The organism is Ardenticatena maritima, from assembly GCF_001306175.1.
GTDB classification, from domain to species: domain Bacteria; phylum Chloroflexota; class Anaerolineae; order Ardenticatenales; family Ardenticatenaceae; genus Ardenticatena; species Ardenticatena maritima.
In genome coordinates this window covers 1-115343 of the sequence record NZ_LGKN01000005.1, presented here as the reverse complement: position 1 = coordinate 115343, position 115343 = coordinate 1, and the positions used below count along the sequence as shown (strand labels likewise).

96 protein-coding genes, 1 rRNA gene, 1 other RNA gene, 1 CRISPR repeat array and 1 riboswitch (1 of these 100 running past the window's edge) are annotated in these 115343 nt (G+C 59.9%); of the genes, 53 read left to right on the top strand and 45 right to left on the bottom strand.

Annotation, left to right across the window (positions count from 1 at the left end; genetic code table 11):
- From SE16_RS08440 to rrf, 7 genes are all read right to left on the bottom strand, one after another.
- Window positions 1-393: the 5' end (the start) of a peptidylprolyl isomerase gene (locus SE16_RS08440; RefSeq protein ID WP_054491599.1), read on the bottom strand. The gene continues 1266 nt to the left of window position 1, outside the view; the window shows 393 of its 1659 coding nt (coding positions 1-393); the start codon lies at window positions 391-393; its stop codon lies beyond the left edge, outside the window.
- 91 nt (window positions 394-484) lie between these two features.
- The gene (gene rpsR / locus SE16_RS08435) at window positions 485-745 is read right to left on the bottom strand and encodes a 30S ribosomal protein S18 (RefSeq protein ID WP_054491600.1); all 261 of its coding nucleotides are present in this window, start codon (window positions 743-745) and stop codon (window positions 485-487) included.
- Window positions 746-750: 5 nt separating this feature from the next.
- Window positions 751-1233, bottom strand: a complete 483-nt coding sequence (gene rpsF / locus SE16_RS08430; RefSeq protein ID WP_054491601.1) for a 30S ribosomal protein S6 — start codon at window positions 1231-1233, stop codon at window positions 751-753.
- Window positions 1234-1445: 212 nt separating this feature from the next.
- The gene (locus SE16_RS08425; protein WP_054491602.1) at window positions 1446-2174 is read right to left on the bottom strand and encodes a hypothetical protein; all 729 of its coding nucleotides are present in this window, start codon (window positions 2172-2174) and stop codon (window positions 1446-1448) included.
- 98 nt (window positions 2175-2272) lie between these two features.
- Window positions 2273-2962, bottom strand: a complete 690-nt coding sequence (locus tag SE16_RS08420; protein ID WP_054491603.1) for a sigma-70 RNA polymerase sigma factor region 4 domain-containing protein — start codon at window positions 2960-2962, stop codon at window positions 2273-2275.
- An 86-nt stretch (window positions 2963-3048) separates the two neighbouring features.
- Complete coding sequence (gene moaC, locus SE16_RS08415; RefSeq protein ID WP_054491604.1) at window positions 3049-3534, bottom strand: cyclic pyranopterin monophosphate synthase MoaC; 486 nt, start codon at window positions 3532-3534, stop codon at window positions 3049-3051.
- Window positions 3535-3654: 120 nt separating this feature from the next.
- Window positions 3655-3771: ribosomal RNA gene (rrf, locus tag SE16_RS08410) — 5S ribosomal RNA — on the bottom strand.
- Between the two features lie 157 nt (window positions 3772-3928).
- Between rrf and SE16_RS08405 the strand changes: the two genes are divergently transcribed.
- From SE16_RS08405 to SE16_RS08380, 6 genes are all read left to right on the top strand, one after another.
- Window positions 3929-5443, top strand: a complete 1515-nt coding sequence (locus tag SE16_RS08405; protein ID WP_054491605.1) for a glycosyltransferase — start codon at window positions 3929-3931, stop codon at window positions 5441-5443.
- Window positions 5444-5624: 181 nt separating this feature from the next.
- Entirely contained in the window at window positions 5625-6557 is a 933-nt protein-coding gene (locus SE16_RS08400; RefSeq protein WP_054491606.1) for a carbohydrate kinase family protein, read from the top strand.
- A 15-nt stretch (window positions 6558-6572) separates the two neighbouring features.
- Window positions 6573-7481: a pseudouridine-5'-phosphate glycosidase gene (locus tag SE16_RS08395; RefSeq protein ID WP_054491607.1), complete on the top strand. Its 909-nt coding sequence runs from the start codon at window positions 6573-6575 to the stop codon at window positions 7479-7481.
- Window positions 7481-8539: a glycosyltransferase gene (locus tag SE16_RS08390; protein ID WP_082373743.1), complete on the top strand. Its 1059-nt coding sequence runs from the start codon at window positions 7481-7483 to the stop codon at window positions 8537-8539. Before SE16_RS08395 ends, SE16_RS08390 begins: the two co-directional genes overlap by 1 nt.
- A gap of 99 nt (window positions 8540-8638) precedes the next feature.
- Window positions 8639-8989, top strand: a transfer-messenger RNA (tmRNA) gene (ssrA, locus tag SE16_RS08385).
- Between the two features lie 228 nt (window positions 8990-9217).
- Window positions 9218-9739 (top strand): DinB family protein, encoded by a 522-nt coding sequence (locus SE16_RS08380; protein ID WP_054491608.1) that lies wholly within the window; start codon window positions 9218-9220, stop codon window positions 9737-9739.
- A 90-nt stretch (window positions 9740-9829) separates the two neighbouring features.
- Here SE16_RS08380 and ssnA read toward each other — a convergent pair whose 3' ends face one another.
- The 3 genes from ssnA to SE16_RS08365 form a co-directional block, all read right to left on the bottom strand.
- A complete protein-coding gene (gene ssnA / locus SE16_RS08375; protein WP_054491609.1) occupies window positions 9830-11188 on the bottom strand; it encodes a putative aminohydrolase SsnA in 1359 nt (452 codons plus the stop codon).
- A 17-nt stretch (window positions 11189-11205) separates the two neighbouring features.
- A complete protein-coding gene (locus SE16_RS08370) occupies window positions 11206-11703 on the bottom strand; it encodes an aminoacyl-tRNA deacylase (RefSeq protein ID WP_054491610.1) in 498 nt (165 codons plus the stop codon).
- Window positions 11704-11783: 80 nt separating this feature from the next.
- On the bottom strand, window positions 11784-13565 hold the full coding sequence (locus SE16_RS08365; protein WP_082373746.1) for an AMP-dependent synthetase/ligase: 1782 nt from the start codon (window positions 13563-13565) through the stop codon (window positions 11784-11786).
- Between the two features lie 179 nt (window positions 13566-13744).
- Between SE16_RS08365 and SE16_RS08360 the strand changes: the two genes are divergently transcribed.
- Window positions 13745-13951 carry a hypothetical protein gene (locus tag SE16_RS08360; RefSeq protein ID WP_054491612.1) on the top strand — a complete coding sequence of 69 codons (207 nt, stop codon included), beginning with the start codon at window positions 13745-13747 and terminating at the stop codon, window positions 13949-13951.
- A gap of 17 nt (window positions 13952-13968) precedes the next feature.
- Here the strand turns inward: SE16_RS08360 and SE16_RS08355 are convergent, their stop codons facing one another.
- From SE16_RS08355 to SE16_RS08340, 4 genes are all read right to left on the bottom strand, one after another.
- The gene (locus tag SE16_RS08355) at window positions 13969-15972 is read right to left on the bottom strand and encodes an ATP-binding protein (protein WP_407922990.1); all 2004 of its coding nucleotides are present in this window, start codon (window positions 15970-15972) and stop codon (window positions 13969-13971) included.
- Window positions 15973-16667: 695 nt separating this feature from the next.
- On the bottom strand, window positions 16668-17360 hold the full coding sequence (locus SE16_RS08350; protein ID WP_054491614.1) for a response regulator transcription factor: 693 nt from the start codon (window positions 17358-17360) through the stop codon (window positions 16668-16670).
- A 155-nt stretch (window positions 17361-17515) separates the two neighbouring features.
- Window positions 17516-18304, bottom strand: a complete 789-nt coding sequence (locus SE16_RS08345) for a hypothetical protein (protein WP_054491615.1) — start codon at window positions 18302-18304, stop codon at window positions 17516-17518.
- Window positions 18305-18317: 13 nt separating this feature from the next.
- Entirely contained in the window at window positions 18318-19292 is a 975-nt protein-coding gene (locus SE16_RS08340; protein ID WP_060687475.1) for a hypothetical protein, read from the bottom strand.
- A gap of 193 nt (window positions 19293-19485) precedes the next feature.
- Here SE16_RS08340 and glgP point away from each other — a divergent pair, with 193 nt between their 5' ends.
- Both glgP and SE16_RS08330 read left to right on the top strand, forming a co-directional pair.
- Window positions 19486-22035: an alpha-glucan family phosphorylase gene (glgP, locus tag SE16_RS08335; RefSeq protein ID WP_054491617.1), complete on the top strand. Its 2550-nt coding sequence runs from the start codon at window positions 19486-19488 to the stop codon at window positions 22033-22035.
- A gap of 129 nt (window positions 22036-22164) precedes the next feature.
- Window positions 22165-22581, top strand: coding sequence for a rhodanese-like domain-containing protein (locus SE16_RS08330; protein WP_082373750.1), 417 nt, complete (start codon window positions 22165-22167; stop codon window positions 22579-22581).
- A gap of 82 nt (window positions 22582-22663) precedes the next feature.
- Here the strand turns inward: SE16_RS08330 and SE16_RS08325 are convergent, their stop codons facing one another.
- The 12 genes from SE16_RS08325 to trxA all read right to left on the bottom strand — a co-directional run bounded on the left by SE16_RS08325 (window position 22664) and on the right by trxA (window position 34866).
- Entirely contained in the window at window positions 22664-23311 is a 648-nt protein-coding gene (locus SE16_RS08325) for a CBS and ACT domain-containing protein (RefSeq protein ID WP_054491618.1), read from the bottom strand.
- Between the two features lie 126 nt (window positions 23312-23437).
- Complete coding sequence (gene cas4 / locus SE16_RS08320) at window positions 23438-24079, bottom strand: CRISPR-associated protein Cas4 (RefSeq protein WP_054491619.1); 642 nt, start codon at window positions 24077-24079, stop codon at window positions 23438-23440.
- Window positions 24080-24096: 17 nt separating this feature from the next.
- Window positions 24097-24354, bottom strand: coding sequence for a CRISPR-associated endonuclease Cas2 (gene cas2, locus SE16_RS08315; RefSeq protein ID WP_054491620.1), 258 nt, complete (start codon window positions 24352-24354; stop codon window positions 24097-24099).
- 8 nt (window positions 24355-24362) lie between these two features.
- Window positions 24363-25382, bottom strand: a complete 1020-nt coding sequence (gene cas1 / locus SE16_RS08310) for a CRISPR-associated endonuclease Cas1 (protein ID WP_054491621.1) — start codon at window positions 25380-25382, stop codon at window positions 24363-24365.
- Between the two features lie 33 nt (window positions 25383-25415).
- Window positions 25416-26000: a CRISPR system precrRNA processing endoribonuclease RAMP protein Cas6 gene (gene cas6 / locus SE16_RS15970; RefSeq protein ID WP_160316920.1), complete on the bottom strand. Its 585-nt coding sequence runs from the start codon at window positions 25998-26000 to the stop codon at window positions 25416-25418.
- Window positions 26001-26527: 527 nt separating this feature from the next.
- Window positions 26528-27244 carry a hypothetical protein gene (locus SE16_RS15780; RefSeq protein WP_152917978.1) on the bottom strand — a complete coding sequence of 239 codons (717 nt, stop codon included), beginning with the start codon at window positions 27242-27244 and terminating at the stop codon, window positions 26528-26530.
- A 10-nt stretch (window positions 27245-27254) separates the two neighbouring features.
- Entirely contained in the window at window positions 27255-28199 is a 945-nt protein-coding gene (locus SE16_RS08290; protein ID WP_054491625.1) for a DevR family CRISPR-associated autoregulator, read from the bottom strand.
- 10 nt (window positions 28200-28209) lie between these two features.
- The gene (locus tag SE16_RS08285; RefSeq protein WP_054491626.1) at window positions 28210-30012 is read right to left on the bottom strand and encodes a hypothetical protein; all 1803 of its coding nucleotides are present in this window, start codon (window positions 30010-30012) and stop codon (window positions 28210-28212) included.
- A 50-nt stretch (window positions 30013-30062) separates the two neighbouring features.
- Window positions 30063-32663, bottom strand: a complete 2601-nt coding sequence (locus tag SE16_RS08280) for a DEAD/DEAH box helicase (protein WP_054491627.1) — start codon at window positions 32661-32663, stop codon at window positions 30063-30065.
- Between the two features lie 4 nt (window positions 32664-32667).
- Entirely contained in the window at window positions 32668-33717 is a 1050-nt protein-coding gene (locus SE16_RS08275; RefSeq protein ID WP_054491628.1) for a helix-turn-helix transcriptional regulator, read from the bottom strand.
- Window positions 33718-33932: 215 nt separating this feature from the next.
- Window positions 33933-34148: a winged helix-turn-helix domain-containing protein gene (locus tag SE16_RS08270; protein WP_054491629.1), complete on the bottom strand. Its 216-nt coding sequence runs from the start codon at window positions 34146-34148 to the stop codon at window positions 33933-33935.
- Window positions 34149-34527: 379 nt separating this feature from the next.
- Window positions 34528-34866 (bottom strand): thioredoxin, encoded by a 339-nt coding sequence (gene trxA / locus SE16_RS08265; RefSeq protein ID WP_054491630.1) that lies wholly within the window; start codon window positions 34864-34866, stop codon window positions 34528-34530.
- Between the two features lie 305 nt (window positions 34867-35171).
- On the opposite strand from trxA, the gene SE16_RS08260 reads away from it, so the two are divergent.
- Window positions 35172-37421 carry a cache domain-containing protein gene (locus SE16_RS08260; RefSeq protein WP_054491631.1) on the top strand — a complete coding sequence of 750 codons (2250 nt, stop codon included), beginning with the start codon at window positions 35172-35174 and terminating at the stop codon, window positions 37419-37421.
- Between the two features lie 185 nt (window positions 37422-37606).
- Here SE16_RS08260 and SE16_RS16405 read toward each other — a convergent pair whose 3' ends face one another.
- Window positions 37607-38422 (bottom strand): hypothetical protein, encoded by an 816-nt coding sequence (locus tag SE16_RS16405; protein WP_201782266.1) that lies wholly within the window; start codon window positions 38420-38422, stop codon window positions 37607-37609.
- Window positions 38423-38486: 64 nt separating this feature from the next.
- Here SE16_RS16405 and SE16_RS16565 point away from each other — a divergent pair, with 64 nt between their 5' ends.
- The 5 genes from SE16_RS16565 to SE16_RS08230 all read left to right on the top strand — a co-directional run bounded on the left by SE16_RS16565 (window position 38487) and on the right by SE16_RS08230 (window position 47151).
- Window positions 38487-41024, top strand: coding sequence for a lamin tail domain-containing protein (locus SE16_RS16565; protein WP_200907195.1), 2538 nt, complete (start codon window positions 38487-38489; stop codon window positions 41022-41024).
- 176 nt (window positions 41025-41200) lie between these two features.
- On the top strand, window positions 41201-43513 hold the full coding sequence (locus SE16_RS08245; protein ID WP_200907196.1) for a glycoside hydrolase family 3 N-terminal domain-containing protein: 2313 nt from the start codon (window positions 41201-41203) through the stop codon (window positions 43511-43513).
- Window positions 43514-43539: 26 nt separating this feature from the next.
- Entirely contained in the window at window positions 43540-44706 is a 1167-nt protein-coding gene (xylA, locus tag SE16_RS08240; RefSeq protein WP_054492250.1) for a xylose isomerase, read from the top strand.
- A 51-nt stretch (window positions 44707-44757) separates the two neighbouring features.
- Entirely contained in the window at window positions 44758-46254 is a 1497-nt protein-coding gene (gene xylB, locus SE16_RS08235) for a xylulokinase (RefSeq protein WP_060687471.1), read from the top strand.
- Between the two features lie 9 nt (window positions 46255-46263).
- Window positions 46264-47151, top strand: coding sequence for a hypothetical protein (locus tag SE16_RS08230; RefSeq protein WP_060687469.1), 888 nt, complete (start codon window positions 46264-46266; stop codon window positions 47149-47151).
- On the opposite strand, the gene SE16_RS08225 is transcribed toward SE16_RS08230, so the two are convergent.
- Window positions 47137-47565, bottom strand: coding sequence for a hypothetical protein (locus SE16_RS08225; RefSeq protein ID WP_054494108.1), 429 nt, complete (start codon window positions 47563-47565; stop codon window positions 47137-47139). The genes SE16_RS08230 and SE16_RS08225 overlap by 15 nt on opposite strands.
- A 12-nt stretch (window positions 47566-47577) precedes the next feature.
- A complete protein-coding gene (locus SE16_RS08220) occupies window positions 47578-49080 on the bottom strand; it encodes a cobyric acid synthase (protein ID WP_054494109.1) in 1503 nt (500 codons plus the stop codon).
- Between the two features lie 147 nt (window positions 49081-49227).
- Between SE16_RS08220 and SE16_RS08215 the strand changes: the two genes are divergently transcribed.
- Window positions 49228-50964 carry a cyclic nucleotide-binding domain-containing protein gene (locus SE16_RS08215; RefSeq protein WP_152968822.1) on the top strand — a complete coding sequence of 579 codons (1737 nt, stop codon included), beginning with the start codon at window positions 49228-49230 and terminating at the stop codon, window positions 50962-50964.
- A gap of 98 nt (window positions 50965-51062) precedes the next feature.
- Here SE16_RS08215 and priA read toward each other — a convergent pair whose 3' ends face one another.
- From priA to SE16_RS08195, 4 genes are read right to left on the bottom strand one after another with little or no spacing between them, the layout of a single operon-like run.
- Window positions 51063-54062 (bottom strand): replication restart helicase PriA, encoded by a 3000-nt coding sequence (priA, locus tag SE16_RS08210; RefSeq protein ID WP_060687465.1) that lies wholly within the window; start codon window positions 54060-54062, stop codon window positions 51063-51065.
- A gap of 19 nt (window positions 54063-54081) precedes the next feature.
- On the bottom strand, window positions 54082-54909 hold the full coding sequence (amrB, locus tag SE16_RS08205; RefSeq protein WP_054492410.1) for an AmmeMemoRadiSam system protein B: 828 nt from the start codon (window positions 54907-54909) through the stop codon (window positions 54082-54084).
- A gap of 30 nt (window positions 54910-54939) precedes the next feature.
- Window positions 54940-55776, bottom strand: a complete 837-nt coding sequence (locus SE16_RS08200) for a rhomboid family intramembrane serine protease (protein ID WP_054492411.1) — start codon at window positions 55774-55776, stop codon at window positions 54940-54942.
- A gap of 10 nt (window positions 55777-55786) precedes the next feature.
- Window positions 55787-56452, bottom strand: a complete 666-nt coding sequence (locus tag SE16_RS08195; protein WP_082374122.1) for a guanylate kinase — start codon at window positions 56450-56452, stop codon at window positions 55787-55789.
- Between the two features lie 136 nt (window positions 56453-56588).
- On the opposite strand from SE16_RS08195, the gene SE16_RS08190 reads away from it, so the two are divergent.
- Window positions 56589-56993: an FmdB family zinc ribbon protein gene (locus tag SE16_RS08190; RefSeq protein WP_082374123.1), complete on the top strand. Its 405-nt coding sequence runs from the start codon at window positions 56589-56591 to the stop codon at window positions 56991-56993.
- Window positions 56994-57011: 18 nt separating this feature from the next.
- On the opposite strand, the gene tmk is transcribed toward SE16_RS08190, so the two are convergent.
- The 4 genes from tmk to SE16_RS08170 all read right to left on the bottom strand — a co-directional run bounded on the left by tmk (window position 57012) and on the right by SE16_RS08170 (window position 60840).
- Window positions 57012-57656, bottom strand: coding sequence for a dTMP kinase (gene tmk / locus SE16_RS08185; RefSeq protein WP_054492412.1), 645 nt, complete (start codon window positions 57654-57656; stop codon window positions 57012-57014).
- Window positions 57653-58063, bottom strand: a complete 411-nt coding sequence (locus SE16_RS08180; protein ID WP_054492413.1) for a DUF6941 family protein — start codon at window positions 58061-58063, stop codon at window positions 57653-57655. The genes tmk and SE16_RS08180 overlap by 4 nt, the downstream gene beginning before the upstream one ends.
- 91 nt (window positions 58064-58154) lie before the next feature.
- Entirely contained in the window at window positions 58155-60038 is a 1884-nt protein-coding gene (locus tag SE16_RS08175) for a vWA domain-containing protein (protein ID WP_054492414.1), read from the bottom strand.
- Between the two features lie 124 nt (window positions 60039-60162).
- Window positions 60163-60840 (bottom strand): hypothetical protein, encoded by a 678-nt coding sequence (locus tag SE16_RS08170; protein WP_054492415.1) that lies wholly within the window; start codon window positions 60838-60840, stop codon window positions 60163-60165.
- Between the two features lie 241 nt (window positions 60841-61081).
- Here SE16_RS08170 and SE16_RS08165 point away from each other — a divergent pair, with 241 nt between their 5' ends.
- From SE16_RS08165 to SE16_RS08145, 5 genes are all read left to right on the top strand, one after another.
- Window positions 61082-61576 (top strand): MarR family winged helix-turn-helix transcriptional regulator, encoded by a 495-nt coding sequence (locus SE16_RS08165; protein WP_054492416.1) that lies wholly within the window; start codon window positions 61082-61084, stop codon window positions 61574-61576.
- Between the two features lie 30 nt (window positions 61577-61606).
- The gene (locus SE16_RS08160; protein ID WP_235472327.1) at window positions 61607-62215 is read left to right on the top strand and encodes an ATP-dependent Clp protease proteolytic subunit; all 609 of its coding nucleotides are present in this window, start codon (window positions 61607-61609) and stop codon (window positions 62213-62215) included.
- Window positions 62216-62282: 67 nt separating this feature from the next.
- A complete protein-coding gene (locus tag SE16_RS08155) occupies window positions 62283-64019 on the top strand; it encodes an ABC transporter ATP-binding protein (protein ID WP_054492418.1) in 1737 nt (578 codons plus the stop codon).
- A gap of 250 nt (window positions 64020-64269) precedes the next feature.
- Window positions 64270-67236, top strand: a complete 2967-nt coding sequence (locus SE16_RS15770; RefSeq protein ID WP_054492419.1) for a beta-galactosidase — start codon at window positions 64270-64272, stop codon at window positions 67234-67236.
- A 73-nt stretch (window positions 67237-67309) separates the two neighbouring features.
- On the top strand, window positions 67310-68656 hold the full coding sequence (locus tag SE16_RS08145; RefSeq protein ID WP_054492420.1) for a cellulase family glycosylhydrolase: 1347 nt from the start codon (window positions 67310-67312) through the stop codon (window positions 68654-68656).
- A 75-nt stretch (window positions 68657-68731) separates the two neighbouring features.
- On the opposite strand, the gene SE16_RS08140 is transcribed toward SE16_RS08145, so the two are convergent.
- From SE16_RS08140 to SE16_RS08130, 3 genes are all read right to left on the bottom strand, one after another.
- Window positions 68732-72508 carry a lamin tail domain-containing protein gene (locus SE16_RS08140; RefSeq protein ID WP_060687463.1) on the bottom strand — a complete coding sequence of 1259 codons (3777 nt, stop codon included), beginning with the start codon at window positions 72506-72508 and terminating at the stop codon, window positions 68732-68734.
- Window positions 72509-72628: 120 nt separating this feature from the next.
- On the bottom strand, window positions 72629-73183 hold the full coding sequence (locus SE16_RS08135) for a CvpA family protein (protein WP_054492224.1): 555 nt from the start codon (window positions 73181-73183) through the stop codon (window positions 72629-72631).
- A 20-nt stretch (window positions 73184-73203) separates the two neighbouring features.
- The gene (locus tag SE16_RS08130; protein WP_054492225.1) at window positions 73204-73746 is read right to left on the bottom strand and encodes a helix-turn-helix domain-containing protein; all 543 of its coding nucleotides are present in this window, start codon (window positions 73744-73746) and stop codon (window positions 73204-73206) included.
- Between the two features lie 313 nt (window positions 73747-74059).
- Here SE16_RS08130 and SE16_RS08125 point away from each other — a divergent pair, with 313 nt between their 5' ends.
- The 15 genes from SE16_RS08125 to SE16_RS08055 all read left to right on the top strand — a co-directional run bounded on the left by SE16_RS08125 (window position 74060) and on the right by SE16_RS08055 (window position 89501).
- Window positions 74060-75121: an amidohydrolase family protein gene (locus tag SE16_RS08125; protein WP_054492226.1), complete on the top strand. Its 1062-nt coding sequence runs from the start codon at window positions 74060-74062 to the stop codon at window positions 75119-75121.
- A 54-nt stretch (window positions 75122-75175) separates the two neighbouring features.
- Entirely contained in the window at window positions 75176-76174 is a 999-nt protein-coding gene (pyrB, locus tag SE16_RS08120; RefSeq protein ID WP_082374054.1) for an aspartate carbamoyltransferase, read from the top strand.
- A gap of 11 nt (window positions 76175-76185) precedes the next feature.
- Entirely contained in the window at window positions 76186-77577 is a 1392-nt protein-coding gene (gene pyrF / locus SE16_RS08115) for an orotidine-5'-phosphate decarboxylase (protein ID WP_054492227.1), read from the top strand.
- A gap of 43 nt (window positions 77578-77620) precedes the next feature.
- Window positions 77621-78565: a dihydroorotate dehydrogenase gene (locus SE16_RS08110; protein ID WP_201782265.1), complete on the top strand. Its 945-nt coding sequence runs from the start codon at window positions 77621-77623 to the stop codon at window positions 78563-78565.
- A 175-nt stretch (window positions 78566-78740) separates the two neighbouring features.
- Window positions 78741-80645, top strand: coding sequence for a VanW family protein (locus SE16_RS08105; RefSeq protein WP_054492807.1), 1905 nt, complete (start codon window positions 78741-78743; stop codon window positions 80643-80645).
- Between the two features lie 91 nt (window positions 80646-80736).
- A complete protein-coding gene (locus tag SE16_RS08100) occupies window positions 80737-80958 on the top strand; it encodes a hypothetical protein (RefSeq protein WP_060687461.1) in 222 nt (73 codons plus the stop codon).
- A 193-nt stretch (window positions 80959-81151) separates the two neighbouring features.
- Window positions 81152-82252, top strand: a complete 1101-nt coding sequence (gene gcvT / locus SE16_RS08095; protein ID WP_054492108.1) for a glycine cleavage system aminomethyltransferase GcvT — start codon at window positions 81152-81154, stop codon at window positions 82250-82252.
- 81 nt (window positions 82253-82333) lie between these two features.
- Window positions 82334-82720: a glycine cleavage system protein GcvH gene (gene gcvH / locus SE16_RS08090; RefSeq protein ID WP_054492107.1), complete on the top strand. Its 387-nt coding sequence runs from the start codon at window positions 82334-82336 to the stop codon at window positions 82718-82720.
- A 16-nt stretch (window positions 82721-82736) separates the two neighbouring features.
- Window positions 82737-84086, top strand: a complete 1350-nt coding sequence (gene gcvPA, locus SE16_RS08085; RefSeq protein ID WP_054492106.1) for an aminomethyl-transferring glycine dehydrogenase subunit GcvPA — start codon at window positions 82737-82739, stop codon at window positions 84084-84086.
- Window positions 84087-84089: 3 nt separating this feature from the next.
- Complete coding sequence (locus SE16_RS08080) at window positions 84090-84533, top strand: restriction endonuclease (RefSeq protein WP_054492105.1); 444 nt, start codon at window positions 84090-84092, stop codon at window positions 84531-84533.
- A 17-nt stretch (window positions 84534-84550) separates the two neighbouring features.
- Window positions 84551-86041, top strand: a complete 1491-nt coding sequence (gene gcvPB, locus SE16_RS08075) for an aminomethyl-transferring glycine dehydrogenase subunit GcvPB (protein ID WP_054492104.1) — start codon at window positions 84551-84553, stop codon at window positions 86039-86041.
- A gap of 74 nt (window positions 86042-86115) precedes the next feature.
- Window positions 86116-86493, top strand: a complete 378-nt coding sequence (locus SE16_RS08070; protein WP_054492103.1) for a VanZ family protein — start codon at window positions 86116-86118, stop codon at window positions 86491-86493.
- 106 nt (window positions 86494-86599) lie between these two features.
- Window positions 86600-87187, top strand: a complete 588-nt coding sequence (locus tag SE16_RS08065) for an RNA polymerase sigma factor (RefSeq protein ID WP_054492102.1) — start codon at window positions 86600-86602, stop codon at window positions 87185-87187.
- 5 nt (window positions 87188-87192) lie between these two features.
- Complete coding sequence (locus SE16_RS08060) at window positions 87193-88830, top strand: peptide ABC transporter substrate-binding protein (protein ID WP_054492101.1); 1638 nt, start codon at window positions 87193-87195, stop codon at window positions 88828-88830.
- A gap of 20 nt (window positions 88831-88850) precedes the next feature.
- Complete coding sequence (locus SE16_RS08055) at window positions 88851-89501, top strand: alpha/beta hydrolase (protein WP_060687460.1); 651 nt, start codon at window positions 88851-88853, stop codon at window positions 89499-89501.
- Window positions 89502-89506: 5 nt separating this feature from the next.
- Here SE16_RS08055 and SE16_RS08050 read toward each other — a convergent pair whose 3' ends face one another.
- Window positions 89507-89917, bottom strand: coding sequence for a CBS domain-containing protein (locus SE16_RS08050; protein ID WP_082374374.1), 411 nt, complete (start codon window positions 89915-89917; stop codon window positions 89507-89509).
- A 139-nt stretch (window positions 89918-90056) separates the two neighbouring features.
- Window positions 90057-90485: a zinc ribbon domain-containing protein gene (locus SE16_RS15965; RefSeq protein WP_054493742.1), complete on the bottom strand. Its 429-nt coding sequence runs from the start codon at window positions 90483-90485 to the stop codon at window positions 90057-90059.
- Window positions 90486-90672: 187 nt separating this feature from the next.
- Here SE16_RS15965 and lepA point away from each other — a divergent pair, with 187 nt between their 5' ends.
- Window positions 90673-92487 carry a translation elongation factor 4 gene (gene lepA / locus SE16_RS08040; RefSeq protein ID WP_054493741.1) on the top strand — a complete coding sequence of 605 codons (1815 nt, stop codon included), beginning with the start codon at window positions 90673-90675 and terminating at the stop codon, window positions 92485-92487.
- A gap of 72 nt (window positions 92488-92559) precedes the next feature.
- On the opposite strand, the gene SE16_RS08035 is transcribed toward lepA, so the two are convergent.
- From SE16_RS08035 to uvrC, 3 genes are read right to left on the bottom strand one after another with little or no spacing between them, the layout of a single operon-like run.
- Complete coding sequence (locus SE16_RS08035; protein ID WP_054493740.1) at window positions 92560-93315, bottom strand: class I SAM-dependent methyltransferase; 756 nt, start codon at window positions 93313-93315, stop codon at window positions 92560-92562.
- A 3-nt stretch (window positions 93316-93318) separates the two neighbouring features.
- On the bottom strand, window positions 93319-93960 hold the full coding sequence (locus SE16_RS08030; protein ID WP_082374372.1) for a DUF1684 domain-containing protein: 642 nt from the start codon (window positions 93958-93960) through the stop codon (window positions 93319-93321).
- Window positions 93961-93974: 14 nt separating this feature from the next.
- Window positions 93975-95837 (bottom strand): excinuclease ABC subunit UvrC, encoded by a 1863-nt coding sequence (gene uvrC / locus SE16_RS08025; RefSeq protein ID WP_054493739.1) that lies wholly within the window; start codon window positions 95835-95837, stop codon window positions 93975-93977.
- A 190-nt stretch (window positions 95838-96027) separates the two neighbouring features.
- Window positions 96028-97745: direct repeats of the CRISPR family, unit length 37 nt; unit sequence CTTTCAGTATCCCCTGCGGATCGAATACGGCTGAAAG.
- Between the two features lie 392 nt (window positions 97746-98137).
- Window positions 98138-98282: riboswitch (cobalamin riboswitch) on the top strand.
- A 158-nt stretch (window positions 98283-98440) separates the two neighbouring features.
- Between uvrC and SE16_RS08020 the strand changes: the two genes are divergently transcribed.
- The 15 genes from SE16_RS08020 to SE16_RS07950 all read left to right on the top strand — a co-directional run bounded on the left by SE16_RS08020 (window position 98441) and on the right by SE16_RS07950 (window position 115132).
- Window positions 98441-100342: a putative cobaltochelatase gene (locus SE16_RS08020; RefSeq protein ID WP_060687458.1), complete on the top strand. Its 1902-nt coding sequence runs from the start codon at window positions 98441-98443 to the stop codon at window positions 100340-100342.
- Between the two features lie 13 nt (window positions 100343-100355).
- The gene (locus tag SE16_RS08015) at window positions 100356-100544 is read left to right on the top strand and encodes a CbtB domain-containing protein (protein ID WP_054493395.1); all 189 of its coding nucleotides are present in this window, start codon (window positions 100356-100358) and stop codon (window positions 100542-100544) included.
- A gap of 16 nt (window positions 100545-100560) precedes the next feature.
- Complete coding sequence (locus tag SE16_RS08010) at window positions 100561-101619, top strand: hypothetical protein (RefSeq protein WP_054493396.1); 1059 nt, start codon at window positions 100561-100563, stop codon at window positions 101617-101619.
- A complete protein-coding gene (locus SE16_RS16495) occupies window positions 101612-103369 on the top strand; it encodes an ATP-binding protein (protein ID WP_161804523.1) in 1758 nt (585 codons plus the stop codon). The genes SE16_RS08010 and SE16_RS16495 overlap by 8 nt, the downstream gene beginning before the upstream one ends.
- Window positions 103351-104277: a sirohydrochlorin chelatase gene (locus tag SE16_RS08000; RefSeq protein ID WP_054493397.1), complete on the top strand. Its 927-nt coding sequence runs from the start codon at window positions 103351-103353 to the stop codon at window positions 104275-104277. Before SE16_RS16495 ends, SE16_RS08000 begins: the two co-directional genes overlap by 19 nt.
- Before the next feature lie 12 nt (window positions 104278-104289).
- Complete coding sequence (locus tag SE16_RS07995) at window positions 104290-104952, top strand: precorrin-8X methylmutase (RefSeq protein WP_054493398.1); 663 nt, start codon at window positions 104290-104292, stop codon at window positions 104950-104952.
- 15 nt (window positions 104953-104967) lie between these two features.
- Window positions 104968-106170 (top strand): cobalt-precorrin-5B (C(1))-methyltransferase, encoded by a 1203-nt coding sequence (locus SE16_RS07990; RefSeq protein WP_060687454.1) that lies wholly within the window; start codon window positions 104968-104970, stop codon window positions 106168-106170.
- Window positions 106167-107396: a bifunctional cobalt-precorrin-7 (C(5))-methyltransferase/cobalt-precorrin-6B (C(15))-methyltransferase gene (locus SE16_RS07985; RefSeq protein WP_060687452.1), complete on the top strand. Its 1230-nt coding sequence runs from the start codon at window positions 106167-106169 to the stop codon at window positions 107394-107396. The genes SE16_RS07990 and SE16_RS07985 overlap by 4 nt, the downstream gene beginning before the upstream one ends.
- On the top strand, window positions 107393-108124 hold the full coding sequence (gene cobI / locus SE16_RS07980) for a precorrin-2 C(20)-methyltransferase (RefSeq protein WP_054493677.1): 732 nt from the start codon (window positions 107393-107395) through the stop codon (window positions 108122-108124). The genes SE16_RS07985 and cobI overlap by 4 nt, the downstream gene beginning before the upstream one ends.
- Window positions 108121-110046: a precorrin-4 C(11)-methyltransferase gene (gene cobM / locus SE16_RS15395; RefSeq protein ID WP_082381995.1), complete on the top strand. Its 1926-nt coding sequence runs from the start codon at window positions 108121-108123 to the stop codon at window positions 110044-110046. The genes cobI and cobM overlap by 4 nt, the downstream gene beginning before the upstream one ends.
- A complete protein-coding gene (gene cobJ / locus SE16_RS15390; RefSeq protein ID WP_082381994.1) occupies window positions 110028-111299 on the top strand; it encodes a precorrin-3B C(17)-methyltransferase in 1272 nt (423 codons plus the stop codon). Before cobM ends, cobJ begins: the two co-directional genes overlap by 19 nt.
- Window positions 111296-112045 (top strand): uroporphyrinogen-III C-methyltransferase, encoded by a 750-nt coding sequence (cobA, locus tag SE16_RS07965; protein ID WP_054492502.1) that lies wholly within the window; start codon window positions 111296-111298, stop codon window positions 112043-112045. The genes cobJ and cobA overlap by 4 nt, the downstream gene beginning before the upstream one ends.
- An 11-nt stretch (window positions 112046-112056) precedes the next feature.
- The gene (gene cobT, locus SE16_RS07960; protein ID WP_054492503.1) at window positions 112057-113148 is read left to right on the top strand and encodes a nicotinate-nucleotide--dimethylbenzimidazole phosphoribosyltransferase; all 1092 of its coding nucleotides are present in this window, start codon (window positions 112057-112059) and stop codon (window positions 113146-113148) included.
- A 65-nt stretch (window positions 113149-113213) separates the two neighbouring features.
- Window positions 113214-113789: a biotin transporter BioY gene (locus tag SE16_RS07955; RefSeq protein WP_054492504.1), complete on the top strand. Its 576-nt coding sequence runs from the start codon at window positions 113214-113216 to the stop codon at window positions 113787-113789.
- Entirely contained in the window at window positions 113789-115132 is a 1344-nt protein-coding gene (locus SE16_RS07950) for a cobyrinate a,c-diamide synthase (protein WP_054492505.1), read from the top strand. Before SE16_RS07955 ends, SE16_RS07950 begins: the two co-directional genes overlap by 1 nt.
- The last annotated feature ends 211 nt before the right edge of the window (window positions 115133-115343 follow it).

The window sequence follows — 115343 nt, the reverse complement described above, 5'->3', positions numbered from 1 at the left end:
CACATCCAGCGGGATGCTCTGGTATTGCTGAATCAGCTGGTCGAGCTGTTGGCTGTACATATTCAGCAAAAACGCCACGCTCGTATCATTGGGGTTGAATTGGAGCAACTGTTTTCCGGTGCGGTCAATCGCGCTAAACAGGCGATACCGCTCGTAGTTGACCCGTTTTTGGTAGGCTTCGACCGGGATGGTGGTGCCGTTGACGGTCGCGATGGGCTGACGCGGTACAACCAGTTGGTCGTAGAGGAAGCCGGCCAGCAGGATAATGATCACGGCTCCCAGCAAAAACGCCGAACCGAGAATGATACGGCGTTGCAATTCGGCTTCTTTTTGGGCGCGTGAAAGTTGTTTGCGGGTTGGCGCACGTGGTTGCTCTTCTCTTCGCTTCGCCATAATCCTCTCTTACTCCTCTTGCGGTTCGTGGGATAAAAAAAGGTCTGCCGTGCTCCATGAGACACGACAGACCCCGTTACGGCATGGTGCGTTATTCTCCGCTGCCGCTACCGTACAGGCGAATGTGATCGCCGGTGAAGGGCAGCAGCGCCAAGTGTCGCGCGCGCTTGATGGCGCGTGCCAGCATGCGCTGGTGCTTGGCGCACGTACCGGTCTTGCGGCGCGGTTGAATCTTCGCTTGCGGCGTCAGGTAGCGCCAGAGCGTATCGGTATCTTTGTAGTCAATGTAAGAGACTTTGTCCACGCAGAACTGGCAAACTTTGCGTGCTCGTCGCCGTCGGTAGTAGGCCATGGTTCTTACTCCTCACTCGTTTCAGATTCGGCGACCGCTGGTTCGCTTACTTCGGTCGTCGTCTCGTCTTCGGTTGCTTCGGCACTTTCGCTTTCAGCGGCTTCCGCTTCGGCTTCAGCGGCGGTGGCATCGGCTTGCGCTTTTTCTTCAGCCTGGCGGGCAACCGCTTCGACGGCGCCGGCGTCAAGCGGCAGGTCGTCGCGGCGCACCAGCAGGTAGCGCAACACGTTTTCGCTCAGGCGCAGACGGGCTTCGATGGCGTTCGGAGCCGGTGCCGGCAAAAGCAGTTCGTAGAGAACGTCGTAGCCTTCGAGCAAGTGCTGGATGGGGTACGCCAGGCGGCGCTTGCCCAACCGCTGCGTGGAGATAATTTGCCCGGCTTGCTCGCCGACGAACGCGTTGAGGCTTTCAATGAAGGCTTCACGCTGTTCGTCGTCCAGATCGGGACGCAGCACGATATACAATTCGTACCGTCGAATGTTGGACACTGTTCCTCTCCTTTCTTTGGACATGATGGCCCAGGTGGCACACACCTGAGCAGAAAGTCAACGACAAGACAAACAAAAATGGGCAGGCTTATCGGGCGCCAGCCCAGCGGCGAATTATATGAAATTTGGAAGATGAAGCAAACATGGGGAAAAACGCACTCGCAACAAAAAACCCCGCTGATGCGGGGCTTTTGGCGTCGAACGCTGGAACATTAGGCAACTTCAACCGTTTCGATGAGAATGCGTGCGTCTGGCAGCTCGAGTTCCAGGTGATACATTCCCGGTGGGACATTGGAGAAAACGAACGTATCAAACTCGTCAATCGTGGTGGTTTGCAGGATTTCACCATTGTGGCGAAGATGGACATTCACCCCCTCAAAAACAAGCTGGTCCGTTTCTTTGGAAGAGATGAACCCGCTGAGGGAAAAAGCCGCGTTGTGTTCACGTTCCAGGTCTAACACAATGAGCACATCATCCGTCTCGTACACCAACCCTTCCGGGAGCAATGCCGCGCCGCGCAAAGCCATCGTAGGGCTCATGCTGGAAGCAGATGTAGGGCGCAAGCGGGCGATAATCGTGCGTATGGTCGTGCCAAGGTCCATTGAGGAAGGAAGCGTCAACGGCAATCCAAGCATTTCGGTAAGCAGTTCGTATTCGGTGCGGCACTCAACACACTGGTCGAGGTGGTGTTGAATGCGCGTTTGTTCTTCCTGTGAGAAATGGTGTGGGGCGTCGGCAAAGAGTGCCAGATCATCAGGGGAAGGACAGACGACACGGTACAAATAACGTTGGGCAAAAGATGAAAGGGACGCTATTTCCGCAAGGTGTGTACGGCAACTTTCACATGTTTCCAGATGATGGCGCACATTTTCGGGAATATCCCCAGACACAAGATGCTCAAAGACGGTATCGGTGAGTGTGTCGAGAAACGAGCAAGTCATACAAAACTCCTTTTACTTCGTGATAACGAGGATATCGTATCCTTCGGCATACTAAACGTGGCTAACTATGCCTTTTGTGCGCCAGTATCTTAAAAAATTTAGTTTGTCATCCACTTGCGCAGATCTTCCGAGCGACGTAATCGGTCAAGTACATTGCGTTTGATGCGATAAATATCCTGAATATCAGCAAACCGTTGCGGGTAGTGTTTGTGAATATCGCGCGGTTTCCATCCCAGGACAAACATATGATAAATCACGAACCATTCATCTTCATTTTTGAGTTGGGCTTGAATGTAGTCCCAGAATTGTTGGCGAGCGGCTTTATCAAGTGTTGTTTGCTCGATATCTTCATTTGAAGGAAGCGTATGAATTTCTTCCAAATCGGTCAGAAGTTTTTGATACTTTTGCCGTCGAATGCGATCGGTCGTGACACTGCCGGCGCACAGTTTGAGATAGCCTAACAGCGCCCGCAGAGAGTCGAATTGCTCAAATTTTTCAGGGGAAATCGAATGCCAGAATTTGGCAAAAGTGGCATTGACGAGGCTTTGGATATCCTCTTCTTGTGAAAAGTAGGCGCTACTGCAATGTTGAATCCAGTAGCGGACGAGTTTGTGGTATTGCTGGTAAATGGCTTCCCATGCTGTTTGGTTGCGGTGGACAATGGCGCGCCGGAAGAGTTCAAAGCAGGCTTCATTATCGCTTTTCCCATCTTTGAAAAAGCGATTGCTCTGTTGCGTACATTCGGCGATCAGTTGATCAATATGTTCACGCGATCGTTGACGTGACATAGGGTTTTGGCTCGCTCAATTTCCTCTCTCGTTTCATCATACAAGGAAGGTGCATGTGTGGCAATTGACGCTGTGAAGCAGTCGGTTCATTCGAGGATAATATCCCCGCTTTTGCCCCCACTTTTGCGTACCAATCGAATCTCGCCGATGCGCATGGCGCGGTCAACGGCTTTTGCCATGTCATAGATGGTCAGGGCGGCGACTGAAACGGCGGTCAAGGCTTCCATTTCGACGCCGGTTTTTCCACGGGTTTTTACGGTCGCTTCAATATCAATGAAAGCCGGATCGCTCGTCTCATCAGAAAGCGTGAAGGTCAGGCTTACGTGGGTGAGCAAAAGTGGATGGCACATGGGAATAAGCGTGTGCGTTTGTTTCGCCGCCATGATGCCGGCGACGTTTGCCACCGCGAGGACATCGCCTTTTTTCATCTGCCCGGCGCGAATAAGACGCAATGTTTCGGGCGCCATGGTGATGCGTCCACGGGCAATCGCGATGCGTTCGGTATCATCTTTGGCGCCGACGTCCACCATGCGGGCGCGCCCTTCTTCATCCAAGTGCGTGAGTTTGCTCATAAAGCCTCCTGTGGAAAAGCAGTGGGTTCTTTCCATTTATAACACGTATGCCGTGTGGGACGCAACAAAACAAAAAAGCACGACGGGTGTCGTGCTTGGCGTTGAAAAACAAAAAAAGAAGGTTGGCGACGACCTACTCTCCCACGCGGCTGCCCGCGCAGTACCATCGGCGCTGGTGGGCTTAACTGCCGGGTTCGGGATGGGACCGGGTGTACCCCCACCGCGAAAGTCACCAACCTTCATCTGGTCGGCGAGTATATGCGCTTTTGATGTTTTGTCAAATCGCCTTGTGCGCCTGTCTGAGTGCTGTTGAACAAGGTTTGCCGCTTCAAGGGCGCATGCTACAATCCGCGCCGTTTGTTCCAGATGACACAAATAGCGATGGCGTATTCGTATGACGACCTTGACGACAGTGCTGGCGTGGCTCTACATCGGCATAGCGACCTGGCTGGCGCTCTATGGCGCGCATGCCTTGCTGTTGACGTTGCTCTCGCGGCGGGGGCGGCGAAGGCAGGCGTCTGTTGCGCCCCCAACCACATGGCCGCGCGTCACGGTGCAGATTCCCTTGTATAACGAGCGCGCGGTGGCGGCGCGCATTTTGGATGCTGTGGCGCAGTTCGATTACCCGCGCGAGCAGTTGGAAATTCAGGTGCTCGATGATTCGACGGATGAAACCAGCCTGATTGTTGCCCAACGGGTGACTTTTTGGCGGGCACGGGGCGTCAATATGATGCACGTGCGCCGTCCGCACCGCGAGCATTTCAAAGCGGGGGCGCTGCAATTTGGATTGCAGATGGCGCACGGCGAGTGCATTGCCATTTTCGATGCTGATTTTGTGCCGCCGCCGGATTGGTTGCGGCGCGCGGTGGCGCTGTTGATGCAAGATGAGCGCATCGGGTTGGTGCAAACGCGCTGGGGGCATCTCAACGATACTGCGTCGCTTTTGACACGTGCGCAGGCGGTCGCGCTGGATGGTCACTTCCTGGTGGAGCAGGTGGCGCGTCATGCGCATGGTTTGTTCCTCAATTTCAATGGGACGGCGGGGGTATGGCGGCGTGTCTGCATAGAGGATGCCGGCGGCTGGCGTGCAACCACGCTTTCCGAAGATTTGGATTTATCGTATCGCGCACAGTTGTGCGGCTGGCGGCTGCTTTATAGCCCGGAGATCATCGCTCACGCAGAAATCCCGATGCAGATGGCGGCTTTCAAGCGGCAACAATTCCGCTGGGCGAAAGGCTCAATCCAGGCGGCGCGTCTCTTGCTGCCCGCTGTGTGGCGTGCCCCTGTCCCGTGGCGCGTGAAACTTGCCGCCACGTTGCACTTGACCGGCTATTCGGTGCATCCGGCGATGTTGGTTTTGTTGTTGCTCTCATTACCGCTGATGGCGGCGGGCTGGCCGGTGCCGGCTGGCATGCCGCCTATCTGGCTGAGCGTGTTGGGCATGAGCGCCCCGTTGCTCTACGCTGTCGCGCAATATGACGGCTACCCCCGCACCTGGCGGCGGCGGCTGACCTGGCTTCCTTTGTTGATGGCTTTGGGGCTTGGTATGGCGCTGAACAATGCCCGTGCTGTCTGGGAAGGAGTCTGGCGAGAGGGCGGTGTTTTTGAGCGCACACCCAAAACAGGCGCCGCCGATGCGCGTGGCTTGACACCTTTTGCCTACACCATCGCGCCCGATATGTGGACGCTCGTCGAGGCGCTTTTGGGATGGTATGCGTTTGTGACAACCGGTTTTGCCTGGGTACAGGGGCGTTGGGGCGCATTGCCGTTTCTGATGCTTTATACCATTGGGTTTTGGTGGGTGAGTGGACAAACCATGTGGCAGCATTGGCGGCTCAAACGGCATTGGCGTCGGCTTGGAGTTGTCCGCAGGCATGTCTTTGGGTATGATAGAGCCCAGCATGATTGAAATGCACCGCATGTCTATTTCCCAAGCCTGTGAGTATGAAATGATTCGCCGATAAAGCCCACCTGTCTCTGTTCAGCCACATGGAGACCCGGCCCAAGCCTGCTCTGTACGTGGAAGCACGACACGCGCCTGCGTGTCTTTGGAGGAAAACCGTACAACGAATGAAGTGAGAGGGTGTTGCATGCCTGCAAGTGCGCATGATGTGCTGGTCATTGGGGCGTCGGCGTTCGATATCAAAACGCGCATTCATACCAAGCCTGAATCGGGGAGCCCGGTGCCGGGCGTGATTCGTGTTCAGGTGGGGGGCACGGCGCGCAATATCGCTGAAAATTTGGCGCGGCTTGAAATGAGCGTTGCCCTCTTTTCGGCGGTGGGGGCGCACGACTTTGGCCCCTTTCTCATCGAACGAACAGCGCAGGCAGGCGTGGATGTCAGCCAGGTACTCGTTTCACCTGAATTTCGGACGGGCGCGTATCTGGCGGTATTGAACCACCGGGGCGAACCGGAGTGGAGCATTGATGATATGGGGGTGATTTATTTGCTGTCCCCCGCCTACATTCAGGAGCGCCGCGCCTGGTTTCGCGATGCCCGCGCTGTGATTGTTGACGCGAATTTGCCCCCGGTGACGTTGCAGGCAGTTGCTGAATTGTGCCGCCGCCACAACATTATGCTCTGCGCCGACCCCACCTCGACGATTTTGGCGCCCCGTTTGTTGCCGCACTTGCGCGATATTTGGATTATCACCCCCAATGTTGCTGAGGCGGAAGTGTTGTGTGGGCATCCCATTCGCGATGATGATGAAGCCATGTCGGCCGCGCGTGAACTGGTGGCGCGCGGTGTGCGTATGGCGGTGATTACGTTGGGCAGTGAGGGGCTGGTCTATGCGACACGGCGAGAATCGGGGCGGGTGCCCGCTTTAGGGGGCGATGTGGTGGATATTACCGGCGTGGGGGACGCTTTCACCGCGGGACTTGTGTTTGGCTTGCTGAATGATTTTCCGGTGGATGAAGCCGTGCGGCTAGGTGCAAGCGCCGCGGCCTTGACAATGCGCAGTACCGAGACGGTCGCGCCCGATTTGTCGCTCGAACAGTTGTACGACCACTTAGTTTTGTGAGATGAGGGGGAAGCCATGTTTGTCATCGCTGAAGAAGTGCGTGAAGCCCTCGCGAACGACCAACCGGTTGTCGCTCTGGAAAGTACGGTGATTGCGCACGGGCTTCCGTATCCCAAAAATGTGGAAATTGCCCGCGAAATGGAAGCCAATGTGCGCGCCGCTGGTGCGGTGCCGGCGACAATTGCGCTGTTCGATGGCGCGGTGCATGTCGGCTTGACCGAAGCGCAGTTGGAGCAGCTGGCTGAGCCGGGCGTCGAGAAAGTGAATTTGTCGAACCTGAGCCTGGTGCTGGCTTCCAAAGGCGTGGGGGCAACCACCGTGGCCGCCACGATTTGGTGCGCGGCGCGGGTGGGGATTGATGTGATGGCGACCGGCGGCATTGGCGGCGTACACCGGGGGGATGATTGGGATGTAAGCAGTGATTTGCCCGCCCTGGCGCAGACACCGGTTGCGGTGGTGTGCAGTGGGGCGAAGTCCATTCTGGATTTGCGACGCACGCGCGAATGGCTGGAAACGTGGGGCATCCCTGTGGTGGGCGTGGAAACCGATGTGTTTCCCGCCTTCTTCTCCCGCCTGACGGAGTTGCCTGTTGATGTGCGTGTCGAAACCCCTGAGGACGCGGCATCCATTGTCGGCGTTCACCTCACGGTGCGCGAAAGCGGTATTTTGGTAACGGTGCCGGTTCCCGCGGAGCATGAAGTGCCTGTGGCGGCGTTCAACCGCTTTTTGGCGGCAGCCAATGCAGAATTGGCGGCGCGGAACATTCGAGGCGCCGATGTAACACCGGCGTTGTTGGACGCTTTGGCGCGTATCAGCGAGGGCGCAACGCTGCGGGCAAATGAAGCCTTGCTCCGCAATAATGCCACTATGGCGGCGCGGCTGGCGGTGGCACTGACCCAACTTGATGGGGAGTGGGCGGACTGATGAGCGAGCCGGTAAGCCTGATTCTTACGGTTTTGAACGAAGGCGAGTCTATTGCCCCGCTGTTGCATTCCATTGCGGCGCAAACAGTCCCGCCTGATGATATTGTGATTGTGGACGGCGGTTCGACAGATGAGACGGTGCGCATTATTGACCGCCTGAGCAGTGCCTTGGGGTTGCCCGTGCGGCTGTTTGTTGAACCGGGAGCGAATATCAGCCGGGGGCGCAACCGCGCGATTGCCGAAGCGCGCCACAACCTCATCGCCGTGACTGACGCCGGCGTGCGCCTTGACCCCGAATGGTTGGCGCGGCTGGTGCGCCATTTTGCCCCCCCTGAATCCGCAGACTTTGTGAGCGGCTTTTTCTTGCCCGACCCCCAAACAACGTTTGAGTATGCGTTGGCGGCGGCGACCTTGCCGGCGCGCGAGGAAATGGGGCGTGGGCGATTTATGCCGAGCAGCCGGAGTGTCGCGTTTCGGCGGTCGGTGTGGGAAGCGGTTGGCGGCTACCCGGAGTGGGCGGATTATTCGGAAGATGTGTTGTTCGACCTTGCGGTGATGGCACGCGGTTTTCGTATCGTGTATGAACCGGACGCCATCGTCTGGTTTCGACCGCGCCCCTCTCTCCGCGCTTTTGCTCGCCAGTATCGCAACTATGCCTATGGCGACGGGCAGGGGTTGCTGTGGCCGTTGCGCCACCTGATTCGATATGGAACGTATGGGGTGCTGGCGCCTCTCCTGACGTGGGTGGGGATGAAGAAAAACCCCACGCTGGGGTTTGGCGGATTGGCGCTTGGTGCGGCGGCGATGTTCTACACGCCGTACAAACGGTTGTGGCGTATGCGCCACGCTTTGGGTTGGAAACGCCTGGCGGTGGCGGCGGCGTTGATTCCAATCATTCGTCTCACGGGAGACGTTGCCAAGATGTACGGTTATCCGATTGGTTTACCGGAAGGTTGGCACAATCGGCATGTTGTGCGCGCCTACCGGCGAGGTGAAGGGCGTGCTGTACCTCGGCATGCGGCGCCTACGTCAACCAAAGCGCCTGGTGTTCAACCATGACGCCCTTGTTGTTGTGACTTTGTTTCAATCTGTTTTGAAAATAAAAAAGCAAAAAATCTTGACAATATCGCATTTTGGTGTATACTTTGTTGATGCCCTGGGGATGAATGGTCTCGACGGGGAGGGCAGCCCAGGGGCTGCAGGCAGAGGCGCCCGACCTCTTAAAAACGGGCACATAAAGATAACTGGCGAACCTCAACTCGCCCTCGCCGCCTAATCGCGGCGACGTCTGCCAGCACCCCACCCCGGCGGGTGCTGAGCAGGCGACACAAAGCCGGGGTGCCGTTGGGCTGGTGCCGCGAGGCCCAACGAAAGATCGAGCGGCTGGCGGCGTGGTAGCCTTGCCCGGTTGGGCAGCCACGACCGCGACTATCAAACAACCGGGCTAAGCCTGTAGATGCCTCTGGGTCAACTCTCCGGACGCGGGTTCGATTCCCGCCATCTCCACCTCATAGCAAACGACCGCGTGCAACCACGCGGTCGTTTTTGTTTTCTGTGTTGTGTATACCGTATGTGGCAGCATCTGTTATACTGCTCTTCGTTTTCCCATTCAACGTGCAGAGCGAGCATTCAAGTGCAGTTGTCGAACAGGCCGCATATGAGGCGGCTGATTCCTACGGAATAGTGGCGCGGATTTTTGACATCGAAACGTTGGCGAGTGAAAGGAGACACAGAGGTATGAAAGAACATCTGATTTCCTTGTACGAGTATGGCGATTGGGTCAATCAACGCCTGTTGAAGCCCGCCGCAGATTTGACCCAAGAGCAGTTCACGCGGGAGGTTGGTGCTGGCTTCGGGTCTGTCCATCTTACGCTGGCCCACATCTTGGGTGCGGAGGAGTTATGGTTTGCACGGTGGCAAGGCTTATCGCCAAAGACAATGCTCTCGCCGAGCGAGGCGCCGACGATATCGGTGATGCGCGAGCGTTGGGCGGCATTGAGTGAAGAGAGACGGGCCTACCTCGTGAATTTGAGTGAGGCTGATCTGGCTGCAATCGTTCATTGGACAAACATGCGCGGACAGCCATATGCCTTGCCACGCTGGCAAGTGATCCTGCATTGCGCCAATCACTCGACACATCACCGCAGTGAAGTTGCGGCTTTGTTGACGCAGCTTGGACATGAGCCGGAGAGTACCGACTTGTTGGCATTCTATCTTCAGCGCGCTGGATGGCAGTGGGAACCAACCGGCCGCTCGTGAGACTTTCTGTGCACCCGGGGAAGAGAGTGCACAGAATCGTCCAACGACGGTGCGCGATATGTTCTATTGTGCGCAGCGAATATCCCATGGTCAGGTGTAGCGGCTGAACGTTTCAAAGCGTTGCCAGACCTCGGGCGCACGTGTCCGCGCTTCTGCGGCAATGGCGGCTTCGTCCAGTGTGCGGAGTTGCCGCTCAGCCATCAATACACGCCCGCCGACAATGGTGTGGGTGACGTGACTCCCGCGAATGCCAAACAGGATATGCCAGGGAACATTGCCCGCTGTCAATGGGGTGTAAGGGGCGTAGTCGAGCAGGATGAGGTCGGCAAAGGCGCCTACGGCGACACGCCCAATGGGGCGGGGGAAGAAGCGCCCCGCCAACGCGGCATTGTTGGTGTACGCCAGGCGCATTACTTCATAGCCATTCATGACGCGCGGATCGAGCCGGTGCACTTTGTGCAGGAGATACGCGGTTTTCATTTCCTCGAACATATCGAAGGCAAAGCCATCATTGCCCAAACCAACCCGCATATTGCCGCGCAACATGGTGGGGATATCCGCCACGCCCACGGCGTTATTCATGTTGGAACGGGGTTGATGCGTGACCCAGGTGTCTGTTTCGCGGAGTAAGCCCATCTCCCACGCATCAATGGTGATGGCGTGCGCCACGATGGTTTGTGGCCCGAGCACGCCCAGGCGGTGCAGGCGTTCGATGACCCGTTCGCCATACGTCGCCAGGCTGTGTTCCTGGTCGGCTGGTCCCTCGGCGGCGTGGATGTGAAACCCAACGCCGAGGGATTGCGCTTCGGCGACGGCGCGTTCCAGTGTGGCGTCGCTGAGTGTCATGGCGGCGTGCAAGCCGAATGTGCCGGCCAGACGTGTCGAACCGCGTTGGCGGCTTTCGCGAATCCAGCGCACGTTTTCGGCAATCCCCGCCAATGCCTTGTCCCGCCCGTCACGGTCGCTGACTTCGTAGCAGAGACAGGCACGCACCCCCGCTGTTTCGACCGCCTCAGCAATCACGCTCAAACTGCCGTCAATGGCGTTGGGGCTGGCATGATGGTCAATCAGTGTGGTTGTGCCATGCCGAATGGCGTCCGCCAGGCAGACGAGGGCGCTCAGACGCACATCTTCAAGCGAAAGCGCCTTGTCGAGCGCCCACCAGAGGCGGCGCAAAATTTCCGGGAAGTCGCGGGGCGGTGGGCCGGGAATGGCCATACCGCGCGCAAATGCGCCGTAAAAGTGGGTGTGGGCGCAAATGTTCCCCGGCATGAGGAGACGCCCATGCGCTTCGATCACTTCGTCGGCGGTGGTGGGCGCGTCGGCATCGGGCACAATGGCGCTGATGGTTTCCCCTTCGACCAAAACAGAATAGCCCGGCAAACAGGCGGCTTCGGGATTGGCGGGGTCGGGGACGATGGTGGCGTTGCGAATGAGCAAGGTGGGCATACAAAACTCCTTTGGGCTTATGACGCCGATGTCACGTCAATGACAGTGGCGCGGGTGATACGCAGAAGTGTCTCCCGGCTGATTTCCATCATTGTGCGGTCGTCACCACCTCCGGCGTAGAGGATGGGTTGGGCAAGTACGGTTTGATCTACAAATGTTGGCAACGGTTGGGGATGTCCAAAAGGCGGCACGCCCCCAACGGGATAGCCGGTGTAGGCAATCACTTCATCAGGGGTTGCCATGCGAACCTTTTTACGCCCCACGCCAAACACCTCTCCCAAAGCACGGTACGAGATAGGGGCAGTGCCAGCCACAAGGACAAGCGCGGGTTCGCGTCTGTTATTGCGCTTGACCATGAAGAGCACCGACTTGATGACTTGCTCGGGCGTGCAACCAATGGCGCGTGCGGCGGCTTCGACAGTGGGGGTTTCGCCCGCTGGGCGAAAAAGGCGTGCTTCGATGCCGTGTTGTTCCAGGTACGATTGCAAATCCTCAGGTGTGCGCACGAGTGGCATGGTTTCCTCGCCAGGGTTGTTTGCCAAAAGACGGCGAGCGCCTGCCGTTTGCGGCAGGCGCTTCTGCGCTGCGGGGCGTTTTACGCTTCATTGTACATTTCGCGGATGAGTTCGGCGTAGCGTTCCATCACAACGTTGCGCTTGACTTTCAGCGTCGGTGTCAATTCGCCGCCTTCAATGGAAAAGGGCGTAGGCACAACGCGGAAGTTTCGGACGTGTTCCACACGGGCAAATTGCTGATTGACCTGGTTGATGCCTTCTTCGAGGGTTTTCAGAATGGTGGGGTGCAGGTGCAGATTTTCGCGCTCTTGAATGCCGTGCTCTTCGGCGAATTTTTGCGCCGCTTCCATGTCCAGTGAAATGAGGGCTGTGAGGTAGCGTTGCCCTTCGCCTATGACCACCGCATCGGCGACAAGCGGCAGTTGTTTGAGGGCGGTTTCGATGTTAGCGGGCGCGATGTTCTTGCCGCCTGAGGTGATGATGATGTCTTTCTTGCGCCCGGTGATGTAGAGATAGCCGTCTTCATCAAAGCGCCCCAAATCGCCCGAATGGAGCCAGCCGTCAACGAGCGTGCGCGCCGTGGCTTCGGGGTCTTTGTAGTAGCCCATGAAGACGTTAGGCCCTTTGACCAGAATTTCGCCGTCGTCGGCGATGCGGACTTCGACTTCGGGGAGTGGTTTGCCAACCGAGCCAAACTTGGTTTGTCCTGGTCGGTTCCATGTGGTGGGGCCGCACCCTTCGGATTGCCCATACACTTCGTAGATGATGATGTCGAGGCTGCCCATGAATTCCAAAAGGTCTTTGGAAACGGGCGCAGCGCCCGAAGCGCAAATGCGCGCGCGGCTCAACCCGAGGGCGGCTTTCACTTTGGAGAAGATGAGGCGTTCCGCCAGGCGATATTGCAGAGCCAGCAAGCCACTGGGTTCTTGCCCACGGTTGCGCAGTGCGGTGACTTGCGCGCCGACACCCATCGCCCATTCAGCGAGTTTTTTGCGTGCGCCGGTCGCTTCGCCCAAGCGTTCTTTCACGCCCTGGTACATGCGTTCCCAGACGCGCGGCACGCCAAACACAATTGTGGGCTGGACTTCGCGCAGGTTGTCGGCCACCTTTTGCGGCGATTCGGCAAAGTAAATGGTGTATTGGCTGGTGATGGCGCCATGCACCGAGAACATTTGCTCGGCGATGTGGGAGAGCGGAAGATACGAAAGCGACGTGTCGCCGGGACCAGTGCCGAACATGCCGCTCACAATCTCCGATGTGCGTACCAGGTTGCTGTGTGAAAGCATGACGCCTTTGGGCGGTCCGGTGGTGCCGGATGTGTAGATGAGCGTGCCCAAATCCTCTGGTTTGAGGGCGTCCACACGTCGCTCGACTTCCTCTTCTTCGGCCGTGCCCCCCTTCGCCAGAAAGCCTTCCCATGTGAGGATGCGTTCATCGTCGGGGGCGTCGGTGCCGCGCATGAGCACTACATATTTGAGGTGGGGCAATTCATGCCAGACAGCGAGAATTTTGTCTAATTGATGCTGGTTTTCGACGACGACGACAGGCGATTCGGCGTGATGGAGAATGTATTGTACTTCGCTGGGAGAGTTTGTTGTGTAAATGCCAACAGGCGCTCCGCCGGCCGCTTGTGCCGCCAACAATGAAATCGTCCATTCAGGGCGATTGAAACCCAAAATGCCAACCGTCTGTCCTGGTTGGAAGCCGAGCGCAACCAGCGCCGCTGCCGCACGGCGTGTTTGTTGCCAGTATTCCGACCAGGTGCTGGGAACCCATGCCCCGTTGACTTTTTCGTAGTAGGCAGGGTCGTTGGGGCGCATCTGGGCGTTACGGCGCAGAAGTGCGGGAATTGTGCCTGGCATCTCTCCCCCCATTGGTTTTGTTTGATTGTTTGTGTGGGCGGATGCATTGTAGAAGAAACATTCAATTTTGTAAACAGGTTCTGAATCACAATCGTGGTGTACGTTTTGCGAAGTGCATGAGATTGACAGAGCGGTTGCATTGCATAGAGTGGCGTGCAACACATCAAGGGAGCCGAAACATGTCAATCACGCAATTGGTTGTGGCGGGTTTATTGCTGGGTATGGGCTTATGGGTGCTCTATCGTGGGCACACAACGCTGGATGTTCTCCTCGAACGGTATGGAGGCAAGCGCTATCGAACCTACTTGCGCTTGCTTGTGACGTGGCTCGCCGTGATGTTGCTGGGCTTGGGGTGTCGCCTGGCCTTGTTTGTTCTTCGTTCGTGAGAACGAGTGGACTTGCGCTAGGCGTCACGCTGTTTTTTCTTGGGGCTTGTCAGGCTCGCAAAATCCAGCACCGGCTCGCTCTTGGGCACTTCGCGCGGCAAGCGCACGAAGAAGGTGCTTCCCTTCTGCTCCTCGCTTTCCACCCAAATCTCGCCGCCATGTTGCGTGACAATGTGTTTGGCGATGGCTAAGCCTAAACCGGCGCCGCGGTGTTCGCGTGTAAGGCTGCTATCCACCTGGTAGAAGCGGTCGAAGATGCGTTTTTGTTCTTCTGGTGGAATCCCGATGCCGGTGTCGCGCACCCAGATGAGGATGCTTTTGCCTTCGTCTTTAGCGCCCAGTTCAACCGTGCCGCCGCTCGGCGTGAATTTGAGCGCATTGCTGATGAGGTTGCTCAGCACTTGACGTAAACGCCCGCGGTCGCCTTCCAAAAGCCCCAAGCCACGCGCCGTCGCAAGTTTGAGTTCGATTGAGCGCTGTTCGGCTTCGGGGCGGAAGATTTCGAGTGTTTCGGAGAGCAGAGTATTCACAGCGATTGGTTCAAGGTGCAGTTGAATTTGCCCCGATTCCAGGCGGTTGAATTCGAGCAAATCTTCAATGAGCCGGTAGAGATGTTGTGTTTGGTCGCGCACGGTTTCCAGAAAATCGCGCTGCAAGTCGTTGATGGGACCGGCTTTGCCGTCGAGAATGACTTTGATAAATCCAGAGATGGAGTGCAGTGGTGTGCGCAATTCGTGCGAGATGACGCTGACGAAGTTGGATTTCATCTCTTCCAGTTCATGTTTGGCGGTGATGTCGCGCAACGTGGCCACAACACCTGTAGGCTGGTCGTTTTCGTCGGTCATCAGGTTGACAACGGCTTCAAAAATGCGTTTGGGGCGATGTGGACCGTAAGAAACGGTGACGCGCCCCATGTGGGGGTCGCGGTCGAGGGTTGTCAATACGTTGGTGACGAGTGTATGGAGCCCGCGCAGTTGTGGAATCTCTTGCAGGGTGCGCCCTTCAAAGGCGGCTTCATCAAGTTCGAGCACGGTATGGATGGTGGGATTGGTAAGCAGGATGCGCCCTTCCAGGTCAATCACAATCAGCCCATCGCCGATGTTTTGCACAATGCCGCGCAGTTGTTTCCATTGGGCATGGAGACGCCGATACAGGTCCACATTTTCCAGCGCCGTCGCCGCGAATGAGGCGAGACTTTCAGCAAGTTGGCGGTCTTGCGGCGTGAAGGCGGCGTGTTCGCGGCGCGCCACGTACAGCACGCCGAGCGATTCTTGCCGCCCCACAAGCGGTATCACCATATAGGTGGCCATTCCCCACGCTTGGGCGACCTGGTCGCCGGGGTGGGTGCCTTCTTCGCTCCGCAGAACGAGCACCGGCTCTTGGGTTTTCAGTGCGCGTATCCACATGGGCTCGCTCATGCTGGGGAAGGGGGGCAGTGGTCCAATGGCGGCTTCGGGAGCGCGGCGCAAGTCGCCGTCGTTTTTGTCGTACATGAAGACGGCGGCGGCGTCGGCCTGGATGGCGTTGACCATTTGTTGCAGCAGGCGTTGCATGAGTTCGCCGCTTTCGAGCACAGAGACGGCGGCTTTGGCGGCTTCGTAAATGGCTTCGAGTTGGCGCAGGCGTTGCTCTTTGTCGGTATTGGCTTCGCGCAGTTCTTCGTACAGGCGGCTTTGGGTGATGGCGAGTGCCGCCTGGTCGGCAAAGGCGCTCAAGCGTTCGATTTCTTCTTCACTGAACCCCAAGCGGGTTTCGTTTCCCAGCGCGCCGATGACGCCAATGGGGACATCTGCCGTGGTGAGCGGCAAGCAGACGAAGGGGCCGCCCAGCGACATGGTGGCGGGTTTTCGGATGGGTGTCATGGTGCGGATGCTTTCTTGCGCCAGGTATTCGAGTGTCGCCAGGGCGCCGCTTTCAATGTGGCCGCTGGTGGCACGGATACGCACTTCTTCCGCGCTCACAGGAAGCGCGATGAAGACGGTGGCATCGCCGAGAGAAAGCGCCGCGTTGCGGGCAATCATGTCGAGTTGTTTGCCAAAGGCAATCTGCCCCGAAATGGCACGTGCGCCCTCGCGCAAGCCGCGCAGAACCAGCAATTCACGCGCCAGGCGGTTCGTCACTTGGTGCATGCGCTCTTGCTGTTGGGCGTGTTGCGTTTCCAGCCATTGCAAATCGCGCCGCAAGATTTCACGGTCAATCACGGCTTGGCGGTACCAGATGGCTAGCCCAACGCCAATGCCGGAGAGCAGCAAGGGGGCGACGAATGTTTCCGGCGACCACGTGATGGATGCGGCGTGATTGAGCAGCGCGAGGGGCCAAAACAGGATGGGGAGCGCTAATGGCCAGAGGTGAATTGGCGTGAGGGGAATGGCGCGAATGAAGAGCATCCCCATGAGCAGGGCGCTGAGCGAGAAATCAGCCGCCGGCGCAGCGCTTGCCAGTGCCGCCAACAAGACGTCGGCGATGTACGAGATTGAGGAAAAGACAAACACCTGCCGCCGTGACCATCCTTGTGGCGGGCGCAGTGTGACGAAGGAGATGACGAGCACGAACAAAAACGCCATCACAAGCAGGGCTTGACGTTCAGGCCACCAAAGCCATGCACTTAATGCCATCAAGCCCCAATGCGTCAGGAGCGCCATACGGCGTTCGATGTGCATGAGGTAAACGGCGCGTGAAGACGCGTTCATTGTCCTTCCTTCAACTCGCTTTTGTCTTATTCTTGCGGTTCAAAACGATAGCCGACGCCGCGAATGGTTTGAATGTAGCGCGGTTCTTCGGAATCATCGTTCATTTTGGCGCGCAGCCGCCGGATGTAGACCGCTACTTGATTGTTGGAGCCGATGTAGTTGCTGCCCCATCCCGCTTCCAAAAGCATCTCGTGCGTCAATACGCGCCCTATGTTGCGCATCAGGGCGTGCAATAAACGCGATTCGATGGGCGTCAAGTCAACGACTTTGCCGTCGGGCAATGTCAATTGGTTGGCGACGGGGTCAAGCCGCAGCCCGCCATGCTCGATGATGCTGTTGGCTTCAAATTCACGTGTGCGGAGTGTGCGGCGCAAGACGGCTTGTACGCGTGCCACGAGTTCACTTGGTTCAAACGGTTTGGTCAGGTAATCGTCAGCGCCAATTTGCAGACCGCGCACTTTATCTTCCAGTTCGCCTTTGGCGGTCAAGAAAATGACGGCGGTGTCCGGCGAAATGGCGCGAATGCGGCGGCAGACATCGAAGCCGTCCATGTGCGGCATCATCACATCGAGCACAACGAGGTCAATCGGTTCGGTTTCGACGATACGCAACGCATCGCGGCCGTTGTCGGCTGTACGCACTTCAAAGCCTTCTTCTGACAAGACGAATTGGGTCAGTTTGACGGCCGGCTTGTTATCGTCCACAACCAGGATACGCATGGAAAAGCCCCCTTCATTCAGTTTACGTCCCCTCAAATGATTGTACCATGAAGCGAATGGAGAACACAATAAACATGATTGTTGCGTTGATGAGAAAATGTGCAGAAAAGAAAAACGCCAGGCTTTGAACCTGGCGTTGCTGTTCACACTGGAAGTTATACCAACGCATCGTCTTCGCTGTAAAAAAGGGCATACAGGTGATAGCAGAAATAAGCGAGCAAAACATAGGCGGCGAGGTATGTCAAATCGGCTAGTAAAAGCCATGGTTCTTCTTGCAAATAATCAAATGCGCCGAGGAGTGTGAAGGGAATATCGCCAAGCACAAAGGCAAGTAAGCCAATCCATGGATAGACCCAACGCCCACGCCCAAACGAACGCCAGAGGCGGAGAGCTGCAATGCCTAAAGCCAAATCTGCGACGGGGTAGAACGCAAGGATAAAGAGTTGCCATAAAGGAAGGTCTGAACCACTGCGTTGTAAGAGCCACGCAAGCAACGTTGTCACGATGGCGATGAAAAGGACGCCTTGCATGAAACGATGACGGAGCGCAGAGAGGTTGCCGCGTTTGAGACGCACATATTGAAGCCAAAAAGAGACAAAGAAGAAGAGATACCCCCCAAACCAGGGAATATCGGCTATGGTGATAGCGGGGACAGGACTGTCTGCATATGGAACGAGATCAAGATACATCCAGATGAGTTCGGCAAGGGACCAAACGCCCAAACCGCTGGCAAACGTGAGCCAAATCAAGCGTGGTTTCTCGCCCGGCTGATAGGCTTGCGCAACGCGATAGAGCCAGTAGGTGGACAGCAAAGCCCAAAGAGGGAACTCAACATCAAGAAGAAAGTCCAACCAGAAGCCTTGAATCGGCTCGTATTGGTACAAATAGGCATAAAGCGCCAGGTTGATGCCACCAAGGAGGAGGATGAGGCGCTTCGTGTTCATCAATATCAACTCCTTACCACTGCGTTTCAAAAGGTGGGAGATTGTGAGCGTTCAGTGTATCCCGCAAATCGCGGGGGAGCAATTGAAAACTTTCGCGCACCAGTAATTGCGCCAATTGCGGGCCAATCACAATACCGGCCAGGTGGATAAAATCGTTGATGATTTGTTCGTAAGCGAGTCGCGCTTCTTCTACGGTGGCGAAATTGCCGCCGCCTTCGATACCGTTGGTGGAAATACGAATATCCCACCCATATTTTGAAACAATAAGGCGGTTGAGGTGGCGCGTCAATCGCGCTGTGAGGTGTTGCCCCACAAAATCTTTGTACAGGAACAGCATTTGATTGAAGAGCGCAGTAAATGCCGTGTGCAGAGAGTGTGTTTGCTCGTGTTCTTGTTGATTGACTTGCTGAACGCGAAAAACGACTAAGGTGGCTGTTTCGCCGGCGACTTTGTTGCGAATAGCCGGCAAGGCTTCATCCCCAGTCAACGACGTGCCTGGTGTCCAGAGGACAATGGTCAGCGGGTCTGGGTGCCCACTTGTCACCACGATGCACGCATCTGAGTCCGACCATGAGAGCCGCAGGACTGTTGAGCCTTCTGTCTCCATGTATGTCTGAATCATGGCGTCCAACGCGGCCGGCTCAGACAAGGTGGCCTCATGTTCTTGCGCAGCGTTGAGCATGAGGCGCACGGCTTGCAGGGCTTCAACCGGCAAGTGTTGTACCAGAACAGCCACATGCCCCAGGCGGAATTGGCTGAGGATGTTTTCGAGCGATGTGGGACGGCAAGGGGGTGTCCCTAAGGGGCAAAAAAATTCTTCCAGCAATAAACCGTCAATAAACAGGATGGCGGCACTTGCGTTGGTGGCCGATTGTAGCCAGACCGCACCGGTAAAGCGGCGCTTGCGCAAGTTCTCCAGAAAGTTTTCCACATCCAGGCTATCGAGCGAGTGTTGTTCAAATGGGACGTGTGGAAGTAGTGTTTCCATAATGCGCACGTTTGGGCTCGTCAATTGATGCCTCCGAGTATACAGCGTTTTTTTGTGCAATCAAATAAGACGTTTTTCCCAGCCACTCGGTTGCATTGGACAAAACGCAATTTGTTGGTTAAAATCGCGTGCGCCAATTTTGGGAACGTTCCCTATTTTCAAGGGAACACAACAATGGCAAAGGAGGCTTGCTTTGAAAACACTCGACCGCGTTCTCGTGTTGCCAGAACTGCCCGAACCGATCGAACGGCTTGAAGAACTGGCATACAACCTGTGGTGGTCGTGGCATCCGGAAGCCGCAGAACTGTTTGAAACCCTCGATCCTGCATTGTGGCTTCGCGTGAACCACAATCCGGTGAAGTTGTTGCGCTTTATTTCACAGGAGCGCCTCAATGAAGCCGCCGCCGATGCGACCTATCTCGAACGCTACCGGCGGGTGATGCATGCGTTCGATGCATATATGAACGCAACAGACACATGGTTTGCGCGCACATTTCCCGACAAAGCCGACAAACCTATTGCCTACTTTTCGGCTGAATTTGGCTTGCACGAATCACTGCCGATTTATTCAGGCGGGTTAGGTGTGCTGGCGGGCGACCATTGCAAAACCGCGAGCGATTTGGGGATTCCCCTTGTAGGCGTCGGTTTCCTGTACCCACAGGGGTATTTCCAGCAGCGGATTAGCGCTGACGGAACGCAGGAAGCCATTTACGAGAAAATTAACTTTGAAGAAGTGCCGGTGCAGCCCGCCAAAACGCCTGACGGCGAAGATGCCTACGTGCGTGTGGAGTTGCCTGGGCGCACCGTCACCGCACGTGTGTGGAAGATTCAGGTGGGGCGCGTACCGCTCTACTTGCTTGATACGGATGTGGACCCCAACGCGCCCGAAGACCGTGAGTTAGCCGCCCGCTTGTATGGGGGCGACAACGAAATGCGTCTCTCGCAGGAAATTATTTTGGGTATTGGTGGTGTGCGTGCGCTCCGCGTGCTGGGGATTGAACCTGTGGCCTGGCACATGAACGAAGGCCATTCGGCGTTCTTGGGGCTTGAACGTGTGCGCGAATTGGTTGAAGAGCATGGGCTCTCTTTCGCTGAAGCCCGTGAGGCGGTGGCGGCGAGCACGCTCTTTACCACTCACACGCCGGTGCCGGCGGGGCACGATGCGTTCACATTCGACCTCATTGAGCGCTACTTCTACACCTACTGGCCGCGCCTGGGGCTTTCACGTGAGGAATTTTTCGCGCTGGCGCACCATGATTTGCCGTGGGGACCGCGCTTCAGCATGACGGTGCTGGCGTTGCGGTTGAGCGCTTTCCATAATGGTGTGAGCGAACTGCATGGGCACGTCTCGCGCGAGATGTGGCAAGAGCTCTGGCCGGGGGTGCCGGTGGAAGAGATTCCCATTGGGCATATCACCAATGGGGTGCACTTCTGGTCGTGGATTGCGCCTGAACTGGCGGCTTTGTTCGACAAGTATTTGCCGACCGATTGGCGCGAACGCATTGACGACCCCGAAGTGTGGGAGGCGCTCGATGCAATTCCTGATGATGAGTTGTGGGCACTGCGCCGCGAGTTGAAGCAGCAAATGATTGAGGCGTTGCGCGCGCGTGTGACTGTGCAACGCACGCGCCATGGGCAAACCAGTGCCGAATTGCGCCATGTGGCGGACTTGCTCGACCCCAAGGCGCTGACCATTGGCTTTGCGCGTCGTTTCGCGACGTACAAGCGTGCCACTCTCTTCTTCCGTGATTTGGAACGGGCACACGCGATCATCACCAATAGCGAGCGCCCCGTGCAAATTATTTTCGCGGGGAAGGCGCACCCGGCTGATGAGCCAGGCAAAGCGCTTATCAAACGCATCACCGAGATTTCCAAGATGCCTGGTTTCAAAGACCGTGTGCTCTTTGTGGAAGATTACGACATGCATGTGGCACGCCTGTTGACACATGGTGTGGATATTTGGATGAACAACCCGCGCCGTCCGCTTGAAGCCAGCGGCACCAGTGGCATGAAGGCGGCAATCAACGGTGTGCCCAACTTTAGCGTGCTGGACGGCTGGTGGCGTGAAGCGTACGATGGCACCAACGGTTGGCCGATTGGCGACGAACGCGAATATGAGAGCGAGGATGAGCAGGACGATGCCGATGCGCGCTCGCTTTACGAGACGCTGGAAAACGATATCGTGCCGCTCTACTTTGACCGGGATGAGGCGGTGCCGCACGGATGGTTGCAGACAGTGCGGGCGTCTATTCGCACGGTCGCGCCGCAATTCAACACAGTGCGCATGTTGAAAGAGTACGTCCACATGTACTACATTCCCGCCGCCGAGGCGTGGGCGCGCTTCACCGCGGACAATTTTGCCCGTGCGCGGGCGCTGGCGGCGTGGAAACAGCGCGTGCGTGCTGAATGGCCGCGCATTCGCCTGGTAGCGGAACGCCCGGCGACGCACGTTGTGCATATTCGCGAGCCGATTCCTTTCTCGGCGCGCGCCTGGCTGGGCAACCTGACGCCTGACGATGTGCGCGTGGAAGTGGTGTATCGCTACGAACGCGAAGACGTGCGCACGCCGATTCGCACGCTGACGCTCACACCAGCGGGGCTCGAATCTGATGGTTCGATTCGCTTTACGGGCGAACTGGTGCCTGAGGAAAATGGGCGCTTGGAGGTTGGTGTGCGCGTCGTGCCGCATCATGAAGATTTGTTGACGCCCCACGCCATGGCGCTGATTACATGGGCTGAATAAGCCTGCGCGCTTCTGCACACCAAGCCCGCCCGGTTTATCCACCGCGGCGGGCTTGTTTATTTGGCGGCTATGACGAGTTGGCTATACTCCCCGCATGTATCAAAAAGAGAGAGCGGAGGAGAACGCCTTATGAAGCGTATTGTGTGGCAGCTGTTGGCATTCTTGCTTGTGCTTGTTGGTGGCGCGGTTGCGTGTTCGAGCGATACGGCAAGCGGCACGTTTGAGACTGTGACGCCAAAAGAGGGGTTGACGCTCATTCGCGAGCACAAGGATGACCCCAATTTTGTGATTCTGGATGTGCGCACGCCGGAAGAGTTTGCCGGTGGGCATCTTGAAGGCGCCATCAACATTGATTTCTATGCGCCCGATTTTGAGCAACAATTGGCGCAATTGGACAAGAGCAAGACCTACTTTGTGTATTGCCGAAGCGGCAATCGGAGCGGGCAGACAATTCCCATTATGAAGAAGTTGGGCTTTCAACAGGTGTATGAGTTGCGTGGCGGCATTGCGCAATGGGTGCGGCAGGGGTTGCCGTTGAACCCGTAATGCACGATGGTGGGTGATACACAAAGAGCGGCGCACACGAGCAATGCGCCGCTCTTTGCATGTGTTGCCTGTGAGGAATGTGCTAGACCTCGCGGGCATCCAACACGTGATCACCCAAGGCTTCGAGCACATCCACGATTTGCTCTTTGGAAACGCCACGTACTTTGACGAGCAGGTGGCGCTCTTCGGGCGTATCGCCGTAAAATGTGCCTACGCTGATGATATTGCCGCCTTGTTCGGCAATGGCGGTTGCCAATTGCGCCAAGACCCCGCGGCGCTCCGGTACTTCGATAGTCAGCCGCAATCCCGATTGACCGCCACCCAGTAATTCGACAAATGCTTTGAAAATGTCGGTCTCGGTGATGATGCCGACAACTTGGTCGTTTTCATCAACCACGGGAAGCCCGCCGATTTTGTTGGTGACCATGAGATTGGCGGCTTCTTCAATAGGGGTATCCGGTGTGACGGTGATGACGTTGCGCGTCATCAGTTCTTCAATTTTGAGTTGCGAGAGGAGGTAGTTCATCTCCCACACGGTGAGCGTTGTTGCCGGGGACGGAGAGGCGTAGAGCAAATCGCGCTCGGCGACAATCCCGATGAGCCGCCCTTTTTTATTGACCACGGGAAGCCGACGAAAACCTTTTTCTTTCAACAGTTGCATGGCGTCAACGAATGAGGTGTCGGGCGTAATAGTCACAACGGGGCTGGACATTCGATCGCGAACGAACATGAGCGTATCCTCCTTGATCCGCTTGTCTTGAAACGTGTTCTGCATTGACCAGTATACGCCAGGTGTGGCGAAAATGCATCTTCCAGATGGTGAGGTGTGGGCTATCCATTTGGGTGGGGAAGGTGGTTAGAAAACATCGTTGCAGTAGCGCCGAAATTCGCACGAGACACACAACGCTCGCTTGGTCGTTGGCGGCGGCAACTGCTCAGCCAGCAAATGCGTGTGCATGGACTGAACCACGCTTTCAACCTCGCGCAGGCGGTGGGTATCCAATCGAATTTCACGCATACGACGGCGTGGCAGACTGTAGACAATACCGCGTTTGACTTTCCGCCCTTGCCGTATGAGAAGCAGACCATAGGCGGCAATTTGCATGGCAACATGCTTCCCCTGCACGTTGGTGCTGTCTTTGAAATCCACGGGGATGTGTTCATGCTGCGCTTCAATCACCAGGTCGGGGCGTCCTGAGAGCCCCAGTTCGGCATCGAAGAGGGGCATATCCATGTGGTAATCGCCCTCTGGCAAGGTGCGTAGGTGGCGACGGCGCAGGCGAGCCCGTTGGCGTGTGTGCATCTCATCGCCGACTTGCATGGCGTAGGTGGTGGGGCGCCATGTGCCCAGCAGGCGTTGATACCAGACCACACGAGCGCAAACAAACCATTGTTTGACATCGCTGGCGGTGAGAATCAGTGGATCGAGACCATCAGCGATGGCGAGCGCTTGCGGTTCGTTCGCTAGCGGTTCATCTGTTGAAGGAGTGGCATACACCGGACGACTCCTGCGTTTCAAGTCGATGTCTCTTGATGAATAATTTCATCGCGAGCGTTCCAGTCGCGTTCGCAGAGGGGGAAGCATTGGATTTTGCCGTCGTGCTTACCGAGGATATGCCGCAAACGTTTCATCAGCTCACGCCGGTAGGTGGGAGTCAGTTCACCCAGGAAAGCGCTATACTGAATGCGTTCCAGCCCATAATCAAGGCAGGCTTCGGAAACGCGCGTCCGGGTACGATCGTCCGGAATGTCGTACACGAGCAGGCAGCGCATGGCATACCTCACCACGTTCCCACAAACGGTTCATAGGCGTCACGTTCACCCCGCAGAAACATCGCCAGCCGGCGTGCCTGTGTTTGCAAAATTGTGTTGAGTGAAAGACGTTCTCCCTCAAAGGGCATCCGCGTCGTCAATCGGTCCAGTACCAACTCGGCGATTTTACGCCGTGTAGGTTTCGCAAGGCCTTCCTCATCTTGTTCCAGGTGTCCCCCCTTGTTGACGTAGCCAATCAGAGGGCGGTCTACCACCTGTTGGCGAAATTCTTCAATGAGGTCGAGAACGAGGCTGGGTTTGCCGGGGCGGTCGGCGTGGAGAAAGCCTGCGTAGGGATCGAGCCCGGCGAGCAACAAGGCGCGCTCGACTTGTCCGTAGAGAACCCCGTAGCCGTAATTGAGCGCTTGGTTGAAAACATCGTTTGCCCCGCGTGTACGGCGGCCTGGCCAGTCGAATGTTGGCCGCAGAATGGCGCGCACACCTTCCCAGTAATGGGTGGCGGCACGTCCTTCGATGCCCAGAAGAATGTTGCGTATCTCGTCAAGGGAAGCAGTGCGGGGCAGGCGGTCGAGTTCGACAATGCCATCTTGCACATGCTGCGCTGCGATTTGTACGGCATCGGCACGCACTGCCTCGGCATTTTTGGCGAAATAGCGCAATGCAGCACGCTGATTGCGTAGTTTTCCCTGCGCCATGGCAATAGCTACGGCGACCCCACGTTCATCATCGTAGGCGCGAATTTGGGCGCGCCGAGTGCTTACCGTCCCAACCAATGCGGCACTGTAGAGCAGAGCGTACACACGGCCCGTGCCCGCGATGAAGAAGATGGGAATACCACGTTCGCTGCATGCCTGAACCGCATCAGCTGAAACACTCACACCTTGGGATAAGACGAGTACCGCTTCGAGGTGCAGCAGAGGGTAGTCGCCCAGTTTTTCGCGGGTTTTGGAACGTGTAAGCCGCAAGCGTTGCGAATGTTTGCCAATATGGGTGCCGAATTCATCAGCGATGAGATACTTCTTGGGCACTGGTTTCCTCCCGGTTTCAGGCAGCAATTGGTATTATGCCGCGTGGATCGAAATCCACCCGTTCCCTTTCACAGTGCTTCGCCCTATTTGAACAACACAGCCCCACAGCAGTATAGGGAGCAGTGGGCGCCAGTCTTTGGCGGTATAGGTGGCCTGTCCCACGAAGCCGCTCAGGGGTGTTACTCTGCCCGTACGCCGAGAGCCACTTTTCACTTCCACCCAATGAGTTTGATTGCGAACCATTCGCACTTGTGTAGCTGCTTCAATGAGCGATGCGTAGTTCCATTCTGGTTCTCCATCGGCGTATTGATCAATCACTCCCTCTACTCGTTCCAGCAATCGTTGAAAGATGGGGCGGAAGTGCGGAACCTTGAGCAAGTGGCCTTGTTCTACCAAGCGTGTAGGCGAACGAAATTGTACCGTGATCTCATTCTGCGTCATGGAATCTAATAGGCGATGGGTGGCCGCATCAATTGTTGATTGGTCTATAAAGAGTGTTGGCACAGTGACCTCATGGTTGGGTGATTTCATAATCAACTCGCGTTGTCCGGTGAGAGGATTGAGCGCCTCGATGCGTCGTAGGGTGAACTGGCCTCGTTTCCCCCGAAGCTCAGCCATTCTGCGTCCTATACCGATTTGCCCCATGGCGGGTATAGCTAATACAAGGTAGGGCAACAGGTTGACAGCTACACCGAAGAGCGTCATTCGGAAAGTAAACGTATCGCCAGGCTCAAGCCGGTACCAGCCAGGACCACCGTTGAGGACGTGGTCTATAGGGCGACCCTGACCGCCGGAAACAGCCACAGTGTAAGGTCGGACGGGCTGACGTCCGCGCCACCATTGCGGATTCTCGCGTGCTATAAGCCAGCAAGCTGGGCAGGTGGCTGTATGGGCTGTATCGCCACCTTCGGGCACAGGGCAGTAATGGCGTCGGAGCACGCCAAGTAGCGCGCCTCGCAGTGCTGAACCTGCCCAATGGGGGAGCTCGAGCGGTGTTTTCGCTGCGACTGTAAATTCGAGAATACAGGCTTTCAAGTTATGCATAGGTGTTTTCTTCCTCGATGTTGGTCTTGCAGGCGGTTGTTCTTTTCGCCGTGCCTATCTTCATCGTGAACAACCGCCTGCCATTGTTACTCTCGATTGCGTTACTTTGCTCCCGTATTTTCGTACACCGTAAACCCACGTCCCGCTTGTGTCATTTGGTAAGGAAGGATGACATCGAAGCGGATACGCTCCTTCCCAACACGGATTTTACCCGCGTGGTTATACACATTCAGGCGCTCCCAGGTGAGATCGTTTCCCCACTCATCTACCCGTTGAAGCAGCCCGAGAGGGAACGAGGCGGGCAGCTCTTGGCTCAGGTCGTGACCAAGAAGAGTAACGAAGCCATGCGGTAGGTCATCCTGGAGAGATGGTGACGCTTCTAGTTGTACGAGACTGCCGCGCTTGCCGAAGTAGGTAATATGCTCCAACCAAGAAGTTGCCCGATGCAAGATTGGTGCATCTCCTTGGAGAGCCACGCCCAAGGTGCCCCACCAATGCACATACTCACGAAAGGCTATAGTTTTTTGGAAGGGGCGATCGCTATCTGCATCAGAACGTTCGGGTTTGAGCACTTTGGCAAAAAGTGCGCTAACAGCTACATACTTCGGCGGCTTGATAGCCAAGGACAGCCTCCTGACGTCTTCTACAATTTCTTCGGCCCGTTGGATACCTTCTATGCGCAGAGCTGCATCCACCAGCGCGGTACGAATGCTAAAAGGGGTGGGTATAAGCAGGCTTTTTCCTCCTGTGGAGGTGGCTTCTCCGTGTTTCAGGGAAAATAGCCCTACAGGTTGGTAATAGGCAATGAGCCAGGGCATAGCATCCCTCCTATGATGCGAAGAGCGTATATGGGCGCGTGTTCTGCAAAATGCCTTGCATCATCTCGGTAAATTCGGCCATATTCTCGAATCGTTTGACTTCCAAAACAGTGCCTTCAGGGTCCAGGTTTTGCGCAATACGTGCAATTTGGTCGGCATATTCATCGGCCAAAGGGCTGATGGTCGGTGCGGGCATGACGCCATAACTGATGGTAATGACACCCTCGAAGGCGTGGATATGAGGGTTCTGGGTGCCACGCATAGCGCCACTGGGTTCGATATAGGTGTACATGACGCTCTTCAAGAAGGTTTCATAGCGGCGCTGACGCTCTTCGGCGTCAATTGCGTAGGTCTGACTCACGTCATTGAAGCCAATGCGTGCGATTTCAAAGGTGGCGACAGACGCATACACACCAGAGGACGCGGGGCGATGGAAGATGGGTTGATCGGTGGCTTCCTCGCCGCCACGTTCGCGTGCGTAGCGCACATGGAAGTAGGACTCGGTACGTACTTTTTCGGGAATACCCACCACCCATGCGAACTCGGCGATGGATTTGCGGGGAATGGAGCGAGCTCCACGGGCAATGAGTGTCCCTTCTGTATCGTCAAGGGCGCAGTAAGAGAGTAATTGATTCAGTACATCTTCGTCTGTCTTGGGGAGGTTGTTGAGAAACTCTTTGTCGGCGAGGATACGGGCAGCATCGAAGACTTGGCACCCGCGGCACAAAGGCAGTCGCCCTTCCTTTGCCAACAGATAGTAGTGCTCGGCTTGAATATGTTTGAACATATCGCCGCTAATCGCATTGACCTTGTGGACATTGCCATCAGGGGTGACGATAGCCACAGTACGGGTCATGGTCTGGTTGCCTTCTCCCCCTTCGTTATTCAGAGAGTGCATCTCCAGAGTCAGGCGGCCGGAGATAGAAAGAGCATAGACGGCTTTTTGTTCAGTCATGGTTCGCCTCCTATTCTGCATGTTCTTCCACGTTTTCTTCTAAAACGGGCGCTTCTCCCGTTTCTTCCACATTTTCGCGGGGTTCACGAGCGTAGCCATAGGCAATGAGCAGATTGGCAACAACCTCGGAACCATATTCGTCAATGAGATGTACAATCTCGTCAATGGCTGTAGTCCGCACATCTTTACGCCGTTGCTTTCCAGTGCTTTCCAGTTTTTGGGCGTTTTCCTGATTGTAACTTTGCAAGAAATTCATGAGCGCAGTAATGAACTCCTCGGCAACTGTGGCCTTGCGTTGGAGTTCTGCGGCCAACCCATAGCGCACTTCATAGAGCGGCGGCTCATTCGTCTTTTGGCGTTTGTACTGCGCCTTCCAAAATTGAGGAATAACGGTGCTGTGTCGGATTGCGTATGCGATTTCCTGAAACCCTGGGGTTTCGAGAATTTGAGAAAATCTCTTTGGTCCAGTCATGAGTAACCTCCTTAGATTGTTTGTGGTGAATTGAACAGCATACTGATTCTGTGCTAACCGTTGCATAAGGTAGTGGGCATATCCTCGTGTAAAATTGAAGAAAGCCTCCCACTTCCCGCCAGCGACGAAATCCCGATACTCTTTGAGTAAGTCGTAGCCACCACTATGCCTCTCATCAATGCTATGTACAACGTTCAGATGCTCTTGGAGGAGATGTTTCCAACTCTGTACGTCTTCCTGTGTCTTGATATCCTTGCCCCACTCCGGCAGGTGCAGGAAGGATTGGTTGAGCATTGTATAGGCGTTCCGACTCATCATTTTGAACTGCACGGTATAGAAACCGTGGACGACCGTGGTGGGGTTGGTGGGTACATTTGGATCGTTTGCGTGCTCCAGTGAGTAGTCCAGCCAAGTTTGGTAGAAGAGCAGAATGCTAGTGATATCCGTTTTCAGGCTGGTGGTGTCCTGACGGCGTTCACGCCATAATGTGCGAGCGAAACGAGCATACACCCGACGGAGATCACGTATCCAGATACGCCGTGGCGCCAGGACGTACACTTTCCAGTCTTTCGTATCGGATGTCTGACGTGGGAAAGTGATTTCCCAGAGGCCAGCCGCCTTCAGGTACTCGATTGGCCATGGATTGCTCATATTGCTTGGCTGGAGAGAAGCAATTTTGGGTTGATTTTGTCCCTTTCCCTGATGTGGGTTGAGCAACTGGGAGGCGGTAACGGTATTGGGTACGCCATCCTCTTTGGCAAGCCGACGCCACTCTTTGTACACACTTTCGGCATCTTCCGCCTGGGTTGCCAGTGACAGAAAGGCTTGAAGATACTGGGGGAAGTGTTGCTCCAATCGTGCCCAGGCGGCAACAATCTTATTGTAGGTTGGCAGAGCTTGCATCTGGCGCGTACCAAGCCAAGCCACAATTTGCCATTCGGGTGGTGGCTCATTGTCTTTCAGTTGTTGTTGTTCGGCCTCTGTGCCCTTGACGCCTTTTTTGCTCAGGCTGCTACGCGAATTGGCGTATGTGCGCACACGCTCCCATACCTTATCCACGTCACGAGAAGGAAATCGTTCCTCAGGGAGCTCAGCGAAGTGTTTGCTTTTGATATAGCGGGCGATGCTGGCGAAATATCGGGCCTGCATGGGGTCGGGCAGGGGAAAGATCTGCTCGCGGCGGTCCACAACGCGAATTTCGTAATAAGCCCCTGCGTCAACAACGAACAGATCCCGCCAGCCTTGCACCTGACTCAGCCAACGGTCAACGAGCCTGGCGAGGCCCAGAGCTAACAGCGCATCGGCGTAGGTTTGAGAGGTTTTGGGTACGCGAAGCGTCATATCGTCTCCTCCTACATGTGATGTCTTCAAAACGGGACCTTCTAGGCGGACTATCTTCGTTCCTGTGACAGTCCATCAGTCAGTCGTAAAGTTCGCACCAGCAAGAAGTACGCCCACCAGTCCCACCACACGTCGTCGGAAGCGCGCTCATCTGGTGGGTCAATGAGATAGTCCTCCAATCGAGGCGCCGAATGCCTGAGAAGCAACTTCGTTTCATCTACGCTTTCTCCCCATTTGCCAATGGCTTTCATGGCGGTATGGACGGCTTGTGGGGCACGGGGGTGCATACAGAAAGGGCTCACATTGCTCGCCCGCGCGGCATGGTGGCGAGCAATGGCCGTGCAAACGATACGTGCCAACCACCCCCGCCCTTGGCTGTTGTCCAGCTGCTGATAGAGAAGAGGCCAGGAGGCTACGGCCCCTTCAGCAGCATGTGGTGGACGTTTCGGCCGCACTGATCGGGCAATTTGCTTGTGTGTTTCGCTGCCATCACTCCACGTGTGGGCAACCAGACAGTGGTTCTCGTAAAGCGGTTGACCAATACGTTTCTGATATATCCACGCCCACTTTTGCCAATCTTTTTGCAGTTTGCCCACATCGTGCAGAGCAATGGTCAAATAGAGCATCTGCCATACCGCTTCTTTGGAAATGCCTAAAACTTCCGCCAGGCGACGGGCAGACCAGGCAAAGCGCTTCTCCCAGGGGCCCATTTTCAGTACCTTCACCATACCTTCAATATGTTCGTGGTAGCATTCCAACTGATACGCTCCGTAATCGGGTTGCTCCCGAAGGGGGCGAAATGTGATTGAAGATTCATAATTGCCGTTGCTTGCCACACCGAGGCGGAATCCACGCTCCGCGTCATAGGCGGCCAAGTGTGGATGTACGGCGAGGAAGAATGCACCTTGCAAGTCTTCATTGGTATTCACAGGAAGCCAGAAATAAAGGGCCTCGTTGTCGTCCTTCCCTTCGCGAACTTCTAATCGGCGCAACGCCCATTCCAAGCCAAGGGTATTCTGCAATGTGCGAAGTTCTCCAAGAGATGCATGGAGTGAACCAATGTGGATGGAAAATCCCTCACGACCAAAGGGCGGTTCTTCGCTTTCATCAGGCGCATCATACACGATAATCGTGCGTGAGGAGATGGTATTACGAATGAGTTGGGTGCGTGTGGCGGTAATGCCCAGGTCTAGTGCATCGCATATGCCACGCCAGATCTCCCCTTCTTTTTGATCAATATCGTTTAGCAACGCTTCATCTTGCTTGGTGTGTGCTTCATCAATAATAGCTTGCTCTTCAGGGAAATCCACGACTTGACCATGGTACTTTTGCAGTGCAGCCCACGAACGTTCGCACGTCTCCCGTTCGACAGTTGTCTGGTCATAAGGTTTGAAATTGGGCATACCATTGGCTTGTGGAGGGGCTGGATACACATAGACACGCCCTTTTTCTCCGGGATAACGCGCACAGCGCCCCGCCCGCTGGAGCACCGCGGCTGCAGGCGCGCTTTCTGTGTGTAGAACCTCAGCACTGATATCCAATCCGACTTCGACAACTTGGGTCGCGATAACGATGATGGAGGGTTGTTGCGCTTCTGTACTTTTTGGCCCCCAGAGCATGCGCAAAAGTTCTTCTTTGAAACGCCGATGTTTGCTCTCAAATCGGCTGTGCAGCAACATCACCCAGGGGGCTTCCGCGTGCTGAAGGAGGTGTTCGCGAACCCGTTCGACCAAGGGGAGCCACGGGTTTTCACTCGTTTTCTGCCCCTTTTCTTCTTTCTGTAAACTTGCTCTCAGTGCCTCTTCGTATTCTTCATCCGTGACCAAAGAAGAGAAGGGGATACCTTGCGCCCCCGCGTTCAGTAAAGCTTCATACATAGACTGTGCTCGTCCTACAGTGTTTACAACAACTAACGAGCGCTGATGGTGATGGCCCAGAATGTTTTGGGCTTGGTGTGTACCGTTTTCCAAATCAATCAGTGGTGTATCCGCTATGTAAAAACGGCGTTCCTTCTGTTGGTCACGTGTCGCGATAGCGCGTGCTTCTTCAGGTGATACGACCACTGTCTCCACGGTGACTCCAGAATCCCTGAGCAGGGTGGCAATTTGCTGTAGTAGCGTGCTGGAGAATGTGGCCGTCATGAGCACAAAGGGCGTAATGCGTCCGATCTGGCGCAAGAGTTGCAGCACAGTGAGAGAGGCTTCGTATGGGAAAAGATGAAATTCATCAAAAACGAGGTAGGACCCAAGTACTGCACCTACATTCAGGTTGGAGCGTGTAGTAGAAAGGCTGTACGGAACTCCCAACAGGCTGCTCAGTGTTTGGTCGAGAGTTGTGAAGATTATGTCCCCCCGAAATTCAGGGTCCAATGGTTGCTCGCCCGTTTGGATGGTAATGTGGGGCAAAGTAGGGGTGCGGAGTCGTTGGACCAGGCGGCGTGTCTCCGTCAAAAATTGGTTGGCAAGTACGCGCATCGGTACGGTATAGATGGCTTGGCGTGGAAACATTTCGGGATCATCTCGGTCCCATGCTTCGAGAAAGGGCCAAAGTGCAGCCAGGGTTTTGCCTGCCCCAGTCGGCGCCTGAAGAAGAACACTGGTGCCATTGCGTAAGAGTTGAGCAACCTGTATCTGGTAGGGGTAGAGTTTCATGCAATTACTCCGTATCAAAGAGTTGCTGGAAACGTTTTTGGTCGTAGTCAGGGTCATCGGGTGTTGGTTCTGACGCAACGCCATATAAGCGCGCCAACGCTTTCGCTTCACGAATGAGGGTCAGGCGCAATTCCTCGGGAGCTAGCACCTCAACATCTGCACCCCAACCGCGAATCCAGGGGAGCATTTCTTGCGGCTCAGCCACCCGCGCCCGCCAGATGAGCGCACCATTGGGTTGTTCTTCCAGGTGTTCAGATGGATGCCAGCGCGTTTCTTTCACTCTGTGAGCCACACGTGGATGAAAGCGTAAAATAACCTCTACTGGTTCTTCTTCGGTGTACCAGATACCCCACGCATCGCGCAGCAGATTGCGGGGGTCGAAATCGTGGGGGATGGTGTAGGGTGTTGCCGTAATTTCGGCGCGTCGAATACGTTCTACTTTCAGCGTGCGGATAGCCCCCGGTGGCTCACGAAATCCGATCACATGGATTGTCCGCCCTACTGCATAGGGTTCGAGAAAATAGGGAGAGAGCAGATATTCATAAACCCGATTTGTTTTCTCATGCCAGTGCCATACTTTTACCTTGCGCCCTTGGGACCAGGCACGAGTGAGCGTTTCCAAAATGGTGATAAAAACAGGGTCTTGACGTTGTGCTTGTGCTTCTATTACCTCGGCAGAAAGAAGGAGGTGGCGGCTCACATGGGGCGCGAGGATACGTAACTCGTGGCCCAGCTTGCGCAGGGCACTGGCTGCATGTGGGTTTCGCTCGTCCATGCGTGTTGCCATGAGGCGTGCGGCCAAATGTATGGCTGTGGCTTCATGAATGGTCACGCCCACTTTTATCTGATACGCGTCAGAGTTGATGCCAACGCGTTGTCCGTCTATCCAAATGGGGATGCCCAACTGTTCCAAGTCATGGACATATCGTGCCACTGTGGAACGATGAACCCCCAAACGACGCGCAATTTCCGCTCGGGTAAGTCCTTCCGGATAGGCGAGGAGAATGTAAATCATTTGCTCCAGGCGCGTGGCTTTTCCCTCGATCTTTTCCATTGTGGTAGCCCTCATATCATGTATGTAGCGGTTTGTAACACTTTATCACATGTGTAGGTAAAATCCCGCAACAAGAGAGCACTTTTTCAAAAATTTGCGGCGAATTCGTCCAAACCTGTGCATCTGGTTGCAATCGTTGTGTTGAAGGGGCAACACATATCCAAGCGCGTCGCCCCTTCGTGTTTTTGGCATTTAGCAGGAGGACAAAGTTTCCTTCACTTTTCCTTTCCTTTGCGGTAGGGATATAAGCCTCCTCGTTCGTCTTCATAAAGAAGGAACCCTGCTTCTTCCAATGCTGGTAATCGGCGGATCACTGTGGAGCGTGAAACACCCAGTTTGCGAGCCAACTCCGCAGGACGGATACCGGGGTTTTCTTTGATGATGCGAATCGTCTTCTCGAACTCCTTTTGTTTGCACTTCCAGAAGGCCATGAGAGCACCTCCATTAAGTGGGATTTGCTCCCACTGTAGAGGTGCCTTGTTGCAGGATTTGCAACAATTGTTTTGTCCAAGCGGATAATTTTGCATTTTCAAGGGAAGTTTTTGAGGTGTACTCGCAAGACCAAATACTAAGGTATGTTCTCAAGATTGGTTCATCATCACAGATCATCACGGCGAGCATTTTTCTTCAGACGACTCGTAGCATGAATATACACTTTCCTCGCGACAATTTCATCACCAAAACAGACATTTGAGTAGTGAATTTTTGGTGAAAAATGAAGGAAAATTGGTGAGATGATGCTTTTGACGAGGGGAAACAACAACACCCCGCCATCGGCGAGGTGTTGTGTGCTAGTGGACGTTGACTTTCTCAGGACGCTTGGGCTTCGACGTGCGGCAGAATGCGGTCGAGCAGGCGCTTTTTAGGCATGTAGCCGATCAGGCGTTCCACGGGTTGCCCATCTTTGAAGAGCAACAGCGTGGGAATGCTTTGTACCCCATATTCCATAGCCAACTGCGGATATTGGTCTACATCCAGTTTCGTCACCTTCAACGTGCCTTCATATTCGTTGGCGATTTCTTCCAGAATAGGGGCAATCATGCGGCAGGGGCCACACCAAACAGCCCAAAAATCAACGATGACAGGCACATCAGATTGTTTTACTTCCGCATCAAAGTTCGCATCAGTGAGTTCAATTGGCTTTGCCATAACAATCTCCTCTCTCATTGCAGACTTGTACTCTGGCTGAGTACCTCGTTGGCTTTCAAAGCCGTGTCATCTTAGCAATGCCACCTGGGCTTGTCAAAGCCTTCGGAGTGTACAAGCGATGCATTGTGAAGAGCGATCTGTAAAGGAGGAATGGCGGCGGATGGGAGTAGAGAGTGTAGTGAAAAAGCGGTGCTGGCAGTGCGGTAAATGATATGATGTAATGAAAATTGTAAGAAAAGTGAGATACAATTTAAACTGTATTTTGGGAGCATGCGCTTTTTGCGAAAAGGCTTTTGGAGGTAAGTGTGAACGGGAAGCAACAATTAGAAAGCAAAAATTTTCCTTTCAAGAAAGTTCTCATTGTACAGGGGGATTTGCGTAGTGCGGAGTTGCTTTCCGAGTTTTTTTTGCAGCGTGGCGCTGATGTGTATCGGTTTCAATCTATAAAAAAAGCTCGCAATGAAATTGATACATTTTCCCCTGACCTTGTTTTAATTGATTTACACCTGCCATCTGATGAATGGGTGGATTTTATTGGCGAAATACGGAAACGTTTTCCGCATGCCCGTTTCGTTATGACGAACCGTTACCCTGATTTTAACCAGGAGTTGCTTGCGAAGAACTTAGGTATAGAAGTTTTTTTGCGGGCACCATTCACTGAGTTTTGGATTGAACAAGCACTTGAGCGCTTACAGGCTCTTGACACTTTTAAAAAGCCGGGGGCTTCGTGGCGTTCACGTGTTCGTGTACCGGTTAGTGTGAAGATTACGTTGCCTTATATGCTCCTTGCTTTGCTTGTTGCCATGGCGGCTTCGTATGTTGTGAGTCGATGGTTATTTGAGACTGTGGAAGAACGTTTTCGCAACCAATTGGCAGAGGCTGGCAAGGTGGCGGTGGAAGTTTTTGTGGATATTGAAGATCAGCGGTTGGAAGTGTTGCGATTGCTGGCAAATACAGAGGGAGTGGCAGATGCGATTCAAGCGCATGATGCTGAAAAATTACGCACAATAGCATTGCCAATTGCTGTAAATTATGGGGAAGAAATCATTGAAATTTTGGATGCCCAGGCTGTGAGCGTGCTTTCGTTGCGTCATCAAGGGCAAAATCCAGAAAACTACGTATTTTCCCAGGGATCTGATATTTACGCTGAATGGCCTTTTGTGCAAAAAGTATTGCGGCGCCAAGCAGATGAGATTGGGGATAAATTTGCTGGCGTGGTACAACTTCCTTTTGGATCTTATTTTTATGTTGCAGGTCCTGTGTATGATAATCGCGGCGAACTCGTAGGTGTTCTTTTAGTTGGGCGCTCGGTACAAACACTTGCCAGCGAGTTATCAAGTGTGGCATTGGCGCGTGTAAGTCTGTATGATGTCGATGGAAACGTATTGGGAACGACTTTGCCACGAGCATTCCCGTTATCATCTGACCTGATAACCGTTGTCCTCAACCGTCAGCAAGTTGAATCCCCTGTACGAACGTTTGAGGTGTTTGATTTACGGTATAGTGAAGTGTTAGCTCCTTGGGAGGCTCGCGGTGGCGAAGATATAGGGGTAATTGGTGCGTCACTTGCACAAAACTTTCTTGTACGCGCAACACGTACGACACGGATTAATATTTTCTTGCTCATTACTTTAGCATTTTTGCTTATCATTATAGTAGGTGTCTATCTTGCTAATCGTATCACAACCCCATTAATGGAGATTGTGGACGCGTCTGATGAAGTGGCACAGGGAAACCTTGATGTGCGAGTGATTCCACGCGGGAATGATGAAATTGCTGTTTTAGCGGAGTCCTTCAATTACATGGTGGCGTCATTGCGAGAAGGGGCTATTTACCGTGACCTTTTGGGGCGGACTGTTTCGCCAGAAGTGCGTGAACAATTGCGTATGCAACTTTCCCAAGGCAATCTGAAACTCGAGGGACAAAAAACGGTTGCAACGGTATTGATGACTGATATTCGTGGATTCACCACGATTTCAGAGCAAACCAACCCAGAAACGATTTTTCATTGGCTAAATGAATATTTTGGTCGTATTGTTCCGATCGTAACCACTCTGCAAGGGGTTGTCTCACGTTTTGATGGCGATGCCATGTTGACCTTTTTTGGTATTTTACCACGCCCATTGCCGCCTGAACAGAGTGCATATTATGCATGTGTGGCTGCTGTCCGGCTTATTCAAACTATTACTGCGTTCAACGCTGAGCGCCTGAGCCAGGGGCTACCGCCTTTTGTGACGGGTATTGGTGTCAACACTGGTGAAGTAACAGTAGGAGGCGTTGGGGCTGCTGACCGGTTGCAATTCACATTGATTGGCGATACGGTAAATACTGCACAGCGTTTGGAGAGTTTTACACGCATTTTTGGCGAGACAAGCGCTGTTGTGAGTGAATATACCTATGAGGCTTTGGGGGAATACCGTTCATATTTTCAATTTGAGTTTTTGGGGGAGCATCTTTTGAAAGGGAAAACACGCCCAATACGTATCTATCGCTTATTACCGGTGTTTGATGGTGATATCCAGTTTTCCACTGTTGATGCTGAGCGCTCAAAGTAAGCGGTAATGGCGAAAAATTCTTCTTCACACTCACAATTCGGTGGATGGCGTCAGTGGTGGCTTTTGCTCTCGCTTGCTCTGCTTGCATTGGGAATTGTGTTTCTTTGCGCCATCATCATGCGATTTCCCATTGTAAGCTCAATCCAAGCGATTGATGTTGCCTTGCACGCAAGTCGTCAGGCAAATTATGCCCCTGATCCACTACCAACACCGCTTCCACCTGCCAGTTTGAACCTGATTTGGGAGACCATTCGGGACCGAGAGCCTTTTGTAAAAGATTTGGAGGAACGCAAGCGCCAAGTTTTGGTGGCTTTGTTGACGCCTGTCCCAACGGTGACACCGGACCCATTTCGGACACCAATGCCAACTGTTCCTATTCCAACTTCTGTTCCAACGCAGTCAGTTGAACCAATTCCATCAGTTGTCTCTCTATTGACACCGGTAGCAACACGTGCGCCCTTGGGAACACCACAACCCACGCCTGTGCCACGTACTACACCATTACTGACGCCACGTCCTACGCAGGAGCCTGTTGGGACACGCTTTCCGACACCAACAAAGATCTTTGTAGCTGCAACAGCCACACCTGTTGCAGCAAGCACTGCAACACCAACGAGCACACCGACACCCACGCCGGTGCCGCCAACGCCGATGCCGACGAACACGCCCACGCCGGTGCCGCCGACGCCGACGCCGACCAGCACGCCGACGCCGACGCCGACGAACACACCGACACCGACGCCGACGAACACGCCGACACCGACGCCAACCAGCACGCCGACGCCGACGAACACACCGACGCCCACGCCGACGCCCACGCCGACGCCGACCAGCACGCCCACGCCGACGCCGACGAACACGCCCACGCCGACGCCAACGAGCACACCGACACCCACGCCGGTGCCGCCGACGCCGACGCCGACGAACACGCCCACGCCCACGCCGACGAACACGCCCACACCGACGCCGACGAACACACCGACACCGACGCCGACGAACACGCCCACGCCGACGCCGGTGTTGCCTACACCGACGCCTACGCCGTATACGTACTTAGGTGGGCATGTGCAGTGGATTGCTCCTGGAGATGGTGCAACAGGGGTCTCTTTGATGCCGGAGATTGTAATTCAATTTAACCAGCCAATGAATGACCTAACTATTAATACGACAAATATCTTGCTTTCAACAAATCCATCAGGGGCGCAGGCGGTTCCTGCAACCGTGGCGTATGATCCGGGAACTCAAAAAGCTTACCTGCGTCCACTCAGTTCACTTTCTCCAGGTACAACATATCATGTCATTGTAAAAACGCTGGTCCAAAATGCCGAAAATAGAAATATGGGAGTAACGGTCAAAACGCAATTTACAACATGTACGTCTTGTGCGAATACGCCACCCCAAGCGAAGGATATAATAGTCTACACTTACGAGGGAAGAGGTTTTGTCCTGGATGCCACTTTTAATGCATTTGATGCCGAGTTTGACCCGATACGTGTTTCTTCAGCAACCTGCAATAATGGGACTGTGGTGACGAGTGAGCGTTCAATCTGGTATACACCCGCTCTGGGTACATATACTGATACATGTACGTTTACATTGACGGATAACATAGCAACATCGAACACAGCATCGTTGACGGTATATGTACGCCAAAAATTTGACACTCGTCAGGTCATTTTCAATGAAATTATGTGGGGGAATGGTGATTATGAGTACATCGAATTGAAAAATCCTGACACGACAAATAGTGTTGTTATCCGGTTGGCGTTCAAGATAACAGTTTCAAATAGTGATGCGACACCATTTTCAGAAATTGTGATTGACCCACCTGCTCCTGCACCATTGATACCGGCAACGGAAACAATCTTGCTTTACCCTGGTGCATACTATCTGATTGAGCGTCAGGCAAACAGTACAGATATTGCCGGCGACATCTTGTGGGGGACTGACAGACTTTCTGACAGTGGCGCGTTGCTTGAACTGTTTGACGTTGACGAAAACTTTGCAGCATTCGAACGGGCAAACCGCAATGGTGCATGGTATGCAGGCTCATCGACAACTTCCATGGCTCGAACGGGGAACCCACCTGACGATGGAGGGTTGAGTACCAGTTGGTGTACAAGTGCGTTGGGAACATCAAGAGACGGAAGTGGCGCAACTATTTATGGAACACCGCGTGAGCGGAATAATTGCGGAACGTTGAGTGCGCTCTCGCCGTTGTCGCAGGGGCGTGTTGCGACGGCTGCAAGCCCTACGCCGATGCCTTTGCCGACACAAACGCCCGTTATCGCTTTTGACCCGCTGGTTTCTCGAGCGCCGCGCTTACCGACGCACCGTGATGCCAGGGCGCCGGTACGTCTCAGTGAAGTACGAACGTATGGTGTCAATGGTGCTGATGATGAATTTATTGAATTATACAATCAAAGTAATGAATCAATAGACCTGGAAGGATGGAGTATCTGGGTTTCGGCGCATCCTAACTTGGCAAGCAGATGGTTTGAGTTTCCTTCTGTGCGATTGTTGCCGGGGCAACATCTTTTGCTAGCCGGACCTGGATATCATTCGCCAATTCCGCCGGATTTGGTTTATACCACTGGTATTCCGAAACGGGTTGGTATCGCCTTGGTAGAACCGGATGGCTTGACTATTGCAGATGAAGTGGGGTGGACAGCACAGACTTTATTTGGTGAAGGTACACCACTCGATTCTTCGTATGCTCAAACATTTTTTGATGGAGCCTGGGGGCGTCGTTCAGATGGCGCCTATGGCTTATGCCGTGATACGAACGATAATGCTCGCGATTTTGTATGGCAACTGGCGACGCCACAAAACCGCCATTCTGGGAGCGGAATGTGCAATGCGTTGAGCATCATTGGACCAACACCTCAGCCACACCCCACTCTGCCACCTGTTCTTGTGTTGACGAGCATACCAACACGCTCGCCAACGCCAACCAACACGCCTACACCAGGGCAGGGGGGGATGCCAACGCCAACGTATTCACCTTTACCAATGTTCCCATCGAAAACGACGACACCGCCGTTGCCCATCACAAGCACGCCTACACCGACGCCGACACCAACGAGCACGCCCATACCGATGAGCACGCCGACGCCGACACCAACGAACACGCCGACACTAACCAACACGTCGACACCAACCTCAACACCGACGAATACGCCGACACCTCTGCTCGAACCGGCGCTTACGCCATTCCCACCCACTCCTTCAACATGTGGTGTGCGGTTGACACGACTGTTCCAACAGGAAGGCGTTTGGTTTATAGAAATGGTCAACGCGACGGAACAGCCGCTTTCTCCATCGACATGGACGTTGACATGGTCAGACCCAGCGCCCTTAATGGTTCTCACTCTGTTGGCGGATGATGCCATCCTTGCGCCACAAATAAAAGTCCCTGCCGCATCGCCTGTAAAATTAGCATTGGAAAAAGTGCAATGGTTACCGGCGCAACGTCTCATGGCTCAAATTGGCTGGGCGCAATCCGTCGCTTTTGAGTGGGACATGACGTTTGCCGATGGGTGTCATTTCTTGTGGTCGTCTGACTCTTCCGAGTATCCCATTGTCGCGCCCACCCAGAAATAACGCCCGCTCCATCGAAGAACACCCCTAGCACCACCTCACCCCCACTGGTGGTCTTCTCTGCTCCTTGGGTGTATACTGCCCGCGGTGCTGCGGGCACCGCTAGCCCCAAAGCAACGGCGCTTTGCCAAAGCATGCTGGCACATTCCTTCAGGAACCAACCTTCCCAAGGAGCCCCTATGGTTATCTCAGAACTCTTGAACCGCATGACACTGGATGAAAAAATCGCGCAACTTGGCGCCGTCTGGGCGCACGAAGTGCAAGACGGACGCGCATTTTCCCACGCCAAAGCCCGCACGCTGATTCCCCACGGTATTGGACAAATCACACGCATTGGCGGCGATACAACCCTCGAACCGCCTGCCGCGGCGCGTTTCGCCAACGCCATCCAGCGCTACCTGGTGGAAGAGACTCGCCTGGGTATCCCCGCCATCGTCCATGAAGAGACATGCGCCGGCTTAATGAGCCTCGGAAGCACCGCATTCCCCCAAATGCTCGGCGTCGCCGCAACGTGGATGCCCGACCTCGCCGAAGCCATGACGCGCGTGATTCGCGAGCAAGCCCGCGCCGTGGGCGCGCACCAGGCGCTCGCCCCTGTGCTCGACCTGGCGCTTGACCCGCGTTGGGGGCGTTGTGAGGAAACCTTTGGCGAAGACCCCCTGCTCGCCAGCCATTTTGGCATGGCGTATGTGCGCGGCTTGCAGGGAAACGACCTGCGCACCGGTATTCTTGCCACCGGCAAGCATTTCATCGGCCATAGCCTCTCCGAAGGCGGCTTGAACTGTAATCCCGTCCACATGGGGTGGAACGACATCTGGAATGTGCTCATGATGCCGTTTCAAGCCGTGGTGCAGGAAACCAACATCGCCGCCATCATGAACGCTTACCCTGAAATTGATGGAGAAGTCGTCGCCGCGTCCCGCCGCTTGCTGACGCAGGTGTTGCGGGAGCAACTCGGTTTCAACGGCATTGTTGTGTCGGATTACGAAGCCATCACCATGCTCAACTCCTTCCACTTCGTCGCCGCCAATGAAATCGAAGCCGCTCTGCTGGCGTTGCAAGCCGGTATTGACATGGAACTCCCCACGCGGCGTTGCTATGGCGACGCACTCAAAACCGCGCTCGAACAGGGACGCCTTTCCATGGAGACGCTCGATACAGCCGTGGAACGTGTGTTGCGCATGAAAGAAGCCTTGGGCTTGTTCGACAACCCATACGTTGATGAAGGCGCTGTGCATTTGCATTTTGAAACGCCCGCCCAACGCCAATTGGCGCGCACCATCGCCGCAAAGAGTTTGACGCTTCTCAAAAATGATGCCAACCTGTTACCGCTTTCAGAACATGTGCGCACACTTGCCGTCATTGGTCCCAATGCTGACGCCCCGCGCGCACACCTGGGCGATTACAGTTATGCCGCCGTCATCGAATTGTTGCGGTTTGCGCCCATGCCCGGCTTGGGGTTTGGCGCTGATGATTTTGACGCCGAGCATGTGCGCCGCCATGCCGTCGCCGTCCCCTCTGTGTTGGAAAGCATTCGCGCGGTGGTGCCGCACGCAGACGTGCTCTACACGCCGGGATGCCGTCTCACAACGCCTATCGAGCACGGTATCGAAGAAGCCGTGCGCCTTGCGCAACAGGCGGAAGTGGCTGTCGTGGTGCTGGGCGACCGCTCCGGTCTGACGCCCGACGCCACCAGTGGGGAAACCCGCGATTCATCCACCTTGCGTTTGCCCGCCGTGCAAGAAGAACTCCTGCGCGCTGTTGCCGCCACCGGTACGCCGGTCGTGCTGGTGCTGCTCAGTGGGCGTGTGCCGGCACTGAGTGCTATTGAACCGCTGGCGCAGGCGATTTTGGAAGCGTGGATTCCGGGTGAAGAAGGCGGACCCGCCATTGCCGATGCGTTGTTTGGGCGGGTGGTGCCTGGCGGAAAATTGCCGGTTTCGTTCCCGCGCTCGGTGGGGCAGTTGCCGGTGTATTACTACCGCAAACCGTCCGGCGGGCGTTCGCATTGGTACGGCGATTATCTCACGGAGCCAACCACCCCGCTTTACCCCTTTGGGCACGGCTTGAGTTATACGACGTTCGAGTACGACCAATTTGCCGTCTGGCCGAAGCAGGCAACTCTGGACGAGACCGTTCACGTCCAGATCCGTGTGCGCAACAGTGGGGACGTCGCCGCCGATGAGGTCGTTCAGTTGTACTCGCGCGACCGCTTTGCCTCATCACCGCGCCCCGTCAAGGAACTGAAAGCGTTTGCGCGGCTGACATTGGCGCCCGGCGAAGCCCGTACCCTGCGGTTTCATCTTCCTGTGGCAATGTTCGCCTTTTACGACGTGGCGCTCGATCTCGTTGTAGAACCGGGAACCATCGAAATCATGGTGGGGGCGTCGAGCGCGGACATTCGCGCACGGGGGGTGTTTGAGATTGTTGGTGAACGCACACGGCTCGCTCGCCGCTCGTTTGCCTGGCGTGTCGAGACCGTTGCCGAATGAACAACCAATGCCACGAAGGAGGAAGCATGAACGACTACACCCCCAAACCCGAACACAAATTCAGTTTTGGCCTCTGGACGGTGGGTAATGTGGGGCGCGACCCGTTTGGTCATCCCGTCCGTCCCGCCCTCTCACCTGTGGACATCGTCTATCTGCTCGCCGACGTAGGCGCATGGGGCGTCAACTTCCATGATAACGACCTGGTGCCCATTGACGCCACGCCCGCCGAACGCAACCAGATCGTGCGCGAATTCCGCCGCGCACTCGACGAGACCGGCTTGGTTGTGCCCATGGCGACCACCAACCTGTTCAGCGACCCCGCGTTCAAAGACGGCGCTTTCACCAGCAACGACCCCGCTGTGCGCGCCTATGCCTTGCAGAAAACCATGCACGCGATTGACCTGGGCGTCGAACTGGGCGCGCACATCTATGTTTTCTGGGGCGGGCGCGAAGGCGTCGAAACCGACGCCGCTAAAAACCCCGTCGAAGCCATCAAGCGCTATCGCGAGGCGCTCAACTTCCTGTGCGAATACGTGCTCGACCAAGGCTACGACCTCAAATTTGCGCTGGAAGCCAAGCCCAACGAACCGCGCGGCGACATTTACTTTGCCACCACGGGGCACATGCTCGCCTTCATCGAAACGCTGGACCACCCCGAAATGGTGGGCGTCAACCCCGAAGTGGCGCACGAACACATGGCGGGCTTGAACTTCTTGCACAACGTGGCGCAGGCGTGGGAAGCGGGCAAACTCTTTCACATTGACCTCAACGACCAATACCCCAGCCGCTACGACCAGGATTATCGTTTCGGCTCGCGCGACATCAAAGCCGCCTTCTTCCTGGTGAAATTCCTGGAAGACGTGGGCTATGATGGACCGCGCCACTTCGACGCGCACGCCTACCGCACCGAAGACGCCGAAGGCGTGAAAGATTTTGCGCGTGGGTGTATGCGCACCTACCTCATTCTGAAAGAAAAAGCCGCCCGTTTCAACGCCGACCCCGAAATTCAGGCGTTGCTGGCAGACATCAACGCGGATGATGCCGAAAACAGCCAATTCCTGGGCGCATACAGTGCGTCAAAAGCGACCGCCCTCAAAGCCAAAGCGTTTGATCGCGAAGCAATGGGCGCGCGCGGTTTGCGTTACGAACGTCTTGACCAGTTGACGGTGGAAGTGCTGTTGGGCGTGCGCTAACCATCCGAGGCGTGCGGTGCGCCCAGACGCCACAAAGGAGAGACGCGAACCATGTACTTTCTCGGAATTGATACCTCAACAACATCGAGCAAGGCGCTGCTGATGGATGCCACCGGCAATGTCGTTGTCGTAGCGTCTTCGCCGCATACCGTGCAGACGCCCCGCCCCCTCTGGTCGGAACAGAACCCCGCCGAGTGGTGGCAGGCAACGGCGCAAAGTATTCGCCGCGTGTTGCAGAAAGCCGGCGTGCGCGGTGAGGACGTGGCGGCTGTTGGCTTGACGGGGCAGATGCATGGCTTGGTGCTGTTGGACGAAGCGGGCAACGTTTTGCGCCCCGCCATTCTGTGGAACGACCAGCGCACACAAGCCCAATGCGACGCCATTCACGCCCGCATTGGGCGCGAGCGCTTCATCCAAACCACGGGCAATGTGGCGCTGACCGGCTTCACCGCCCCCAAAATCCTGTGGGTTGCGGAACACGAACCCCATCTGTATGCGCGTGTACGGCATATCCTCTTGCCCAAAGACTACGTGCGCTATCGTCTCACCGGCGGCTATGCCATGGACAAAGCCGACGGCGCAGGCACCGCCCTGTTCGACGTGCGCCGCCGCACCTGGGCGACCGACCTTCTGGAAGCGCTCGACATCAATCCCGCCTGGTTGCCGCCCACATTTGAAGGCACAGACATCACGGGGCATGTCCATCAAGCCGCCGCCGACGCCACCGGGTTGGCGGTTGGCACGCCCGTGGTGGCGGGGGGCGGCGACCAAGCCGCGCAAGCCGTTGGCGTTGGAGCGGTTGAACCGGGAATTGTCGCGTTGACGGTGGGCACCAGCGGCGTTGTGTTCGCGCCCACGACGGAGCCGCTGATTGAGCCGCAAGGACGCCTGCATGCTTTTTGCCACGCAGTGCCGGGCATGTGGCACTTGATGGGCGTCATGCTTTCGGCGGCGGGAAGCCTGCAATGGTATCGTGATACCCTCGCCCCCGATACCGACTTTGACGCCCTGCTTGACGAAGCCCGCGAGATTCCCCCCGCGAGTGAAGGGCTCTTCTTCTTGCCCTACCTGAGCGGCGAACGCACGCCCCACCCCAACCCCCTCGCGCGCGGTGCGTGGATTGGGCTGACTGTGCGCCACCGCCGCGCCCACATGACCCGCGCCCTGCTGGAAGGTGTGGCGTTTGGCTTGAAGGACAGTTTCACGCTGATTGCTGAAGCCGGTACAGCGCCGATTCGTGAAGTGCGTGTTTCGGGCGGCGGGGCGCGGAGCGCGCTCTGGCGGCGGATTTTGGCTTCGGTGCTGGCGAGCGATTTGGTGACGGTGAACACGACCGAAGGCGCCGCGTATGGCGCCGCTTTGCTCGCCGCCGTGGGCGTCGGGCAGTGGGCTGACGTCCCTACCGCGTGCCGCTGTGCTGTTCGTGCCACCGGGCGCACCACACCCGACCCCGCCGCAACGGTACGCTACGCCGACGCCTACAACCTCTACCGCGACCTCTACCCGGCGCTGGAAGGGCTTTTCCCACGCATGGCAACGTTTGCATAGGAGTCGAGCATGCCGAACGAAACCATCGCCATCCAATCCGACACAATCCGCCTGGAATGCCTGGCGGACACCCTGCGCATTGTGCGCCTGGAAGCCTTTGGACAGCCGTCTGTGTTGGCAACCCTGGACGAGCAAGCCTCTGTCGAGACGCCGTGGGGACGCTTTTTCTTCATCGGCGGGCACCGCCTCTGGCATGCGCCCGAAGCCTTACCTCGCACCTACGTGCCCGACCAGGGCGCGGCGCGTCTCGTCGAACAGACCCCCCACACCCTCGCCTACGAACAACCCGCCGACCCCTTCACCCATGTTGCCAAAGCCTGGCGCATTGCGCTCGACCCCGATGCGCCCCGCGTGGTGATACAGCACACATTGCGCAACGAAGGCGCCTGGTCTATCACCCTTGCCCCGTGGGCGATTACCATGCTGCGCTTGGGCGGCGTTGCGATTTTGCCGCAACCGCTCACCCCCTCGGACGAAGCGGCGTTGTTGCCCAATCGGCACCTTGCGTTGTGGCCGTATGCCTCAATCAACGATGCGCGTTTGCACCTGGGCGACGATGCCGTTCTGGTGAAGGCGGAACCGGCGTTGCCCCCCTTGAAACTTGGATACGCCAATCCGCATGGTTGGCTGGCGTACTGGTGGCGCGGTCTCCTTTTCATCAAACATTTTGAAGTTGACGGCTCACCCACCGTCGCCTACCCCGATTTGGGATGCAACGCTGAACTCTACTGCAACGATGCCATTGTTGAACTGGAAAGCCTGGCGCCGCTGACCAGACTGGCGCCGGGCGAAAGCGTCCAGCACACCGAAACGTGGGTGCTCGCCCAATCGCTCGACGCCCTACCCGACGGGTGGGGGGCGCGGGTTGCCGAACGGGTGCGCTCACTCGCTGGGTGAATGCGCTTTGGCGACGAAGGCGTCGGCGAGCGCCCGCAGGGCTTCAAGCGTGGTTGAGTTGGCGGGGGTGCGCCCTTCCCCATGAAACACCAGCCGAACACGCATGCCGTCCGCCACGTCGGGTGGGTCGCGCTGCTCCATCGTCTCACTGCTGAACCGCTGAACCCACCCGGCAAGTTGGCGCTTTTGATCGTCGCGCAGCGTGAACATGCGCGGCTCGTCCAGCCGGCATGAGTCCACCCACACCGTGCCGTCGCTGAAAATCGTCAGGCTATCGCAGAACCCGACAATTCCCCCCTCAATGTGGTACTCAATCCAGACCTGAGGAGCCGGTGTGGGCGTCGCCGTTGGTGCGCCTGGGGCGCACGCGCCAAGCAGCAACGCCAGACATGCCAGAATAAGCCTTGTACGCATACCTCGCCCTCCTCACGCAGATGGCTTGCCTGCTTGTTCCACCAGTGCCGCAATCGCGTTGATATCCACATGCGCCGCCACATGGTCGGCGAGGCGGTCGTATTCGCGTTCGCGCCAGTTCTCCGAGAGGCCGACGCCTTGGGGACGCCAGCCCAGGCTTTTCAACCAGGCATGCCGCAGCGCCGCATTGTCGAAAAGCCCGTGCACATAGGTGCCCCACACCGCCCCCTGTTGTGCGCCGTCCAGCACCGTTTCGCCCGATGTGCGCCGCAAACGCAGAAGCGGCGCGGGGCTTTGCGTGCGCCCCATGTGGATTTCGTACCCACGCGCGCCTGCAATGCCGGCAAAAAGCGCACCCGAACAGCCCTCGACCTCGACCTGGAATGTGGCTTTTTGGCGTGCGAAGATTGTGTGTGTAGGGAGCAAACCCAGCCCGGGCACGCGCGTTCCTGGTGGCGCTTCCACCCCGTCGGGGTCTTCCAGCCATTGTCCCAGCATTTGATAGCCGCCGCAAATGCCCACCAGCGGCACCCCTTCACGCGCCAGCGCCTGGATACGCGCCGCCAACCCCGTTGCCCGCAGCCACGCCAAATCGGCAATGGTGGCTTTGCTACCGGGCAGAATCAGCGCGGTTGGGCGCTCGGTCATCTCGTCGGGGTGTTGCACGAAACGCACGCGCACCCCCGGCTCCGCCGCCAGCGCGTCGAAATCGTCAAAGTTGCTGATACGCGGCAGGCGCACCACGGCAATCTCAATCTCGCCGTCGCCGCGCACATGGCGCGTTTCCAGCGCCACGCTATCTTCGTCGGCAATGCGCAAGTTGGGCAAGAAAGGCACCACGCCGAGCGTGGGCACGCCGAAGGCGCGTTCTTGCAGCATGGTCAGCCCATCCCCCAGCAAGCGCACATCGCCGCGAAACTTGTTGATGATGAAGCCTTTGACGAGCGCGCGTTCTTCCGGTTCCAACAGCACCATCGTGCCCACCAGGGCGGCAAACACCCCGCCGCGGTCAATATCGCCCACCAGCAAAACCGGCGCATTGGCGTAGCGCGCGACGCGCATGTTCACAATATCGCCCGCTTTCAAGTTGATTTCCGCGGGGCTCCCCGCCCCTTCGGCAATCACCAGGTCGAAACGTTGGCGCAAGCGGTCAAGCGCGGCGGTGACGTGCGGCCAGAGTTCGGTTTTGAGCGCGTAGAAGTTGCCCGCGTGCAGGCGTGTGTAGGGGCGACCATTCAGCATCAATTGGCTGACGCCGTCCCCTTCGGGCTTGATGAGAATCGGATTCATATCCACATGGGGGGCGACGCCCGCGGCTTCGGCTTGCACGGCTTGCGCCCGCCCAATTTCGTGCCCTTCGGGCGTGACGAAACTGTTGAGCGCCATATTTTGGGCTTTGAAAGGGGCGACACGCAAGCCCCGACGGGCAAAAATGCGGCAGAGCGCCGTGACCATCAGCGATTTGCCGGCGTTGGAGTGTGTGCCTTGAATCATGAGAACAGGTGCGAGCGGCATAGCGTTCCTCGTGTCTGTTGGTTGGTGTGCAGGTCAAGATGAGCGGTCAACTGTGTGGGTGGTTCGCTTTTCAAAAATGTTGTAATCCCTTTTGCGCTTTGGTATAATCATTTTTGTACCCAAAAATTGAACAAAAACCGTATCAGTATGAGCGAACACCTGAACGTTTGGGAAAAAATACAACAGATTTCGTATTTGGTGGAAAACGTCCCGCCTGAAGTGCTGGAACGCGTGAGCGAGATGGCGAAAGCGCACACCTTTGCCCAGGGGGAAGCGCTGTTTCGCCAGGGCGAAATGCCGACCACCGTGTACATCCTGCTCAGCGGGGCGGTGGCTTTGGAACGCTACGAGCAAGACAAGCCCGAACCCTCTGTTGAAGCCATCTTGCGCCCCTTTGAAATGGTCGGCGATCACAGTTGCTATTACCAGCACCCCTACCCCTACGACGCCATTGCGCTGGAACCGACAGAAGTCATCGCCATTCCCGCTGCTGCGTTTATCGAGATGATTGAAGCCAGCCCCCAATTGCGCCAGCGCTTGGGCTATCGCCACACCTCGCCCGTCAGCCGCGCGAAAGAGTTGCTCCCCGATTTGCGCGAAGACGAGGAGATTTTGTTTGTCCAGCGTCGCCATTGGATTTTGCTGTTGCGCCGTTTGCTACTGGGTCCCTTGACGGGCATGTTGCTGGCGACGATTTTGTTCACAGTGGCGATTCTCTTTGTGGATTCCCAAACCATTTCTCGCGTCTGGTTCCTTGTTGGATGGGGGGCGTTGATGATGGTATTGACGCCCTGGCTTGCCTGGATTGTGTTTGACTGGCAAAACGATTATTTCATCGTGACCAACCAGCGCGCCATTCACATCGAACAAATTATCGCCTACAAAGAAGAACGGCGTGAAGCGCCCTTTGAAAAAGTGCAGGATGTGCAACTGGAACAGGCAACGATCATCCATACACTGCTTGACTACGGCAATGTGCGCATTGCAACCGCCTCGAACTCGCCGCCCATCCTCTTCGACTACGTTCCGCACCCCGCTGTGGTGCAACGATTGTTGACCGAACACCGCGACCGGTTTGCGCAACGTGTACGCAAGCGCGCCGAGGAAGAAAAGCGCCGCCTGTTGCGCCGCGCTTTGGGGCTTGAACCCCCGCCGGAGCAGGCAAAACCGAGTGAAGCGCCCCCGCCACAGGCGGGCGAACCTGAGAAAAAACGGCGGTTCACACCTTTGCACGCCCTGGGGCGACGGCTTGCCGTGACGACCATCCACGATGATGGGACGATTGTCTGGCGCAAGCACTGGATTGCGCTCATCGGGCGCGACCAGGCGTGGAAACCACTCATGTTCCTGCTGTTGACAGTGGTAGGGATGATGCTCCTGCTGTGGGCGGTGCCTGAACTCTCACGGTTTTCGCGGCGCCTTGAATGGCTGATTTTTGTGCTGTATGGCGTGTTTATGGTTTTTGGCTTTGGTTGGTTGCTCTGGACAATTGAGGACTGGCGCAATGACGTTTACATTCTGACCAAAGACGCGATTGTGGATGAAGAACGCGAACCGCTGGGCTTCGATGTGCGCACACGGCGCGCCCCACTGACAACGATTCAAGATATTTCCTACAACATTCCGAACATGCTGTACACGTTTTTTGATGTTGGACATGTGACGATTGAAACCGCTAGCCAGGAAGGGAAACTCACGTTCGATTTTGTGCACCACCCGCGCGAAGTCGCGTTCCACATTTATCAGCGGCTTCGCGATTTGGAAGAAGAGGAACGGGTACGCCAGCAAGCCCGTTTGGACCAGAGTATCCTCGAAATTTTGAAACTCTACAACGAAGAAGTGGTTGAAAAGCGGTTGCCCCCTTCCACGTCTCAGGCTTCATAACAGGGAAAGCGGAAGCAAAAACAGACCTGACGCCGTCAGGTCTGTTTTTTTTGCAGCGTGTCGTAGCAGGCAAGCCGCTTGCACATGCCCTCTCCCCGCTACAACACATTCAGCGGGTCAACATCCACATCCCACCCCAGCGGAATCGGCGTTGCTCGGAGCAAGGTGAGCGCTTCGGTGCCGCGAATAAAAATGTTCCAGCGGTAGCGCCCCCGCACCCGTGAGAAGAATGCCGGCGCGGGTCCCAGAATGTCGGTGGCGGGCAAGCCCAGTTGTTTCAGGGTGCGGCGCAACAAAATAGCCAATTCGCGGGCGGCGTTTTCAGCCGCGGCGGCGCGTGGTGCGGCAAACGTCAGTTTCACCAGCCGCGTGAGTGGGGGGTAGGCGTGGGTTTGCCGAAAAGCCAGTTCCGCGCGTGCAAAGCGCTCGTAGTCGTGTTCGGCGGCGGCGAGGATGGCGTAATGTTGTGGGGTGTACGTTTGCACGATGACACGCCCGCCGCGCGCACTGCGTCCTGCGCGCCCTGCGACTTGCGTGAGCAACTGGAACGTGCGCTCCGCGGCGCGAAAATCCGGCAGGTGTAGGGCGGTGTCGGCGGAGATGACCCCCACCAGCGTGACGTTGGGCAGGTCAAGCCCCTTGGCAATCATCTGCGTGCCAATCAGGATGTCGGCTTGCCCCGATGCAAACGTGTTCAAAATGCGCTCGTGGGCGTCGGGGGCGAGCGCTGTATCACGGTCCCAGCGCAAGATGCGGGCTTGGGGGAAAAGCGCTTGCGCGACTTCTTCCACTTGTTGCGTGCCGACGCCGAACGTTTTGACGCGCGTACTCAGGCAAAAGGGGCAGATGCGCGGGAGCGGCGCGGTGGTGTTGCACTGATGGCAGACCATGCGCGCTTGCCCACTGTGCCATGTCAGCGGAATATCGCACCGGTCGCATTTGGCGACCCACCCACAATCGCGGCACATGGCGAAGGTGGCGGTGCCGCGGCGGTTGAGGAAGAGCAGGCATTGTTCCCCCGCCGCAAGAGTGGCTTGCATGGCTTTGATGAGGGCGCGGCTAAAAATGCTCTTGTGCCCGGCGCGCAACTCCGCGCGCAAATCCACCACCTGCACCGGCGGCAAATCTCCCGCCAGGCGTTCCGCCGCCAGCGGTGGGGCGTCTGGGGCGGCGTCGCTCGTCTCAACCAGCATGCGGAAGTGGTCTTGCGGGCTGGTGTAGCGGATGACGCGGTTTTGCATACGCACAAGGTGGTAGCGCCCCTGTTGGGCGCGCACATAGGCTTCCAGGCTCGGCGTGGCACTCCCCAGGATGACCGTTGCGCCGGTGAGGCGTGCCAGCGTTTCAGCCACATCGCGGGCGTGGTAGTGGGGCGCTTGCATGCCGGGAATGGCGTCTTGCTTGTAGGTCCACTCGTGCTCTTCATCAATGACAATCAGCCCCAGGTTGGGCACAGGCGTAAAAATGGCGCTGCGCGACCCAACCACGACATCCGCCAGCCCGTCGCGCGCCCGTCGCCATTCGTCGAACCGTTCGCCGGCGGAAAGCCGCGAATGTTGAAGCGCGATGCGGTTGCCAAAGCGCCCGGCAAAACGCGCTACCGTTTGCGGCGTAAGCGCAATTTCAGGCACCAGCACGATGGCTTGTTGCCCCTGTTCCAGCACCTCGGCGACGGCGCGCAGATACAACTCGGTTTTGCCTGAACCGGTGATGCCTTGCAAGACAAAGACTTGCCCATCGCGGCGGTGAATGGCGGGGCGAATCTGCTCCCAGGCGGCTTGTTGGTCGGGCGTGAGGGGCGGGGGTGTGGTGGGGGCGTAGGCGCGTTCGGCAAGCGGTGAACGAAAGACCTCGCGCTCCTCGATGGTAATCAAGCCCACCTCAGCCAGGCGGCGCAACTGGTCGTAGGAAGCGCCTGTGGCGCGGCGCACTTCGGCGACGGTCAGTTCGATGGGGTTGCGTTGCAGGTAGTGCAGAATGGCGGCGTATTTTTGGCTTTGGCGCAGTTCCATGAGACGACGCCAGAGGTGCGCGGGAGAAAGCGCCAGTTCAACCGTGGCGGGTTGCGGCGCGTCGGCAAGGATGCCGCGCTGCACCAACGCCCGCAAGACGGGGGGCGGCGCGTGTGTGGCGTCGCGCACGGCGCTGATTTCGGCTTGCCCGCCCTGTTCAGCAAGAAAGCGCACCACGGCTTGTTGCTGTTCGCCCCGCACGGCTGACAGGGCGTCTTCGAGCGGCACCGCCAGGCGCACCATGTAGCGTTCCGGCACGAGGCGGATATCGCCCGCTTGCGCCATCTCTTCCAACAGGGCGGGGCGGCACCCCACGCCGGCGCACACTTCTTCGACGGTGGCGCGCTGGTGGGGAGCGGCGGCAAGCCATTCCAGCACGTCGGCGCGTTTGGATGGGCGTCCCAGTTCACGAAAACGGCGGCGCAGGCGCTCCGGGTTCAGCACAAGGCGGACGAATTTTTCGCGGCGGGGGCGCACGCGCGTTTCGCGTTCGACCTCTTCGCGCACCACCAGCCCCGCGGCTTCGAGCGCGGCGATGACGCGCTGTGCACGGCGACGACTGCCCAGCAGATGCTCGATGTCGCGCAGGGGGGCGCGCCCGCCTTGCACCCGCAGCCAGGCAAGCACGCGGCGCTCGGCGCTGCGCAGGGTGGGCGTCGGGGCGTCTTCACGGAGCACCAGCCATGTTTGTGTGCCTTGCAACAAGCCGGGGGGGATGAGCAGGACGAGCGTATCCCACAAGGGGGCGTGGTATTCGCGGCTCATCCAGAAAGCGAGTTCGATTTGGTAGGGACGCAGGACGGGGGCATCGTGCGCGAGTTTTTCGATGGCTTTGACGGTGGAAACGGGGGCTTCGGTATCGAACCCGACCACCACGCCTTGCCGCTTCATGCGCCCAAACGGCACCCAGACAAGATGCCCGACTTGCACTTTGCCTTGCAAGTCGGTGGGGATGGCGTAGTGGAAAGTTTTTTGCAGCAGCGCGGCGCGTTCTTCCGGCGTGGTTTGCTCTTCCATGCCGTGTACCAGAAAGCCCATTTTCTGGCGGGTGGTCATATCCACCGCCACGATGGCGTAGGTCTCCATACGCCTGGCTCCGCTTGGGTTATGCATGGATGGCGGCGGCGAGATAGCCGACGGTGTATTGCCCCGGCACAAGCATACCTGTCACGTGTCCGCTGTGGGTCTGGTGCAGGACGGTGAGGTTGGTGAAACCAAGGGTTTGGGCGACGAAGAGCAGCGTCAGGATGGGGAAGCGCCCGCACACGGTTGTTTCGGGGTCAACCGCCAGTTCGGCAATGCGCTCAATGTCGAAGGCTTCCAGCGCCGCCACAAATTCGGCGTCCCGTTCTTCCACCAGGCGATAATCGTTGAGGTGGCTCAGGTCGCTACTGGCAAGGATGATGTCGGTTTTGGGGTTGAACACGTGGACGAGGGCGTCCGCCAGGCGGCGACAGGCTGAAACCGTGTGGGCGCTGAGCATAAGCGGCGCCAGTTCAAAGCGGTCGAGCACCACTTGCAGGAATGGAAGTTGTATTTCGATGCTATGTTCGCGGTCGCCGCGGGTGGCATTGAGCGGGAAGCGTTCCGCCAGCGCACTCAGCGCATCCAGCGCGAGCGGCACAATGCCCAGCGGGGTCGCCCACGCCGGTTCCGAGGTTGTCGCCGCGTCGCCCACGTAGGCGAAATGGCTGGGACCGAGCACAAACACACGTTCAACGCGGCGACCTTCGAGCAGTTTGTAGGCGTGCGCCGCGGTGGGACCGCTGTACGCCAAGCCGGCGTGGGGCACAATGAAACCGAACGGCGTTGATGGAAGCGGGGGCGGTTCGGCTTCGTCCAGCAGGCGGCGAATGGTTGCCCGTAGGGTGAACGCGTCCCCCGGATACCAGGTGCCGGCGATGGGTGATTGGCGAACATGCAAGGCGTTCATCGTGCCCCTCCTCTCATTGGCGGAGTTGGTTCAGCGCGACGTGATGTGATAGCCACATGCGCGGGCAACCCGCACGTCAATGTGGTCTGTGGGCGCATAGCGGCTCAGCGGTGGAACGAGAACAACAATCACAAGCACGAGCGCCGCAACTTTGGGAAGTGAGCGGCGCAGCGGGTTCGTGTCGCGTATGGCGATGACCGGTCGACCGTCTGGCAGGGTGGCGGGGATTTCTTCGTAGCGCGGCGAGAGCAGCCAGCCCACCAGCGCCCCCGTAAGCAAGCCGCCGATATGCCCGGCGTTGTCAATGCCCGGCACGGCAACGCCAAACAGCAGGTTGATGATGATAACGCCGAGGAGACTTTGCAGGCGGTCATCGCTGAAAATGCCCAGCGAATCACGGTTGATGTAAAGGAAGACGGCTTCGGCGCCAATCAGTCCAAAAATGGCGCCGGATGCGCCCGCCGAGATGGACGAATTGAACAACATGCTGGCAATCGTGCCGCCTACTCCCGCCACCAGATAGATGATGGCAAAGCGCGCCGTGCCGAAAAGGCTCTCAATATCGCTTCCCAAAATGCGCAGGGCAAACATGTTCACAAGCAAGTGGAAGATGCCAATGTGCAGAAAAATCGGCGTAATCAGTCGCCAGTATTGCCCCGCCTGAATGAACAGATTGAATTTTGCGCCAAAGAAGAGCAACATGCAGGTGTTTGTGGTGGCGTTGAGACCGGCGCCCCACAGAAGCCCCAGCACCGTCTCCACCAGAAAGACGCCCAGATTGATGAGAATGAGCAGATACGTGAGCCAAACACGATAAAGCGGCAGAATCCGTGGAGGGCGTTCCGGCAGTGGTGGAGATGTGCTCATTCGCGCGTCCTCACAATTCAATCACCCGTTGGCGTACACGGCATTTTTCGGCTTCCACAATGGCGCAAATGCGGTGGACGGTCTCATCCAGCGCGCCGTCGCGGTTGACAACAACATAGTCGAACTCATCCAACCGCTTCATCTCTTGCCGCGCTGTTGCAATACGCAGTTTGAGTTTGTCGGGCGGTTCGGTCTTGCGTTCCATGAGGCGCAAGACGAGTTCTTCCTCGCTCTCGGCGGTCAGGAAGATGAAGATCGCGTTGGGGATGATTTTGCGAATGGTCGCCGCCCCTTGCACGTCAATCCGCAAGACCACGTCTTTGCCGCTGGCAAGCGCCTCGCGCACCTGTTGTTTGGGGATGCCTTTGTAGTCGCCATACACCACGGCGTATTCCAGCAGTTCCCCTTTCTCAATCATCTCGGCGAATTCTTCCAGCGAGACGAAAAAGTAATCCTTGCCGTGGACTTCACCAGGGCGGCGTGGGCGTGTTGTGGCGGTGACGACGAAATGAAACGGCACGCCCAATTCTTGCATGCGCTTGATGGTTGCATCTTTGCCGACGCCGCTGGGACCCGAAATGACGATGACCAGCGGCGAAGGCGGCGGCAAATAAGGTTCGCGGTCAGGGGCGAAATCGAGCGCTTCCAGTTCTTGCAACAAGTGCTCTTTGCTCATGTTTCTCCTCACGGGCGCACACCCTTTTTGTTGGCTCTGCTTGGATGGCATTATAATGCACGGTCAAGATTTATTGTAATTGATCCCCGCAGGAAACAAGAAGCGAAAAACAGAGGGGAAGTGGAAGGAGGCGCGTATGCCGATTTACGAATATCGCTGTCAGGCGTGTGGGCGTAAGGTGACGGTGTTGCATCGGAGTATCCACAACATTCAGCAACCCAATTGCCCGCGGTGTGGAAGCGACCAGTTGAAGCGGCTCATCTCTAAGGTGTCGGTGGTGCGCTCCGAAGAGGCGCGCTTGGAAGCCCTGGCTGACCCCGACCGCTGGGGGGATTTTGACGAAAACGACCCCAAGAGCATGGCGCGTTTCATGCGCAAGATGAAGGAAGAGTTGGGGGGCGAATTGGGCGACGAGTTGGGCGATGAGTTTGATGAAGTGGTTGAACGGTTGGAGGCGGGGGAAGACCCTGAGAGCATCGAGGAATCGCTGGGCGATTCGTTCGGCGGTGGCGGCGGTGGCGGGATTGACATGGTCATGTAAAGCCTGACAGAGTGCCTGTCAGGCTTTTTTCTTCAAGTGTTCTTCGATGGCGGCAATCACCTGCGCGATCACGTCGTCAACAGGGGCGGAAGCGTCCACCACAACCCACCGCTCAGGGTTCTCGGCGGCGAGCCGCAAATATCCTTCGCGCACGCGTTGGTGCAACGCCAATTCATCGTTGTCGATGCGATTCCACTCAGCGCCTTGGGCGCTGGCGGCGCGGCGGCGTGCCAACCCCTGGGCGGGGTCAATGTCGAGCAGGATGGTGAGGTCGGGTGTGAGGCCGCCCGTGGCGAATTGGGTGATGGCGTGCAGGGCGGGCAGGTCGAGCCCGCGCCCGTAGCCCTGGTATGCGAGGGTTGAATCGGCGAACCGGTCGCACAGCACAATCGCGCCCTCTTCAAGTGCGGGCAAGATGCGTTCGCGAACATGTTGCGCCCGCGCCGCGCTGAACAGCAACAACTCGGTTTCGGGGTGCATGGCGTTGTTGTCCGGTGAGAGCAGGACGGTGCGGATTTGGTCGCCGATAGGTGTTCCGCCCGGTTCCCGCGTCAGCACGACGTTGTAGCCCCGTTGGCGTAGGTGTTCGGCAACCGCGCGAATGACGGTGGTTTTGCCCGCGCCTTCTGGTCCTTCAAACGTGATGAAAAGCCCGCGTCTCATGCTTCTTGCTCCTTTTGCGTGGCGGGGCGCACATACAGCGGGAGCGAGGCTTCGAGCCGCCCGTCAACCGCCAGTTCGATGGCGTATTCCCCAAATGATTGAAGCGTGAGGTTTTGCAGGTTCAAGATGAAATTGACGGCGCGCGTCAGGTCGTGTTCGCCAAAAGGAACGGTGATTTGGGTGTTCAGGGGTGGGAGCACGTTGTGCCCGTCTTCATCCACGAACGCCAGCGCCAGACGGTGCAGCGAGCCTTCGACGCGCCGAAAACGCAAGCGCAGGGCAATGGCGCATTGGCGATGCACCACGGGGACTTTGTGCGCCGTGATGGTGTCGAAAGCGCCGAGGATATTCAGTTTGCCGAATGTATCGGTTGCGGCGTCGCAGAGCGTAAAGACTTCCACTTGCACGGTTTGCCCCCTGTGCGCAGGCTTCATTGGTGTTGGTCATCGGCATTGTATGCAAGGGGGGCAAACTCACAAGCCTTTGCGCGCGAAGCGGTCAGGAGCGGTGGTGATGCCAGCCCCATTTGCCGACGCGACGCAGACGCCAGGCGTCGCGATGGGCGATGAGCCATTCCAGCACGAGCACGGCAAAGGCGGCTAGCGCCAGCCAGCGCCATACTTCGCGGCGTCCTTCTTCGGTGGGCAGGGGACGCGCCGCGCCGTCGGTGGTGATGCCGACACGCAGGCTTTCGGCGGGGGTGAGGTTGCTTTCTTGTTCCGTGAAGGCGTTGACGGCGAAGGCGGTTTCTTCGTCGCCCCACTGCATGCGGTAGATGCCGCGCTCTTGCGGGGTGAACGTGATCGCGCCGTTGCGCGGTTCCGGCGTGGTGGTGCGCCCGTTGGGCAGTGTGATGGGAACGGCGCTGATGGGGGGCGGCACTTGCACGCGCAACGGACGCCCGACAACCGTACTGGCGGGCACGTCGGCGCGGCTGGTGGTGAGAGCGTCCACAAGGTTGGCAATCAGGACGGGGAACGCCACCCGTAGCGGCAAATCGCTGTGGTGCAGGTCGAACGCGAGCAAGCCAATGGCGCGCCCGTTCTCTTCGCCGAGCCAGAGCAAAGGCGCACCGCTGGCGCGGTCAATCAGCACGGGGCGCGCCCACGGCGGCAGTGCCGTCGCCACGCCGTCGAGGATGGCGAGGTCGTCCAGGTCTACGTAGGCTAGCAGCGGGTCGTTGGCGGTGGCGGGGGCGGCAACCGGCAGCGAAAGCGCCCCCGTGACGGTGATGGGGGGCGTGCTTTGCATGGGGGCAATCACGAAGAGGTTGCCTTCCGGCAGGGCTTCGCCTTGCCAGCCGGCGTCAAGGATGGTCAGGTCGGCGGGGGCGGCGTTGCTCAGGTCAGCGTCCAGCGGCACGACTTCGGTTTCCACGCCGGGCAGCAGCGCCAGCGCCGTTTGCAGGAAAATGTTGCCTTGCGTCACCAACCGCACGCGGCGGCGGTCGGCGGCGGGGAGCACCGCCCACGCTTCATCATCCAGCGGGTAGAAATCGGTGGGGGAAAGCCGCACATGCACGGCTTCGACGGCGGGCAGGGCAAACGTGTGGTCGGCGTAGCCGTTGGGCGGTGCAACCACTTCAAAAGCGGCAAGTGGCGTTCCGTCCACGCTTTCAACCACGATACGCCGTGCGCTTTCGGTTTCGCCGAAGGCGCGCACCTGCACGTAGAGTTGCGTTTCGTTTTGGGCGCGTTCCAGGCGCGCAATCGCAATGCCGGCGTTGTCGCCGCGGCTACCCACACGCACGAATGCGACCGGCGCGCTGAGTGTGATGGGCGTATCGGGGGGGCGCACCGCCCCGTCGCTTACCACGATGATGCGACTGTTGGGCTGGCGGGCGACGGTTGCGCCGGCGAGCAACAGCGCGGGCGTCAGGTTGCTGTCGGGGTCGGTGGGGTGGAGGGTGTCGAGTATCTCTTGCAGCGCCAGGCGGTCGTGTGAGTTGGCGAGCCGCAATTGCGCCGTTATGCCGGCGGTCAGGAGCGTGAGCCGCCCATTTGTGGGCATTTGGTCGAAGGCGTTCAAGACGGCGCGTTTGGCGCTTTCAAAGCGCGTGCCGTCGTCAGTGTCAGCGGCGGCCATGCTCAGAGATGTATCCAGCACCACCACCACGGTTTCGGCGCTTTCCCCCGCCACACGGATGAAGGGGCGTGCCGCCGCCAGCGTCAGCAGGAGCAACGCCAGCAATTGCAAAAAGAGCAGGAGATGGCGCTGCAAGCGTTGCCAGGGCGCATTGGCTTCCAGGTCGCGCACCATGCGCATCCAGAGCAAGGTGCTTGACACCTCGCGCTCTTCGCGGCGTCGGCGCAACAGGTAGAGCACGATGATGGGGATACTGAGGGCGGCAAGCCCCAAAGCCAGCGGCGTCAGGAAGTTCATGCGCGCGTTCCCACGTTCGTTGGTCTGTTCAGGTCAGGGCTAGTGTAGCCGCGTTGACGCCTGGCAACAAAACAAAACGCCCGACGGGAGTGCATCCGTCGGGCGTCTTGTGTGAGGGAGGGGGTTAGCGGTCAAATCCAAAGCCATGTTTGCCAAAGGCATGCCCACGCCCTGGGTGCGGCTTGGCAAAGCCGGGCGTGGTGTAACGGTGATACCACCCCGGCGCACTGTAGCGCCCCAACCCATTGCTGAAGGCGTGCATCTGGCGCAGACGTTCGGCGGCGCTTTCCGAAATAGCGCCGTCCGCCAGCGCCTGGTCAATGGCGGCGTTCCAGGCTTCTTCCATGGCGTCGCGCAGCGCCTGGCGGTCAAGCGTTGCCAGCGCCTCACGAATCGAGCCGTCGCGCATGGCGGCTTTGACGTCGTCAACCGTCATGCCGAGTTGCTCGGCAAGCACCGCCAGCGGGTCAAAGTAGTCGCGCATCACATGTCGGGCTTCGATGAGGTCGGCTTTTTCTTCGGAGAGGATACCTTCTTCAACCGCCAGCGCCAACGCACGGTCGAGCGCGCGTTGCCGGGCGGCTTCCAGTTCCTCAACCGAAATCCCCAATTCCTCAGCGAGCAAGGTGTTGAACGTCTCACGCCCGAACCAGGGGGCGGCGTGCTTCCAGAAGCCTTTGCCGCGCGGCACACCGTCCGGCGCGTCGGCGTGCACCACCGACGTGTTGACAAACACCGTGCCCGCCGTCAACGCCAATGCGAGCGCCGCCGCACCAAGTCCGAAAAGCCATTTGCGTTTCATGGGTCCCCTCCTTGGATGGTGAAATAGGGCGTATGCCTCTGTTGGTTCCGACACACTCCCCCACGTTCTGCAGAAAGTATACGCTCAAAATGTGGAGAAGTTATGGAGAGAGTGTGAGAATTGGATGAGAAAATGGCCGCCATTCAATCCGGAGACGCCGCTGCATTGACGTGTCTTTCACACCGACTATAATTTGCAACACAAAATTTTGAAGTGATGAAGTGTTTTGCGAGGCGGATGTGTGAAACGGCAATCTGATGACGCCCAACGAAAACGTGCTGTCGAGCAGGCTTCGCGCCTGCTCATGCATCTGAGTTGGCTTGCGCAAAAGCGCTTCAACCAGCATATTAGCCGCTATGGCATTACGTTGCCGCAGTTTTTGGCGTTGGCGTACATGATCAAAGAGCGGCAGTGCGCGATGAATCAACTTGCCGAAGCCACGCAACAAGATGCGGCAACCATGACGGGCGTTGTTGATCGCCTTGAGCGGCTGAACCTGGTGGAGCGCCGCCGCAATCCCCTCGACCGTCGCGTTGTGTTCGTCATCCCGACCGAAAGAGCGCTAGAATTGGTGCAAGAAGTCTATGCCGCACACAACGTGCTCATTGCGAAACTTTTTGAGTCGTTTGAAGACGATGAATTGCAAACCTTGGTCTCGTTGTTGAGTCGTCTGCTGGATTCAATGCACCAGGACGATTACAATGCGACCAACGGTTCATCAACCGACAAAGCATAAGGAGGACGTATGCAGAATCCGTATGAGGTGCTGAACGCACTCGTGCCGATGGTGATTGAGACAACGGGGCGGGGCGAACGCGCCTACGATATTTACTCGCTCTTGCTCAAAGAGCGCATTGTCTTTCTGGGGACGCCGATTGAATCGCAAGTCGCCAACTTGATTGTGGCGCAGTTGCTCTACCTGGACCGCGAAAACCCGGAACGCGAAATTCAGATGTTCATCAACAGTCCGGGCGGTTCGGTGCATGCCGGGTTGGCGATTTACGACACCATGCAACTCATTCGCGCGCCGATTGCCACGTTTGCGATTGGTTCGACGGCGAGTTTTGGGACGGTGTTGTTGGCGGCGGGGACGCCGGGGCGGCGCTATGCGCTTCCCAACGCCACCATTCACATGCACCAGCCGCTGATTGCCGGTGGCGGCATCACCGGGCAAGCCACCGATATCGAAATTCACGCGCGCGAAATTTTGCGCTTGCGTGAGCGCCTGGAAAACATTCTTGCCAAGCATACCGGGCAACCGCTGGAACGCATCAAAGCCGACACCGACCGCGACTTCTTCATGGACGCGCATCAGGCGAAAGAGTACGGTCTGGTGGACGAAGTGCTTGGCGAATCCATGCCTGAACAAAAATAAGCCCGCTTGTTGAGCAAGGCGAGGGGACGGCTCCCCTCGCCTTTTTCTTCACCCCGACACGGTGCCCATGCTGAACCGTACACGCCATTTGCAACGTCTGCTGCGGTTTCTTGCGCCTTACCGTCTCCTGCTTGGGGCGGCAATAGGCGCTGTTCTGGTGTCAGCCCTGCTGGCGCTTCTCATTCCCCTGTTGTTTCGTGATGTGGTCAACGCGGCGTTTGTTGACGGAAACGCGGCGGCGCTGAACCGTGCGGCGTTGCTGTTGATTGGCGTGTTGGTGGTGCGCGCTGTGAGTAGCGCTGTTGAAACGTATCTCCTGCACCGGGTCAGCGAGCAGATGACCGCCGATGTGCGCGTACACCTCTTCGAGCACCTTTTGCGGCTTTCGCTCCCCTTTTTCGACAATGCCCAGAGCGGTGAACTCGTTTCGCGCCTGACGAACGATATTGCCACCATCCAGCAGGGGTTGACCACGAGCATCACCGCGCTGGTGTTGCATACCTTGCGGCTGGTCGGCGCGGTGCTCATTCTCTTTTGGCTGAACTGGCGGCTGGCGGTGCTGGTTTTGCTGGTGATGCCGCTGGTGGGGCTCATCACACGCTTGAGCGGGCGTGTCCTGCGGCGAGAAAGTGAAGCCATTCAGCACCATCTTGCCGAAGCGACAGCGGTAGCGACAGAGACGCTGGCGAACATGCGGCTGGTGCAAGCGTTTGGGCGCGAAGCGTATGCCCGCGAGCGGTTTGTGGCGAGCGTGCAGAAGACCGTGCAGGCGGCGTTGCGTCGGGCGCGCATGTTGGCGCTGCTGACGCCGACGGTGGGGATGCTTTTCATGGTGGCGTTTGTGGTGGTGGCGTGGTTTGCCGGGCGGCAGGCGCTCAGTGGGGCGCTCACGGTGGGGGACGTGTTCGCCTTTTTCTTCTACGCCAGCCTCATGAGCGGCTCGGTGAATACGCTAGCGGGCGTCTATGGCGCGTTTCAGCAAACCGTTGGGGCGGCGCAACGCCTTTTCGCCTTGCTGGATACACCGCCGATGATTGCCGATACGCCCAACGCGCAAACGTTGCCCCCGCTACGGGGCGAGATTTGCTTTGAGCATGTGTCGTTTGCGTACAACGCGCAAACGCCCGTGCTGTGCGATATTTCGCTGCGCATTGCGCCGGGGGAAGTGGTGGCGCTGGTAGGCCCGAGCGGCGCGGGCAAAACCACGCTCGCCAATCTTGTTTTGCGCTTGTATGAACCGACGGCGGGGCGCATTCTCATTGACGGATACGATATCCGCACTGTGACGTTGGCGAGCCTGCGGCAACAGATGGCGCTCGTGCCGCAGGATACCATTTTGTTTGCGGCGACTGTGCGTGAAAACATCCGCTACGGTCGTCTTGACGCCACCGACGCCGAGGTAGAAGCCGCCGCCAAAGCCGCCTACGCGCATGAGTTCATCATGGCATTGCCGAACGGTTACGAGACGCCGGTGGGCGAGCGGGGCGTCAAGTTGAGTGGGGGGCAACGCCAGCGGATTGCATTGGCGCGGGCTATCTTGCGCGACCCGCGCATTCTCATTCTGGATGAAGCCACATCGTCGTTGGATAGCGAGAGTGAGACGGCGATACAGCAAGCGTTGGCGCGTTTCTTGCCGGGGCGCACAACCATTCTCATTGCGCATCGTTTGAGCACGGTGCGCATCGCCCACCGCATTCTGGTGATGGATGGCGGGCGCATTGTTGAAGAGGGCGACCACGCGACATTGCTGGCAAAAAATGGCTTGTATGCGCGGCTCTACCGACGCCAGCATGCAAACGAATAGGGCAGGCAAATGCGCTTATTTGCTTTCTGTTGCCATCAACACATGTTTTTTTGACCTTTTGGCGTTCAAAGTTGGCTGTGCTACAATCCGCGCCGGTTTCATGAGGAAACAGAATGAAACATGTACCGGTGCAGAATTGAATTCTTTTGAGCAGAGAAGAGCCATTGCGCATCACTTTTGAAAAGGTTGCGCCTTTTCATGATGCTCATGGCTCTTTTGTTGTGAACGAACTGTGTAGGGAGGTCCATTCATGGAACATGAACAAACACCGCAATCGCCAACAGTGTGGGAGACGCTGACGGCGCTCTTTGAAGGGTCTGCCGCGCGGATTGTCTCGTTTGTCGTCATTCCACTGTTGTTGCTGTTGGCGCTTTGGCTCCCCCCCATTTCCCTCTTCGATCGCATCCTTGACCGAGGCTATACGGAACTCCCCGTCGGGGCGTCAATCAACGACCCGGATGGCACGCAAGTTGTGGTAGAAGCGGCTCAAGCCCCGCTAAAAGTGCGGATGGCAAGCGTCCCGCGTGTGGAGTTTCTGGAAGGCAATATCCCGCTGGCGGATGAAGACCTGACGCAAGAAATGGCGATGGCGTTGCAGGCACTGCCGCCGCAGGTGGATGTACGCAGTCCGGTGTATGTGCTTGACGCCAAAGATGAAGATGTGGAAGCCCGCTTGCGGCTGGCTATTCCAATTCCCAATGAATCGGAACCGTATGAAACGCTTGATGTCTATGTGTGGGATGGAGCGCAATGGGCGTGGGTGCCGCACACGCTCTATCGTGAAGACGATGAAATTGACGCCTACCTGGACCGTGTGCCGCGCGCCTTTGCCGTGGTGCAGACGGCGCCTGTTGTGCCAACCACTGGCGTGGAACTGGCGCCCGGCCTAAGCGATGCCGCCGCGTTGGTGCGCACGGCGAATGTCGCCAGCCCGCGCCTCTACATCGCCAATGCCGATGGCACGCTGGGGCAACTCGCCGAAGAACCAGCCGGCTTGCGTGAAAACGGCGTCCTTGTGGTGCCTGTGGTGCACAACCAGCAAGCCGATGGCGTGATTCGCAGCGATTTGACCGACAACATTCTGGTACAACCGCTCGTCATCCGCGATCACGTCTCGCAGTTGGTGGCGTTGGCGGTTGAACGCAACTACGACGGATTGGAAATTGACTACCGCAATGTGGACCCGGCATTGCGGAAGGAATTTGCCTCTTTTATTCGCCAACTTGCCGATGCCCTGCATGAGCGCGGCAAAGTGTTGATTGTGCGTGTGCCGACACCGCAGCGCATCTCCGAAACGGATTTCGACAGTGGCGCCTACGACCTTGTGGCGATTGGCAACGCCGCCGACCAGGTACGCCTCACGCTCCCGCTCGACCCCGAAGCGTGGCGTGAAGGTGGTGAAGTCGCCGCCTTGCTGACGTGGGCGACGGGCAAAGTCAACCGCTACGAGTTGGAAGCGGTGTTGCCTGTGGGGGCATACGACCTCTCCGGCGAAACGCCTGTTGCTGTGGCGTACCCCGAAGTGCTGGCCACGCTCGCCCAGGTTGAAATTGACCTCGAATCAACCGAAGTCGCGCCGGGGCAGGAAATCGCCTTCAATTTGCCCGCCTTGCAAAACGGCGTGCTGGCGGCGGACGAAACCACGCATGCCATGCGCGTGTTGTTCGCTGATTCTTCCAGCACGCAGCGCGTTTTGCACCTGGAAACGCCCGCCTCGGTGGCGTACAAGTTGAACATGCTCCAGGCGTTCAACCTGGCGGGTGTCACCACGGTGGATACGCATCTGGCGAACCCGGCGGTGCTCGATGTCATCGAAGCGTATCGCTCGGGCAACGCTGCACAAGCCGCACAGCAAAACACCTTCTCGCTGGTCGTCAAAGTGCGCAACGAAAAGGGCGAAGAAATCATCAGCGATGTGCGCGACCTGAGCAAGAGCGTGGCGCTCGCAGTGCCTGAAGAAAGTGGGCGCTACCAGATCGTTGTGGGCGTCTCCGATGACGGTGGTGCCACCACCTACGGCGAATTCTCGCAAGAGGTCATCATTCCCTCGCCGACGCCCACACCCGAAGCGACACCAACACCCACGGCGACACCCACGCCTGAACCGACGGCGACACCCGACCCCAACGCGCCAACGCCAACACCCACGCCAAAACCGGCGGCGCCACCGCCGCCCAGCACAGCGCCAAGTGGGCCTATGGCGTATGGCATTCAGGCGCACATGATTTACATGAACAAAGACCAGATTATGCAGTTGGTGCAGGGGTTGGGCTTCAATTGGGTGAAGCAACAAATTGAGTGGAAAGTCTTTGAGCCGGCGCCGGGGCAAATTCAATGGGGCGAAATGGACGCCATCATTGACTCGGCGAACCGCCACGGCATCAAGGTGCTCTTCTCCATTGTGAAAGCGCCGCAGTGGGCACGCCCCGCAGGCGCCGACCTGAGCGTGGAAGGTCCGCCGGCTGACCCCAACACCTACGCCAACTTTGTGCGCGAAGTCGCCAAGCGCTACTGCGGCAAAGGCTTGGGTGCAATTGAAGTTTGGAATGAGCAGAACTTGCACTACGAATGGGGCAACCAGCCGCTGAGCGCCGCGGACTACATGAACTTGCTCAAACCGGCGTATGTGGCTATCAAGGAAGCCTGCCCCAGCATCATCGTCATCAGCGGTGCGTTGACGCCCGCCGGCAATGTGGGCAACCTCGCCCGTGATGACATTGAATACCTGCAAGAAATGTACAACGCCGGCTTGAAGAATTACAGCGACGCCATTGGCGCACACCCCAGCGGCTACAACTGCCCTGCCGACGGCGATTGGCGCACTGTGCAAGACCCCACGGCAACGTTCCGTGGTCCGTTCGAGAACCGCCACCACTCCTGGTGCTTCCGCGGCACTATGGAAGGCTACCGCAACGTGATGGTCGCCAACGGCGATTCGGCGAAGAAGATTTGGGCAACCGAATTTGGTTGGGCGGTTGGGCCTGCGGTCAACGAACATTATGCCTACGCCAACGATAACACCTACGAAGAACAAGCCGCCTGGACGGTGCAAGCCTACCAGATGGCGAAAAACTGGGGCTGGGTTGGCGGCATGATTCTCTGGAACCTCAACTTCAAGATGGTCGCGCCCGGCTCCGAACAGGCGCAGTGGGGGATTGTGGACGAATACGGCAATCCTTTGCCGACGTACCATGCCCTGGCTTCTATGCCGAAATAAAAGCCGGTTGATGAAAATGTGAAGGGTGGCGTCGCACACGTCACCCTTCCTTTACGCAAGAAAGGAGTAGAACATGCAAAAACGCTGGTTGATGGTGACCCTGATGGCGTTGTTGGTTTTGTTAGCGGCGTGTGGCGGTGGTGATCAGGCTGATGTCACTCCCACCACCGCTCTGACGCTCAAACCAACCTTTACACCGAAACCTGAAACTGAAACGACCGCTCCCACAGCCGAACCAACAGCAACCGAAGCCGTCGTTGAAGGGCAAACCGAAGAAGGCGCAACGGGGGGCGAGGCGCAAGAGAATGAACAACCCACACCTGCGCCGGAGCCAACTTCACCGCCGGCGGCCTCAACTTCCGACTTCATGGATGTGATGACCTCGCCCGACTACGGCATGCAGGCCTTCATGTGGTGGCGTCCCGAAGTGGCGCACCGCGATTTGGGGCTCATCCGCGATGCGGGGTTCCGCTGGGTGAAACAGGATTTCGCCTGGCGTGAAATCGAGGGTGCGGCAAAGGGGGCTTTCGACTGGAGCCGCCCCGACCGCATTGTCGAGATGGCGCATGACGAATTTGGGCTGAAAATCCTCGCCCGTGTTGACCGCCAGCCGGCTTGGGCGAACCCGAACTGCACCGGCGGCGGCGAGATGGGCCCGCCACAAAATCTGCAAGACTACGCAGACTTTCTCTACGCGATGGCGAGCCGCTACAAAGGGCGCATTGCCGCCTATTCTATCTGGAATGAGCCCAACCTGGCGCGTGAATGGTGCAACCAGCCGCCCAACCCGGCCGAATATGTGGAAATGCTCCGCGTAGCGTACAACGCCATCAAGAGCGCCGACCCCAACGCCATCGTCATCAGTGCTGGGTTGTCGCCGACGGGTGGCCCCATGCCGGTGGCGATGAACGATGTGGAGTATCTGCGCGGCATGTACGAAGCCATGGGCGGCAACAGCGAGGGCTATTTTGACGTATTGGGAGCGCATGCGCCCGGTTTCAAAGCCCCGCCCGAAGTCAGCCCTGATGAAGTGGAAGCCAACCCCGATGTGTACGGGAAAGGGCGCTGGTTTACGTTCCGCCGTGTCGAAGATTTGCGGGCTGTGATGGAAGAATACGGCGATACCAACCGGCGCGTGGCCATTCTCGAAATGGGCTGGACAACCGACCCACGTCCCGATTCGCCCTACCACTGGCACGCGGTAACGCCCGAACAGCAAGCCGAGTACCTGGTGCGGGCGTACCAGTTCGCCAAGGAAAACTGGCGTCCATGGATTGGCTTGATGTCGCTCATTTATGTGTGCAACTACGACTGGACGCCCGACGATGAACAATATTACTGGTGCATTACCGAGCCGGCCTATCCGGAAACCATTGTGCGCCCGGCATACGAAGCGTTGAAGGCGATGCCTAAAGATTGAGATTGATAGCAATTCAGCCCAAAAGGCAACACGCCCGCAATCGCGCGGGCGTGTTTTTTTGTGGCGAGCGGTGCGCTACAGCGCAAAGTAGCGCTGCCAGAACCGTATCCGTGGTGTGCGTGGGCGATACCGCGGGGCGGTGCGCACTGTTGGACGTGCCGCGTTGGACGCAGATGTGGAGGAGAGCGTGGTGATGTGCGTGGCGTCGAAGGGGAGAATGCGCATACCATCGTCCCAGGTGGCGGCAATCCCAACAATACGCTGGTGCATCCCCCGTTCGAGCCAGGGACGGCGCAGACCAGTGCTTTGCCGCACGTAGATTTCTACCTCTGCATCAGAAACGGCGAGCCACCAGCGGTTGTAGTACCAGCGCAACACCGCGCCATCCACCTGCACCAGACGCCCCTCGTGCGCCGGGTGCAATGCTGTTTGCACAAATAGCGGCGTTGGGGCTTCACCAGTGTCCAGTCGCACAATGTCAGCGGCGCTTTCCAGGCGCAGTTCGCGCTCGTTGTGGAACGTGCGCAAGACCCCCGTCAGGCGTACACGGTCGCCGGGGTGCAAAGCCGACAGGTCGAGCGCGGGCGCGTAGATTTTCAACCCCGCTTCCGCATCTTGCACGTAGAAAATGCCATGCCCCAGCAGATGCGGCGGTACACTCACCACGCCTTCCACGCTCAGCCGTGTACCGAGTGGCATATGCCGCACGTCCGCCAGCGTAGAAAGCAGTGGTGGTGGCGGTGACGCCGGGGTGGTGGGCGTCTCTGGGGCGCGGTTATGCGCGCCGGGGCTGGGCGGCCAGTTCGTGTGCAGACGCCCTTTGTCGTCGCGGGCGATACTGCCGTCATTGGCGGCGTGCGCATAGGGTATCTCGCTCACCACAGCCCCCGTCGGCGCAATCAGGCGCGCGGTATCTCCTGCATCGTTGAGACTGACGCCGGTCGTTTTCTTGAAGAGCACTAGATAACTGTGCGGCGCGATAACCGTGCCCAGTGGGAACGTGTAGGGACGACTGCCGCCCTCTTCATCATCCAACTGCCAGCCCCCCAGCCCAACCGCACGATCGAGCGGGTTGTAGAGTTCAATCCACTCATCATCCCCATCACTGACCCCGTCCTCGTTCCAGTCGGTCTGGCGGGGCGCGGGCAACACCTCATTGACCAACACGCCCGGTGGACTCCAAACACCCTGCACCCAGAGCGGGGCGCTCCACGCTTCTTGCCCATCGGCTTGCACGGCACGCGCCAGCAGCACCTCGCCGGGAGCGGCTTCAATGGTGAGCGTGCGTGTGGTGGGCGTCGCGGAGGGTGTGAGACCGACGCGCCAGACGGGTGCGCCTTCGCGCCACAGTTCAAGCGTCAGGGGTTCGCCCTCTTCATCCGCAACGTAGAAGGTGAGCGTGGTCTCGCCGGGGGGAATGTCGCCGCCCATCCAGGTCTCCCCACTGCGCAGGGCGAGCGCCAGCGAAGCATCTTCCGTGCTGAAGGCGCGGCGCGCGAGCATCGCCTCGAAAAGCGCCTCGCGGGTCAGGTCGGTGGCGAGCAAACCGGCGCGAAGATCGCCGTCGCGCCCCCAATTCGCCGATTCGGTGTCCAGGTTCGCCACGGGAGCGACCCGCCAGCCGCGCCAGAGCGCGCGCCAATAGGCTTCGGCAAAGCGCAAAACCGCCGCGCTATTGGCGATTTCTTGCAGAACGAGTTGACCGCGCACCTCTTCACGCAGCACAAAATCGTCGAAGTGCCCCTCGAACGGGTGGTTGAACTCGGCGAGCGCCTTGGGACGCGCCGCCAGCCAGTCGTACAGCGCCTGCACCGATTCGCCGCCGGGCATCTCGCGCGAGAAGAAATCATCTGTGCGCCAGACGTTGATGTGCCCATGCTCGCGGCTGGTCCACTCGAACGCGCGCAACGCCACAAACGCCCCCGGCTGATTGGCGGCATCGGCGACGGTGCCCAGGCGCGCCCACTCCTCAGGTGTGAACCAGTGGCTGTGGTCGCTGATGGCAAGGAAGTGCAGCCCATTGGCGCGCCCTGTGGCAAACGCCAGCGTCGGCGGTCCACTGCCGTCGCTGTACGTCGTGTGCGCATGCAGGACGCCGCGGTAGGCGCGAAACGGTCCGAATGCGTAGGCGGGCGGCATAGAGGCTGGCGGGGGTGGAATGTGGCGCGGTTCACCAGGCGAAGGCGCGTCGTAAGCGAGAATGTCGTTCAAATGTGTACCTTGTAATTCCACCACCCGATGGAGCGCCCGCGGCGCAGGCGCGCTAATGTCGTGCCCCGTCCGCCCAACGGCGGCATAGTCCGCATTGCGGAAAGGAAGCGCGTCCACCACCCGCCCGAAGGGGTCCACCAGCACCACTTCATCGCCGCTGTTGCTCAGCGCCCAATGCCCGCGTCCCCATGTGGTATCGCGTGAAAGGGTGGGCACATGCACCGTATCGCTGACGGGGTTCATCTCCGCATCGGGCCAAACGCCAAAGCGGGCATGAAACGCGGCGGCATCCCGCGCAATGACCAGCGTGCCGTGCGGCGCGAGGGTAAAATCGCCGTCGAACCGGTACAGGCTTTCGCTCCCGCCGCGTGTTTCTTCATCACCAATCCCCCAGCCCGCCAACGGAATAGCGGTATCGGTCGGATTGTACAGTTCCACAAATTCGTCGCCGTCGCCGCTTTGCGTCCCGTCGTACACCACTTCGCTGATAAGCAGGGGAACCACAGCAGGCGGGGTCGGCGTGGGGGTGGGGGGAGGTGGGGGCGTGTTCGGCGCGCCGGGGCTGGGAGGCCAGTCGTCGTGCCAGGTGGTGCGGTCGCGGCTGAAACTGGCGTCTGGGGTGGTGGCGGAGAAGGTGAACGAGTCCCAGGCGGTGCCGTCAGGGGTGAAGAGGCGGACGCTGTCGCCGTCGTTGTTGAGGGCGAGGCCGGTTTGGGTGCGGAAGAGGAGCAGGAAGCCGCCGGGCGGGATGAGCGAGCCGGGCGGGAAGGTGTAGGGCGCAGAGCCGCCCTCGGCATCGTCGAGTTGCCAGCCGGTGAGGTCGAGCGGGGTTGCGCCGAAGTTGGCGAGTTCGATCCACTCATCCTGAGCGTTGGCGACGCCGTCGCCGTCCCAATCCACGGCGGAAGGGGCGGGCAGGATTTCGTTCAGCACGAGCGTGCCGAAGGCGGGCAGGGGCGGTGTGGGGGTGCCCGTGGGGGTGGCGCTGGCGGTCGGTGTAGGGGGTGCCGTCGGCGTAGGTGTGCTGGTGGGGGCGGGCGACGATGTGCTTGTGGGCGTGGGGAGCATCGTGGCGGTGGGGGAAGCCGTGGGAGGTGGTGTCGGTGTGGGCGTGTCGGCGAGCGTGAAGGTGAACGCGTCGCAGAGGAGCGGCTCATCAGGCGGCGCTTGGTTCACATACGTGTAGCAGGCGATTTCGGCTTCCACCGCATCGAGTGGGGCGGTGAGCGTTGTTTCCAGACGCTGGTAGGTGTCGGCGCGCGCCGCCGCAGGCGTATCGAGGTATCCGCCCAGCGCCCCGCTTGCGCTATACCAGCGCACTTGCAACTTGGCGTTGCTCAGATGTGGAGACCGCCAGCGCACCCAGCCCGCCATGGTGTAGGTCGCGCCGCCGGTGACGGGGACGCGCTGAGAGAGGCGAACATAGCCCGTGGCGGTTGTTTTGGAAAGCGCGACCGCCTGGTTGCCGCTCCATGCCTCCGTCGTGAGCGCGACCGTGGCGGTTGAAGGGTGGATCGCCCAGCCGGTCAAGCCGTCTTCAAAATCGGGGTTGGTGAGCAGGTTGGTGGTGGGGTGTGGGGCTGTTGCGGCGAGCAGCAGCCATACGATGACGAACAGCAGCCAGCGAGGAGAGCGAAGCATGCGGTGCTCCTGTGGGGTTGGTTGTTTGGGGAAGCGCGTATGCGCCTCGCGCAGACGAAGAGGGCGGCGCAGCCGCAACGCTGCGCGGGGGGCGACGTTGAGGACGACGGCGAAAACGGCTTAGCGAATGACGCTGAAAATCGTTGTGAAGATGGGTGGTGTACCGCCTGGAATCCAGGGCGAAATCACCTCAACCAGCAGCGGAAGCAGGCTGAGGATGAAGGGGCGCAGGAACGAATGGCGCAGCCCGTTGACAATGAACATGCGCGCCCCGTCGTACTGGGGCCAGGGGACGCTGGTGATAAACCCGAGCACCAGCAACAACAGCAAGCACCAGACGAAACCAACCACCAGCCCAATCACCATCCCGCCAAGTTGGTCGAGTGTGCGGCCGGTTTTGATGTTCACGCCGCGAAAACTGTACCGCGAGGCGAGCATAATCGCGCCCCAGATACCAAACACAATCGCCAGAAACACAATGGTATCGCGGGTGAGCGTGTCAGACGGTCCGAGGTATTTGCGCATGAGGCGCGTGACGCGCGTGTAATAGCCCGCCGCGACACTCACGCCGAAGTAGAGCGCGCCAATGTTGATGAGTTGCCAGACCGTGCCTTGCGAGAAGCCGGCAAGCATTGAAGTAATGAGAATGAGCAGAAGGATGATGTCCATCCACATACCGGTGCGCTCCTTTGTGCTCAGCGTCCCAACAGTCGTTTCCACCAGGGTTTGGACGCTTCAAGTTGGCGTTCCAGAAGCGCCAAGCGCTCTTCCAACGAAAGGCGATGGTTCCAGTCGCTTTCTTTGAGGCGACTCAACTCTTCTTCCAGGGCTTGCATGCGCCGCCGCAGGCGGGCGTTTTCCTCTTTCAGCGCGAAGTTATCTTGCACGATGACCGCCAGCAAATCGCGGTTTGCCAGTTGCGTGTTCAGCAAGGTGTGGTGGGTTTCCTGCACGTGCGCCAACACCTGTTGCCAAGCCTCGTCGTCCGGCGTGGTGGTGCGCGCCAGCGAAGCCGGCGATGAAGGCTCGGCGTCGCGCAGGGCTTCGGTGATGGCGTCGAATGAGCGCCCCTCGCGGCGCAGGCGGGCAATCGTGCGCAAAACGGCGATATCTTCATCCGTGTAGCGGTGGGTTTGGCGGGCGTGCGGGCTCAGAAAAGCGCCAAACGTTTCCACCCAGCGGCGGATGGTGTGAGGTGAAACGTCCAATTCGGCTGAAACTTCTCCAATGCGCTTCATACAACCCCGCACGTGTGGTTTCTACTGGTGGGCATTCTACACAGAAGCCGCGCAGTTTGGCAAATGGTTGTCGGTCAATGGGAGCGGGCGGGGGCTTGCGCCCCGTGTTGATTTGGCAAAGTCGGCAAAATCGTGTAGCATGCAATCCCGGCAATTGCAAGAGGCCGGGTTTTTTTATGTGGAGCGGACGAGACCCACAACGGCATATGGCTGGCGGGGCACGGTTGCGGGCAAACCGTCGCACTGTTGATTTTTCAAGGGCAACTCTTCAAGGAGTTGCCCTTTTTTCTATCTTGAATGAAGGAGCGAAGCGATGCGTCTTCCTGGATTGATTGATGTGCATGTGCATTTGCGCGAACCGGGCGGCGAGCACAAAGAGACATTCGCCACAGGTACCGCCGCCGCCCTGGCGGGGGGTGTCACCACCGTGTTGGCGATGCCCAACACCTCGCCCCCCATTACTGACGCGGAGACGTTCGCCCTGGCGGACGCTCGCGCACGCGCAGGGGCGCGGTGCGACTATGGCATTTTTCTCGGCGCGACGGACACCAACGCGCCGTTGCCTGCCGCGTTGCAACAACGCGCCGCCGGGCTGAAAATCTACGTCAACGATACGTTTGGACCGCTGCGCGTTGAATCGTTGGCGGTGGTGATGCGCCACCTGCGCCACTGGCGCGGTGCTGGACCTGTTGCGGTGCATGCGGAGGGGCTTTTTGTGCCCGCTCTGGCGGCGTTGGCGGCGCTCACCGGGACGCATGTCCACTTTTGCCACGTGAGCCGCGCCGCTGAAATTGAGACGATTCGGTTGGCAAAGGAGCGCGGTTTTCCCATCACGTGCGAAGTGACGCCCCATCACCTCTGGCTGACGGAAGATGACCTGCCCCGTTTGGGCGCGTTCGGCGATATGCGCCCCCGCTTGGCAACACGCGCCGACCGCGATGCGTTGTGGGCGCATTTGGATGTGGTGGATTGTATCGCCACCGACCACGCACCGCACACCATCGAAGAAAAACAAAGCCCCACGCCGCCGCCCGGCGTGCCGGGGTTGGAAACCACACTCCCCTTGCTGCTGACCGCCGTCCATGAGGGGCGGCTTTCCATGGAAAAACTGATTGACCTGACGCACCGACGCCCGCGCGCCATCTTCAACCTGCCGGCGCAACCCGACACCTATGTCGAAGTTGACCCCGACGCCGAATGGGTGCTCCCCGAACAAGGCTGGTTCACCAAAGTGGGGTGGTCGCCCTTTGCCGGCATGCGCGTGCGTGGGCGGGTCGTGCGGACTGTTGTGCGCGGGCAAACCGCGTTCGAGGAAGGGCGCGTGCTGGCGCTTCCGGGGACTGGGCGAAACGTGCGCGATGCCGCACTACACTAACCGTTCGCAAATCGTTGGGTTGTTGATCAACCAAACACCAAAAGGAGAGGAACCATGACCAACCAGCAGACACTCGTCTTTGATGAAGCCACCATCTTCAACAACCTGCCCGGCAAAAACGCCTTCTACCAGCAAGATATTCTCGCCGTTTCCCAATTCAACCGCCAGAAACTCGACTACCTCTTTGCCCTGGCGGAACGCATGCGCCAGGTGGTGGAAGCGCGCGGGGGGATTGACCTGTTGAAGCACCGCGTGCTGGCGGCGCTTTTCTACGAACCGAGTACACGCACCTCGTCCAGTTTCATCGCGGCAATGGAGCGGCTCGGCGGGAGTGTCATTCCCATCACGCAGGGCGTGCAGTTTTCCAGCGTGAGCAAAGGCGAATCACTGCCCGACACCGTGCGCACCCTGGAGCAGTACGCCGACGTGATTGTCCTGCGCCACCCTGAAAAGGGGAGCGCCGCCACCGCCGCGCACTATGCGAGCGTGCCCGTCATCAACGCGGGGGACGGACCCGGCGAGCACCCCACGCAAGCCCTGCTCGACCTGTTCACCATCCTGGAAGAAATGGGCACGATTGACGGCTTGACCATCGCCATGGTGGGCGATTTGCGCTACGGGCGCACGGTGCACAGCCTGACCGAGTTGCTGCTTGAATACAACGTCAAACTGCGCTTTGTGAGCCCCGAAATCTTGCGCATGCCGCTCGATTTGATGAACAAGGTGCGCGATGCCGGCTACGATGTGCGCGAAACCTACGATGTGCATGAAGTCATCGGCGAAGCGGATGTGCTCTACGTGACGCGCGTGCAGAAAGAACGGTTCACCGACCTGGCGCAGTACGAACAGGTGAAGGATTACTACACCATCACGCCCGAATTGCTGGCGCACGCCAAAGAGCGCATGGTGGTGATGCACCCGCTGCCGCGTGTGGGTGAAATCAGTTATGAAGTGGACAAAGACCCCCGCGCCGCCTACTTCCGCCAGGTGCGCAATGGGCTCTACATTCGCATGGCGTTGCTCGCGGCGGTGCTCTGCCGGGGCGAGGCGTAGGAGCGAGCACGATGCGCGATTCATTTTTCGAGCGTGTTGCCGAGCGCCAGGAACGCCTGAACACGCCCTTGTGCGTGGGGCTTGACCCACGTCCCGCCTGGTTCACGCCCGAAGACCATGCCACGGGCAACCCCTGGCTGGCGTGGGGACGTCGTTTGCTCGACGCGGTGGCGGAGTATGCGTGTTGTGTGAAGCCCAACATAGCGTTTTACGAAGCCGGCGGGCTGGAAGCGCTGGATGCCTTGCGCCAAACGATTGCCCACGCCCACGCCCTGGGGCTCCCCGTTCTGCTGGACGCCAAACGTGGCGATATTGGGAGTACCGCCGACGCCTACGCCCGCGCGTGCTACGAATGGCTGGACGCCGACGCGGTGACGCTCAGCCCCTACCTCGGTGAAGACGCGGTCCGCCCCTTCCTGCAAGACCCGCGCCGCGCCGTTTTTGTGCTCTGCCACACCAGCAACCCCGCCGCGCGCGATGTGCAGACGCTCCCGGTCTATGGTCGCCCGCTCTACGAGCATGTGGCGCGCACAGCCACGGCGTGGAGCGACCGCGTTGGCTTGGTGGTAGGCGCTACCTATCCCGACGCGGTGGCGCGTGTGCGCGCGCTTGCCCCCGATGCGTGGTTGCTCTTGCCCGGCGTTGGCGCGCAAGGGGGCGACCCGGTGGCGACGCTGCACGCCGCTCGCCAGCGGGCGATTGTCCCCGTTTCGCGGGCGATTGCCGCCGCCGAAGACCCGCTGAATGCCGCCCGCACCCTGCGCGACACCCTGCGGAACGCCCAGGCGACCGCCGACACAACACCCCCGCCGCCTGCCTGGCGCGACCTTGCGCTGGCGTTGCACCGTATCGGCGCAATTCAGTTTGGCGAATTCACGCTTGCCAGCGGAAAACAATCGCCCATTTACATTGATTTGCGGCTCATGGCGTCGCACCCCGACGTGCTGGCGCGCGCGGCATACTGCTATGCTGAGCATTTGCGCACACTTGTCTACGACCGCATTGCAGGCATTCCCTACGCGGGTTTGCCAATCGGCACGGCGGTGGCGCTCACCGTGAACGCGCCCTTCATCTACCCACGCAAAGAAGCCAAGACCTACGGGCGGGCGCGCACCATTGAAGGCGCCTACAACGCCGGCGAGCGCGTGGTCGTGGTTGAGGATTTGGCGACAACGGGCGGCTCGGCGCTCAAAGGCGTGCACACATTGCGCGAAGCGGGGCTGGTGGTTGAAGATGTGGTGGTGCTCATTGACCGCGAATCGGGGGCGCGTGAGAACCTTGCCGCGCAGGGCGTGCGCCTGCACGCCACCATGCGCCTGCGCGACTTGTTGCGCGTGCTCCACGAAGCCCAGGCGCTCGACGCCGAGATGTACGCCGCCGTCTTGCGCTATCTGGAAAGTTGAACCAGAGTAGAAAGCCGGCAATCAACAAACGTGTGTGAAGCGTATGCCAACCATGATTGACATTTCAACTGACTTGTGCGGCGTGCGGTTGCCCAATCCGCTGGTGCTGGCGAGCGGCATTTTGGGCACCAGCGCCACCTTGCTGGAAAAAGCCGCCCGCCTGGGCGCCGGCGCAGTGACCGCCAAATCCGCCGGACCCCAACCGCGCAAAGGGCACGCCAATCCCATCATCGCCGACTGGGGGGCTGGTCTCATCAACGCGGTGGGCTTGCCCAACCCCGGCGCGCACCATGAAGCCCACCTGCTGGCTGAAGCCCGGCAACGCTTGCGCCCGTTGGGGGTGCCGCTCATCGCGAGTATCTTCGCCGGCACACCCGACGAATTCGCCGAGGTGGCGCGGACTGTGTTGCAGGCGTCGCCGGATATTTTGGAACTCAACATTTCCTGCCCCAACGTCCACGATGACTATGGCGAGCCGTTCGCCGCCAGTTGTGCGGGCGCGGTGAGCGTCGTCGAGGCTGTGCGGCCGGTCTGTACCGTGCCGCTCTTCGTCAAACTCGCCCCCAATGTGCCCAACATTGGGCGGATTGCCGCTGATGTGGTCGCCGCCGGCGCAGACGGCATTACCGCCATCAACACCATGCCCGGCATGGTGATTGACGTCGAAAGCGGACGCCCGCTTTTGACGAACAAGAGTGGCGGACTGAGCGGTCCCGCCATCAAGCCGATTGCTGTGCGATGTATCTACGAAATCCGCCAATCCATCCCCGCCGATGTGCCCATCATCGGCACAGGGGGCGTGACCACCGGCACAGACGCCGTCGAACTGCTCATGGCGGGCGCAACCGCGGTTGGCGTAGGCTCGGCTGTCTACTACCGCGGACTGGACGCTTTCCGCCACATCACCGACGAATTGCTGGCGTTCATGCAAGCGCATGACTACCGCCACTTGCGCGACATCATTGGGCTGGCGCACCGCACCGGGTGAGCCAGCCTGAGAGTGTGGCACGCTCCGCGTCTTGTGTGCAGAAAGGCGCGGAGCGTTTCTTGTTTCCAAAATGGTTGCTCATTCTCACCACGGCGGCTATACTTCTCAGCAAAACAGCCCGCATTCACAAAAACGCCCGCCGCCTGGCGTTGAGTTGTCAAAAAAGGAGCGGCCTATGGCCCAAAACGTCGGCACTTTTTCTTTCCCACACACGCACACGCATACCGACCGCACCCCTGGCCCATGGTGGGGGTTTGCCCTGTTTGCCGCTCTCACCCCCGTTCTCGTCACTCTGGTGATTGTGCTCGCCATTCAGGTGGCGTATGCGGGGCGTCTGTTTCCCGGTGTGAGCGTTAACGGTGTGCCCGTTGGCGGGCTTTCCAGGGCGGAGGCGGCGCGGCTCATTGAAGAAAGTTTGCGCCTGCCGCCCAACGAGCAGGTCGAAATCCGCGCCGGCGAACATGTCTGGCGTGTGCCGGTGGGGCAATTGGGGGTGCGCCCCGATGTTGAAACAGTGCTGGCGCGAGCGTATGCGGTGGGGCGTTCTGACACGTTTTGGAAACGCCCGCTTGTCTGGTGGCGAATCAGCCAGGAAGGCGTGGATATTCCGCCGGCGTACACGGTGGATGAACACGCTATTGCGGCGATTCTGACCAATGCGGCCAACGCCATCGCCCGCCCCCCGCAGGATGCCCGCGTGGAAGTGGTGGGGCTTGACGTCGTCGAATATCCGGCGGTGATGGGGCGCTCGCTGGATTGGGAAGCCAGCGAAGCGCGCTTGCGTGCCGCTTTGAGCGGTGGTCAGCGTGCGCCCATTGAGTTGGTGGTGCAAGAGGAACCGCCGCTCATCCCCTCGGCGGCGGAGACGGCCGCGTTTGTGCGCCGCCTGCTGGCGGAACCGCTGCACGTGCAAGCCAGCCTGCCCTACTGGGCGCCCACGGCGGATGGCGTGGTGCAGCGCACACGCACGCTGAGCCTGACGATTGACCAGGCGCGTCTGGCGCAAATGATTCGCATTGAACCGGAGCAACTGGAAGATGGCGCGCGGCGGTGGCGTGTGCGCCTGGATGTTTCCAGCCTGCGCCCTGAGGTGGAAGCCCTGGCGGCGCGCCTCAACCAGCCTGCCCGTGAAGCCCGCTTCGATTACGATCCGCAAACCGGCGTGCTGACGCCGTTGGTGGTCAGCCAGGACGGGGTGACGTTGGATGTGGATGCGGCGCTTGCGGCGATTGAAGACGCCGTGCTTGCCGGTCGCACGCAGGTTGAACTGCCGCTAACCATCACACCGCCGCCTGTTTCCACCGCCGACGCCGCCAAATTCAACATTACAGGGGTTGCCGCCAAAGGGTACAGCACGTTCACCGGTTCCCCCGCTGGACGCAAGCAAAACGTAGCCGTCGCTGCGGCGCGTTTCAACGGTGTGGTCATTCCCCCGCACAGTGAGTTTAGTTTCAACAAGTATCTGGGCTGGGTGGTTGATGCGACGGGCTACGAGGAAAGTTATATCATTCTGGGCAACCGCACCGAAGTGGGCATTGGCGGCGGCGTCTGCCAGGTCTCAACGACGCTTTTCCGCGCGGCCTTCTGGGGCGGCTTCCAGATTACCGAGCGCTATGCGCATGGGTATCGGGTTTCGTACTACGAGCCCCCCATTGGCATGGATGCAACGGTCTATTCGCCCTATGTGGATTTCAAATTCGTCAACGATACCGATAACTACTACCTCATCGAAAGCGAAGTCAACCAGCGGACCGAAGAAATCACCTTCTACCTGTACGGTCCCGACACAGGGCGCACGGTGCAGATGATTGGACCCACAATTTTGGAAACGACGCCGGCACCCGAACCCATTTACACCGAAGACCCCTCATTGCCCGCCGGCGTGACCAAACAGGTGGATTGGGCGCATGATGGGGCAAAGGTGAAAGTGGAGCGTATTGTGACCGATGAAAGCGGCCAGACGCTCTACCACGATGTCTTTTGGAGCAATTATCGCCCGTGGGCGGCGCGCTATCTTGTTGGAACTGCGCCCGCGGCGGAAAGTGCGCCCGTGAGCGAAGACGGCGGCGGCGAGCGATAACAGCGCTTGACCGCCTGCATGCTGTTTGCAAAGATACGTGCCCTGGCAAACATGCCATGTTCAACCAACACCAATCACTGAGAGGGAGCGTATGAAGAAACATGCTTTGTTGCTTGCCATGACCTTGATGCTCTTGCTGGCGGTGGCTGCGTGTAGTAGCAGCAGTGGCGACGCCACCCCCGCCCCGGAACAGAACACCCCGGTAGAGCAGTCGCAACCCACAGACGCCTACCCGTATCCTGCGCCTGATGTGTTAGCGCCCACCCCCGACCCAAACGTCTATCCGGCGCCGTATCCCTCGCCCGAAAACTGATGAATGACCGCCTCGGCGACCAACCGAGGCGGTTTGTTTTTCTCCCGCTGTCGCCGCGTTCCCCGCCATCCTGCTTCTTGCCCTGATTGACGTTTATACAGGGCGCGTCTAGAATGGCGGCGACGTATCCAAGCCATCCGGCTTTTTTTCCACCTGTGGAACAATCGAAAGAGCCTACTCCACGGAGGAGTGTATGAGCAACGAAACCCTACGCCGCACACCGCTGTACGAGACCCACCTCGCCATGGGCGCACGCATGGTGCCGTTTGGCGGTTGGGAAATGCCGGTGCAATACACCAGCATTATTGACGAGCACCTGGCTGTTCGTCGTGCAGCCGGTCTTTTCGACGTTAGCCACATGGGCGAATTTGAATTCAAAGGCCCCAATGCACGCCGCGCTGTGCAATACCTCACAGCCAACGATGTTGAAAAACTGACCCCCGGAAAAGCGCAGTACTCCATGTTCCTGAACGAATCAGGCGGCACGGTGGATGACATCATCGTGTATGAGATTGCCGACGACCACTACCTCATCGTGGTCAACGCCGCCAACATTGAAAAAGACTGGAATCACGTCAACCGCATTCTTGCCGATTTTGACGGCGTTGAAGCCCGCAATCGGAGTGATGAGTTTGCCTTGTTGGCGTTCCAGGGACCCAAAGCGGCTGAAATCTTGCAACGCCTCACCGACACCGACCTCACGAGCGTGAAATTCTACCATCATATACGTACCACCGTCGCCGGACATGTCGTCATGTTGGCGCGGACGGGCTACACCGGCGAAGACGGCTTTGAACTCTTTGTCGCGCCGGATGAAGCCGCCGACCTCTGGAACGCCTTGCTGGACGCCGGGCGCGATGAAGGCGTGCTCCCCGCCGGCTTGGGTGCGCGTGATACCCTGCGCCTCGAAGCCTCGTTGCCGCTCTACGGGCACGAACTTGACGAAGAAACCTCGCCCCTCGAAGCCGGTTTGGGGCGCTTTGTCGCCAAAGAAGGCGACTACGTCGGCGCGGAAGCCACCCGCCGCTTGCGCGAAACCGGCTTGCGCAAGAAACTCGTCATGCTCGAAATGCGCGGGCGCGGCATTCCTCGCCAGGGCTACCCCGTCCAGGTTGACGGCGAAACCGTGGGCGTCGTGACGAGCGGTTCCTATGCGCCCTTCCTCGAAAAAAATATCGCCATGGCGTTTGTGCGACCCGACCTTGCCGAGATTGGGCGGCAAGTGGATGTACTCATCCGCAATCGCCCGGTGGCGGCTGAAATCGTGAAACGCCCGTTTTACAAGCGCCAATAAAACGCCCGCTGCCTGTGGGTGTTCTGTGGGCTGATGTGTTGTGCAACCAAACACGATATCAAGACAAGAAAGGAGCGCACCATGAGCAACATCCCGAATGATCGTCTCTACACCGAAGAACACGAATGGGCGAAACAAGAAGGCGACCTTGTTGTGATTGGCATTACCGACTACGCCCAGCATGAATTGGGCGACGTGGTCTATGTCGAATTGCCCGACGTGGGCGAAACCATTGAAAAGGGGCGACCTTTTGGCGTTGTGGAAAGCGTCAAAGCCGCAAGCGACCTCTATGCTCCCGTCAGCGGCGAAGTCGTCGAAATCAACACAGCGCTTGACGCCAGCCCTGAACTGGTCAACCGGGACCCCTACGGCGAGGGCTGGATGATCAAGGTGCGCCCATCGAACTGGGACGAAGAAAGCGCCACCCTCATGGACGCCGACGCATACGCAGCGCATATCGGCGCGTAAGGCAAGGAGGCCAACCATGCGGTACACACCCCATACCGACGCCGAGCGGCGCGAAATGCTTGCCGCCATCGGCGTCGAACGGATTGAAGACCTGTTTGCCGATATTCCCGAAGCGGTACGGTTTCCGACACTCAACCTGCCCGATGGCTTGAGCGAGCCTGAAATCCAGCGCTTGTTTGCTGACATCGCGGCGCAAAATGTCACGGTTGACCGTCATCCCACCTTCCTCGGCGCAGGCGCGTACTACCACTACACCCCCGCCGTCATTCCGCACCTGCTCTTTCGGGGAGAATTTTACACCGCCTACACACCCTATCAGCCGGAAATCAGCCAGGGCACGCTGCAAACCATCTTTGAATTCCAGACGATGGTTTGCCAGTTGCTCGGCATGGACGTGGCGAACGCGTCCATGTACGACGGTTCAACCGCCCTTGCCGAAGCCGCGCTGATGGCGGTGCGCCTGAGCCGCTCGAAACGCACGCGCATTCTGGTCAGCCGCGCCATTCATCCCGAATACCGCGCCGTGCTCGCCACGTACACGCAGGGCATGGATATCGAACTGGTCGAAATTCCCTTCGACCCACACACCGGCGTGACCGACGTTGCCGCGGTGCAAGCCGCCGCCGACGCCAACACCGCCGCCTTGCTCGTGCAGTATCCCAACTTCTTTGGGCAAATCGAACCCATGCCGGCGCTTAGCGATGCCATTCATGCCGCCGGCGGGCTTTTCGTGGTCAGCGCCGACCCCGTGGCGGTCGCCATGCTCAAACCCCCTGGCGAGTTTGGCGCCGACATTGTGACCGCCGAAGGGCAACCGCTGGGCATTCCGCTCTTCTACGGCGGTCCCTACGTGGGGCTGTTCGCCACGCGCCAAAAATACGTCCGCCAGATGCCTGGGCGTATCGCCGGTGAGACGGTGGACGTGGACGGTCGGCGCGGGTTCGTGCTCACCCTGCAAGCCCGCGAACAGCATATCCGCCGTGAAAAAGCCACCAGCAACATTTGCACCAACGAAGCCCTGATTGCGACGGCTGTCACCATTTACATGGCGGCGGTCGGGCGCAACGGGCTGAAGCAGGTGGCGAACCTCTGCTACCACAAGGCGCACTACCTGGCGAACCAACTGGCGCAACTGGACGGCTTCTCACTCGCGTTTGAAGGGCACTTCATGCGCGAATTTGCCGTGCGCACACCGCGCCCGGCGGCGGAAATCAACCGCTATTTGTGGGAAGAGCACGGGATCATTGGCGGCTACGACCTCGGGCGCGATTATCCCGAACTCGCTAACCATTGGTTGCTGACCGCCACCGAAATGAACACGCGCGAGGAGATTGACCGCCTGATTGACGCATTGCGGGCATTGTAAGCCATGAACGAACAGGAATTGCGCGCGCTCATGCGCGACATTACCCTTGAACAAATGCAAACCTTGCCGTCGGCGACCTTCAAGCAGATGATTGCCCTGTTGTTGCGTTCGTTGGGCTTTCGCGCCGACCCCGACGCCGACACCGAAGTCGAAGGCGTGGACATGCTGGCGTGGGATGTTGAAGGCAAGCCCTGGGTGGTGCTTCTGCGCCGCGACCTCGCCGTGCTCGATGAACCTGTGGCGGCGCAATTCGTGCGTGATTTGCATGAAACCTACGGCATTGAGCGCGGTATCATGGTCACGTGCGGCACGCTCACGCCCGAAGCGCGCGCCTGGACAACGCGCGCCCACGTCTATCTCTGGGGGGCTGACCGCTTGCAGAAAATGTTACAACTCGCTGGCGGCAAGCGCTGGAAAATAGAAGCAGAAAACGGGGGGCACTCATGACCCAAACAGCAATACCCATGCACACAGCCGAAGACGAAACCTACGGCTTTGTTCCACGTGAAGGGGTACTCTTCGAGCGGAGCGCCGAAGGGCGCACTGGTGTTGAACTGCCGCCGCTCGATGTCCCCGAAGCCGATTTGCCCCCGGCGGAGTTTGTGCGCGATGAACTTCCCTTGCCCCAAGTCAGCGAGTTGGATGTGGTGCGCCACTTCACGCGCCTGTCGCAGTACAACTTTGCTGTGGACTTGGGCTTCTATCCGCTGGGGTCTTGCACGATGAAGTACAACCCCAAAATCAACGACGCCATCGCCAATTGGCCGGCGTTCTCGCACCTGCACCCCTATCAGGATGAAAGCACCGTGCAGGGGGCGTTGCGGCTCATGTACGAATTGCAGGAATGGCTGGCAGAAATCGCCGGCTTGCCTGCGGTGACGTTGCAGCCGTCCGCCGGCGCACATGGCGAACTCACCGGCGCGCTCATCATCCACGCCTATCACGCCAAACAGGGGCGTCAGCGCAAACACATGCTCATCCCCGACTCGGCGCACGGAACGAACCCCGCCACCGCCGCCATGGTGGGCTACGAAACCGTCACCATCCCCACCGGCGCGGACGGCAATCTCGACCTCGACGCGCTCAAACGCACGCTCGACGAACTGGGCGAAGACGTGGCGGGCTTGATGATTACCAACCCCAGCACTCTGGGGTTGTTCGAGGAACACATCCTCGATATTGCCGAGGCGGTGCACGCCGTGGGCGGCTTGATTTACATGGACGGCGCCAACATGAACGCCATGGTCGGCGTTGCCAAGCCGGGCGACCTGGGCATGGACATTCTGCACTACAACTTGCATAAAACGTTCAGCGTGCCCCACGGTGGCGGTGGACCCGGCGCCGGCGCCACGGCTGTACGTGCCGACCTGGCTCGCTTCTTGCCGGTGCCCGTTGTCGCCAAAGATGGCGACCGCTACTACCTGGATTACGACCGCCCCGACAGCATCGGGCGCGTGCGGGCGTTTTACGGCAACTTCAACAACATGGTGCGTGGCTACGTCTACATGCGCGCGTTGGGCGGCAATGGGCTGACCGAAATGACCAAGGACGCCGTGCTCAACGCCAACTACGTGCGCGCGCAGTTGAAAGGCGTCTATCATTTGCCGTTCGACCGCATTTGCAAGCACGAAGTTGTTTTCAGCGGGCAATGGCAAGCCGAACGCTACGGCGTGCGCACGCTCGACATTGCCAAGCGGCTCATTGACTACGGCATCCATCCGCCGACGATTTACTTCCCGCTCACCGTGCCGGAAGCGATGATGATTGAACCGACCGAAACGGAATCGAAGCAGACGCTCGACCGCTTCATCGCCGTCATGAAGCAAATTGCGCGCGAAGCGGAAGAGACGCCCGAGGTGGTGAAATCGGCGCCCCACCGCACACCCGTCCGCCGCCTTGATGAAGCCCGCGCTGCACGCCAGCCTGTCTTGCGCTGGACGCCACCCGCCGAATAAGCCATACCGACGCCCTGTCGGGTTGTGGAGACCTGGCAGGGCGTCTTCCTCACCGCAACCGCAAGGAGCAGCCTATGTCCCGCAAGCATCTCTTGTTGCTCTTCTGGCTTGTTGGCATTCTCTTTCCCATGGCGCTCTTCACGCGCTACTCCGCCACGTACAACCGCTGGTTCCAAACCGTCTTTACGCCCGAATGGACCCACGTAGTCATGCATGCGTTTCTCTACGCCGTCCTGGCGGTCTTGCTGGCACGCACACTCCCACCCCGTTTTTGCCACCCCTTCTGGCTGCTGACGCTGGTATTGCTGGTGGCGTGCCTGCAAGAAGGCGTGCAACTCATCTACACCGCCTCACTTCCCGGACGGGATGAACTGTTCGACATCGGCGTGGACCTAATAGGCGGGAGCGTCGGCGTCTTGCTGGCGCAGAAACGTTTGCCCTTGCTGGAATGAGGCTGACAAGACATTTGCCTGTGTGGCAAGGCTTTCTATAATCTCGGAACGCTCTCGCCTGAAAGAGCGCCCGATGAGACTGTGTGAGCACAACAGGGAGCGGACAATGGGGTCTCAACCGACGGATATCGAGTTGGTGAAGAGAACCCGCGCTGGTGATTTTGACGCCTTTGCGGCACTCTATCTGCGCTATGCGCGGTCAATTTTTCGCGTCATCTACGCCATGACGCAAGATCGTGCAGCGGCGGAAGATTTGTTGCAGGAAACGTTCTTTCGCGTCTATCGCAATCTGGATCGCATTGATGAATCGGTGGACTCGTTGCAACCGTGGCTCTATCGCATCGCCATCAACCTGACAAACAACTGGCTCACCCGTACACCCAAAACAAGCCCGCTCGACAAGGTGAGCGAATGGTTCCAGCGGCACATTCACGTTTCACCCGACCACATCATCGAACGCGACGAGCGTGTCCGCGCCGTGCAGGACGCCATCGCCAAATTGGACGAAAAGCATCGCATCGTCGTGGTGCTCTACTACCTGCAAGAATTGCCGCTCGAAGAGATTGCCGGCATTCTCAATTTGCCGGTCGGCACGGTCAAGTCGCGGCTCTACCATGCCCGCCGCCAACTCAAAGACCACCTGCAAGCCGACCAACGCATCAGCGTGCCGCAAACGGCGCTTTCTGCTTCTTGAACGCTATGCGCTCCCTCGTGCGTCATGCGTGGCTTGTGGCGCTTCTGCTGCTTGTGCATTGCACCCCCTTGCAACGCGAAACCACCCCCGCCACACTCGACTTGCCGTTGTTGGGTTTGCCCGCCACCCTTGACCCCGCGCTGGCGCAGGACGACCTTTCGCTGTTGCTTGTCAATCTGGTGCATGCCGGCCTGACGCGCTACGACCCGGAGACCGCTACCATCGTCCCCGATTTGGCGACCGAGTGGCGCGCTAGTACGAACGGGCGCATTTACACCTTCCGCCTGCAAACCGGCTTGCAGTGGCGCGATGTGCAGGGCAACCCGGTGGCCTCTTTCAGCGCCGATGACGTGGTCGCCTCGCTCCGTCGCGCCTGCGCCCCCTCGACGCGCGCCCCGTTTGTTGAAGCCCTCTTCATCATCGAAGGGTGCCGCGACGTGTACGAAAGCCAGGACATCGTGGACCTGGCGAGTGTAGGCGTGCGGGCGCTCGACCCGCAAACCGTCGAAATTGACCTCGTGCGTCCGGGGGCTGATTTGCCCGCCGTGCTCTCGTTGCCGATTGCCCGCCCCCTTCCCCAGAACGCCATTGCGGCGGGCAATGTGGGCTGGCAGTCGCCTGAACGCTTGCAAAGCATCGGTCCTTACGTTTTCACCGCCTGGTTGCCCCCCGACACCATCAGCCTGACACGCAACCCAACCTACCCGGCTGAGCGGCAGCCACGCACCCCCGACATCATCAACTTCTCTTTGACCACAGACGCCCTCGCCGATTACCGCGCGGGGCTTTTTGACCGCCTGGCGCTCCCCGCCGAAGCCGTGCCCGCCGTCCAGACGGATGACACCCTGCGCGAGCAACTTTCGCTTGTCGAACAATCCTGCACCGTGGGCATCGGGTTCACCACCGTCAAGCCGCCGGTTGACCGTGTGCGTGTGCGGCGCGCCCTTGCGGCGGCGATTGACCGCTCTCTGCTGGTGCGCCAGTCGCCGGGCGATCGTGTCGCTGCGTCCTCGCTCGCGCCCGCGGCGTTGTTTGGCGCCACCGAACCGACCGGCGTCGCGTATGACACGGCGCAAGCCCGCACATGGCTGGCGCAGGCGGGGTATCCGCGCGGTTTGGGCTTTCCCACGTTGCAACTCGCCACACCCGACATCCCCGAATGGGTGGATGTGGCGAACGCCGTTGCCTCAATGTGGCGTACCACGCTTGACATAACCGTCAACGTGGTGCCGCTTCCCGCCGACGAGTACGAAGCCCATCTGGACCGCACCATTCCCTTGCCCGAAATCGCGCATGCCTGGCTTTTTGAATGGTGCTCGCCCGTGCCGGACTTGCACGAGTGGTACTATGCGCCTTTCCATTGTGAAGCCAGCCAGAACCACTGGCGGCGATTGTGCGGTGAATTTGATGACGTGGTGGAAAGCGCCATGAATGAGCAAGACCCCACCGCCCGCATGGACCTCTACCGTCAGGCGCACACGCTCATCACAGTGGAAGAAGCGGCGCACGTGCCGCTTTTCCACCGCGCGCAGGCGCTGCTGACCCAACCGTGGGTGCGTGGGCGCATCGCGCCCGCCGGCGGCTGGAATCCGCGCACCTGGCAACTCGACATGCGCGCAAAGCAAAAAGCACGCACCCCTTGAACCAGACCGCGGAGTCGCCCATGCTGAACGAAACACCCATCGCCTTTGAAACCGAAGACGGGCTTTTGCTGTCCGGGCGCGTTGTGCGCCCCGCGGCGGAAATCTCCCCCCGCGGCGGCGTCGTAGTGGCGCATCCCCATCCGCTCTACGGTGGTTCTATGGAAACGCCGCTGGTGGTCGCCTTGGCGCAGACGCTGGCGAGCGCCGGCTTTGTGGTGGTGCGCTTCAACTTTCGCGGCGTGGGAGAAAGCGAAGGCGCATTTGGCGGGGGCGAAGCCGAAGAAGCCGACATTGTCGCCGCGGTGCAGGCGCTTGGCGCGCAGCCGGGCGTGCCGCGCGATCGCCGCGCCCTGGTGGGATACAGTTTTGGCGCGTGGGTGGGCTTGCGCGCCTTGCCGCGTGTGCAGAGCGTCAAGGCGTTTGCCGGCATCGGGACGCCGCTCTGGCATCTTTCACCCGCCACATTCACCCAGGACGAACGCCCGCGCTTGCTCATCACGGGCGAATACGATGACATCTCGCCGCCCCATGTCTTGCAGAGCATGGCGTTGGGGGCGGCGCATGTGCAGGTGCACACCATCCCCCACGCCGACCATGCGTACAGCGGCGAGCACACCCAAACCGTTGGGCGGCTGGTGCGCGATTTTTTGGAGCAGGTGCTTTTGGCGTAAGCGGTTCAGGCGTTGGCGCTCTCGTCGCCTTCCGCCATCTCGCGTACCACGTCCGTCATGCTTAACACGCCGATAGGGTGTTTGCCGTTTTCGTCTTCTTCCACCACCACAAGGCGGTGTACCCGCAAACGCGCCATCAAATCGCACGCTTCTTCCAGCGGCGTATCCGGCGTGACCGTGAGCACGTTGCGAATCATGGCGTGTTCCGCCACCATCTCTTCCCACTCAGGACGATACGCCCGCAGGGTGACCAGGTCGGTCTGGCTGAGAATGCCCGCCAGGTATCCGTCGTCGTCCAGCACAATGAGCGCGCTCACGTCGTTTTCACGCATGCGGCGGGCGCAACGACGAATGGGCGTTTGAGGGTGGCACGAAATCACACGGTGGCTCATCACATCGGCAACTCTCTTCGGCATAGCGCACCTCCTTGGGCGACTTACGGGTTGAAAGGGGTATGGATACATTCATGGTATGGCACATTGCGCCGCAGGGCAAGCCGCAGCCATGGAAAAAGCCCCCGCGTGTGCGGGGGCTGGCGATGTGGTGCGTGTATGCTTACGTGCCGCAGTAGGGGCAGACGTTCCATTCCAGGCGCATCAACTTGCCGCAATTGGCGCATTTGTTCTTCAAGCGTGTAGCGCAGTTCGGGCAGACCAGGAAGTCGTCGCGCACAGGAGTGTGGCACGATGGGCAGACCTGGCGGTCTTCGATTTCTTGCAGCAAGGCTTCTTCTTCGAGTGAACGCTCGTATTGCTCCGCCAGCGTTTCGCGGGGGCGCAGCAACAGGTAGAGCGGTACGCCGAAAATGTTGAAGACGGCTACCAGCAGCACCGCCAGCAAAATGGCAAAAATATCGCGTGTGCGGGCGCGAATATCGTTGTATGTCCAGATGACCAGACTGACCCAGAGCGCCAGCCCAAACGCAGTGAAAAATGCAATCGTTGCTTGAATCAGTACGCTGATATTGACGGGTAGATTTTCCATGAGCCCCAAGTCTCCTTTTTCACGTTGATCCGTGAAGTCAATCACGCTCAAACGGCGCGGATTATAGCAAAGAGCGCCTATTCGTGCGAATATGGCGCAAAGAGAATTCGCATTTTGGGCAATCAACACTATACTGTGGCAAGACCCAAGAGGATGAGACCCTTTGTTGGCAGGTGGTGAGACGCACATGGACCAGAAACACATTCGCAATTTTTGCATCATTGCCCATATTGACCACGGAAAAAGCACGCTCGCCGACCGTTTGCTGGTGGCGACCGGCACCATTACCGAGCGCGATATGAAAGAGCAAGTGCTCGACGATATGGACCTGGAGCGTGAGCGCGGCGTGACTATCAAAGCCAGCGCCGTGCGCATGCTCTACACCGCACCGGACGGCGAAACCTACGAACTCAACCTGATTGACACGCCGGGGCACGTGGACTTTACCTACGAAGTGCGCCGCGCCCTGCAAGCCGCCGAAGGCGCCATCCTGGTGGTGGACGCCACACAGGGCATCGAAGCCCAGACGCTGGCGAACCTCTACATGGCGCTCGACGCCAACCTGGAAATTATTCCCGTTGTCAACAAGATTGACTTGCCCGCCGCACAGCCGGAACTCGTGGCGGAAGAAATCGAAAACCTGCTCGGCTTCCCCGCCGAAGAGGTGATCCCTGTTTCCGCCAAGACGGGCGAGAACGTGGAGCAGGTGCTGCAAGCCGTGGTGGAAAAGGTGCCGCCGCCGTCCGGCGACCCCGACGCGCCTTTGCGTGCGCTCGTGTTCGATAGCCACTACGACCCCTACAAGGGCGTTATTGCCTATGTGCGTGTGGTGGATGGCGCCCTTGCCACCAACCAGAAACTGCGCCTGATGGCGGCGGGGATTGACATTGAAGCACTCGAAATTGGCACGTTCAGCCCGCGCATGACCCCCACCGACCGCCTGGAAACGGGTGAAGTGGGATACGTGGCCACGGGCTTGAAAGAGGTGCAGGACGTGCGCGTCGGCGATACGATTACACTGGCGAACAAGCCCGCGGCGGAACCATTGCCGGGCTACGAGCCGGCCAAACCGATGGTCTTTGCGGGTATCTATCCCGTGGACAATGAAGATTATCTCGACCTGCGCGATGCGCTTGACAAACTGCGCCTGAACGATGCCGCGCTGGTCTATGAGCCGGAAAACAGCGCCGCGTTGGGGCAGGGCTTCCGCGTTGGGTTTCTGGGATTGTTCCACATGGAAATTGTGCAAGAGCGCCTCGAACGTGAGTACAACCTGAACTTGATTGCGACGGCGCCCAGCGTGGTCTATCGCGTGGTGCTCACCAATGGGGAAGAAATCGAGATTGATAGCCCCGCCGAACTGCCCGACCCCAGCAAAATCGAGGAAATTTTGGAACCGTGGATGCGCGTCCAAATCTGGACGCCCAGCGACTACATTGGGCCTATCATGGAGTTGGTGACCAATCGGCGCGGCGTTTTCGAGAAGATGGAGTATCTGGACGAAAAGCGCGTTTTGCTCACCTATCAGCTGCCGCTGAGCGAGCTCATTGTGGACTTCTACGATCAGCTCAAAAGCCGCACGCGCGGCTACGCTTCCATGGATTACCAATTCAGCGGCTATCAGCCCGGCGACCTGGTGAAGCTGGATATCCTGGTCAACGAGCAACCTGTGGATGCGCTCAGTATCATTGTGCACCGTGACCAGGCGTACGAAAAAGGCTCGGCGCTGGTGCGGCGGCTCAAAGAAGTCATCCCGCGCCAGCAATTCAAGGTGCCCATTCAAGCCGCGATTGGGCGGCGGGTGATTGCCCGCCAGACGGTGCCCGCCCTGCGCAAAGACGTGCTCGCCAAGTGCTACGGCGGCGACGTGACGCGCAAGCGCAAGTTGCTCGAAAAGCAGAAAGAGGGCAAAAAGCGCTTGAAGAAGTTGGGCAATGTGGAAATTCCACAGGAAGCTTTTATGGCGGTGCTCAAAATCGGCGGCGACGACAACAAGAAATAAATCGCGCCTGTTGAACGAACCGAACGCGCCTGCACGCCACATGCAGGCGCGTTTTGCTATTGTGTGGCATGGTTAGCCGGCCGGCTTCCGCACGACCCACACTTGCACGGGGCTGGCGTCGGTCAGCGGTTCATCGTTGAACCCACCGTAGACCGCTTCGATGAAGAAGCCCGTGGCTTCCAGCATGGCGCGTACTTCGCGCGGCCAAAACCAGCCGCGCTGTTCCATGCGGTGCCGCCGTGTGCGGGTGAAGCCCTCGGCGTCCACCTCTTCTTCCACAATGTGGCGCGTCTCAATTTGCGCCACCACGTCGTAGGCGCGCCGTTCCCACACATGCCGCACGCCCCCGCCATCCAGTGGGGTGCTTTTCCGCCAGATGAGGGTTTGCCCGGTGGGCAGCAGGTAGGGGGCGATGGCGTGCATGTCGGGCAGGGGCAGGTCGAACATGAATTTGCCGCCCACCTGCAACAAGCCGTGTACGTGGCGCAAGAAGCGCATGATCGCCTCGTAGGTGAGCAGACGCGCCAGCCGCCCTTCGGGCAAAAAGAGCATGCCGGGGCGAAAAGGCAAGCGCACGGTTTCCCACGCCGCCGTCAGAATCTCCACAGGCAGGTGGCGCTCCTGCGCGAAAGCGTGCAACGCTTGCAGGAGCCCGGCGTCTTCGCCGACCGCCACCATGCGGATTTGCTGGTCGGCGAGGGTGAGGGTGTAGCGCCCATGCGCCACGCCCAATTCGACAACCGGTTCGGGCATGCGGCGGGCGTGGCGGTAGTAGCAACGCACATCATCGGCGACATCGTCGGGGTGGGGAATGATGAAGCGCGGCATCGGCTACACCTCGTCTGGTTGGGTGGTGTGGGCGGAAAAGGCTTTTTCGCCGGCGCGAATGGGCACGCGCAACCAGTTTTCCATGGGCGGCAGTGGGCAACTCCATTGGTCGCTGTAGGCGCAAAACGGGTTGTAGGCCAGGTTGAAATCCACCAGCACGGTGTTGTCGTCCAGCAGGACGGGTTCCAGATAGCGCCCTGCGCCGTAGGTTTCGGAGCCGCTGGTGGCGTCGCGGAAGGGCAGGAAGAGGGCGCCGCTCCGCACGTCGCGGTAAATCGCCAGGCGGGTGGGCTCGCCGTCCACCTCGAACGAGACGTAGCCCAACCGCTCGTACACCTGCTCATCGCCGGTGCTGGTTTGCATGACAATGCGCTCGCCCGAGGGGTCGCGTTCCAGCGGGAGCACCAACCGCAAGGTGCGGTTGGGCGGATAGTACGCCAGCCCCTGGAATGTGGCGCGCACGTCGGGCGGCAGGGGGGAGCGTGGGTCTTCCTTGAAGAAGCGGTCTTTTTCGGCGCGGTTGGCGAGCAGCGCCGCGGTGTACGCCTCTTCGTCAATGGGCGAGCCCACTTCGTCGGTTGATTCACGCGGGCGCAGCGTCGGTTCGAGCCCGAGCGCGCGCCGCACTTTGCCCCAAATGCTCATGGCAACTCCTTTCTTCACGCGTCGTTGTTGAGCGTCCGCTTGACCAGTTCGGCGACCGCGCGCGTCATGCCGGGCACAGCCGCCAGTTCGTCCACGCTTGCCCGCCGAATCGCCTCGATACTCCCGAAATGGCGCAGGAGCCGCGCGCGACGCTTGGGACCAATGCCGGGGATATCTTCCAGCGAGGAGCGCAAGCCCGCTTTGCGGCGCAAGGTGCGCTGGTAGGAGACGGCGAAGCGGTGGGCTTCGTCGCGGGCGCGTTGGAGCAGGTGCAGGGCGGGCGAAGACCGATCGAGTTTGATGGGTTCGCTGACGCCGGGCATGAAGATTTCTTCTTCGCGCTTCGCCAGCGCAATCACCGGAACGGTGTCGCTCAACCCGAATTCATCCAGCACGGCGACGGCGGCGTTCAGTTGCCCTTTGCCCCCATCAATCACCATCAGGTCGGGCAGAATGCCCCATTTGTCGCCGCCGGGTTTGCGTTGCGCCTCGCGCCAGTTGTCCAATCGGCGGCGCAGCATCTCCTGCATGTTGGCAAAGTCATCATTGCGCTGGTGGCGCATTTTGAATTTGCGGTAGTCGCTTTTGCGGGGTTGTCCTTTCTCGAAAACGACCATGCTCCCCACCACATGTGTGCCCTGCATGTGGCTCACATCGTAGCACTCAATACGCACGGGGGGCTTGGGCAGGCTGAGCGCCTGTTGCAGTTCATCAATCGCCTCGGTTTGGCGGCGTTCCTGCACCGCCCAATGCGAGCGCAGGTGTTCCAGCGCTTCAACAGCGTTGGCGGTTGCCATTTCCACCAGCTCGCGCTGTTTGCCCCGGCGCGGCACACGCAGCACCACATCCGCGCCCCGTTTTTGCTTCAACCATTGGCGCACAATCGCCATCTCGTCCAGGTCGCGCGGCAGCAGAATTTCTTGGGGGATGGTGGCGGTCTGGTCGTAGAATTGCTGAATGAACGACTGCATCAGCTCGGCGTCTTCTTCGCCTTCCACGTTGTCCAGCGTAAACGTTTCGCGCCCGATGAGTTTGCCGTTGCGAATGAAAAAGACCTGCACCACGGCGTCGCGCTCATCACGGGCAAACGCGACCACATCCTGGTCGCCGCCGCCGACGTCCACCACCTTCTGCTGTTCGACGACACGGCGCAGCGCGGTGATTTGGTCGCGCAGAGCCGCCGCCCGCTCAAATTCCAGCGCCTCGGCGGCGGCGTACATCTCGCGTTCCAGGTCGCGCAACAGGGTGGCGTGGTCGCCGTCCAGAAAGTTCATCAGCTGCTGGATGAGGGCGCGGTATTCTTCCTGGCTGACCGCGCCGATACAGGGGGCGGCGCACAAGCCAATGTGGTAGTAGAGGCAGGCGCGTTCATCGTTGCCTGTGATGGTGCGGTTGCATGTCAGATACTTGAAGCGTTTGCGCAGAATATCCAGCGTCTCATGCACCGCCCACGCCGAGGTGTAAGGTCCGAAGTAGCGCGAGCCGTCGCGCACCATCTGGCGCGTCATCATCACTTTGGGGTAGGGTTCGTGCCAGGTGACGCGGATATAGGGGTAGCGTTTGTCATCTTTCAGGCGCACATTGTAGCGCGGCTGGTGTTGCTTGATGAGCGTGTTTTCCAGCAAGAGCGCTTCAAGTTCGCTGTCGGTAATCCAGGTTTCAATGGTTTCCACCTGGCTGGTCAGGCGGCGGATTTTGGGCACGCGCTGGCTGGCGGCGCTCCAATAGGAGCGCACACGGTTGCGCAGGTTCTTCGCCTTGCCGACATAGAGAATCTCGCCGGCGCGGTTCTTCATGAGGTAAACGCCGGGGCGTTTCGGCAGGGCGTCTAACTGCGGCTTGATATGGGCTGGAATCTCCTGCTTGCGTCGCGCCATCGTCTCCTCTCCTTGACACCACGCCTATTGTACTCGCCCCGGGGGTGAAAACAAAGCCCCTCAAACACCGCCGAAGGCGTGCGTTCTGTGGGGGTGCCCTTGTGGCGCGTGCGTTGCCCATGCAAAAAGCCCGCACGCGGCGGGCTGGCAACAAAAAAGGCTCCTGTTCGGGAGCCTGTGAGGGTGGGGAAACGGTGTATCCCCTGCGGATCGAATACGGCTGAAAGGATATTACGCCAGCCTCTCTCCGTGCAGCCGACAGCTTTCAGTATCCCCTGCGGATCGAATACGGCTGAAAGGCGACCAGTCCCGGCGCTCCTGAATGAAAACCTTTCTTTCAGTATCCCCTGCGGATCGAATACGGCTGAAAGGCCGCGCCCTCGCTTCACAACGAGCGCCATGATGTACCTTTCAGTATCCCCTGCGGATCGAATACGGCTGAAAGACGCTCGAACTCCCCCCGCCGGACCCCGCACACGTCCTTTCAGTATCCCCTGCGGATCGAATACGGCTGAAAGGACCGTACAGTCGCCTGAAACGTCTTACACGAGAACCTTTCAGTATCCCCTGCGGATCGAATACGGCTGAAAGCGGCGGAAACTCTATTTTATCGGTGGACTTATCGGCTTTCAGTATCCCCTGCGGATCGAATACGGCTGAAAGGCTGTGGCACGTCGTTTGGCGGGTGCTTTTGCTAGCTTTCAGTATCCCCTGCGGATCGAATACGGCTGAAAGTCCGTAAGCCGGACGTTCAAGCGCCACAACCACCACGTCTTTCAGTATCCCCTGCGGATCGAATACGGCTGAAAGGGCGGAATGGCATCTGCAAGGGCACGTATCCAGGACTTTCAGTATCCCCTGCGGATCGAATACGGCTGAAAGGTCGGACGATAGAGGAGCGGAACGAGATACGAGAGCTTTCAGTATCCCCTGCGGATCGAATACGGCTGAAAGATGGTGATAGTCGCCTGGGGGTCGCCGGGTACGGCGACTTTCAGTATCCCCTGCGGATCGAATACGGCTGAAAGAACAAACGACCAGGGAGGTGAAGCATGAGCGAAAAGCTTTCAGTATCCCCTGCGGATCGAATACGGCTGAAAGAGCATCGTCGCCGTCGGCATTGAAGCGCCGCATGTACTTTCAGTATCCCCTGCGGATCGAATACGGCTGAAAGCAATCAACAACCCACCTACCGCCACGGCGACCATGCCTTTCAGTATCCCCTGCGGATCGAATACGGCTGAAAGCAGCGGGCGTGCTGTCTACCATCAGTTCATTGCTGACTTTCAGTATCCCCTGCGGATCGAATACGGCTGAAAGCAAGCCGTGCCGCAGCCGAGACCTTGCGTCGAGGCACTTTCAGTATCCCCTGCGGATCGAATACGGCTGAAAGGCATCCGCCAACGTCTTTATCCACGTTGGAATATCGACTTTCAGTATCCCCTGCGGATCGAATACGGCTGAAAGGTTGCGGCATTGACGATATACAATTGACCACAGAACTTTCAGTATCCCCTGCGGATCGAATACGGCTGAAAGGCCAGCGCCGCCGCCGGTACGAACACGAAAAAAAAGACTTTCAGTATCCCCTGCGGATCGAATACGGCTGAAAGGGGTAGAGCTGGTAGGTGTCATCGAAGAAATCCGCCCTTTCAGTATCCCCTGCGGATCGAATACGGCTGAAAGCATGTCTCTATTTCTTCCAACTCCCGGGCAGAAGGGCTTTCAGTATCCCCTGCGGATCGAATACGGCTGAAAGCAGCACGGCGGGCGCGCTTTTCACGACACCCACGCGAGCTTTCAGTATCCCCTGCGGATCGAATACGGCTGAAAGATCTTGCCGGCCTTCTGGATGCTTTGGCGCTTGAGGACTTTCAGTATCCCCTGCGGATCGAATACGGCTGAAAGAGCGTGCGCTCAATCTGGCGCAACGATACCCAAAAGCCTTGCATGTGTCAAATCGCCGCGCAGCGCGCCTCTCAGTGGCTCGCCACACGCGCAAAACACCTTGTTTTATTCGCAAAATTCCTTTGACACACAAAGCATTTCGCAACCCACTCGCGTGGCAAAAACCCCCGTCGGGTTGCGAATTATTTTGTGATACAAAGTATGCGCAAATCTACGCATCAAACATACGCAAACTTCCTTTGTTTGCAAAATCAACCCGAACACGCTGACCAAACACCCGTTAGGTTGCGAACCCGTCTCGCTCAGCGTCGTTTTGCGCGCTGTTCGTGTCCCGCCGCTTGACGCCCGTTCGGTTTTTCTTACAATCGCGCCTGCTTTGACCTGTTGACAATTGCATATGGCTCGGTGCAGGTGCGCCAGTCGCCCGGATGCGCGGCGCACAATGGAGGAAGACCGGTGAAAGTCCGGCGCTGTCCCGCAACGGTAACACGCCCGCGAGCGTGAAGCCCGATACTCCGCCTGCACTGTGGCTCGTGTACCACCTTCGCGGAAAAGGGGGCCGAGCGTGTCGCTTCTCTCGCACGCAACCCGCCTTCCGGCGGGTTTTTCGTTTCTCCCCGGCGACTCTCCTCGCGAAGTCGCCTTTTTTGTTGTCGGCGCTTCCCCCTTTTCGCGCGCACGCATGAGGTCGAACCATGAACCAACCACGTTACCCGTTTACCGCCATCGTCGGGCAAGACCAACTGAAAACCGCGCTCCTGCTCAACGCCGTCAACCCCGCCATCGGTGGCGTGCTCATCCGTGGGCACAAGGGGTCGGCGAAGAGCACCGCCGCGCGCGCCCTCGCGGCGCTTCTGCCGCCCATCCGCACGGTTGTGGGGTGCGCCTTCAACTGCGACCCCGACGCCCCTTGCGACGCATGCCCCACCTGCCGCCAACCCGACCGCCAGGTCGAAACGCGCCCTGCCCCTTTCATCACCCTGCCGTTGGGCGCGACCGAAGACCGCGTGGTGGGTACGCTCGACATCCAGCGCGTTTTGCGCGAGCGTGAACATGCCTTCCAGCCGGGCATGCTCGCCGCCGCGCACCGCGGCGTGCTCTACATTGACGAGGTCAACCTGCTCGCCGACCACCTGGTTGACCTCTTGCTCGACGCCGCCGCGATGGGCGTCAACACGGTGCAGCGCGAAGGCTTTGCCATCACCCACCCCGCGCGTTTCGTGCTCATCGGCACGATGAACCCCGAAGAAGGCGACCTGCGCCCCCAATTGCTCGACCGCTTCGGGTTGATGGTGGACGTGGTCGCGCCGACCGACCCCGCCGAACGCGCCGAGGTGGTGCGGCGGCGCATGGCGTTTGAACGCGACCCACACGCCTTTGCCGCCGCCTGGCGCGCCGAAGAAGACGCCTTGCGCGCGCGCATTCTTGCCGCGCGCGAACGCTTGCCGCACGTCCACCTTGACGATGACATGCTCGCCTTCATCGCGCGGCTCTGCGTGGAGTTTGAAGTCGAAGGCGTGCGCGCCGACATCACTCTCTGCAAAACCGCCTGCACGCTCGCGGCGTTTGACGGGCGCACCCACGTCACCCCCGACGACGTGCGCACCGCCGCCGAACTCGTCTTGCCCCACCGCCGCCGCCGGCAACCCTTTGAACAGCCCCATCTCGACCGCCAGCGGCTGGACGACCTCATGCGCGACCTGACCGACACGCCCCCCAACGCCGAGGGCGACGCGCCTGAGCCGTCGCCCGACGGCGATTCCCCCCCGGCGGACGGCGTCGAAGAAGAAACCTTCGCACCGTCGCCGACGGCAACACCTCACATCCAGGTTGTGGGGGCGGCTTCTCCCCCCCGCCCCCACGGCCGCCGCGCCGCCGCCACCCAAAGCCCCCGCGGGCGCTACGTGCGCGCCGTGCGCGACCCCCACGCTACCGACATCGCCTTCGACGCCACCCTGCGCACCGCCCTGGGGCGCGGCGACGCCCACATCACCATCCAGCGCGACGACCTGCACCGCAAAGTGCGCGAAGGGCGCACGGGCACGCTCATTCTCTTCGTGGTGGACGCCTCAGGCTCCATGGCTGCCCGTCGGCGCATGGAAGCCGCCAAAGGCGCCGTGCTCACGCTCTTGGGCGACGCCTACCGCCAGCGTGACGACGTGGCGCTTATCGCCTTTCGTGGACCACAGGCGCAGGTGCTTTTGCCCCCCACCCACAGCGTCGAACTGGCGGAACGCGCCTTGCGCACATTGCCCACCGGCGGGCGCACCCCGTTGGCGCACGCTCTCACGCTCGCCGGCGAGATGATTGCGCGCGCCCACCGCACCACACCCGAACGCCCCATCGTGCTGGTGCTCATTACCGACGGCAAAGCCAACGTGCCGCTGGACGGGCGCGACCCCTGGCACGCCACGCTGGACGCCGCCGCCCACCTCGCCGCCCAGCCCATCACCGCCATCGTGCTCGACACCGAGCAAGGCGTTGTGCGCCATGGGCGCGCCGCCGAACTCGCCGCCGCCTTGCGCGGCGTCCACATCCCGCTGGAAGACGTTTCGGCGGAGCAGGTTGTGCGCGTGGTTCAGCAAACCCTGAAATGAAAGGAGCAGATCCATGTACACGCACGAAACCCACACCCAGCACGAACAGAGCCACCTTTGGGAACACGCCTTCGTCCAAATGGCGCTGGTGCTGATTGTCGTCGGCGTCGTGCTGTGGGCGGTGCTTTTCACCAACTACCCACCCCTGCATGACGCCTTCCACGAACTGCGCCATGCGCTCTACGTCGTCCCATGCCACTAACAACAGGAGTGTGCACATGAAACGCTACCTCTGGCTTTGCCTGCTCGTTGCTCTGGCGCTGGTCGGGGGCGCGCGCGTCCGTGCGGCTTCCGCGCTGACCGTGCGCATCACCACCAATCCCCCCGTGCAAGCCATCATTCCGGATGAAACCTTCACCACCACCACACTCGACCTGCGCGACGCCGAGGGCAACCCCATTGAGGGGCTCGTCTGGCTGCATCTTGCCGCCCCTCAACCGCCCCGCCTCTTGGGAACCGATTTCCCCTACGTCGAAGGCTCGCAACTGCTCGACATTCCCGCTCTTGCGCAGAACGGGCGTGTTGAAGTGGGGCTGGTCTATCCCATTCGCGGCGCCTACACCTTCGACGTGGAAGCCCAACTGCCCAACGGCGACCGCCAACATGCCCGCGCCACGCTCACCATTGGCGAAAACCCCGCCGAACGGCGCAACTTTTTGGCGCTTCTTGGTGGGCTTTTTGGCGTGGGGCTGGCGGCGGGGCTGCTCATCGGGCGGTCGGCGTCGCGCTTGCTGGTGTTGGCGGCGTGCGCCTTGCTTGCCGGGCTGTGGAGCGCCCCCGTTGCCGCGCATGGCGGCGAACATGAGACGCCCCCCGCTGAAAATGAGTGGTCGTATGAAACGCCCACCTTCCGCATCGAGGGCGCATTTGACGCGACCGAAGCCGTGGTGGGCACGCCTTTCGGCTTCCACCTGAACGTCATCCCGCTCAACAACCAGCCCCTGCCCGCCGGGCGCATTCTGGTGGAAGCCATTCACACCGAAGATGAAAAGCCCATCTACCGTTTCACCATGCCCTTGCAGGCGGGGCACACCCACGCCGCCATGCACCTCTTCGACGGCGCGCCGCACCGCTTGCGCTTTACCGTTCTGTATGACGAAACCGGCGAATCCTTCACCGACGAGACCATCCTCCCCGTGCGCGGCGTCTCGCCGCCGTTTTGGGTGAAAGTGCGCGCCCTGCTCATCCTGTTGACGCCGTTGCTGGCGGGCATGCTGGCGGGCTATGGGCTGGCGCGCCGCACACAACGCCGTCTGCTTGCGGGGGCGCATGTTTGACATGTGGCGCTGGTCGGTGCTGCTGCCGCTTCTTCGCCATGCGCCCCCCGCCGCCTTGGGGGCGGCGTTGCCCTGGCTGGAACGCCTTTTCGCACCCGACCCCGTGGCGGTTCTGGCGAACGCGCCCCATTGGACGGTGCGATGGGTTGCCGCGCGGCGGCTGGCGCACACGCCCACCCCTTCGACTGATGAGCGGGCGGTGCTGTGGCGCCTGGCGGACGACCGCGAGCGTTTTGTGCGTGAAGAAAGCGCCCGCACCCTGGCGGCTTGGTGGCGGCGCGGCGTGGAAACGCCCCTGCCCGCCGCGCCAACCCCGCGGCAGTGGCAAACCGTTCTGCATGCCGTGGTCGCCCTGCTCGACGCGCCCACGCCGTCCGCGCTCGCCGTTGCCGAGCGCCTGCTCGCCACGGCACTGCGCGCCCCGCATGCCCCCCAGCAAGCGCGGAAAGAGGCGTTGTTGGCGCTCGCCCGCTACGACAGCCACGCCGCCTTGCGCGTCTGCACCGCCTGCGACACCGCCGAGTGGGAGACCACCGCCGACATTCCCGTGCCGCCCTTGCGCCTGGCGCAGGTGATTGGTCAGCCGCACGCCGTGCATGTCATTCAGGTGGCGGCTCGCCAGCGCCGTTTTGTTCTGCTGGTGGGGGAACCGGGCACGGGCAAAAGCATGCTGGGCGAAGCCATGGCGGAACTGCTGACCCCCCACACCTTGCATGACGTGCTAGTGCTCCCCAACCCGGAGCAACCCATCAGCCCGCGCATCCGCACCGTTCCCGCCGGGCGCGGCGCGCGTCTCATCGCCGCCGCCGAAGCCGCCGTGCGTCGTCGGCTGCTGGTGCGCCGCTTTCTGCTGGCGCTGGCGGTGGTGGGGCTGGGCGTCGCGGCGTTTGCCGCCCGTTTCACGGGGGCGTGGCAGTGGGTGCTGCTGCTGGCGGGCGTGGTGTGGCTTTTCTGGCGCACCACGGCATCGCCGACCCAGCAAGCGCATACGCCCCGCCTGCTGGTACGCCAGCACCCCCGCCGTGCGCCCTTTGTGGACGCCACCGGCTTGCACGCCGGCGCCCTGCTGGGCGACGTGCGGCACGACCCCTTCCAGTCCGGGGGGCGCGAAACACCACCCCACCATCTGGTGGAAGCGGGCGCGCTCCATCAGGCGCATGGGGGCGTGCTCTTCATTGACGAAGTGGGCACGCTTTCGCGTGAAACCCAGCAACACCTGCTCAGCGCCATCCAGTCGCGGCGACTGGCGATTACCGGGCGCTCCCCCGCATCGAGTGGGAGCATGGTGCGCACCGACCCCGTGCCCTGCGACGTGGTGCTGGTGCTGGCGGGCAACACCGACGACTTGCAGCGCCTGCATCCTGCTTTGCGTTCGCGCATGCAGGGCTACGGCTACGAAGTCCACATGGCGACGAGCATGCCCGACACGCCCGAAAACCGCGCCGCGCTGGCGCGCTTCGTGGCGCAGGAAGTGGCGCGCGACGGGCGTATCCCCCACTTCACCCGCGCCGCAGTTGACGCGCTCATCGCCGAAGCCGCCCGCCGTGCGCCGCCCGGACGCCTGACCCTGCGCCTGCGCGAACTGGGGGGCGTGGTGCGCGCCGCGGGCGACCAGGCGGTGCTCGACGGCGCGCCACACGTTGAAGCCCACCATGTCGAACGGGCGTTGCAGGTCTTGCACCAGACGACGCATCCCGAACATCCCATCAAACCAGGAGAGAAGGAGCCGACATGCCAACCGTCTTGTTGATTGCCCACGGAACGCGTGACGCCGAAGGCGTCGCCCAATTTGAAGCCTTTGCACGCGCCTTGTCGCGCTACCTGGATTGGCCGACCGTGCCCTGCTATCTGGAACTCGCCGACCCGCCCATCATCGTTGGCTTGCGCGAAGCCGTCGCAAACGGCGCTACCCACATCATCGCGTTGCCGCTCTTTCTTGGTCCGGCGGGGCATCAAAAGAACGACGTGCCCACCATCCTCAACTGGGCGCGCCGCGAATGGCCGCACGTGCGCATTGACTACGCCACACCGCTCGGCGTGCATCCGTTCATTGTCGAAACGCTGGACGACCGCACCCAAGCCGCCCTTGCCGCGTCCACACGCCCCATCCCGCTGGACGAGACGGCGGTCTTGCTTGTGGGGCGCGGCAGCCGCGACCCCGATTCCAACTCCAACGTCTTCAAACTGGCGCGCCTGCTCTGGGAAGGGCGCGGCTACGGCTGGGTGGAGACCGCTTTTTACAGCCTCACCGCGCCGACCGTGCCTGCCGGGCTGGAACGCTGTGTGCGGCTGGGCGCACGCCGCATCATCGTGACGCCGCACTTCTTCTTCACGGGCATCATCCTGAAAAACATCGCCCGCATGGTGGCGGACGCCGCACGTGCGCATCCCGAACACGAATTTTTGATGGCGGAACCGCTCGGCGCTGATGAGCGCATTCTCGCGCTGGTGCAACAGCGCCTGCAAGAAGCCATGGAAGGGCGCGCCGCGATGAATTGCGACCTGTGCAAATATCGCCATCGCATGCCCGGCTTCGAGCATGAGCATGGCTTGCCCCAAACCAGCGACCACCATCACGGCTTGCGGGGGCTGGACGGGCATCACCATCACCACCATCATCACCACCACCACGACCACGACCACGGGCATCAGCATTGAAAGGCGGCGACCATGCGCAAGGCGTCTTCACCCCAACAGCCGGAACAGATTAGCGCGGCATCGTTCGCCGTGATTCGGCGCACGTTGCAGGCGGCGGGCGTCCGCTTGCCGCCCGAACAAGCGCCCATCGTGGAGCGCATCATCCACGCCACTGCCGATTTTGAGTTCGCGCACATTACCCGTTTCAGCGCGGGCGCGGTAGCCGCAGGGGTTGCCGCCCTGCAACAGGGCGCGCCCATCGTCTGCGACGTGAACATGGTGCGCGTCGGGTTGGACATGCGCCGTCTCCGAGACCTGGGCGGGGCGGCGTACTGCTTCGTGCATGAAGCGACCACCGCCGAGCGCGCCCGTTGCGAGGGCATCACGCGCAGTGCCGCGGGTGTGCGCATCGCCGCCGAGCAAGGCTTGCTCGATGGGGGCGTGCTGGTGGTGGGGAACGCGCCTACGGCGCTCTTTGAGGCGCTGCACCTGCTGGATACGGAGCGTATTCGTCCCGCGCTGATTGTGGGCGTGCCGGTGGGGTTCATCAACACGGTTGAAAGCAAAGCCGCGCTCATGCACCGCCACGACGTGGCATGGATTGCCACCGCGGGGCGCAAAGGGGGTTCGCCGGTTGCGGTTGCCATCGTCAACGCCCTGTTGCGCCTGGCACTGGGCGACGCGCCGCATACGTGAACGTGAGGAGAGCGTATGCATCACGTACCACCGCGCAACAAACAGGGCAAGCGTTGGGGCTTCACAACAGGCGCTTGCGCCACCGCCGCCGCCACCGCCGCGGCGCAGGCGCTCATCACGGGGCGTCCCGTCTCCGCTGTCTGCGTGCGCCTGCCGATTGGGTTCGAGGCGTTCTTCCAGCCGATTGCGTGGCGGGTGAGCGCCGAGGAAGCCGCTTGCTGCATCATCAAAGACGGCGGCGACGACCCCGACATCACGCACGGCACGCGCATTTGCGCCCGTGTGCGCTGGGATACGACCCGCGCCGCCGGCTTGACCATCGAGGGGGGCGTTGGGGTGGGGCGGGTGACGCGCCCTGGTCTGGGCTTGCCCGTGGGCGGTCCCGCCATCAACCCTGTGCCGCGCCGCATGATTGACGACCATGTGCGCGCTGTCCTGGGCGACCTGCTCGACCGCCGCGCTGTTGAAGTCATCATCGAAGTTCCTGAAGGGGAGCGGCTCGCCCAACAGACGCTCAACCCTCGGCTGGGCATTGTGGGGGGCATCAGCATTTTGGGCACAACGGGCGTGGTCTTTCCCTATTCGACGGCGGCATGGCGGGCGAGTGTGGTGCAGGCGGCGGAAATGGCGGCGCTGAGCGGGGCGCAGCACCTTGTGCTAGCTACCGGTGGGCGTTCGGAAGCCTACGCCCGCACTTTCTACCCCGATTTGCCCGAAAACGTCTTCGTGGAGATGAGCGTCTTCACGGGTGCGGCGTTGAAAACGTGCGCCGCCTACGGCGTGCCGCGTGTGTCGCTGGTGGGCATGATTGGCAAATTGGTGAAAACCGCCCAAGGGCACATGACCACGCACGTGGCGGGCAATCAGGTGGATTTTGCCTTTCTGGCGGACATTTGCCGGGACGTGGGAAGTGCGCCCGCGCTGGTGGACGCCGTGCGTCATGCCAACACCGCCCGCCACTTCCTGGAACTTTGCCGCGCGGCGGACGATTGGCGTCCTGTGCGCCGTGTGGTTGAAGAAGCCGCCCGCCAATGCGCCGCTTTTGTTGCCGACATGGGCGCGCGCATGGAGATTGAGGTGGTGCTGGTGGATTTCGACGGTACGGCGCTTGCCCGCGCCCGCGCTGTTGCCGAGCCTGCGGGAGAAGCGTCGCCCCCGCCGCGGCCTTCACGCCTGTTTGTCGAGCGCGCCGCTGAGGGAGAGGAGGGGTGTCAATGAGTCGCGTGTCATCCCACCAGCCGCCCATCCACATCATCGGCGTCAACGGGCGCGCCGACCGCTTGCCCCCCCACCTGCAAACCCTGCTCGCGCAGGCGGACTTGCTGGTTGGCGGTCGGCGGCATCTGGCGGACGCCCCCACCCCCCATGCCGAGCGCCTGCCCATCGGCAACAACATCGCGCAGGTGGTGGACGCCGTCCGCGCCGCATGGACGCAGGGGCGGCGTGTGGTGGTGCTGGCGTCGGGCGACCCGCTTTGCTACGGTATCGGCGCCACACTGCGCCGCTTCTTCCCCGCCGAGGCGCTGCGCATCCATCCCGCGCCAAGCGCCTTCCAACTGGCGTTCGCCGCCCTGGGCGAACCCTGGCACGACGCCGCTTTGCTCAGCGCCCACGCCCGCCCACTCGCCGACGTGGTGGCGCAGGCGCTCGTCGCCCCCAAAGCCGCCATCCTCACCGACCCCGTGCAGACGCCCGCCGTCGTCGCCCGCGCTTTGCTGGACGCCGGCATGCCCCCCGACGCACCCGCCGCCGTCTGCGAAAACCTGGCGCTGCCCGACGAACGCATCTGGCGCGGCACACTCGCCGCCGCCGCCCAAACCGACTTTGCCCCGCTCAACGTCTTCGTGGTCTGGCAGCCTGCACCGCCGCGCTCGCCCGAACCGCCCGGCATCCCCGACCATCTGTTTGCCACCGACGCGCGCCAAATCACCAAGCGCGAAATCCGCTTGCTGGTGCTGGCGGAGTTGCGCGTGCGCCCCGGCGAGGTGGTCTGGGACATCGGCGCGGGAAGCGGCGCCGTCAGCATCGAACTGGCGTGCGCGGTGCCCTCGGCGCGCTGCTTCGCCGTTGAACGGCGGGCGCACATGTTTGCGCATCTCTGCACCAATCTGAACCGCTTTCCCGCGCCCAACGTGCACGCCGTGCTGGGCGAAGCCCCCGACGCCTGCGCCGATTGGCCTGCGCCGCACGCCGTCTTCATCGGGGGGAGCGGCGGTCGGCTGGCGGAGATTCTGGCGGCGGTGCGGGCGCGTTTGCGTCCGGGGGGGCGGCTGGTGTGCACCCTTGCCACGCTCGACAACCTCTACCACGTGCGGCGGGTGCTCCCGACCGCGCGTTGGTATCAGGTGCAAATCAACCATGGCGTGCCCATTGGCGCGTCTGAACGGTTGCGCGCCGAAAACCCCATCTGGATTGTCTGCTATCAGCACGAGGAGCAACCATGACAGCCACACTCACCGCCGTAGGTGTTGGACCCGGCGACCCCGAATTGCTGACCGTGAAAGCCGTGCGCGTGCTCGACCACGCCGACGTGGTCTTTGTGCCGCGCAGTCGCGACGGTGAAGAGAGCCTGGCGTTGCGCATTGCGCGCCCCTGGTTGCGCGCCGACCAGCGCATCGTTGAACTTCCCTTGCCCATGACCCGCGACATGGACGCCCTGCGCGCCGCCTGGCGCACCGCCGCCGACACCATTGCCGCGACGTTGGGCGACGGAGCGGGCGCGTACATCTTGCTGGGCGACCCTCTGCTCTATGGCACTTTCATCTACATTGCCGCGGCACTGCGTGAGCGCCATCCACACATCGCCTTGCGTGTTGTGCCCGGCGTTCCGTCGTTTTCCGCTGCGGCGGCGCGCGCCTTTTTCCCGCTCGCCACCACCAACAACCGCGTTGCCATCTTGCCCGCCTCGTATGAAACCGACGCCGCCGCCCTGCGCCGCCTGCTCGCCGATTTCGACACTGTCATCCTGCTGAAAGTGGGACCCGTTTTGCCGCGCATCGTCGCGGCACTGCGCGAAGCGGGTTTGCTGGCGCACACCATCTACGCCGAGCGCGTGGGCATGCCCGAAGAGCGCATCATCCACGACATCACCGCCCTGCCCGACGCGCCCGCGCCCTACCTTTCCTTGCTCATCGTGCGGCGTCCCGAAGCAGAGAGGAGTGAGACCCCATGACCCACATGCCGCATCCCGGCACCGTCTATTTCATCGGCGCAGGTCCCGGCGCGCCCGACCTGCTGACCCTGCGCGCGCGCGCCGTGCTCGCCGAAGCCACCCTTGTGCTCTACGCCGACAGCCTGGTGCATCCCGACGTGCTGGCGTTTGCACCGCCGACCGCACGCATCGAAGGCACCAGCGGGCTGACATTGCCCGACATCATCGCCGCCATGGTGGAAGAAGCCCGCCGCGGCGGTGTTGTGGCGCGTTTGCACAGCGGCGACCCCGCCGTGTACGGTGCGATTGCCGAGCAAATGCACGCCCTGGACGCCGCCGGTGTGCCCTACGAGATTGTGCCCGGCGTTTCCAGCCTCTTCGCCGCCGCCGCCCGCATCAAACGGGAATTGACCATGCCCGGCGTCGCGCAATCCATCATTTTGACCCGCGCCGCCGGCCGAACCGGTTTGCCGCGCAACGAATCGTTGCAGGCGTTTGCCGCCCACGGCGCGACCCTGGCGATTTTCCTCAGCGTGAGCCGTATCCAGCAGGTGGTGGACGACCTTCTGGCGTCCGGCGGCTACACGCCCGAAACGCCCGTGGCGGTGGTCTATCGCGCCACGTGGGAAGATGAGCAAGTGGTGCGCGGCACGTTAGCCACCATCGCCGAACAGGTGCGCGCCGCCGGCTTCACCCGCCAGGCGCTCATCCTCGTGGGCGACGTTCTGGGCGACGCACCGCCGCCCGCCACTTCGCACCTCTACGCTCCCGATTGGCGGCATCGCTTTCGCCCCCATGGCGCGCCCATCAAGCGACCGGTGCGCCGCGGCGACTCGTTCTCCGCCGCAACGCACATCGTCGCCCTCAGCCGCGACGGAAGCCGTCTGGCGCGAACCCTGGCGGACGCGCTGGATGGGTGCGCGTGGGTTCCCCGCCGTTTCGCCGACGACGAGCCCCGCGTTCAGCCCTACGACGAACGCGCGCGCGACCTTGTGGCGCATCTCTGGACGCAGAGCCGCCGCCTGGTGCTCATCATGCCGGTGGGCGCGGCGACGCGCCTCATCGCGCCGCACCTGCGCGACAAACAGCACGACCCCGCCGTGGTGGTCTGCGACGATACGGGGCGTTTCGTCATCCCGCTGGTGGGGGGGCACTTGGGCGGCGCGAACACCCTGGCGACCACCATCGCCGCGCATCTGCACGCTACCCCCGTCATCACCACAGCGAGCGATTTGCGCGGCGTGCCCGCACTCGACCTGTTGGGGCGCGAGCGTGGCTGGCGCATCGCGCCGGAGAGCGCCCTCACCCATGCCGCCGCGGCGCTGGTCAACGGGGAGCGGATCGGGCTCTTTGTCGAACCCGATTTGCCGGACGAAGCCGCGTTCCTCACACAGGCGTTGGCGGCGTTGCCGCCCGAACAGGTGCAGAGGGTTGAAACGCCCGCCGACCTGCTCGACCCCGCCTATGCCGCGGTGGTGCTGGTCAGCCACCGTTTGCGCGCCGAGTGGCAATCCTTGCGCGGGCGGGGCGTGCTCTATCGCCCGCCCGTGCTGGTGGTGGGGGTGGGGTGTCGGCGGGGCGTGCCGGCGGAAGAACTCGAAGCCGCCGTGCAAACCGTGCTCGCCCGGCACGGGCTCGCCGCCGACGCCCTCAAAGCGGTTGCCACCGCCGCCATCAAAGCCGACGAAGCCGGCATCCGCCGGTTGGCGGAGCGGTGGCGCGTGCCTTTGTGCATTGTCGAACACGACGACTTGCGGGCGCTGGACGCGCCGTTTTCACCCAGCGCCGCCGCGCGCTTTGGCTTGCCCGGCGTTGCCGAACCAGCCGCGGTTGCCGTGGCGCAAGGCGCGTTGCTGGTGCCCAAACAGCGTTTCAAGCGGTGTACGGTGGCGGTCGCGTTGGCGCAATCCGAAGGGAGGGGCATATGCGCATCCATCTCGTGAGTTTGGGACCGGGCGATCCCGCCTACATGACGCCCGACGCCTTGCACGCGCTGCAACAGGCCGACGTGGTGTTGGGCTACCAGGGCTACTTGCAGGCGCTCGATCCCCTCTTGCGCCCTGACCAGCGGCGCATCGGGTTCAATTTGGGGGAAGAAGTGGCGCGCGCGCGCACGGCTGTGAAAATCGCGCGCGCGGGCGACGTTGTGGCGCTGGTGAGTAGTGGCGACGTGGGCGTCTATGGCATGGCGGGCACGCTGTTTGAAGTGCTTGCCGACCTGGCGTGGGATGGCGCGCATCCCGAAGTGGTGGTGCATCCGGGGGTGAGCGCCATGTTCGCCGCCGCGGCGCGGGTGGGCGCACCGCTGGCGCATGATTTTTGCGCCATCAGCCTGAGCGATTTGCTCACGCCGTGGCACGTCATCGAGCGGCGCATTTGGGCGGCCGCCAGCGCCGATTTTGTGGTGGCGTTCTACAACCCCCGTTCCCGCAAGCGCGATTGGCAACTGGCGCGTGCGTTCGACATTCTGCGCGCCGAACGCCCCCCGCAGACGCCCGTCGCCGTCGTGCGCAATGTGAGCCGTCCCACCGAAACCGTGCAACTTACCACCCTTGCCGACGCCCAACCCGACGCGGTGGACATGTTCACCATCGTCATCGTTGGCAACAGCCAGACCCGCTTTGTCGGTCCTTGCATGGCGACGCCGCGCGGCTACTTTGCCGAAGAGCCAGCGCCGCTTGCCGAACCGTCCAGCGCCGCGCGCGGGGCGCGTTCCACCAACACACTCTACCCCCTCTTGCTGAACACGGCGCACGGTCTGCGCGCCGTGGTGGTGGGGGGTGGGCGTGTCGCCACGCGCAAAGTGCGCGGATTGCTCGACGCCGGCGTGCGGGTGCGCGTCATCAGTCCCACGGCGACAACGGCGATTCAGCAGTGGGCGGTGGCGGGGCGTCTGGAATGGGTGGCGCGCGCCTACCGTGAAGGGGACGTGGCGGGTGCAGATCTGGTGTTTGCGGCGACCGACCGGCGCGAGGTGAATGCGGCGGTTGCTGCGGAAGCGCGCGCGTGCGGTATCGCCTGCAACGTCGCCGATATGCCCGAAGAGGGCACCTTCTACGTGCCGGCGGTGCTGCGCCGCGATGATGTGCTGGTGGCGGTGAGCAGCGGCGGGCAAGCGCCGCGTACCGCCGTCCGCCTGCGCGACGCCATCGCCGCATGGCTGGCGGAACACCACCCGACGGAGGATGAAGCATGAGCGGCAAAGTCTATCTCGTCGGCGCGGGACCCGGCGCGGCGGACCTCATCACCTTGCGGGGGCTGCGCGCCCTGCAACGCGCCGATGTCGTGCTCTACGACCGCTTGATTGCCCCCGAATTGCTTGACGAAGCGCCGCCGCACGCCGAGCGCATTTTCGTGGGCAAAGCCGCCAGTCGGCACACCATGCCCCAGGACGCCATCAACGCGCTGTTGGTCGAACGGGCGCGCGCCGGGCAACAGGTGGTGCGCCTGAAAGGCGGCGACCCGTTTGTCTTCGGGCGCGGGGGCGAGGAAATGCTGGCGTTGCTGGAAGCGGGCGTCCCGTTTGAGGTGGTGCCGGGCGTCTCGTCGGCGATTGCGGTGCCGGCGTTGGCGGGCATTCCCGTGACGCATCGGGACGTCGCCAGTGGGTTCGCAGTGGTGGCGGGGCACGAAACGCCGGACAAAGCCGCCTCGTCGCTGGATTGGTCGGCGCTGGCGCGCATTCCCACGCTGGTGGTGCTGATGGCGCGCAAAAATATCGCTGCCATTTGCACGGCGCTGCTCAGCGCCGGGCGCGCGCCCGACACACCCGCCGCCGCCATCAGCGCCGGCGGCACACCGCACGAGCAGGTGGTTGCGGCGACGCTGGCGACGTTGGCGCAGGCGGTGGAAGCCGCCGACATGCCCACGCCCATGCTGGTGATTGTGGGGGAGGTTGTGCATCTCATGCCGTCGTGTGCAACCAATCGATTTTCACGATAAAGGAGGCTGTCATGCAAAAACTCAACGCAACCATTGCCGCCATTCGTCCGCTGGACAAAGCCGCTATGCAGGCCGCCCGTGAGCGGCAAGACCAATTGACCAAGCCGCGTGGAAGTTTGGGGCGGCTGGAAACATTGTCGGTGCAACTGGCGGGCATTTTGGGCACGCCCCGCCCCCGCCTGCGCGACAAAGCGGTCGTCACCATGGCGGGCGACCATGGCGTGGTCGCCGAAGGCGTGAGCGCATTCCCCCAGGAAGTGACGCCCCAGATGGTGTACAACTTCCTGCGGGGTGGCGCAGCCATCAACGTGCTGGCGCGGCATGCGGGGGCGCGTGTGGTCGTGGTGGACATGGGCGTCGCTGTTGATTTGGACCCACACCCCGACCTGGTGGTGAAGAAAATTGGCTATGGCACGGGCAACATTGCGGTTGAACCGGCGATGACGCGCGAGCAAGCCATCGCCGCGCTGGAAGCGGGGATTGAGGTTGTCGAAGCCGAAGTGGCGCGCGGGCTGGATGTGCTCGCCACCGGCGACATGGGCATTGGGAACACCACGCCGTCGGCGGCGATTGCCGCGGCTATTACCGGGCGTGCGCCGGGCGAAATTGTGGGGCGCGGCACCGGGCTGGATGAGGTAGGCGTGGCGCGCAAAATTGGCGCTGTCCAGCGGGCGCTTGCCGCCAACCGTCCCGACCCCTACGATGGGGTGGACGTGCTCGCCAAGGTGGGGGGCTTTGAAATTGGCGGGCTAGCCGGCGCGATTCTGGGCGCGGCGGCGGCGGGTCGCCCCGTGGTGGTGGATGGCTTCATCTCAACTGCGGCGGCGATGATTGCCGTGTCGCTGGCGCCGCAGGTGCGCCCGTACCTCATTGCCGCGCATCACTCGCAAGAGCGGGGGCACCGCATCATGCTGGATTGGCTGGGGCTTCACCCACTGCTGAACCTCGATTTGCGGCTGGGTGAAGGCACGGGCGCGGCGCTCGCCTTCCACGTGCTGGACGCGGCGTGCGCCGTCCTGAACGAGATGGCGACGTTTGCCGAGGCGGGCGTTTCCGAGGAGATTGAGAAAACAGAAAAAGAAGGGCGTATCCTGGAAGCCTGAAAGGTGTATTTTCGCATGGGTGCATTTGCATCCGTGAGAAAAAACAAACAGGAAGGAGGATACACATGACACACTACCCAACCATCACCCAAGCCATCTGGCCGCAAGCCACCTGGCGACACAAAGCGCTGCTGGTGGTGCTGGGCAGCCTGTTGACGGCTGTCGCCGCGCAAATCAGCATCCCCTTGCCGTTTAGCCCTGTGCCCATCACCGGGCAAACGTTCGCCGTCTTGCTGGTGGGGGCGCTGTTGGGCAGCCGCGCGGGGGCGGCGGCAATGCTCGCCTACCTTGCCGAAGGCGCGGCGGGCTTGCCCGTCTTTGCCGGCGGGAAAGGCGGATTGGCGGTGCTGGTGGGACCCACCGCGGGGTATCTGTTCGGCTTTGTGGCGGCGGCGTTCGTCGTCGGCTGGCTGTGTGAACGGGGCTGGGACCGTCGCGTCTGGACGGCGGCGCTGGCGATGTTGATTGGCAACGTGGTGATTTACCTGTTCGGCTTGCCCTGGCTAGCGAAATTTGTGGGCACAGACAAGGTGCTGGTGATGGGCTTGTTGCCCTTCATTCCCGGCGACCTGTTCAAACTGGTGCTGGCGGCGCTGGCGTTGCCGTCGGGCTGGAAACTGCTGGGCTTGAAGAGTGAGTGATGACGATTCCGCGTTTGGTTGTGGCCGGTGCGCACAGCGGGGTTGGCAAAACCACGCTGGCCACCGGCCTGATGGCGGCTTTGGCGCGCCGCGGGTTGGCGGTGCAGCCCTTCAAAGTTGGTCCCGATTACATTGACCCCACCTACCACACCCTCGCCACCGGGCGCGCCTCGCGCAATCTGGACACGTGGATGGTCTCCCCCGAGCGTGTAGCGGCGCTGTTTGGGCGTGCCGCGCGCGATGCGGACATTGCCGTCATCGAAGGCGTGATGGGGGTGTTCGACGGCTACGGCTATGAGGACGACCGGGGGAGCACGGCGGAGGTGGCGCGGTTGTTGCGTGCGCCCGTAGTGCTCGTGCTGGATGTGGCGCGCGTGGCGCGGAGCGCCGCGGCGATGGCGCACGGGTTCGCCACATTCGCCCCCGATCTGCCGCTGGCGGGCTTCATTCTCAATCGGGTGGGGAGTGCGGCGCATGGCGACGGCGTGCGCCGGGCGGTCGAACAGGCGACAGGCTTACCCGTGTTGGGAGTTGTGCCCCGCGAGGCGTCGGCGCAGGTGCCGTCGCGCCATTTGGGGCTGGTGCCCACGGTTGAACCAGGCGCGTGGGCGGCGTTCGTTCATGCCGCGGCGGATTTGGTGGAGCGGACGTGTGATGTGGCGGCGTTGCTCGCGCTGGCGCACGCAGCCCCCCCGTTGTGTGGGGCGGCTTCCTTGCCGCCGCCGCGCCCTTGCGCCTTTCGGCGTATCGGCGTGGCGCGTGATGAGGCGTTCAGTTTCTACTACGAGGACAATCTCGATGTCTGGCGCGATGCAGGCGTGGAGATTGTGCCCTTCAGCCCGTTGCGCGACCGTGCGCTCCCCTCTGATGTGGATGCGTTGTACATTGGCGGCGGTTTCCCCGAACTGTATGCCGAAGCCCTGGCGGACAATGCGGCTTTGCGCGCCGATGTGCGTGCGGCGCATGCAGCGGATGTGCCGCTGTATGCCGAGTGTGGGGGCTTCATGTACTTGATGCAGGCGATTATCACACAGGAAGGGCGCGCTTTCCCCATGGTGGGGCTTGTGCCGGGGAACGCGGTCATGCAGGCGCGGCGCGAACGGCTGGGATATGTGGAAGTTGAACCGGCGCGCCCGCATTGGGTGGCGCGCGACGGTGTGCGCTTGCGGGGGCACGTGTTCCATTGGAGCCGCTGGGAGGGGTTCACCCCGTCGCGCGAGACGGCGGCGTGGGTGGTGTTGCCGCGCCGCGGTGGTGATGTGTTGCCGGAGGGCTACCGCCGCGGGCGGTTGGTGGCGTCGTATGTGCATGTGCATTGGGCGGGGGAATGGTGGGGCGCGTAGGCTTGCACGCGCCGCGCTTCGGTCGTTTTTCCTCTCCATAAACAAAACGCCCCCGCGCCGTGTTGGCGCGAGGGCGTGTGTCGTCTCAGGAACGCGGGCTTAGAAGTCCATCGGCGGCGTGCCGGCGTCGGCCTTTTCCTTTTCGGGCAGGTCCGTCACCAGCGCTTCGGTCGTCAGAATCATCGCGCCGATGCTGGCCGCGTTGAGCAAC

Coding starts and splice junctions, on each gene's coding strand:
- rpsR (WP_054491600.1), bottom strand. CDS start 745: ATGGCCTACTACCGACGGCGACGAGCACGCAAAGTTTGCCAGTTCTGC.
- SE16_RS08425 (WP_054491602.1), bottom strand. CDS start 2,174: ATGACTTGCTCGTTTCTCGACACACTCACCGATACCGTCTTTGAGCAT.
- SE16_RS08420 (WP_054491603.1), bottom strand. CDS start 2,962: ATGTCACGTCAACGATCGCGTGAACATATTGATCAACTGATCGCCGAA.
- moaC (WP_054491604.1), bottom strand. CDS start 3,534: ATGAGCAAACTCACGCACTTGGATGAAGAAGGGCGCGCCCGCATGGTG.
- SE16_RS08405 (WP_054491605.1), top strand. CDS start 3,929: ATGACGACCTTGACGACAGTGCTGGCGTGGCTCTACATCGGCATAGCG.
- SE16_RS08400 (WP_054491606.1), top strand. CDS start 5,625: ATGCCTGCAAGTGCGCATGATGTGCTGGTCATTGGGGCGTCGGCGTTC.
- SE16_RS08395 (WP_054491607.1), top strand. CDS start 6,573: ATGTTTGTCATCGCTGAAGAAGTGCGTGAAGCCCTCGCGAACGACCAA.
- SE16_RS08390 (WP_082373743.1), top strand. CDS start 7,481: ATGAGCGAGCCGGTAAGCCTGATTCTTACGGTTTTGAACGAAGGCGAG.
- SE16_RS08380 (WP_054491608.1), top strand. CDS start 9,218: ATGAAAGAACATCTGATTTCCTTGTACGAGTATGGCGATTGGGTCAAT.
- ssnA (WP_054491609.1), bottom strand. CDS start 11,188: ATGCCCACCTTGCTCATTCGCAACGCCACCATCGTCCCCGACCCCGCC.
- SE16_RS08370 (WP_054491610.1), bottom strand. CDS start 11,703: ATGCCACTCGTGCGCACACCTGAGGATTTGCAATCGTACCTGGAACAA.
- SE16_RS08365 (WP_082373746.1), bottom strand. CDS start 13,565: ATGCCAGGCACAATTCCCGCACTTCTGCGCCGTAACGCCCAGATGCGC.
- SE16_RS08360 (WP_054491612.1), top strand. CDS start 13,745: ATGTCAATCACGCAATTGGTTGTGGCGGGTTTATTGCTGGGTATGGGC.
- SE16_RS08355 (WP_407922990.1), bottom strand. CDS start 15,972: ATGATTGCCCGCAACGCGGCGCTTTCTCTCGGCGATGCCACCGTCTTC.
- SE16_RS08350 (WP_054491614.1), bottom strand. CDS start 17,360: ATGCGTATCCTGGTTGTGGACGATAACAAGCCGGCCGTCAAACTGACC.
- SE16_RS08345 (WP_054491615.1), bottom strand. CDS start 18,304: ATGAACACGAAGCGCCTCATCCTCCTCCTTGGTGGCATCAACCTGGCG.
- SE16_RS08340 (WP_060687475.1), bottom strand. CDS start 19,292: ATGGAAACACTACTTCCACACGTCCCATTTGAACAACACTCGCTCGAT.
- SE16_RS08330 (WP_082373750.1), top strand. CDS start 22,165: ATGAAGCGTATTGTGTGGCAGCTGTTGGCATTCTTGCTTGTGCTTGTT.
- SE16_RS08325 (WP_054491618.1), bottom strand. CDS start 23,311: ATGTTCGTTCGCGATCGAATGTCCAGCCCCGTTGTGACTATTACGCCC.
- cas2 (WP_054491620.1), bottom strand. CDS start 24,354: ATGCGCTGCCTGCTCGTGTACGACATTCCGGACGATCGTACCCGGACG.
- cas6 (WP_160316920.1), bottom strand. CDS start 26,000: ATGGCTGAGCTTCGGGGGAAACGAGGCCAGTTCACCCTACGACGCATC.
- SE16_RS15780 (WP_152917978.1), bottom strand. CDS start 27,244: ATGCCCTGGCTCATTGCCTATTACCAACCTGTAGGGCTATTTTCCCTG.
- SE16_RS08290 (WP_054491625.1), bottom strand. CDS start 28,199: ATGACTGAACAAAAAGCCGTCTATGCTCTTTCTATCTCCGGCCGCCTG.
- SE16_RS08285 (WP_054491626.1), bottom strand. CDS start 30,012: ATGACGCTTCGCGTACCCAAAACCTCTCAAACCTACGCCGATGCGCTG.
- SE16_RS08280 (WP_054491627.1), bottom strand. CDS start 32,663: ATGAAACTCTACCCCTACCAGATACAGGTTGCTCAACTCTTACGCAAT.
- SE16_RS08275 (WP_054491628.1), bottom strand. CDS start 33,717: ATGGAAAAGATCGAGGGAAAAGCCACGCGCCTGGAGCAAATGATTTAC.
- SE16_RS08270 (WP_054491629.1), bottom strand. CDS start 34,148: ATGGCCTTCTGGAAGTGCAAACAAAAGGAGTTCGAGAAGACGATTCGC.
- trxA (WP_054491630.1), bottom strand. CDS start 34,866: ATGGCAAAGCCAATTGAACTCACTGATGCGAACTTTGATGCGGAAGTA.
- SE16_RS08245 (WP_200907196.1), top strand. CDS start 41,201: ATGGTTATCTCAGAACTCTTGAACCGCATGACACTGGATGAAAAAATC.
- xylA (WP_054492250.1), top strand. CDS start 43,540: ATGAACGACTACACCCCCAAACCCGAACACAAATTCAGTTTTGGCCTC.
- xylB (WP_060687471.1), top strand. CDS start 44,758: ATGTACTTTCTCGGAATTGATACCTCAACAACATCGAGCAAGGCGCTG.
- SE16_RS08230 (WP_060687469.1), top strand. CDS start 46,264: ATGCCGAACGAAACCATCGCCATCCAATCCGACACAATCCGCCTGGAA.
- SE16_RS08225 (WP_054494108.1), bottom strand. CDS start 47,565: ATGCGTACAAGGCTTATTCTGGCATGTCTGGCGTTGCTGCTTGGCGCG.
- SE16_RS08220 (WP_054494109.1), bottom strand. CDS start 49,080: ATGCCGCTCGCACCTGTTCTCATGATTCAAGGCACACACTCCAACGCC.
- SE16_RS08215 (WP_152968822.1), top strand. CDS start 49,228: ATGAGCGAACACCTGAACGTTTGGGAAAAAATACAACAGATTTCGTAT.
- priA (WP_060687465.1), bottom strand. CDS start 54,062: ATGGAGACCTACGCCATCGTGGCGGTGGATATGACCACCCGCCAGAAA.
- amrB (WP_054492410.1), bottom strand. CDS start 54,909: ATGAACGCCTTGCATGTTCGCCAATCACCCATCGCCGGCACCTGGTAT.
- SE16_RS08200 (WP_054492411.1), bottom strand. CDS start 55,776: ATGAGCACATCTCCACCACTGCCGGAACGCCCTCCACGGATTCTGCCG.
- SE16_RS08195 (WP_082374122.1), bottom strand. CDS start 56,452: ATGAGCAAAGAGCACTTGTTGCAAGAACTGGAAGCGCTCGATTTCGCC.
- SE16_RS08190 (WP_082374123.1), top strand. CDS start 56,589: ATGCCGATTTACGAATATCGCTGTCAGGCGTGTGGGCGTAAGGTGACG.
- tmk (WP_054492412.1), bottom strand. CDS start 57,656: ATGAGACGCGGGCTTTTCATCACGTTTGAAGGACCAGAAGGCGCGGGC.
- SE16_RS08175 (WP_054492414.1), bottom strand. CDS start 60,038: ATGAACTTCCTGACGCCGCTGGCTTTGGGGCTTGCCGCCCTCAGTATC.
- SE16_RS08170 (WP_054492415.1), bottom strand. CDS start 60,840: ATGAAACGCAAATGGCTTTTCGGACTTGGTGCGGCGGCGCTCGCATTG.
- SE16_RS08155 (WP_054492418.1), top strand. CDS start 62,283: ATGCTGAACCGTACACGCCATTTGCAACGTCTGCTGCGGTTTCTTGCG.
- SE16_RS15770 (WP_054492419.1), top strand. CDS start 64,270: ATGGAACATGAACAAACACCGCAATCGCCAACAGTGTGGGAGACGCTG.
- SE16_RS08145 (WP_054492420.1), top strand. CDS start 67,310: ATGCAAAAACGCTGGTTGATGGTGACCCTGATGGCGTTGTTGGTTTTG.
- SE16_RS08140 (WP_060687463.1), bottom strand. CDS start 72,508: ATGCTTCGCTCTCCTCGCTGGCTGCTGTTCGTCATCGTATGGCTGCTG.
- SE16_RS08135 (WP_054492224.1), bottom strand. CDS start 73,183: ATGTGGATGGACATCATCCTTCTGCTCATTCTCATTACTTCAATGCTT.
- SE16_RS08130 (WP_054492225.1), bottom strand. CDS start 73,746: ATGAAGCGCATTGGAGAAGTTTCAGCCGAATTGGACGTTTCACCTCAC.
- SE16_RS08125 (WP_054492226.1), top strand. CDS start 74,060: ATGCGTCTTCCTGGATTGATTGATGTGCATGTGCATTTGCGCGAACCG.
- pyrB (WP_082374054.1), top strand. CDS start 75,176: ATGACCAACCAGCAGACACTCGTCTTTGATGAAGCCACCATCTTCAAC.
- pyrF (WP_054492227.1), top strand. CDS start 76,186: ATGCGCGATTCATTTTTCGAGCGTGTTGCCGAGCGCCAGGAACGCCTG.
- SE16_RS08110 (WP_201782265.1), top strand. CDS start 77,621: ATGCCAACCATGATTGACATTTCAACTGACTTGTGCGGCGTGCGGTTG.
- SE16_RS08105 (WP_054492807.1), top strand. CDS start 78,741: ATGGCCCAAAACGTCGGCACTTTTTCTTTCCCACACACGCACACGCAT.
- SE16_RS08100 (WP_060687461.1), top strand. CDS start 80,737: ATGAAGAAACATGCTTTGTTGCTTGCCATGACCTTGATGCTCTTGCTG.
- gcvT (WP_054492108.1), top strand. CDS start 81,152: ATGAGCAACGAAACCCTACGCCGCACACCGCTGTACGAGACCCACCTC.
- gcvH (WP_054492107.1), top strand. CDS start 82,334: ATGAGCAACATCCCGAATGATCGTCTCTACACCGAAGAACACGAATGG.
- gcvPA (WP_054492106.1), top strand. CDS start 82,737: ATGCGGTACACACCCCATACCGACGCCGAGCGGCGCGAAATGCTTGCC.
- SE16_RS08080 (WP_054492105.1), top strand. CDS start 84,090: ATGAACGAACAGGAATTGCGCGCGCTCATGCGCGACATTACCCTTGAA.
- gcvPB (WP_054492104.1), top strand. CDS start 84,551: ATGCACACAGCCGAAGACGAAACCTACGGCTTTGTTCCACGTGAAGGG.
- SE16_RS08070 (WP_054492103.1), top strand. CDS start 86,116: ATGTCCCGCAAGCATCTCTTGTTGCTCTTCTGGCTTGTTGGCATTCTC.
- SE16_RS08065 (WP_054492102.1), top strand. CDS start 86,600: ATGGGGTCTCAACCGACGGATATCGAGTTGGTGAAGAGAACCCGCGCT.
- SE16_RS08060 (WP_054492101.1), top strand. CDS start 87,193: ATGCGCTCCCTCGTGCGTCATGCGTGGCTTGTGGCGCTTCTGCTGCTT.
- SE16_RS08055 (WP_060687460.1), top strand. CDS start 88,851: ATGCTGAACGAAACACCCATCGCCTTTGAAACCGAAGACGGGCTTTTG.
- SE16_RS08050 (WP_082374374.1), bottom strand. CDS start 89,917: ATGCCGAAGAGAGTTGCCGATGTGATGAGCCACCGTGTGATTTCGTGC.
- SE16_RS15965 (WP_054493742.1), bottom strand. CDS start 90,485: ATGGAAAATCTACCCGTCAATATCAGCGTACTGATTCAAGCAACGATT.
- lepA (WP_054493741.1), top strand. CDS start 90,673: ATGGACCAGAAACACATTCGCAATTTTTGCATCATTGCCCATATTGAC.
- SE16_RS08035 (WP_054493740.1), bottom strand. CDS start 93,315: ATGCCGCGCTTCATCATTCCCCACCCCGACGATGTCGCCGATGATGTG.
- SE16_RS08030 (WP_082374372.1), bottom strand. CDS start 93,960: ATGAGCATTTGGGGCAAAGTGCGGCGCGCGCTCGGGCTCGAACCGACG.
- uvrC (WP_054493739.1), bottom strand. CDS start 95,837: ATGGCGCGACGCAAGCAGGAGATTCCAGCCCATATCAAGCCGCAGTTA.
- SE16_RS08020 (WP_060687458.1), top strand. CDS start 98,441: ATGAACCAACCACGTTACCCGTTTACCGCCATCGTCGGGCAAGACCAA.
- SE16_RS08015 (WP_054493395.1), top strand. CDS start 100,356: ATGTACACGCACGAAACCCACACCCAGCACGAACAGAGCCACCTTTGG.
- SE16_RS08010 (WP_054493396.1), top strand. CDS start 100,561: ATGAAACGCTACCTCTGGCTTTGCCTGCTCGTTGCTCTGGCGCTGGTC.
- SE16_RS16495 (WP_161804523.1), top strand. CDS start 101,612: ATGTTTGACATGTGGCGCTGGTCGGTGCTGCTGCCGCTTCTTCGCCAT.
- SE16_RS08000 (WP_054493397.1), top strand. CDS start 103,351: ATGCCAACCGTCTTGTTGATTGCCCACGGAACGCGTGACGCCGAAGGC.
- SE16_RS07995 (WP_054493398.1), top strand. CDS start 104,290: ATGCGCAAGGCGTCTTCACCCCAACAGCCGGAACAGATTAGCGCGGCA.
- SE16_RS07990 (WP_060687454.1), top strand. CDS start 104,968: ATGCATCACGTACCACCGCGCAACAAACAGGGCAAGCGTTGGGGCTTC.
- SE16_RS07985 (WP_060687452.1), top strand. CDS start 106,167: ATGAGTCGCGTGTCATCCCACCAGCCGCCCATCCACATCATCGGCGTC.
- cobI (WP_054493677.1), top strand. CDS start 107,393: ATGACAGCCACACTCACCGCCGTAGGTGTTGGACCCGGCGACCCCGAA.
- cobM (WP_082381995.1), top strand. CDS start 108,121: ATGACCCACATGCCGCATCCCGGCACCGTCTATTTCATCGGCGCAGGT.
- cobJ (WP_082381994.1), top strand. CDS start 110,028: ATGCGCATCCATCTCGTGAGTTTGGGACCGGGCGATCCCGCCTACATG.
- cobA (WP_054492502.1), top strand. CDS start 111,296: ATGAGCGGCAAAGTCTATCTCGTCGGCGCGGGACCCGGCGCGGCGGAC.
- cobT (WP_054492503.1), top strand. CDS start 112,057: ATGCAAAAACTCAACGCAACCATTGCCGCCATTCGTCCGCTGGACAAA.
- SE16_RS07955 (WP_054492504.1), top strand. CDS start 113,214: ATGACACACTACCCAACCATCACCCAAGCCATCTGGCCGCAAGCCACC.
- SE16_RS07950 (WP_054492505.1), top strand. CDS start 113,789: ATGACGATTCCGCGTTTGGTTGTGGCCGGTGCGCACAGCGGGGTTGGC.